Source organism: Cellvibrio sp. PSBB006 (assembly GCF_002162135.1).
In the GTDB taxonomy this organism is placed as follows: domain Bacteria; phylum Pseudomonadota; class Gammaproteobacteria; order Pseudomonadales; family Cellvibrionaceae; genus Cellvibrio.
In genome coordinates this window covers 2,345,344-2,460,686 of record NZ_CP021382.1, presented here as the reverse complement: position 1 = coordinate 2,460,686, position 115,343 = coordinate 2,345,344, and the positions used below count along the sequence as shown (strand labels likewise).

91 protein-coding genes, 1 tRNA gene and 1 pseudogene (2 of these 93 only partly in view) are annotated in these 115,343 nt (G+C 52.2%); 44 read left to right on the top strand and 49 right to left on the bottom strand.

What is annotated here, in order from left to right:
• Both CBR65_RS10235 and CBR65_RS10230 read left to right on the top strand, forming a co-directional pair.
• Positions 1-1,450, top strand: partial view of a glycoside hydrolase family 97 protein gene (locus CBR65_RS10235; protein ID WP_198300932.1) — the 3' portion only. It extends 536 nt beyond the left edge of the window; only the last 1,450 of its 1,986 coding nucleotides appear in the window; its start codon lies off the left edge, out of view; the stop codon is at positions 1,448-1,450.
• 432 nt (positions 1,451-1,882) lie between these two features.
• A complete protein-coding gene (locus CBR65_RS10230; RefSeq protein WP_087466758.1) occupies positions 1,883-2,893 on the top strand; it encodes a LacI family DNA-binding transcriptional regulator in 1,011 nt (336 codons plus the stop codon).
• Between the two features lie 6 nt (positions 2,894-2,899).
• On the opposite strand, the gene CBR65_RS10225 is transcribed toward CBR65_RS10230, so the two are convergent.
• The 10 genes from CBR65_RS10225 to hypF all read right to left on the bottom strand — a co-directional run bounded on the left by CBR65_RS10225 (position 2,900) and on the right by hypF (position 14,718).
• Entirely contained in the window at positions 2,900-4,753 is a 1,854-nt protein-coding gene (locus tag CBR65_RS10225; protein ID WP_198300931.1) for a nickel-dependent hydrogenase large subunit, read from the bottom strand.
• 31 nt (positions 4,754-4,784) lie between these two features.
• Positions 4,785-5,615: a M15 family metallopeptidase gene (locus tag CBR65_RS10220; protein ID WP_157672029.1), complete on the bottom strand. Its 831-nt coding sequence runs from the start codon at positions 5,613-5,615 to the stop codon at positions 4,785-4,787.
• Positions 5,616-5,620: 5 nt separating this feature from the next.
• The gene (locus CBR65_RS10215) at positions 5,621-6,532 is read right to left on the bottom strand and encodes a phosphoribosyltransferase family protein (protein ID WP_087466755.1); all 912 of its coding nucleotides are present in this window, start codon (positions 6,530-6,532) and stop codon (positions 5,621-5,623) included.
• A gap of 148 nt (positions 6,533-6,680) precedes the next feature.
• Complete coding sequence (locus tag CBR65_RS10210) at positions 6,681-8,354, bottom strand: hypothetical protein (RefSeq protein WP_087466754.1); 1,674 nt, start codon at positions 8,352-8,354, stop codon at positions 6,681-6,683.
• Between the two features lie 45 nt (positions 8,355-8,399).
• Positions 8,400-9,011 (bottom strand): hypothetical protein, encoded by a 612-nt coding sequence (locus CBR65_RS10205; RefSeq protein ID WP_087466753.1) that lies wholly within the window; start codon positions 9,009-9,011, stop codon positions 8,400-8,402.
• 49 nt (positions 9,012-9,060) lie between these two features.
• Positions 9,061-10,155 (bottom strand): hydrogenase expression/formation protein HypE, encoded by a 1,095-nt coding sequence (hypE, locus tag CBR65_RS10200; RefSeq protein ID WP_087466752.1) that lies wholly within the window; start codon positions 10,153-10,155, stop codon positions 9,061-9,063.
• Positions 10,152-11,309, bottom strand: coding sequence for a hydrogenase formation protein HypD (gene hypD / locus CBR65_RS10195; protein WP_087466751.1), 1,158 nt, complete (start codon positions 11,307-11,309; stop codon positions 10,152-10,154). Before hypD ends, hypE begins: the two co-directional genes overlap by 4 nt.
• Positions 11,296-12,003: an SIS domain-containing protein gene (locus CBR65_RS10190; RefSeq protein ID WP_087466750.1), complete on the bottom strand. Its 708-nt coding sequence runs from the start codon at positions 12,001-12,003 to the stop codon at positions 11,296-11,298. Before CBR65_RS10190 ends, hypD begins: the two co-directional genes overlap by 14 nt.
• On the bottom strand, positions 12,003-12,281 hold the full coding sequence (locus CBR65_RS10185; RefSeq protein WP_087466749.1) for a HypC/HybG/HupF family hydrogenase formation chaperone: 279 nt from the start codon (positions 12,279-12,281) through the stop codon (positions 12,003-12,005). The genes CBR65_RS10190 and CBR65_RS10185 overlap by 1 nt, the downstream gene beginning before the upstream one ends.
• A gap of 46 nt (positions 12,282-12,327) precedes the next feature.
• Positions 12,328-14,718: a carbamoyltransferase HypF gene (gene hypF, locus CBR65_RS10180; protein ID WP_198300930.1), complete on the bottom strand. Its 2,391-nt coding sequence runs from the start codon at positions 14,716-14,718 to the stop codon at positions 12,328-12,330.
• Positions 14,719-15,181: 463 nt separating this feature from the next.
• On the opposite strand from hypF, the gene CBR65_RS10175 reads away from it, so the two are divergent.
• Positions 15,182-16,624, top strand: coding sequence for a hypothetical protein (locus CBR65_RS10175; RefSeq protein WP_087466748.1), 1,443 nt, complete (start codon positions 15,182-15,184; stop codon positions 16,622-16,624).
• Positions 16,625-16,670: 46 nt separating this feature from the next.
• Here CBR65_RS10175 and CBR65_RS10170 read toward each other — a convergent pair whose 3' ends face one another.
• Complete coding sequence (locus CBR65_RS10170; protein WP_087466747.1) at positions 16,671-17,417, bottom strand: hypothetical protein; 747 nt, start codon at positions 17,415-17,417, stop codon at positions 16,671-16,673.
• Between the two features lie 689 nt (positions 17,418-18,106).
• On the opposite strand from CBR65_RS10170, the gene CBR65_RS10165 reads away from it, so the two are divergent.
• Positions 18,107-18,538, top strand: coding sequence for a hypothetical protein (locus CBR65_RS10165; protein ID WP_087466746.1), 432 nt, complete (start codon positions 18,107-18,109; stop codon positions 18,536-18,538).
• A gap of 369 nt (positions 18,539-18,907) precedes the next feature.
• On the opposite strand, the gene CBR65_RS10155 is transcribed toward CBR65_RS10165, so the two are convergent.
• The 8 genes and pseudogenes from CBR65_RS10155 to CBR65_RS10125 all read right to left on the bottom strand — a co-directional run bounded on the left by CBR65_RS10155 (position 18,908) and on the right by CBR65_RS10125 (position 22,556).
• A complete protein-coding gene (locus tag CBR65_RS10155; protein WP_087466744.1) occupies positions 18,908-19,474 on the bottom strand; it encodes an inovirus-type Gp2 protein in 567 nt (188 codons plus the stop codon).
• Positions 19,471-19,725, bottom strand: coding sequence for a hypothetical protein (locus tag CBR65_RS10150; RefSeq protein WP_087466743.1), 255 nt, complete (start codon positions 19,723-19,725; stop codon positions 19,471-19,473). Before CBR65_RS10150 ends, CBR65_RS10155 begins: the two co-directional genes overlap by 4 nt.
• Positions 19,726-19,822: 97 nt before the next feature.
• On the bottom strand, positions 19,823-20,092 hold the full coding sequence (locus tag CBR65_RS10145) for a helix-turn-helix domain-containing protein (RefSeq protein WP_087466742.1): 270 nt from the start codon (positions 20,090-20,092) through the stop codon (positions 19,823-19,825).
• Entirely contained in the window at positions 20,089-20,310 is a 222-nt protein-coding gene (locus CBR65_RS10140; protein ID WP_087466741.1) for an AlpA family transcriptional regulator, read from the bottom strand. The genes CBR65_RS10145 and CBR65_RS10140 overlap by 4 nt, the downstream gene beginning before the upstream one ends.
• Positions 20,311-20,420: 110 nt before the next feature.
• Positions 20,421-21,092: a hypothetical protein gene (locus CBR65_RS10135; RefSeq protein ID WP_087466740.1), complete on the bottom strand. Its 672-nt coding sequence runs from the start codon at positions 21,090-21,092 to the stop codon at positions 20,421-20,423.
• Positions 21,083-21,568, bottom strand: a pseudogene (locus CBR65_RS22290) (tyrosine-type recombinase/integrase); the annotation flags it as partial. The gene CBR65_RS10135 and the pseudogene CBR65_RS22290, both read right to left, overlap by 10 nt.
• Positions 21,544-22,314 (bottom strand): integrase arm-type DNA-binding domain-containing protein, encoded by a 771-nt coding sequence (locus CBR65_RS22285; protein ID WP_198300929.1) that lies wholly within the window; start codon positions 22,312-22,314, stop codon positions 21,544-21,546. The pseudogene CBR65_RS22290 and the gene CBR65_RS22285, both read right to left, overlap by 25 nt.
• Positions 22,315-22,469: 155 nt before the next feature.
• A tRNA-Leu gene (locus CBR65_RS10125) sits at positions 22,470-22,556 on the bottom strand.
• Between the two features lie 251 nt (positions 22,557-22,807).
• On the opposite strand from CBR65_RS10125, the gene rnr reads away from it, so the two are divergent.
• The 17 genes from rnr (at position 22,808) to acs (ending at position 41,187) form a co-directional block, all read left to right on the top strand.
• The gene (gene rnr, locus CBR65_RS10120) at positions 22,808-25,474 is read left to right on the top strand and encodes a ribonuclease R (RefSeq protein WP_087466739.1); all 2,667 of its coding nucleotides are present in this window, start codon (positions 22,808-22,810) and stop codon (positions 25,472-25,474) included.
• Positions 25,475-25,577: 103 nt separating this feature from the next.
• Positions 25,578-26,327: a 23S rRNA (guanosine(2251)-2'-O)-methyltransferase RlmB gene (gene rlmB / locus CBR65_RS10115; RefSeq protein ID WP_087466738.1), complete on the top strand. Its 750-nt coding sequence runs from the start codon at positions 25,578-25,580 to the stop codon at positions 26,325-26,327.
• A 17-nt stretch (positions 26,328-26,344) separates the two neighbouring features.
• Positions 26,345-26,509, top strand: a complete 165-nt coding sequence (locus CBR65_RS10110) for a DUF3012 domain-containing protein (RefSeq protein WP_087466737.1) — start codon at positions 26,345-26,347, stop codon at positions 26,507-26,509.
• Positions 26,510-26,671: 162 nt separating this feature from the next.
• Positions 26,672-27,970, top strand: coding sequence for a nitrate regulatory protein (locus tag CBR65_RS10105; RefSeq protein ID WP_087466736.1), 1,299 nt, complete (start codon positions 26,672-26,674; stop codon positions 27,968-27,970).
• A 350-nt stretch (positions 27,971-28,320) separates the two neighbouring features.
• Positions 28,321-29,649: a CmpA/NrtA family ABC transporter substrate-binding protein gene (locus tag CBR65_RS10100; RefSeq protein WP_087466735.1), complete on the top strand. Its 1,329-nt coding sequence runs from the start codon at positions 28,321-28,323 to the stop codon at positions 29,647-29,649.
• A gap of 33 nt (positions 29,650-29,682) precedes the next feature.
• Positions 29,683-30,570 carry a nitrate ABC transporter permease gene (gene ntrB / locus CBR65_RS10095; protein WP_087466734.1) on the top strand — a complete coding sequence of 296 codons (888 nt, stop codon included), beginning with the start codon at positions 29,683-29,685 and terminating at the stop codon, positions 30,568-30,570.
• 39 nt (positions 30,571-30,609) lie between these two features.
• Positions 30,610-31,416 carry an ABC transporter ATP-binding protein gene (locus tag CBR65_RS10090; RefSeq protein WP_087466733.1) on the top strand — a complete coding sequence of 269 codons (807 nt, stop codon included), beginning with the start codon at positions 30,610-30,612 and terminating at the stop codon, positions 31,414-31,416.
• A 388-nt stretch (positions 31,417-31,804) separates the two neighbouring features.
• The gene (locus CBR65_RS10085; RefSeq protein WP_087466732.1) at positions 31,805-33,412 is read left to right on the top strand and encodes a chitinase; all 1,608 of its coding nucleotides are present in this window, start codon (positions 31,805-31,807) and stop codon (positions 33,410-33,412) included.
• A gap of 242 nt (positions 33,413-33,654) precedes the next feature.
• Complete coding sequence (rpsF, locus tag CBR65_RS10080; RefSeq protein WP_087466731.1) at positions 33,655-34,101, top strand: 30S ribosomal protein S6; 447 nt, start codon at positions 33,655-33,657, stop codon at positions 34,099-34,101.
• 3 nt (positions 34,102-34,104) lie between these two features.
• On the top strand, positions 34,105-34,332 hold the full coding sequence (gene rpsR, locus CBR65_RS10075) for a 30S ribosomal protein S18 (protein ID WP_087466730.1): 228 nt from the start codon (positions 34,105-34,107) through the stop codon (positions 34,330-34,332).
• A gap of 8 nt (positions 34,333-34,340) precedes the next feature.
• Positions 34,341-35,192: a hypothetical protein gene (locus CBR65_RS10070; RefSeq protein WP_087466729.1), complete on the top strand. Its 852-nt coding sequence runs from the start codon at positions 34,341-34,343 to the stop codon at positions 35,190-35,192.
• A 62-nt stretch (positions 35,193-35,254) separates the two neighbouring features.
• Positions 35,255-35,701, top strand: coding sequence for a 50S ribosomal protein L9 (gene rplI / locus CBR65_RS10065; RefSeq protein ID WP_087466728.1), 447 nt, complete (start codon positions 35,255-35,257; stop codon positions 35,699-35,701).
• 156 nt (positions 35,702-35,857) lie between these two features.
• Positions 35,858-37,249 carry a replicative DNA helicase gene (gene dnaB / locus CBR65_RS10060; protein ID WP_087466727.1) on the top strand — a complete coding sequence of 464 codons (1,392 nt, stop codon included), beginning with the start codon at positions 35,858-35,860 and terminating at the stop codon, positions 37,247-37,249.
• Between the two features lie 129 nt (positions 37,250-37,378).
• Positions 37,379-38,230, top strand: a complete 852-nt coding sequence (gene panC / locus CBR65_RS10055; protein WP_087469012.1) for a pantoate--beta-alanine ligase — start codon at positions 37,379-37,381, stop codon at positions 38,228-38,230.
• Positions 38,231-38,268: 38 nt separating this feature from the next.
• The gene (gene panD / locus CBR65_RS10050; RefSeq protein WP_087466726.1) at positions 38,269-38,649 is read left to right on the top strand and encodes an aspartate 1-decarboxylase; all 381 of its coding nucleotides are present in this window, start codon (positions 38,269-38,271) and stop codon (positions 38,647-38,649) included.
• Positions 38,650-38,808: 159 nt separating this feature from the next.
• Positions 38,809-39,117 (top strand): hypothetical protein, encoded by a 309-nt coding sequence (locus CBR65_RS10045; RefSeq protein WP_232461407.1) that lies wholly within the window; start codon positions 38,809-38,811, stop codon positions 39,115-39,117.
• A 132-nt stretch (positions 39,118-39,249) separates the two neighbouring features.
• Positions 39,250-41,187, top strand: a complete 1,938-nt coding sequence (gene acs / locus CBR65_RS10040; RefSeq protein ID WP_087466725.1) for an acetate--CoA ligase — start codon at positions 39,250-39,252, stop codon at positions 41,185-41,187.
• Between the two features lie 51 nt (positions 41,188-41,238).
• Here the strand turns inward: acs and CBR65_RS10035 are convergent, their stop codons facing one another.
• Complete coding sequence (locus CBR65_RS10035; protein WP_087466724.1) at positions 41,239-42,135, bottom strand: GGDEF domain-containing protein; 897 nt, start codon at positions 42,133-42,135, stop codon at positions 41,239-41,241.
• A 166-nt stretch (positions 42,136-42,301) separates the two neighbouring features.
• Between CBR65_RS10035 and smrA the strand changes: the two genes are divergently transcribed.
• From smrA to CBR65_RS09990, 9 genes are all read left to right on the top strand, one after another.
• Positions 42,302-42,886 (top strand): DNA endonuclease SmrA, encoded by a 585-nt coding sequence (gene smrA / locus CBR65_RS10030; protein WP_087466723.1) that lies wholly within the window; start codon positions 42,302-42,304, stop codon positions 42,884-42,886.
• Between the two features lie 189 nt (positions 42,887-43,075).
• Complete coding sequence (locus CBR65_RS10025) at positions 43,076-43,717, top strand: YjfI family protein (protein WP_087466722.1); 642 nt, start codon at positions 43,076-43,078, stop codon at positions 43,715-43,717.
• Positions 43,718-43,727: 10 nt separating this feature from the next.
• Positions 43,728-44,420: a PspA/IM30 family protein gene (locus CBR65_RS10020; RefSeq protein ID WP_087466721.1), complete on the top strand. Its 693-nt coding sequence runs from the start codon at positions 43,728-43,730 to the stop codon at positions 44,418-44,420.
• A gap of 42 nt (positions 44,421-44,462) precedes the next feature.
• Complete coding sequence (locus CBR65_RS10015; RefSeq protein ID WP_087466720.1) at positions 44,463-45,143, top strand: DUF1449 domain-containing protein; 681 nt, start codon at positions 44,463-44,465, stop codon at positions 45,141-45,143.
• A gap of 65 nt (positions 45,144-45,208) precedes the next feature.
• Positions 45,209-47,185: a hypothetical protein gene (locus CBR65_RS10010; RefSeq protein WP_087466719.1), complete on the top strand. Its 1,977-nt coding sequence runs from the start codon at positions 45,209-45,211 to the stop codon at positions 47,183-47,185.
• A gap of 94 nt (positions 47,186-47,279) precedes the next feature.
• Positions 47,280-52,607: a DNA repair ATPase gene (locus CBR65_RS10005; protein WP_087466718.1), complete on the top strand. Its 5,328-nt coding sequence runs from the start codon at positions 47,280-47,282 to the stop codon at positions 52,605-52,607.
• A complete protein-coding gene (locus tag CBR65_RS10000; protein WP_232461406.1) occupies positions 52,604-53,173 on the top strand; it encodes a rhomboid family intramembrane serine protease in 570 nt (189 codons plus the stop codon). The genes CBR65_RS10005 and CBR65_RS10000 overlap by 4 nt, the downstream gene beginning before the upstream one ends.
• A gap of 2 nt (positions 53,174-53,175) precedes the next feature.
• A complete protein-coding gene (locus CBR65_RS09995; protein WP_087466717.1) occupies positions 53,176-53,865 on the top strand; it encodes a phospholipase D-like domain-containing protein in 690 nt (229 codons plus the stop codon).
• 21 nt (positions 53,866-53,886) lie between these two features.
• A complete protein-coding gene (locus CBR65_RS09990) occupies positions 53,887-54,426 on the top strand; it encodes a zf-TFIIB domain-containing protein (protein ID WP_087466716.1) in 540 nt (179 codons plus the stop codon).
• Between the two features lie 7 nt (positions 54,427-54,433).
• Here the strand turns inward: CBR65_RS09990 and CBR65_RS09985 are convergent, their stop codons facing one another.
• From CBR65_RS09985 to CBR65_RS09950, 8 genes are all read right to left on the bottom strand, one after another.
• Positions 54,434-54,850: a DUF6524 family protein gene (locus CBR65_RS09985; RefSeq protein ID WP_087466715.1), complete on the bottom strand. Its 417-nt coding sequence runs from the start codon at positions 54,848-54,850 to the stop codon at positions 54,434-54,436.
• 69 nt (positions 54,851-54,919) lie between these two features.
• Positions 54,920-55,234, bottom strand: coding sequence for a DUF2288 domain-containing protein (locus tag CBR65_RS09980; RefSeq protein WP_087466714.1), 315 nt, complete (start codon positions 55,232-55,234; stop codon positions 54,920-54,922).
• On the bottom strand, positions 55,231-56,139 hold the full coding sequence (locus tag CBR65_RS09975) for a hydroxymethylglutaryl-CoA lyase (protein WP_087466713.1): 909 nt from the start codon (positions 56,137-56,139) through the stop codon (positions 55,231-55,233). The genes CBR65_RS09980 and CBR65_RS09975 overlap by 4 nt, the downstream gene beginning before the upstream one ends.
• 73 nt (positions 56,140-56,212) lie before the next feature.
• Positions 56,213-56,821 carry a flavin prenyltransferase UbiX gene (locus CBR65_RS09970; protein WP_087466712.1) on the bottom strand — a complete coding sequence of 203 codons (609 nt, stop codon included), beginning with the start codon at positions 56,819-56,821 and terminating at the stop codon, positions 56,213-56,215.
• Between the two features lie 54 nt (positions 56,822-56,875).
• Complete coding sequence (mpl, locus tag CBR65_RS09965) at positions 56,876-58,249, bottom strand: UDP-N-acetylmuramate:L-alanyl-gamma-D-glutamyl-meso-diaminopimelate ligase (protein ID WP_087466711.1); 1,374 nt, start codon at positions 58,247-58,249, stop codon at positions 56,876-56,878.
• Between the two features lie 271 nt (positions 58,250-58,520).
• Positions 58,521-59,159, bottom strand: a complete 639-nt coding sequence (locus CBR65_RS09960; protein ID WP_087466710.1) for an RpiB/LacA/LacB family sugar-phosphate isomerase — start codon at positions 59,157-59,159, stop codon at positions 58,521-58,523.
• A gap of 189 nt (positions 59,160-59,348) precedes the next feature.
• The gene (locus tag CBR65_RS09955) at positions 59,349-61,085 is read right to left on the bottom strand and encodes a lysophospholipid acyltransferase family protein (RefSeq protein WP_087466709.1); all 1,737 of its coding nucleotides are present in this window, start codon (positions 61,083-61,085) and stop codon (positions 59,349-59,351) included.
• Positions 61,086-61,229: 144 nt separating this feature from the next.
• Entirely contained in the window at positions 61,230-62,393 is a 1,164-nt protein-coding gene (locus tag CBR65_RS09950) for a hypothetical protein (RefSeq protein ID WP_087469009.1), read from the bottom strand.
• Between the two features lie 153 nt (positions 62,394-62,546).
• Here CBR65_RS09950 and serB point away from each other — a divergent pair, with 153 nt between their 5' ends.
• Entirely contained in the window at positions 62,547-63,764 is a 1,218-nt protein-coding gene (serB, locus tag CBR65_RS09945; RefSeq protein WP_087466708.1) for a phosphoserine phosphatase SerB, read from the top strand.
• Between the two features lie 21 nt (positions 63,765-63,785).
• On the opposite strand, the gene CBR65_RS09940 is transcribed toward serB, so the two are convergent.
• From CBR65_RS09940 to modA, 5 genes are all read right to left on the bottom strand, one after another.
• The gene (locus CBR65_RS09940; protein ID WP_087466707.1) at positions 63,786-65,873 is read right to left on the bottom strand and encodes an EAL domain-containing protein; all 2,088 of its coding nucleotides are present in this window, start codon (positions 65,871-65,873) and stop codon (positions 63,786-63,788) included.
• Positions 65,874-66,085: 212 nt separating this feature from the next.
• Entirely contained in the window at positions 66,086-67,936 is a 1,851-nt protein-coding gene (locus tag CBR65_RS09935) for a hypothetical protein (protein ID WP_087466706.1), read from the bottom strand.
• 193 nt (positions 67,937-68,129) lie between these two features.
• Positions 68,130-69,209, bottom strand: coding sequence for a molybdenum ABC transporter ATP-binding protein (modC, locus tag CBR65_RS09930; protein WP_087466705.1), 1,080 nt, complete (start codon positions 69,207-69,209; stop codon positions 68,130-68,132).
• A complete protein-coding gene (modB, locus tag CBR65_RS09925) occupies positions 69,206-69,889 on the bottom strand; it encodes a molybdate ABC transporter permease subunit (RefSeq protein WP_087466704.1) in 684 nt (227 codons plus the stop codon). Before modB ends, modC begins: the two co-directional genes overlap by 4 nt.
• Positions 69,890-70,077: 188 nt before the next feature.
• Positions 70,078-70,821, bottom strand: coding sequence for a molybdate ABC transporter substrate-binding protein (modA, locus tag CBR65_RS09920; RefSeq protein ID WP_087466703.1), 744 nt, complete (start codon positions 70,819-70,821; stop codon positions 70,078-70,080).
• A gap of 192 nt (positions 70,822-71,013) precedes the next feature.
• Between modA and CBR65_RS09915 the strand changes: the two genes are divergently transcribed.
• Positions 71,014-71,775 carry a TSUP family transporter gene (locus CBR65_RS09915; protein WP_087466702.1) on the top strand — a complete coding sequence of 254 codons (762 nt, stop codon included), beginning with the start codon at positions 71,014-71,016 and terminating at the stop codon, positions 71,773-71,775.
• 376 nt (positions 71,776-72,151) lie between these two features.
• Complete coding sequence (locus tag CBR65_RS09910) at positions 72,152-76,291, top strand: sulfite reductase subunit alpha (protein ID WP_087466701.1); 4,140 nt, start codon at positions 72,152-72,154, stop codon at positions 76,289-76,291.
• A 141-nt stretch (positions 76,292-76,432) separates the two neighbouring features.
• On the opposite strand, the gene CBR65_RS09905 is transcribed toward CBR65_RS09910, so the two are convergent.
• The 14 genes from CBR65_RS09905 to dksA form a co-directional block, all read right to left on the bottom strand.
• Positions 76,433-78,058 carry a methyl-accepting chemotaxis protein gene (locus CBR65_RS09905; protein WP_087466700.1) on the bottom strand — a complete coding sequence of 542 codons (1,626 nt, stop codon included), beginning with the start codon at positions 78,056-78,058 and terminating at the stop codon, positions 76,433-76,435.
• A gap of 560 nt (positions 78,059-78,618) precedes the next feature.
• On the bottom strand, positions 78,619-79,446 hold the full coding sequence (gene panB / locus CBR65_RS09900) for a 3-methyl-2-oxobutanoate hydroxymethyltransferase (RefSeq protein WP_087466699.1): 828 nt from the start codon (positions 79,444-79,446) through the stop codon (positions 78,619-78,621).
• 31 nt (positions 79,447-79,477) lie between these two features.
• Positions 79,478-80,161 (bottom strand): deoxynucleoside kinase, encoded by a 684-nt coding sequence (locus tag CBR65_RS09895; RefSeq protein ID WP_087466698.1) that lies wholly within the window; start codon positions 80,159-80,161, stop codon positions 79,478-79,480.
• Between the two features lie 37 nt (positions 80,162-80,198).
• A complete protein-coding gene (gene folK / locus CBR65_RS09890; protein ID WP_087469008.1) occupies positions 80,199-80,696 on the bottom strand; it encodes a 2-amino-4-hydroxy-6-hydroxymethyldihydropteridine diphosphokinase in 498 nt (165 codons plus the stop codon).
• A 2-nt stretch (positions 80,697-80,698) separates the two neighbouring features.
• Positions 80,699-82,063: a polynucleotide adenylyltransferase PcnB gene (pcnB, locus tag CBR65_RS09885; protein WP_087466697.1), complete on the bottom strand. Its 1,365-nt coding sequence runs from the start codon at positions 82,061-82,063 to the stop codon at positions 80,699-80,701.
• A 239-nt stretch (positions 82,064-82,302) separates the two neighbouring features.
• Positions 82,303-84,504 carry a xanthine dehydrogenase family protein molybdopterin-binding subunit gene (locus tag CBR65_RS09880; RefSeq protein ID WP_087466696.1) on the bottom strand — a complete coding sequence of 734 codons (2,202 nt, stop codon included), beginning with the start codon at positions 84,502-84,504 and terminating at the stop codon, positions 82,303-82,305.
• Positions 84,504-84,968, bottom strand: a complete 465-nt coding sequence (locus CBR65_RS09875) for a (2Fe-2S)-binding protein (RefSeq protein WP_087466695.1) — start codon at positions 84,966-84,968, stop codon at positions 84,504-84,506. Before CBR65_RS09875 ends, CBR65_RS09880 begins: the two co-directional genes overlap by 1 nt.
• Entirely contained in the window at positions 84,965-85,543 is a 579-nt protein-coding gene (locus tag CBR65_RS09870; RefSeq protein WP_087466694.1) for an NTP transferase domain-containing protein, read from the bottom strand. Before CBR65_RS09870 ends, CBR65_RS09875 begins: the two co-directional genes overlap by 4 nt.
• Before the next feature lie 2 nt (positions 85,544-85,545).
• Positions 85,546-86,607, bottom strand: coding sequence for an XdhC family protein (locus CBR65_RS09865; protein ID WP_087466693.1), 1,062 nt, complete (start codon positions 86,605-86,607; stop codon positions 85,546-85,548).
• Between the two features lie 944 nt (positions 86,608-87,551).
• A complete protein-coding gene (locus tag CBR65_RS09860; RefSeq protein ID WP_087466692.1) occupies positions 87,552-88,973 on the bottom strand; it encodes a sigma-54 dependent transcriptional regulator in 1,422 nt (473 codons plus the stop codon).
• Positions 88,974-89,134: 161 nt separating this feature from the next.
• Positions 89,135-92,095, bottom strand: a complete 2,961-nt coding sequence (locus CBR65_RS09855; protein WP_087466691.1) for an ATP-binding protein — start codon at positions 92,093-92,095, stop codon at positions 89,135-89,137.
• A 93-nt stretch (positions 92,096-92,188) separates the two neighbouring features.
• Positions 92,189-92,383, bottom strand: a complete 195-nt coding sequence (locus tag CBR65_RS09850) for a hypothetical protein (protein ID WP_087466690.1) — start codon at positions 92,381-92,383, stop codon at positions 92,189-92,191.
• Positions 92,384-92,461: 78 nt separating this feature from the next.
• On the bottom strand, positions 92,462-93,397 hold the full coding sequence (gene gluQRS, locus CBR65_RS09845) for a tRNA glutamyl-Q(34) synthetase GluQRS (RefSeq protein WP_087466689.1): 936 nt from the start codon (positions 93,395-93,397) through the stop codon (positions 92,462-92,464).
• Positions 93,398-93,461: 64 nt separating this feature from the next.
• Entirely contained in the window at positions 93,462-93,905 is a 444-nt protein-coding gene (dksA, locus tag CBR65_RS09840) for an RNA polymerase-binding protein DksA (protein WP_087466688.1), read from the bottom strand.
• Between the two features lie 375 nt (positions 93,906-94,280).
• Between dksA and sfsA the strand changes: the two genes are divergently transcribed.
• A complete protein-coding gene (gene sfsA, locus CBR65_RS09835; protein ID WP_087469007.1) occupies positions 94,281-95,018 on the top strand; it encodes a DNA/RNA nuclease SfsA in 738 nt (245 codons plus the stop codon).
• A gap of 32 nt (positions 95,019-95,050) precedes the next feature.
• Here the strand turns inward: sfsA and cysC are convergent, their stop codons facing one another.
• Positions 95,051-95,632, bottom strand: a complete 582-nt coding sequence (gene cysC / locus CBR65_RS09830) for an adenylyl-sulfate kinase (RefSeq protein WP_087466687.1) — start codon at positions 95,630-95,632, stop codon at positions 95,051-95,053.
• A 233-nt stretch (positions 95,633-95,865) separates the two neighbouring features.
• Here cysC and CBR65_RS09825 point away from each other — a divergent pair, with 233 nt between their 5' ends.
• From CBR65_RS09825 to map, 9 genes are all read left to right on the top strand, one after another.
• Positions 95,866-96,516, top strand: a complete 651-nt coding sequence (locus CBR65_RS09825) for an aspartyl/asparaginyl beta-hydroxylase domain-containing protein (RefSeq protein WP_087466686.1) — start codon at positions 95,866-95,868, stop codon at positions 96,514-96,516.
• Positions 96,513-97,661, top strand: coding sequence for a hypothetical protein (locus tag CBR65_RS09820; RefSeq protein ID WP_087466685.1), 1,149 nt, complete (start codon positions 96,513-96,515; stop codon positions 97,659-97,661). The genes CBR65_RS09825 and CBR65_RS09820 overlap by 4 nt, the downstream gene beginning before the upstream one ends.
• Entirely contained in the window at positions 97,661-98,152 is a 492-nt protein-coding gene (locus CBR65_RS09815; protein ID WP_087466684.1) for a GNAT family N-acetyltransferase, read from the top strand. The genes CBR65_RS09820 and CBR65_RS09815 overlap by 1 nt, the downstream gene beginning before the upstream one ends.
• A gap of 424 nt (positions 98,153-98,576) precedes the next feature.
• On the top strand, positions 98,577-99,155 hold the full coding sequence (locus CBR65_RS09805; RefSeq protein ID WP_087466682.1) for a phage tail protein: 579 nt from the start codon (positions 98,577-98,579) through the stop codon (positions 99,153-99,155).
• A gap of 79 nt (positions 99,156-99,234) precedes the next feature.
• Positions 99,235-100,080, top strand: a complete 846-nt coding sequence (locus CBR65_RS09800; RefSeq protein WP_087466681.1) for a sulfotransferase — start codon at positions 99,235-99,237, stop codon at positions 100,078-100,080.
• Positions 100,081-100,141: 61 nt separating this feature from the next.
• Entirely contained in the window at positions 100,142-110,653 is a 10,512-nt protein-coding gene (locus CBR65_RS09795; protein WP_087466680.1) for an Ig-like domain-containing protein, read from the top strand.
• Between the two features lie 176 nt (positions 110,654-110,829).
• On the top strand, positions 110,830-111,588 hold the full coding sequence (locus CBR65_RS09790; protein WP_087466679.1) for an SDR family NAD(P)-dependent oxidoreductase: 759 nt from the start codon (positions 110,830-110,832) through the stop codon (positions 111,586-111,588).
• A 110-nt stretch (positions 111,589-111,698) separates the two neighbouring features.
• Positions 111,699-111,917: a ParD-like family protein gene (locus tag CBR65_RS09785; RefSeq protein ID WP_087466678.1), complete on the top strand. Its 219-nt coding sequence runs from the start codon at positions 111,699-111,701 to the stop codon at positions 111,915-111,917.
• Entirely contained in the window at positions 111,898-112,671 is a 774-nt protein-coding gene (gene map / locus CBR65_RS09780; RefSeq protein WP_087466677.1) for a type I methionyl aminopeptidase, read from the top strand. Before CBR65_RS09785 ends, map begins: the two co-directional genes overlap by 20 nt.
• Before the next feature lie 34 nt (positions 112,672-112,705).
• On the opposite strand, the gene CBR65_RS09775 is transcribed toward map, so the two are convergent.
• The gene (locus tag CBR65_RS09775; RefSeq protein WP_087469006.1) at positions 112,706-114,709 is read right to left on the bottom strand and encodes an LTA synthase family protein; all 2,004 of its coding nucleotides are present in this window, start codon (positions 114,707-114,709) and stop codon (positions 112,706-112,708) included.
• Positions 114,710-114,903: 194 nt separating this feature from the next.
• On the opposite strand from CBR65_RS09775, the gene CBR65_RS09770 reads away from it, so the two are divergent.
• A protein-coding gene (locus CBR65_RS09770; protein WP_157672028.1) for a thermostable hemolysin crosses the window boundary here: on the top strand, positions 114,904-115,343 show its 5' portion. It continues 364 nt past the right edge of the window; the window shows 440 of its 804 coding nt (coding positions 1-440); the start codon lies at positions 114,904-114,906; the stop codon falls past the right edge of the window.

The following is a 115,343-nucleotide window of genomic DNA, read 5'->3' as shown; positions in this document are numbered from 1 at the left end:
GCATACACCGCTGACCATGGAAACTGCCAATGGGACTTTTATCAGTCTGCATGAAGCCGCCCTGTTTGATTATTCCACCATGAACCTTGCAGTAACGTCCGGCACCTCATTGCGGGCAGCCCTGGTTCCCTGGAGCAAGACATCTGAGGTTAAGGCGAAAGTAACAGCGCCGTTTGCAACACCCTGGCGGACGATCCAGGTTGCCGATAAAGCGACGGATTTATTGACGTCTTATTTAATTCTCAATTTGAACGAGCCGAATAAACTCGGCGACGTATCCTGGGTCAAGCCCGGAAAATATGTGGGTATCTGGTGGGAATTGCATTTGGAAAAAGGTTCCTGGAATCAGGGGCCAAAACACGGTGCGACTACCGCCAACACGAAAAAGTATATCGACTTTGCAGCTGAGCATGGCTTTGTCGGAGTTTTGGTGGAAGGCTGGAATGTTGGTTGGGATGGTGAGTGGTGGAATCATGGTGGCGATGCGTTCGACTTCACCAAACCTTATCCCGATTATGATGTAGACGAAGTTACGCGCTACGCGAAAGAAAAAGGTGTTTACATTATTGGTCACCACGAAACCGGTGCATCTACCGATAACTACGAGCGGCAATTGGAAGCGGCGTATCAGTTTCTCGAAAAATACGGCATGAAGGCGGTGAAAACCGGGTACGTGGAAACCGGAGAATTGTTAACGAATGGTCATTACCATCACGGCCAGTTTTTTGTTCGCCATGCGCAAAAAGTTACCGAGATAGCGGCAAAGCATAAGGTCATGGTGGTTGCTCACGAAACCGTGAAAGACACCGGTGAGCGCCGCACCTATCCTAATTTAATTTCACGCGAAGTGGCTCGCGGTCAGGAATACGATGCCTGGGCTACGGATGGTGGAAATCCGCCGGACCACACAACGATTTTGCCGTTTACCCGTATGCTTTCCGGCCCCATGGATTTTACACCGGGCGCGTTTGAATTGACCTTGCCGGATCGTCCGAACAATCAGGTGAACACGACACTGGCAAAACAATTGGCATTGTATGTCGTAATTTATTCGCCGGTACAAATGGCATCGGACCTGCCGGAAAATTATGAAAAACATCCGCAGGCGCTGCAATTTATTAAAGACGTTGCGGTGGATTGGGAAACAACCCGCGTATTGGGTGGTGAGATCGGTGAATTTGTCAGTATCGCTCGCCAGGAGCGGGACAGTGATAACTGGTTTGTGGGTGCAATTACCAACGAAGATGCGCGCAACCTGACAGTTGCACTGGATTTTCTGCCAGCGGGAAAATACTACACGGCTAGCATTTATCGCGATGCGGACGATGCCGATTATCGCTCCAATCCTGCGGCTTATGTAGTAGAGACAAAGCGGGTGTCTGCAGCCGATACCTTACCGCTACGCCTGGCGCCAGGTGGTGGTGTGGCTATCAGTTTGCTGGCTGAGTGAAATGGTGATTGCAAACACATAAGAAATTTACGCAATGGTATTCCGGTCCCCAGGTGCATACGCCGACCTCCGGTACCTTGAGCAGAGGATCTCAATAACCTGTTTCTTCCGTCAGGTTGCGATGTCAATTTACAACTCTGCTCTTTTTTACAACCCAATTGGTGGTGCCGGTTGTTGCGGCATCACCAAACCATCTGGCCGTGGAGCTGGATAAACTTCTCCCTCAAATATGCTGACCAGGCCGGCAGGGCTTAGGCTTTTTCGCTATTTTGCGACTCGGTTGCCAATAATCAGGTGCATAAATCTCCGCAGCTGGCTAGTATGAAGTTAATGCCTGTGGCACATTTCCTGTCATCGGCGAATAATAAAGCTCTCCCTACATCCCTGTGCATCACAAACCATCTATAACAAAGCTGAATTTAGGGGATCGACATGATCGGTATTAAAGAAATTGCCAAAGAGGCAAACGTCTCACCTGCCACCGTTTCGCGCGTACTCAGGAATCCTGAGCTGGTTGCTGAGGCCAAGCGCAATACAGTTTTGGAAGTCATCAAGCGCACGGGTTATACGCCTAACAGTCTGGGTGTCAGCCTGCGCAAATCCAAAACCTATAACCTGGTTGCTGTCATTCCCGACGTGATCAGCGCTTTTAATTATCCCGTGATCCGCGCGATCGAAAGTATTGCTTTGCAGCACGGTTATTCGCTGCTGTTGGGCGACACCCAGGAACAGGAAAGCCGCGAACGTTCCTTCGCCGCTATGGCGCGCTCGCGCCAGGCCGACGGTATTTTATTATTCTGCTCGCGCTTGCCCTTTGATATTGACCCCGCGATTCCACTTGCCGACCAATTACCGCCGATGGTTAATGCCTGTGAGACTGTGTCGGTGACAGGCTTACCAAAAGTGAATATTGATAATGCCGCCGCCGCCGAAGATGCCGTGAATTATTTGCTCTCCCTCGGCCACCGCCGCATCGGCATTGTCGCCGGCAACATGACATCACCCAGCACTCTGGACCGCCTGCAAGGTTATCGCCGCGCGCTACAAAAAGCCGGTTTACCTTACGAAGATGAATTGATTGAAGTCGGTGATTACGGTTTACAAAAAGCAGAACAGGCGACGCGCAAACTGGTTGCGCGGGAAAATCGCCCCACTGCGATCTTTGCTTTCAGCGATGAAATGGCCATGAGCTGTCTGGCTACGCTGCACAACCTCGGCTATAAAATCCCGCAGGATTTTTCCGTCATGGGTTTCGATAATATTTCCTACGCCCAATACTGCTATCCCGCCCTCACCACCATCGCCCAACCCATGACGGAAATCGGCATTGCCTGTATGGAATTACTGTTGCCCCAGTTAAATGGCGAGCCGATGCAAGAGTGCAACAAGATACTGCCGCACAAATTGATTGTGCGGAATAGTACCGGGGTGGTGGGTGGTTGAGTTCCGTTATTTGACGGGCACAAAACTCGTATCAATGACCTTACTCAACACCTGTTCACTACCATTCACCAGCACATGAGCCGTGCAGTTCATGCAGGGATCAAAACTCTGAATCGTGCGTTGAATATCAATAGCGGCGAAGTCATCGGCATTGCGAAAAGCGGTTTCCAATATCGGCGTATTCAGCAGGGCTTTTTCCATCGGTCCCGGTGTGCGGGTCGGTGTGGTGGTACCGGCGTTGATGCGTGATGGGATGGCGATCTGGTAGTTGTCGATACGTTGTTTATCAAGGACTGCCCAGTGCGCGAGAAATCCGCGGCTGGCGCCCCATAATCCCACGCCGAGCTGTTTTGTTTGGGCTTCATTCGTGTTTGCATCGTTTAATGCGGCATGGGTTTTTGTTTCGCCCACGGCGAGCAAACGGTAGGCGCTGTCAATATTTTCCCGGGTTACGGCCAGATTAAACGCAAGTGCGTAAGCGCGTGCGCGATTGCGTGCAAACGTATTCCATACGTCCGGTATATGCCATTCCAGTTCTACAGCTTTTTCATTCGCTGCGCTGAGTAGGAAATGCATGCTGGAGCCGGTAGCGTGAAGGTAGGGGCTCTTGGGAATTTTTTGGGCAGCGGCGGTGAGATAGAGGCGTGCATAGGCGCCGACCTCAAAGTTGTGTCCGCGCCAGGTGAGGCTTGATCCCCAGCTGTATGCATTCGGACTGGCGTTTTTACCTGCGTGCGTTTTTTTGTTCCAGGGATGGAGTTGGCTGATAGCATTGCCCACTGGGTCGTGTGTAATGACATCGGCTGCGGGAATATCAATGCGTGATTGAAAGGAATAATCCAGATTCTCTTCCATGCCGGCATTCAATTGACTCAGCGATACGCAAGCTAACTTGCCATTGATAATGGCGGCGGGGGTAGACCAGCGGTGTTGCCCCCAGATGTCGCAGGTTTGATAGCTACCGTCATAGTGATCCGGGTGATCCCACTGACCGAAGTCCAGCAACGAAGCGTCGCTGCGTCCCAAATCTTCATAACGCGGATTGGCCGACAACATAAAATCAAAAATATCATCCCAAATAGCAGCAGCTTTTTGGCTGTAATGCATGAAGGGCTGCAACATTTCGCTGAAGTGTCCCAGCTTGTGCGCATCGGCAGTCATCGTGACGCCGCCGGGGATAATGGATTCGGAATGCGGATATTTTCCGCCGAGTAAAATATAAGCCTGGCGCGCAAGCGATACCATCTGGAGCGCTTCGCGGTACAGCGATCCGGAACCTTTATTTAGCTCCACCATAATATCGCTGATATGTGTATAGCCGTGCAGGTGCGAAAATTGACTCTTGCTTTGCTGTGCCCTGCTCCAGATTTCCGGATTGGTTTTTTCAACGATGGCTTGAGAATAATCCGGGCCGGCGAGGACAAATAAATGCATACAGTTGTCGCTCAGGTACTGACAACTGAGCAGTAAATTGCGCAGCACAATGCCAAAGGGCGGCGGTTTTATGCCGAGTGCCATCTCAAGGCACAGCGCGGAAGCTGTTGCGTGTACACCACCGCAAATACCGGAGGCGGTAGCGCTGACCAGCCCCACCTGGCGAAGATCCCGTCCCGGTAATAGCGATTCATAGCCGCGAAATGCGGTTGCCATGGATGCTGCTTCGATGATGCTTTTATCATTCAAATCGACGCGGCAATTCACCGCCAGCCCGCCTTCCAGTTTGCTCATGGGGTCGGATGCCTGAGTGATGGCATTCTGCTGTTTGACCAGTTCTTGCATGGCCGGGCTCAGTCGCGGTGTATGGGCGTCGCGCTGATTTACTTTGGCGGTGTTGATCAGTTCGGCTAATTGCAATTCCATTGTGTGCTCCATGTTTCCTCGTGGTGCGGTTTCACGCTTCCGCTGATAAGTGCGCTTCTTCAACTTCCCAGGCAGGTGCGGCGATATGGCCGTACCAGGCTTGTTCCGGCGCATCGCCATAGAGCGCATTTTTAACTTTAATCCAGATCTGGTTGCCCCAGTCGTAATGCCAATAAAGAATCGGGTCGTTAAGGAAGCCTTCGCTGCGCAGTGCCCAATCCATCAAGCGACGGTTCCACAAGCGTTCATCATCATCGGCAATAAGTCCCTGTTGCCATTGCCGTTCAAAATAATCCGTGGTGCTGGCTTCAATAATTTCTTCAAAGCGTGTACCCATATTTATCCAGCGTCCGCTGTCACGTTGTCGTAGTGTGATATCAATCGATGCACCGGTAATATGAATCGGAAAGGTACGGGCATCACGCGGGCTAAAGTTGCGCGGATCACGCACGTAACCCAAGGCATATTGCCGCCACACATCTTCGTTGCCGTCGGGGAGTTCGCGGCGACCACGTTCGTAAAAAAACGTCCATAAACCGCGCTGACATTCAATGGGGCGATAGGCATCCAGTATCAGTAACTCGGCGTTATAGGGATGCAGTAATTGATTGGCGCGAGCCAACTTTTCAGCGATGGTTTTTCGTAACCAACCTTCCTGCCGCGAGCCCTGAATCGGCTTTTTATACGGTGTATTGCTGCCGTCTGTAACAGCGTGCCAGGATAAAAAAGGCAGGTCATAGTGTTTCAGATTGACCAGAGGTTCGTTATAAAGCGGTGATGTTTCATCAATAGGAATTTGATAATGCGGTGCATGAATCAGCTTCAGATCCACCAAGGGAATCCTGTGATCAATATCGTACATAAAGGTCATCCTGGAGATTGTGATATGTGAAGGTGTCCGCCAGAGGCGGCCAGGAATTGCATCTTGTCAGCGAAGAGAGGGCCGTTGTAACGCCGCTCCAATTGGGCAAGTTCATAAACTCTCTGGCGCGTATCTGGATCAAGTGCGTGGGCGAGGTAGCGAAAATTGGCGATGGTTTCATTAAACAGGCGGCCGAGACAGCGTGCAGTGGGCGAGGTTTGCTGATCGCATAGCAATTCAGCAAATTGATCGAGTGATTGCCACTGGCTGCTATTGATTTGATACTCAATATCGGGGTACCGGTGAGCCAGGCTTTTATCAACGGTAAAGATATATAACCAGGTGCATTCGCGGGCTTGAAGTTGCTCAAAGCGGGCTTGCATAAATTGCTGCTGCGTTCCTGTGACATTTATATCGTTAATAATAATGACGGATTTGTGCTGGAACTGCGGCAATAAGCTGTTGCTGTCAATATGTTGTTGAACCCGTTGGCGCTCGGCAATGCGCTGTTGCAAATTGTTCTTGCTGTAGTTGTTGTAGTTTTTTATATCCTCTCGTGTGCGGATTTCCACTTGTTGCGGACTCAGGCGCGGCTCAACCAGGGGAATAGAGATACCGCGCTGCTGCAGAAGATCCTGGACTTGTCGAGCTATCAAATTCGCAGCGGCGGGCAATTGATAAAATGCTGGTGCTGTTAACACCCAATCGTTGTTCTGGTCTGCTTTCTTTTGCAATATAACGAGAGCCAGCTCGCTGAGTTGTCGCGCAAAAAAATGAATGTCGGGCAGATAGCCGAGCTTCATGCCGGGGTAGTGCCGGTAGCGCGGTTGATCCAGTACCAGAGGCAGCGAGTTGACCTCCTCCAGCGCATGGGTATTTTTTGCGAATGTTGAATGATGCATGAGGCAACTTTTCATGAAATAACTCTTCTCATTAAACAGCTCGTCCCGTTAAAGAACTCTTCCCGTTAGAGCATGCTGTCTATAGGTATTCTGAAGCTTGTTATTATTTACATGGTGAACAGTTGCCACACGGATATCCTCACGTGTGGCAACCAGTCTTCTATTAACGCAGATCAAACGCAGAGCTTTTAATCATCTTGCGATTAACTGCTGCTTTCTGTGCAGCGGGTAATCCGCTTGATGGAACCGCATCCAACTCCTTGCCTTTGCCACCCACACCATTGGCGAGGAAGCTGAAGTCGCGACCAAGTTGCTGGGCAGCGCCATGACAACCCTGGCAGCCGCCCATGCTGAATTTTGCCGCCGGAACCGGTTGGCTTTGTTGCACATTGAGTGACACGTTGTTGTAAGTCGTTGGTGGTGCTGAGGTGTTCAGGGCCGGATCAGGATAAATACATTTTGTGCTGCCGATATCACCACGGCAGTTCACAAAATATTGTTGACTCTTATCCTTCACACCTTGTACAGGCACGCCGCCGTTTAACAGAATGCCGGTGAATAATTGAATCCCCGGTTGGCTGCTTTCCACCACGATATTGGCGAGAAAATAATTGCTTGCGGTGGAGTCACTGGTGGGGACAGCCTGAACGCCCTTGAGACGATAGTTGGCCCAGATATTATCCTGGTCCAGACTTTTAATCAGCGTGTTCACCTGGTTATTCACATCGTTTACTTCCTTGACGATCGTGTTGGGTTGCACCACTGTCGTATAATCTTGCGAGATAGCTCCGGCATCCGGCAAGTCGTAAGTGGTTTGTTTATTTTGTTGTGCCGGTTGACCGGGTGCATTGATTGAATAGGCGCCGGTCGCCGTAGCCGTGTGGGGATCATCGCTCGGTGTCTGGTAGGACAAATTGTTGTAAGTGGTTTTGTAAGCCGGATCGGTAATCTTGTTGTTACCATCGCGCGTTACCGCATCCACGTGTTCAAATGTCGTAAAGATGAATTCCTGATAATTGGCGGTTTTCTGAATGATATGCAGAGCGATCAGCGCAAAGGTGTCTGTATGAATGGTTGGTACGCCACTGTCGTCCACCACATAATAGGTTGCGCTGGCCTGGTGATAGGCTTGTGGATTTGAATTTTTAATATCCTTTACTCTGCGCCAGGCAGACTTCACTTCCACAACCCCATCGGGAAAATCCCAGGAGACTGAGGAACTGGGCGCTTTGCGTGCTGGGTCAAGCGCATAGGTTGCTTCAATTTGATTAACCTTGGCCATAAATAACACGGGGAATTCCGGTGCATAAGAGTTCTGGTAATACAGAAAATTTTGGCTGATCTGGTTAGTTTCATCCAGATAAACATAATTTTGATTGCTAACGGTTAACGGCACCGTATTGTCTTTGTTGTCGGTGTAAAAGGTGTAATACACCGGCAGTTGCTGAATCGGTGATGGGGGTTTTTGGCTGGTGTAAAATGGAAAGGCTTCGGTGCGGTGATAAAAACTTTCGAAAACCAGCGGGTTATCAACACCGGGTGAGGTGCCGGTATCAATAAAATTATTCTTACCATTGCCTACTGCGCGACCCTGACCGCTACTGAGTGTGGCACTGGTTTGTTGTGTTGCAGCAATAAACAAACGCCAGGCGTAATTGGCAAATTGCGTTTGGTTAGCGCCGCTTACCAGATCGGTGGGGAAATCTGTCACCGGTTTGGTTAAGTCGTCTTTGGTAATGCTGCCGCCGTTATCCGGCGAGGCAGAAAAAGCCATGTGTGTGGTAAAGGTTAACAGCAGTGCGCTGATAAGTTTTAAAAAAAATGGTTGCGGTTGCATTGGATTAATCTCCATGAAAATGTCATTGATCGGCTGTTATCCACCTCAAGCCGTTGCTTTGTTCCACTCGTGGTTGTGGGGTATTTCACCTTTGGCGAGAGGTGCAATCAGTTCAACGGAAAAACTTTCACCCAGGGGCGCCACCCAAATGCGGGATGAAAGATTGACTTTAAAGAGTTCAAATAGCTTGTCGTCGTCTGCGCGGGTTTCGCTGTACACTCGACGGTCAATCAATTGATAAAACTCAATGGGCACGAAATCTTCACGCAATTTTACATGAGCAGTTTGTTGCCCATCACTGACCCACCATTCAAACTTCATTTCGCTGTTGCAGCGGTTTACGCAGTTTTCATTTTGCATGACCGTCAGGCAGTCACGGTCAGCACAGCCCGTTACATAATTGAGTGAGTCGAGCACGCCGGGGCCGGGGTGACCGCTCACCACAACAAGATTGTCGCGGCTCCATAATTGCTTTTCCGATAGCGCCAGAGCCGCAACCTGCATTGCGCGATAACCCACTGCCGTTCCCCACCAGAGCGAACGCTGGTGTTTTGCGGTGGCTTCCTGATAGTCGAGCGTGAGTAACTTGCCGTGGTCAAGAACACGGATAAGTAGTCCTTCCGCAGGAATATGATCAATGGAAGATATAGCGTTCATGAGAAGATCCTTTTTAACTTAATTAAAATTACTGGAAGATTTGGCGGTGCTAACAAATGCGCGGCAGTTGTTCACCCACCAGCATGTCCACAATGCGTTTACCACCGAAACTGGTTTGCATATGAACGCGACCGGGGCGACCTTCGGCCAATACAGAGCCTATGTCGGCGGCATCTTGCCCGAGCGGGTGCGCGTGCATAGCTGCCAGCGCTGCTGCGGTTTCCGCTTCGGGCACCACGGCAACCAGCTTGCCTTCATTGGCCAGATATAACGGATCAAGTCCAAGTATTTCGCAGAAGCCTTTGATCTCTGTGCGAATCGGTGTGCGCGCTTCGTGAATCTCAATGGCGCAGCGCGACGTCTCGGCAATTTCGTTCAGCACTGAAGCAATTCCCCCGCGCGTGGCATCGCGAATAAAACGCGTATTGGGAGCTGCCTGCAGCAAACTTTGTATTAAGGTATGCAGCGGTGCGCAGTCGCTTTCTATCGGGCAGGAGAGCTGCATATCGCCGCGAGCATTCAGGATTGCGGCACCGTGGTCACCTAAAAAGCCGTTCACCAGAATGTGATCGCCGGGGCGGGCTTGATGGGCACCCAGTTGATAATCCTTGTGGATCACACCGATGCCGGCGGTATTAATAAAAATCTTGTCGCAACTGCCGCGCTCCACAACTTTGGTATCACCCGTCACGATATGAATGCCTGCGGCTCTGGCGGTGACGGCCATGGAGCTGACAATCTGACGCAAGGTGTCAACGCGCATGCCTTCTTCGATGATCATGGCGCAGGTTAAATACAAGGGCGTGGCGCCGCCCACAGCGAGATCATTGACGGTGCCGCAGATTGCCAGCTTGCCAATGTCACCACCCGGAAAAAACAGTGGATCGATGACATAAGAATCGGTGGTCATTGCCAGACGGTCACCGTAGCTCGCCAGATCGTCCAGAGAAAATCGTGCTTGATCTTCCAGCGTATTCAGCGCGGGATTACTGAACGCCTCGATGAAGACATCGTCGATTAAATCGCGCATGGCTTTGCCGCCGCCGCCGTGAGCCAGGGTGATAACATTGCTCACCAGTTTTCCCTGACGGATGCGGGCTGTTGCCGAATTTTCCTCAATCGGTTTTTTTTCTGCGACATTCATGCTCTGAGCTCCTCAATATCATCTTCCACTTGCAGCGCATCAATACGATCGCCGCCGTACAGGTAATAGGCCGCACAAGCGCCTTCACTGGAGACCATCAGTGCACCGACTGGCGTTTCCGGCGTGCAGGCTTTGCCGAATACTTTGCATTGCCAGGGCTTTATTGCACCTTTCAACACCTCGCCACATTGGCAGGATTCCGGATCGGCGATGGTGACGGTTTTGGTTGAGAATTTTTTTTCTGCATCATAGGTGCTGTATTGTTTATTCAACTGAACCCCCGAATGATCGATGGAACCCAGACCGCGCCACTCAAAAAATTGCCGCAACTCAAACACCTTGCTGATCGCTTCCAGCGCCATCCTGTTGCCGTATTCCGGTACGATGCGGTTGTATTGGTTTTCCACCCGTGCTTCGCCAGCCTGTAGTTGTTTCAGGACCATCCACAGGGATTGCAGAATATCCAGCGGCTCGAAGCCCGCCACCACAACCGGGCGATGATATTGCTCAGCAATAAAGCCGTAAGGTTGGTTGCCGATCACCATGCTCACGTGTCCCGGCCCCAGGAAGCCATCGAGCTGTAAATCCGGTGAATCGAGCACGGCCTTGATGGTGGGAATGATGGTGATGTGATTGCAGAACAGCGAAAAGTTGGTGACGCCATCGGCCTCGGCCTGAAGCACGGTTAGCGCTGTACTGGGCATGGTGGTTTCAAAACCCAAACCGAAAAATACCACTTCCTTGTCCGGATTTTTTTTCGCAATGCTCAGCGCGTCCATCGGCGAATACACCATGCGCACATCGGCACCGTCGGCCTTTGCCTCCAACAAACTTTTTTGCGAGCCGGGCACGCGTATCGCATCGCCAAATGTCGTAAAGATTACGTTCTCTTGCTCAGCAATTGCCACGCAGTCATCAACGCGACCGCGCGGCAAGACGCACACCGGGCAGCCGGGACCGTGAATCAACTCGATACTCGGCGGCAGCATATTTTCAATGCCGTAACGAAAGATGGAATGGGTATGGCCACCGCAGACCTCCATGATGTAGGTCGGTCGCTGTTGGTCATCTGCCAGTGCGTCAGCAATATCGATAATATTGTCGAGCAAAACTTTTGCTTTGTGTGGATCGCGAAATTCATCAACGTATTTCATCGCCAGTCTCCTTTGTATGTATTTTTCCGCGCGTATCAGCCAGTAACGTATGCACCAGATCCCACAGCACGTGATAGATCGCAACGTGACATTCCTGTACGCGATGAATGCTGCTGGATTCAACGATCAGGCAATGATCCAGTTGCAGCTTGGCCATCTCTCCGCCGTTACCCCCGGCCAGCGCAATGGTGGTTGCCCCGATCTTTTGCGCCTGCTTCAGTGCCCGTATCAGATTCTCCGAATTACCGCTGGTGGAGACAGCAATCAACACATCATTTTCTTTAACCAGATTTGCGACCTGCCGGGCATACACATGCTGATAACCCACGTCATTAGCGATAGCGGTCATCACAGTTTTGTCGCAACTTAAATCGTAGGCGGGCAGGGCTGGGCGTCCTGTCGTGACGGGATGTAAAAATTCCACGGCAATGTGTGCGGCATCGGAACTGGAGCCGCCATTGCCCATGGTGAAGAGTTGCCCCTTACGGTTGTAAACATCGGCAATTGCCTGGGCACAATTCACCATGGCCTGCGCATGAGAACTGAAAAACGCTGTGATCACGCGTTGGTGTTCCACGATTTTTTTGTCAATCGAATCCAATAGCGCATGATTCAAAACCGCGCTATCAGACGGCGTGTTGTTGAGGAAGGGATAAAGTGCCTGCAAGCTGGCGTTATTGTCGGAGTGATTCATCAGGATTCTCCCTCCTGCATCGCCGCCATTTCTTCCTGCATGTTGCCCAACTCGGTGAGCACCGCGAGCGTGGCTTGGGCTTCAGCTTCGTTGATAACACTCATGGCGAAGCCGACGTGCACGAGCACCCAATTGTCGAGGTATTGCTGGAGGTCTACATTGGGTTCAGCAATGCAACTGAGATTGACCGCCCGCTGGATACCGCCGACATCGACGATGCCGACCTGTTGTTCTGCGTCAACAATGCTGACGATCTTGCCCGGTATTCCTAAGCACATAAGTCTTCCCCTGATGGTTAACACGGTTAGTTGTGATCATTATTTTTTAACTTATCCTTGCCGCCGCTATCACGGCTTGTCCCAGTGCGATACCGCCATCATTCGCCGGTATATCCGCGTGTGTAATACAACGCAGCTGCTGTTGATCCAACGCGCGTTCAAGCCCCTGCAACAGGATCGCGTTTTGAAAACAACCGCCGGACAAGACGACGTCGGTGAATGTAAACTCTTTCTGCAATTGCTTGATCAACAATGCAATGCTGTCAATTAGCCCGCGATGAAAACGCGTGGCAATCACGCTGATCGGTTGCTGTTGTTGTATGTCATTCAGTAATGCCGGCCAGATACAGGCGGGATTGAGTTGGAGTAAACGATGGCCTTGCGTATCTGTTATCTGCTCAAGGCGCAACGCGTAAGGGCGATCAATCGTGTTATTTAATACGGCCGCTGTGTCGGTCATCATTTCCAGTTCAATCGCGGCCTGACCTTCAAACTGAACCTGCTCCGCACACAAACCAAGTGCACCGGCCACCGCATCAAACAAGCGCCCCATTGAGCTGCTTAACGGACAGTTGATGCCTTGGCTCAACATCGCATGCAAGGTGGGTAATGGTTTGCTGGTAAGAAGATTGGCAAGTGATGTGTTGCCGTATAACGCGGTAAATGTTTCCCAGCTCATGCTGTTGCAAATCTGCGCATAGCTATTGCGCCAGGGTTGTTTGATGGCCTGAGCGGCGCCGGGCATGGCCACGGGTTTGAGCAAGGCGAGACGACGGTAATCGCGATAGGTCGATAATAAAAATTCCCCGCCCCAGAATTCGTTATCGTCGCCCAGGCCCAAACCATCCAGTGCGATACCCAATACCGGTGGATGATCTACTGGCAGATTATTTTCCGCCATGGCGCTGGCGATATGGGCGTGATGATGTTGAACCTCCATGAGATCAACTTGCTGTGCGCTTGCATCGCGTCGGGCAAACTTACTGGAGAGATATTCCGGGTGTTTGTCTGCGATCAGATATTGTGGCTTGCATGAAAATATCTGCTGATAAAGTTGCAAATTCTTTTCAAAATCGGCGGCAGTTGTCGCATCTTCCAGGTCACCCTGATGCTGCGACAAGATAGCCGCGCCCTGCTTAAGCAGGCAGAAGGTCGATTTCAGTTCGGCACCGTAGGCGATGATGTTATCGGCTTGCTCGAAGCCTTTGGGCAAGCTGATTGAGCGTGGTGCATAGCCGCGTGCCCGGCGTATGACTCTGATTTTTTCACCCACACACCGCACCACAGAATCGTCGATGCGATTCGCAATATCACGATCGTGATACACCATCAGATCAGCAATATCCCCGAGTTTCTCCAGGGCTTCATCGTTATCAATAATCTGCGGTTCGCCGGCGACATTGCCGCTCGTCATCACCAACGGCTTTCCGAAGTCCTGGCACAGCAGATGGTGCAGCGGTGTATATGGCAGCATGAAACCCAGCAGATGAGTTCCCGGCGCGATGGCGGTGGATAAGGTATTAAGGCCCTGTTGTTCGCTGTGTTTTTGCAGTAACACGATGGGTGCTGCGCTGCTGGCTAAGGCCTCTTGCTCCTGTTTGGAAACCTGACAGTAGGCACGAATTTTGTCGATGCTGTTGCACATTAACGCAAAGGGTTTGGCATAGCGTTGTTTGCGTTCGCGCAAACGGCTTACGGCGAAGTGGTTGGTCGCATCGCAACACAAATGAAAACCGCCGAGGCCTTTTAGGGCTACAATTTTTCCATCCTGAAGTGCATCTACTACATCCTGGAGGATGTGTCGGGTTTGCTGTTTTCTGTCGCCGGAAAGCGTCGGTGTTTCACCGGAGAAATGATGCAGAAATAATCCCGGACCGCATTCATGGCAGGCAACCGGTTGCGCATGAAAACGCCGATCCAGTGGATTGTTGTATTCAGCTTCGCACGCAGCACACAAGGTGAAATTCGCCATGGTGGTGTTGCCACGATCATAGGGAATTCCCCGGATAATCGACAGGCGTGGTCCGCAATGTGTGCAATTTGTAAAGGGATATAAATAACGGCGCTCAGCAGGATTAAAGATTTCCTCCAGGCATGACTTGCAAGTAGCAGCATCCGGCGATATGTCCGTGCGCCCCTGTGATGCACTGGATTGGCTAATGTGGAAATTGTGATAACACCACTGCGCTGTTATCGCGTTGCTTTCAATAGATTCAATTCGCGCCAGCGGTGGTGATTCATGTTCAAGTCGCTGTAGAAATTCGCGGATATCGGTGTGAACACCGCTTAAACGAATAAACACACCGTCGGTATCATTAAAGACCTCGCCCTTGAGTCGACACTCAATGGCCAATCGATAAACGGTCGGGCGGAAGCCCACGCCCTGGACAGTACCTCTGACTCGGACTTCATGGTTTTCCAGTGCGATATTGACCACAACTGGCTACCTCCTTGGCGAGAACTATATGACCGTCCGCCTTACATCGGAACACTGGCAGAAGCGAAGAAACGGGTTGAAACAAATATTATCACGTTATTTCTTTTATTCAGGCTCGCCTTGTTGGTTGAGCCTTTGGAGCGAACGACTGAACGTAAAAACTACTATAGTCACCGGTTTATGAAAATTACAGCAAATTACCTGAAATTTATTGCTACGATTTTTTTGTCTTAACCAATCATTGATTTTTTATCGTTTTTTAAAATGATGTTTATAAAAGTATGTTTTTTTGTTTATTAAAAATATTGTGTTTTGTGCCATATCCCTGTGTGGCGACATTTATATGCATAAAATAATTTATATAAATTCTGGCGACAAATATTACAAGGGATTACACCGGCTGGTTATCCGGAAAAAAGCCGCTACAGTAGTAGAGGGCAACCACTACCCACGGAGGGTAATCATGCTAAGAAACATTTTTCTAATAAGTCTTGTCTTTATTGCAACCGCTATCCAGGCTCAACCCCAATCTCAAGTTAAACAGCTCGGCTATGTCGATACGGCCTGTTCAATTTCACCCAAAGAGTTAAATTCCTGGTTTGTTGGCGGGATCAGTAAAAATGGTCTTGTAAGCTTTGCCGATAGTGTGAATTTTCCGACCGATAACACCAAGTGCGACTTCTACAAATGGGCGCATCAAATGTTCCTGTGGATTACATCACCGGTCAATGGTGGGATTCTTCTGGACTCAGCGACTTTCTTTGATATGTACACCGACGGCGTTGATGCATCAGGCAATACAATCTATCGCTATGTGTCGAACAGCGCTGATACTGTCAATAAAGGGTTTGCACTGCGTGATACCAAACCGCAAACCATTCAGCCGGGCGGGCAAGCCGGTGGCAGCGATACCTTGTTATCGTTAAATGGATCACTGGTCTATTTTGCCGTGCATGCCAACGATGTGTATGCCTGGTTTAATACTGCGCTGACTAATAAATATTTGCCTGCTGATACGCCTTTTCCTACCACACCAACAGAATTGAAATCAGTGTTAAGTTACGCCAAGAGCAACGGAGCAAACATTGGTGATGGCAATGCACTGACGATGGAGTTAAAAACCGCATGGGTTGATGCAGCGACGGTGGACAATGTGGCGAATTACGTCACCATTGTGGCGATGGTTCCCAATTATGTTAAAACCAGTCCTACCCAATGGACCATCAGTACCACCGCTCCCTCTGTACAGAAAACATTGGCCCTGGTTGGTGTCCATGTGGTTGGTCCGGTGCAAGGGCATCCGGAGATGGTGTGGGCGACCTTCGAGCATCGCAGCAATGCGCCGGATAATACGTTTTATTTCAACGATCTGTTTGGACAGACCCAATCTATTCCCTACAACTCCACGGGGCAATGGAATTTCATGGCAAGCGGTGGCAGTCAAACGGGCGCGCTGGTGGCGCAGATGACTGTGGATTCATCCACGGGCAACATCAACGCTACCTCAGGCAATACAATTCAGGCCAACAATGTTTACCGTGTTAATCCCTGGGGTAATGCGCCCACCAAAGCTTCAGCAGAAAATAACAGTGAATTGATTTCGCTGAATCTGGATATTCTGGTAATGCTGGGATTAATAGGCGATGTGCGCAGTAATTATTTTCAGGTCGGCGCTGTGTGGACGAAAGATGGCTCTATCCCCTCCAGTCCAACCGATCCGGAATTGATTGGCTCATTGTTGCTGGCCAACTCCACGATGGAAACCTATCACCAGCTGGGTTCGTCGTCATCAGATCAGGGTTGCTTTGGTTGTCACTCCGCATCAACCAGCACCGGCACCAGTCATGTGTTCAGCCTGACGAATATTCCCCTGGTGCCTGCCGGTTCTACGCCTAAGAAAAAATAAAAAAATTGATGTTGAGACAGACGGCGCCATGGAGGGCGCCGACTTATTACTTATGCAGTGTGTCGAGATAATCCATCGCTGCCACATAGGCACTGTCATCCAGCTTGCGGCCATCGTAGTTTCCATTAAAAAATGTCAGGCATAGGTTGGCGGCGTTTATCGGGACATTCTTTCGTTTTAAATGGGTATCCAGGAAGGTGCGGTTATTTTGCCTGGCGGCATCGAGCAATAAGGGGCTGAACATACCCACATCCAGCAGCAAGGGTTGCTTCAGCATCTTGTGGATCTGCGTTAAAAAAATCGTACCAAATGCACTGTGGGACAATTGCTTCCATTCATTGATCACCTGATTACAGGCATAACGATAAAAATCAAGAAATTCGTTGTCTCGCTCCATCACAATGACGGCATTATTGACCCGCTCAGAGACAATAATTTTCTCACCCTCTTGATGGACCCAATGCTCCTGGCAAAAAAGAAATTTACAGGGCGGAAACGCAGATAAAAAATTCGCGGGATTATTGATATACACATCGGCATCAATCCAGATCACCCTATCGTAGGTATTTAATAGTTCCTTGGCCAGCTCCAGGCGCGCCACATCGGACACCAGATGACGCTGATTGCCAACAGCCGTCCGCAACCTGGCGGGGGCATAATTAAAAAATTCGTCGTCATAAAAGTGATAGGCGAAGTCCCGCATCTCTGCCCAACTGGAAACACTTGCGAGGCATCGTGTCATCCAGTCGGGTACGTCAGTGGTGCGAAACGATTGATATACCGCAGTCTTCATAAAATCGGCTCCATTCCATTTGCATCATCGTGGAGCTGCTACTCCACAGCTCATGATACTAGCCGATCTTTCACTAAATTACCTTGTCACCGATCGCGTCTGAAACCAGAAACAAAAAAGCCCCGATATTGCTATCGAGGCTCTCAAATTTGGTGCCTAGGACGATGTGCATGGATGCACAAGTGTCGCGGTGTACCGGACGTACAAGAGCGACTGAGGACAAGTCCGTTGTTAATCGAAGCCGCAAATGAAAAAGCCCCGATATCACTATCGAGGCTTTTGAATATGGTGCCAGGAGAGGACAAGAAATATTAGTATAAGTTATTGATTTTAAATGATTAAAAAATATTGATTTTATCCGGTGCCAACGACGATACCAACAAATGTGAGGTGCTGTGTCTGCTAAATCCTGCGCGTACTGGTCGCAAAATACCCTTTAGGGAGTCTCAAAATACCCTTTTTTTTAGTGCGCAAAAATACCCAATTCCCTTTCTAAGATGTCCAGAAATACCCTTATTCTCCGTAATTTGCCGGTGTTTACGGCTTAAAAAGGGTAATGAGCTGATTTGCTATGTACTTTGGTTGACTGGCGGCAGTTTACTCATATTTAATGTTTCTGCTCTTGGTCTACCGTGTGTGCTAATTATCAAGCAAAAGTTTCTGGAACCTTACTAGGAAGGAAAAACAAGATGTTCGGCATGAATAGAATTGGATTGATAGTGTTAGCTTTGGTTGCGAGTTTACTCCTTTTTGGTTGTGATAAATTTCAGACGGCTCCGCGTGTAATCACTGCCGATGGGAACGAATATCTTGCATGTGGTGGGATGGTGTGGGTCAGCGATGAAAGTGGCATGTTCTCTAGTAAACCAATATATAAAATCAGCTTCACAGATTTAGCAGGAAAGGATCATGTCATTCGCGGTGTTCAGAATCTTCATGTAAGCCAGCCATACGATGAGGTTGCCCCTATGCCTTATTACTTGCCAGACATAGAAAAAAATGCAGATGTAAACGGAAAAGCCTATGTCGATGGACAAATTTATACATGGGAAAATGGCGCAAAAGCTAAGCTCGTAAATGGCAAATGGGCACCGGTAGCTCTAGCTAGTGCGTGTAAATAAGTGAAGCGAAATTAACAACAAAACTTGGTGCAATCAGTTAAATATTCAGGCTATCCGAAAAATTTTAGATTGAAGCATGTATGTTTTTTGTTGATTTAGCTCTTTTCTTTTAGCGATGCGCATAGACCATGCAGTCCGCTGATTCCGTTGCGCTGCAACATTCTGAAAAGCCGCTTGGGTGTCCAAGGGTTGCCTCTGCTGGTAGTGATTGCCAGGCGGTTTAGCGCAGCTACCGCTTTCACATAGCTGGGCGGGCGCGAGTTGTTAAGCAATAAAACGGTTTGCAGGTGCTTAATGGTATTGCGATTGGTTTGTTGTTGCTGCCATCGGGTCATATGTTTACCTGTTCGTTGTTAAATCGCCTGTGGGCTATTCTCGCGCCTTTATCCGGCTAGTACCGTAGTTTTTTGTCTGTTGGGGTTTGTAGCTCTTGCCACGGCCTTTGGCTAGGTATGACAGGCGTTTGATTGCTTCCTGTGTCTGGTGTCGGTTTGCGCGTGTCAGGCGGTAATAGGCGTTGTCTGGTAGCCAGCATTTGCCGCCCATAAATTCCCAAATGGTTTTTATCATTTCCCATATAAGGCTGGGCTTTTGTATTTTGTTGCCGTCCAGTATTAGCGCAAAGTGATAGTGCTGCTGTTTTGCTTTTTCTTGCTCGCGCACCCAGCAATAACCAAAGCGGCTCAGGCCGTAATGCCGGATCACTCGCCGCGATAAGCGCCGCAAAAAATCAGTGATGGTTTTATTGGTGTCAGTATGGCTCGGGCAATGTAAATCAAAACGAAAAACCAGCGCTTTATTGTGGTGACTTAGCATTGCGAATAGTTGCCCCAGTATTGCCTGCATCATGTCGTGGTAAATGCCACTCTTACGCGTGTTTATTTCCCACCATTCGCCGTTAAATTCGATTAATGGATTGGTGACTATGTAGCTCATTGCGCATCCATTAGAGCGATGTAAGGGGCGGTAAAACTTGACATAGATAATATAAAGTAACCTAGCGCAGCATGTGGGGTAGCTTGGTTTGTAAGCCTATGAATTAAAAAACAAATTCGGTGGGCTGTATTGCAAAAAACGGGGTAAAAAACCTGCAAGGTTTGTCCAATGCCGTTTGGTATGTGCGCTAAGTTTTTGATTAAAAAACCTTTTCTGTTTTTGAGGTGAATTGGTTTGGGAATGGTGTTCATGCTGTGCTAGCCTGTTGTTGGCTAGCGGCTCAGGTCTGCAAACTTTCACCGCTAGCCGTGTTAAATAAGCCCGCTTAGGCAAATGTTTAAGCGGGTTTTATTTTTCTGTCTTTTCTCCTGCTAATTGAATCAGTACATAGCGAGCAACATTCCTATGAAGAAAGCCGTTTTGGTCAGTTATGCTGATTCGGTCGGTGTGTATCAGGTGACCTTGCTCGCGTAACTCTTTCACGCGCGGGGCGGGTGCCATTATATTTAATCGGTCACGGGCATAGAGTGTATTGACTGCACCCAGGCTTTTAAGGGCTTCCAGTAAACGTTTTCTTTGTGCGTTGGCACTGGCGTTACTCAGGTGTTTGCGGTTCATGCTTCACCCCCAACACTCTCGATATAGCGACGGATATCATCTACTCGCCAAGCGGTGCAACGCTTACCCAGCTTAACGGGTTGAGGGTAGCGACCTTCTTTAACACCAAGCCAGAAGGTGGATTTGGAGACTGGAATAATTGCTGGTATTGGTGGGTTTGCTTTGGGGTTGCCAAGTATTTGATTTAAGCGAATAAAGCCGGTTGGGAATTGGTTCATTGGATATCGTTCTCGTGTTGTTGAGTGCGATATCTAATTTATATAGTTATATAGAAATTAAAATTTGTACTTCGTGCGATAAATATATTTCTCGTACGAAAAGTATATATTTAATTTTTTGGTCGACCTCTTGCTTGAGCTGATTTAGGCGCTATTGGTCTTAGCCAGCGTTTAATGACGTTTATATCACGGGGCAGTTTGTAGCCGGATTGGTCTATTATTTCTTCTATTTCTTTATTAGACGAACATAGAGCTTCAATATGAATTTTAGTTAGCTCTGCTATTTTTCCTATTCTTTCGTGTGAGTGTGAGGGGGACTTCCAGCATTTATTGGCAAATTCTAGCGCTTCCTTTCTGACAAATTTACTGGCAACATTTTTTTTCGATAGTGCAAGTTCAGACTTCATCCCATGTCTTATTGATGACATGTTCTTAGAAAACTCAATTAAATCGGTTGCTTCTTGGTCTAGTTGGGCTGATGCCAGACCGAGCCAGTAGAATGTTGAGGCAATCAAATTTATGTCCCCCGAGGCTAGGACGGCTCTCGCCTCTAAGGTTCTGTCTTTCAAAACTACCCATTTTTGGTCGAACTCTTTTATACCCTGTTTTTTTTTGTACTGATTTTCTTCATGTTCAAGTATTAGGCTAGTGTTGTATCGATGCTCTTCGAGATGATCCTGCATCTGCATTATCAAGTCCTTTTTAGAAAGTGTGCCTATATGCTGAGATCCGCGCTCAATGAGAAATTCTTCATATTCGATATGGCCGCTTTTTATAAACATGGTGTCTGTTCCTTCATTAAATTGCTTTTGATTCTATCTATGTTGTTTGCCCACCACTCCATCATTTCAAATCGATCATCTTTGTATTGCGCATGGTGGGTGTAGGCCGCTCTTACGCCGTTACGCTCCATGTGAGACATTTGGCGCTCAATAGCATCTGGGTTAAAGCCCTGTTCATTCAAGATTGAGCAGGCGGTAGTGCGCAGGCCGTGGGGTACGCATTTGGCTTTGCCTGGAGTGTTGCCGTCATAACCTAATTTGAATATGGCGCGACGCATGGTGTTGTCGCTCATGGGGTCGGTAATGCGGCGCTCGGAGGGAAACAGCAACTCAAAATTGCCCGTTATCTCGCGTATTTTCTGCAGTAGTACCAAAGTCTGTTTGGACAATGGCACCATGTGGTCAGTTTTCATTTTCATGCGCTCAGCGGGTATGCGCCACAAACATTCTTTTAAATCAAATTCACTCCAGCGCGCGCCACGAAGTTCACCAGAACGAAGGTCAGCACTAAAAGCTCTACGGCATAGCGCGTAAGTAGGCGTCCGCGCTCATGGTAGCTTGCAAGGTCGCGCATAAATTGCGGTAGCTGCTCTGGAGGTAGGGCATCTCTGTGTGTCGTTTGGCGAGCCTTTGAAGTCAGTTCACGCGCTGGATTAGTTTCTATATGGCCTAGCTCTACGGCATAGGCAAACACTCGGCGAACATCCTGTAAAACCCGTTTGGCTACATCTAATGCATTGCGCTTTTCTATGTTGTGGATAATCGCTTTGATGTGTGGTGGGCGCAATTCAGTGATGGGGGTGATGCCGATACGCGGGAACACGTCGGCCTCTAGGCGGCCTAGAACTCGCAGGCTGTGGTGTGGGAGCCAGTGGCCAAGTTTGTGTTGCCACCAATCGCGGGCGATAGCTTCAAACGTGTTTGCGGCCGCTAATTGTTGTTTGAGTTTTTCCTGTTTTTTATCGAGTGATGGGTCGATGTTTTTGGCGAGTTTATCTTTTGCTTCATTGCGCGCGTCTCTGGCTTGTTTTAAAGCGACGCTTGGATAAATGCCTAAGGCTAAGGTTTTTTGCTTTCCTGCGAAACGGTACGCCAGCCGCCAGCATTTTGTGCCGTTGTTTTTAACCAGCAAGTAGAGCCCGCCGCCGTCGGTAATTTTGTAATCACCTTCTCGAATTGCGGCTTGTTTGACTTCAATGTCCGTGAGCTTATTTGTTGCCATTTGGTCGCCGAGGTTGAATCTCGATACCAACAACGATACCAACAAAAAAGCGGGATTGAAAGGGACCTAGCTGGACATTCTCGGAGTCTAAAAATGCAAAAACCCGCTAAATTTGCGGGTTCTCGGACAATATGAGATTGCCTCATATCTATAAGTGGTGCCCAGGAGAGGACTTGAACCTCCACGGCCTTTCGGCCACCAGCACCTGAAGCTGGCGTGTCTACCAATTTCACCACCGGGGCAGGGAGTGCTCGGCGCGGTTTGCCGAGGCCGCGAACTATAAATATCCACTCTTGGGTTGTCAACGGGCTTTCCTCGACTTTTTAGCATTTTTATTTATGCCAAATTGTAAGGATTCCTTGTCTTTTCGTGTGTTTGCGGTTCGCTAACCCTATAATCAGGCTATCCCTAGGGTTGCGATGTGAATATTGCACCTTATTTAGGGTCTAAACGCCCAAACCCATCTTCCAGGGATACTGACAGGACATTTATTTTGACGAAACGCAAACTGCCCAAAAACGACCCTTTCGCCCAGCGCGAGGCCGAAAAATACGAAAACCCCATCCCCAGCCGTGAATATATTCTTGAATTGTTAGATAAAGCCGCCTATCCGGTTACCCACCCCGAGATGTGCGACATGCTCAATTTGACCGGTGAGGATGATGTCGAAGCGCTGCGCCGCCGCCTGATCGCGATGACGCGGGATGGCCAATTGATCAGCAATCGGCGTGACGCCTATGTCCGGCCGGACAAGATTGACGTGGTGCGCGGCCGGGTACAGGGGCATCGCGACGGCTACGGCTTTGTGATTCCCGCTGAAGGTGGCGAAGACATCTATCTCCACAACCGACAAATGCGTCGTGTGTTTGATGGTGACGAAGTGCTGGTACGCATGGCCGGCCATCAATACCGGGGTAAGGAAGAAGGCGCTATCGTCGAGGTGTTATCGCGCAACACCAAACAGTTGGCGGGGCGCTTCTTTAATGAGGAAGGCGTGCAATTTGTGCGGCCGGAGAATGTGCGCATTACCCAGGACATCATGATTCCCTTCGGTGCCTGGGGTGGTGCAGAACCCGGGCAAATTGTGGTGGTGGAGATCACCCAGCAACCGGACAAGAATCGTCCGCCGGTAGGGCGGGTCGTCCGTGTGCTCGGCAACCACATGGCGCCGGGCATGGAGATTGAGCTGGCGATCCAGTCCCACGGCATCCCCAGTATCTGGCCGCCGTCGGTTGAGGCCGAAGCGGCAGGTATTCCCGGCGAGGTGCAGGAGGCTGACAAGCTGCATCGTGTCGATGTGCGCCACCTCCCGTTCGTTACCATTGACGGCGAAGATGCGCGCGACTTTGATGACGCGGTGTTATGTGAGCGGCGCAAAGGCGGTTGGCGTTTGTATGTCGCGATTGCTGATGTTTCGCATTATGTACATATCGACAGCGCTCTGGATAAAGAAGCCTGTCTGCGCGGTAACTCTGTTTATTTCCCCGACTTCGTCGTGCCCATGCTGCCCGAGGCCTTGTCCAATGGCCTGTGTTCGCTCAACCCACAGGTAGACCGCTTGTGTATGGTATGCGAGATGACCATCACCGATGCGGGCAAGATTTCCGGTTATCAATTTTATGAAGGGGTGATGCACTCCCACGCACGCCTGACCTATACGCAGGTGGGCGAGATCCTGGCGCATCCGGATGATGATCAATATCCACTGCGTCAGCAGTTCCGCGCGGTGTTGCCGCAATTGCATCGTCTGCATGACTTATATAAGTGCCTGCGCGAAGCGCGCGATGACCGTGGTGCGATCGATTTTGAAACGGTAGAGACGCGCATTGTTTTCAATGATGAGCGCAAGATCGAACGCATCGTACCGGTGCGTCGTAATGATGCGCATAAGTTAATTGAAGAATGTATGCTCTGCGCCAATGTGTGTGCAGCCAAGTTTCTACAAAAGCACAATCTGACCGGCGTGTATCGGGTGCACGAAGGCCCTACCGAACAAAAGCTGACTAATCTGCGTGAATTTTTGGGTGAGTTGGGCTTATCGCTTGCGGGTGGCGATGCGCCAACTTCGCTGGATTACCAGGCCTTGATGGAGCAAATCCAGAATCGTTCAGACAGCAACATGATCCAAACCGTAATGTTGCGCAGTCTGCGCCAGGCGATGTATCAGGTGGAAAACCTCGGCCACTTTGGTCTGGGCTATGAGGCCTACACACATTTCACCTCGCCGATTCGCCGTTACCCTGATCTGTTAGTACACCGTGCGATTCGTTCGGTCATTCGCAGTGAGCTGCCCTCGAAACAGGTGCAGCGCGTTGACGGTGCCAGCCTCCTGAAGCAGCGCGCTATCTACCCCTATTCGCCCGCCGATATGGCCGGGCTGGGCGAGCACTGTTCCATGACTGAGCGGCGCGCCGATGAAGCAACACGCGATGTGGTGAGCTGGCTCAAATGTGAATTCCTGCGCGATCAGGTTGGTTCGGTATTCCCCGGCATTGTCAGCGCGGTGACCGGGTTTGGTTTGTTTATCGAATTAAAAGAACTGTATGTCGAAGGGCTTATTCACGTCACTGCCTTGCCGCATGATTACTATCGCTTTGAAGCCGCACAACATCGGCTGGTAGGTGAGCGCACGCGCAAAGTCTTCGGCTTGGGCGATGAACTGGTGGTGCGTGTCGTGCGTGTTGACCTCGACAATCGCAAGATAGATTTTGAGCTGGAATCTGTTGTGGCGCATCGTGCAAAATCGAGCAAAACCAAAACAGCAGAAAAACCCGCCAAGCGCAGCAAAGCGACGACCAAGTCAGCGAAAGGCAAAAAAGCGCAAGAGCCTCGTGTTGCTCCAACCAAAGCCAAATCCAGACAGGCCAAGGTAGAGACAGCAACAGGGTCGACCAAGGCCGGCAAGAAAAAATCCACGGCAGGCAGCGCCAGTGCAAAGTCGACACAAGTTGATGTTGCACCGACCAAAAGCCGCCGTACCCGCACGGACTCAACAGCTGGAGTGACGGATGGCAATCAAGATAAAAAAGCTCGGCGCAAGACGAAGACAGAATCAGTTCCTGCGGCTCAAGCAAGTGCGCCAGCTAAAGGCAAGTCAATTCTTTCGTCCGCGACAGCTGGCGTTAAAAAAGCGCTGGCTAAATTTAAGAAGGAGAAGTAGGGCGCAAACGGAAGTGATCCTGTGCAGTGATCAGCAAACAGATGAATAACCCACCGATTGTTATCAGCGGTGGCTTTACAGTTTGGTTTTTTTGAGGCTTACATTGAAAGATAACGAATTGATTTACGGCCTGCACGCGGTTCAGGCCCTGTTGAAAAGTGCACCCCAGCGTGTACAGGAATTGTTTTTGTTACAGGGGCGTAATGACCAGCGCCTGCAAAAGATTGCCAGCGCGGCACAGAACAATGACATTCACATTCAGTATGTTAATCGCACTCGCCTTGACGAATTAGTGGATGAGGAAAACCATCAGGGCGTGGTTGCACGTTGTACGCCGGGTGAGAACCATGACGAAGCTTTTTTATTTCGAATGCTGGACAATCTGTCCGAACCGGCCTTTCTATTGATCCTGGACGGTGTGACCGACCCGCATAATCTCGGCGCGTGCATGCGTACCGCAGAAGCCGCTGGTGTCCATGCGGTTATTGCACCCAAGGATAAGTCTGCCGGTTTGAATCCGGTCGCACGCAAGGTCGCTTGTGGTGCGGCAGAAGTCCTGCCTTTTGTTCCGGTAACCAATCTCGCCCGCACCCTGAAAAAACTGCAGGAAGCCGGTGTGTGGTTATTCGGTGCGGCCGGCGAAGCAGACCTGTCGGTTTACCAGTCCAACCTGACTGGTCCTATCGGTATTTTAATGGGCGCGGAAGGTGACGGTTTGCGACGCCTGACCCAGGAAACCTGCGACCATCTGATGAACATTCCCATGGCGGGGACGGTCAGCAGCTTGAACGTATCGGTCGCGACCGGCGTTTGTTTATTCGAGGCTGTGCGTCAACGTCAACAGAAGTCTTAGTATCATTAAGGAAGCCTATGCGTAAAAAGATTATCGCCTTGAGTCTGTTGCTCGGTTTGGTTACGGGTTGTGCGCCGGAAGTCGGCAGCCCCGAATGGTGTAAAAAAATGAAGACCAAACCCAATGGCGAATGGACCATGAACGAAGCCAGGGATTACGCAAGCCACTGCCTCTTCAAATAACCGCACCCCTCTTTTTTACATCGCTCCCATCCACAATCCCAACAACCTGTCGGATTACGCCGCGGTGCGGCTAATTCGGCCTACGGTTGGTCGTGCTCTTCATCAAACCAATCTGGAACAAGTTTTGCCTCGCACATTTCATTAACATCCGAGGCAAACGCCATGAAATCCGCACAAGACTTTCTGTTGGCCGCCAAGCATTGCGAGATTGATGCCCTGGAGCAGCTGCGCACTACCTGTGAGTTGGTTACCGGGTTGAGTGAGTTGATCCACAGTTTGCAGCGGGAACGCGGTGCATCCAACGTCTATCTTGGTTCGTCCGGGGTGCGTTTCAGCCAGGTGTTACAGCATCAGGTGAGCGAATCTTCCCGTGCGGAAAAGACGTTGCGCAACCAGTTTTCCCGTCTCGATCAACACGCTGGCAGCGTCCGTTTATTCAGCCGCATTGCATCCGTGTTGCACGGTTTTGAAACACTGCCGCGCTTGCGTGAACGGATTCGGGCTGTCCAGTTGTCGTCCCGCGAAGCAACGACGGCCTTTAGCCGCTTGATTGCCGGTTTGCTCGCCATTGTATTTGAAGCCGCCGATACCGCCGCCGATCCTGAAGTCACCAGCCTGTTGGTTGCCATGTTTAACTTTATGCAAGGCAAGGAATTATCCGGGCAGGAGCGGGCAGCCGGCGCTATGGGTTTCACGGCGGGTTTTTTCACGCAGGAGGAACAGCAGCGCATGGTGTACCTGCTGGATGCCCAGGAGCGTTGCTTCGATATCTTTACCCAGTTTGCGCCGGCCAAGGCGCTTATCGCCTGGCGTCAACTTACGGATTCGCGCTTGTGTGCGGAGCTTAAAACCCTGCGCCAGGTTGGGCGTAAAGCCAATGAAGTCCAACCGGTGCCCTCGGAACTGGGTGAGCTCTGGTTTGAATTAGCAACGCAGCGAATCGATGAAATGAAATTGATTGAGAATCAATTGGCCGATGCGTTGGTGCAGCTTTCCGCGTACAAGATCGTCGAGGCCCGCGCGGATTTGCACAGTCACAAAGATTTTCTTGCTGCTTTTAATAAAGCCGAAACGCCGCCGTTAGTTCCTATGGCGGTACTGTTGGATTCATCCATGATGGGATTCGGTGCCGTTGCACATTCGCAAAAACTGAGCGTGGAAGACATGAGCCCTCAACTCAGTCACTCGCTCTTTGATCTTGTACAGGCGCAGGCGCAACGCCTGCAATCGGTGAGTGATGAATTGTTGGCAGCGAAGCGGGCATTGCATGAGCGCAAACAGATTGAGCGTGCGAAAGGCATATTGATGATGCATCGCGGCCTAACGGAAGAGCAGGCATACAAGATGTTGCGGCAATCGGCTATGGACCAGAGTCGCCGTATGGCGGATGTGGCTGAAGCAATTCTGAATGTTGCGGATCTGCTACAGGAAAAGCGTCAAGTTAACATTCCCATCATCTAGTTTGTTGTGCGCGCAACCTGTGCAAATTTTCTGTTTTTTGCGCACTGCTGGTGCATCTTTAAGGGCGAAGATAAGCGCGATGTTTATGTTTAACTAATTGTTTTTAAATGATTTTTTTGGTTTTTAAAAACTTGGTATGCATTCTGCAATATTCAAGTCAAGGATTCGGAAATTCTGAAAGTCAGCAGAATTAAACGAATCAAAAGTAGCTAAGTCGATGATGACCTGGCGCTGGTTTTATCTAAGAGTCAACGGGCAACGGTGCCACATACGTTAATTGCTTGCGCGGTAATTAACTTTGTGTGGCACCGTTTTTTTTCGCTTAAAATTTGGCATCAGGGGCAGGCGTAATGGAAAAAAAATCTTCCACAGTGATCGGCGGCAATGACTTAACCAAGCGTCGTAAGTTTTTAAAACACAGCCTGACTGCGATTGGCGGTGCAGCGGTATTAAGTGGTTTACCCAAAGGGCTCGGCAGTCTTGCCTGGGCCGCAGGCGGTAGCCTGGAAACCACCACCGCAAAATTGGGTTTTATTGCACTCACCGATGCCGCTCCCTTATTTGTCGCCGAAGAAAAAGGTTTCTTTAAAAAATATGGCATGACCGATGTGCAGGTCATCAAACAATCTTCCTGGGGCACCACGCGCGACAACCTGGTTCTCGGCTCGCACAATAACGGTATTGATGGCGCGCATATTTTGTCGCCCATGCCTTACCTGATTTCAGCAGGTGTCGTAACGCCGAACAATCTTCCTACCCCCATGTATATTCTCGCGCGCTTGAATCTGGGTGGCCAATGTATCTCGGTCGGTAAAGAATATGCCGACTTAAAACTGGGTACAGATGCCACGCCGTTTAAAGCCGCCCTGGAAAAGAAAAAAGCCAGCGGCAAACCGGTGAATGCCGCGATGACGTTTCCCGGCGGTACGCACGACTTATGGATTCGTTACTGGTTGGCGGCAGGCGGTATTGATCCCACCAAAGATATTTCCACGATTGTTGTTCCTCCAGCACAAATGGTTGCCAATATGAAAGTGGGCAGCATGGATACCTTCTGTGTGTGCGAGCCCTGGAACGAGCAATTAATCAACCAGAAAATTGGCTACACCGCTAATACCACCAGTGAGCTTTGGAGCAACCATCCCGAAAAAGCTTTCGCCATGCGCGCGGATTATGTTGATAAAAATCCCAATTCAGCCAAAGCCCTGTTGATGGCCGTGATGGAAGCGCAGATGTGGTGTGAAAAAGCCGAGAACAAGGAAGAGATGGCGAAGATCTGCTCCGGCCGTAAATGGATCAACGCGCCCTACAAAGACATCATCGAGCGCATGAAAGGTACATTTGATTATGGTACTGGCAAGGTGGTAGAGAACAGTCCGTTCCAGATGCGTTACTGGAAAGACCATGCGTCCTATCCCTTCCGCAGCCACGACCTGTGGTTCCTGACCGAAAATATGCGCTGGGGTTATTTCCCCGCCTCCACCGATACCAAAGCCTTGATTGATAAAGTGAACCGCGAAGATATGTGGCGCGATGCAGCGGCGACATTAAAAGTGCCGGCCAGTGATATTCCCACGTCAACCTCTCGTGGGGTTGAAAAATTCTTTGATGGCAAAGTCTTTGATCCGGAAAATCCAAAAGCGTATCTGGATAGTCTGGCAATCAAATACATGAGCTGAAGTTGAATTGCCAGTGACAAGCGGAGGTGATGTATGAATTCCAGAGCCAGTATTGATAATGCGTCGGCTATGCCGCTGGCAGTCAATAAAACCGATACCGGAGCGTTAAAAAAATCCTTGTCGAAGACGGCGGGGAAGTGGAAGGATTTTCTTCTTTCACGCTTTTTGCCGCCGCTTATTGTGATGACAATCCTCGTAGCGATCTGGGAGATAACCTGTTCCGGCCCGGAAGCGTCCTTACCTTCAGCATCGGCGATGGTTGAGCAGAGTTGGGAATTGATTGTTCACCCGTTCTACGACAATGGCGGTAACGATGTTGGAATGGCCTGGCAAATCCTCGCCAGTCTGGAACGGGTCGCTTACGGCTATTTATTGGCGGTGATAGCCGGAGTCAGTCTCGGTGTGCTGGTGGGGCAATCAACCTGGGCGATGCGCGGACTTGATCCGGTTTTTCAGGTGTTGCGTACCGTACCGCCGTTGGCATGGTTGCCTTTATCTCTCGCTGGTTTTCAGGACAGTCATCCCTCGGCAATCTTCGTTATTTTTATTACGGCGATCTGGCCCATCATCATCAACACTTCCGTGGGCGTGCGCAATATTCCGGAAGATTATCGCAATGTCGCACGCGTGATTCGCTTAAATGGTTTTGAATATTTCCGCCAGGTGATGTTGCCCTCGGCCGCGCCTTATATCTTTTCCGGATTGCGGATCGGTGTCGGATTGTCCTGGCTGGCTATCGTGGCGGCGGAGATGTTGATCGGCGGTGTGGGCATTGGTTTCTTTATCTGGGATGCCTGGAACTCATCACTGATCAGCGACATCATCCTGGCATTGATTTATGTCGGTATCGTCGGTTTTATCCTGGATCGTATGGTGGCGTTTATCGGTAACCGCGTTACGCGGGGTACATCGGCCAGCTAACGAACACGCACCAGACACAGCACAGTAGAGGACTTGATCATGGGTGCCAGTTATCTGCAAATCGAACAGGTGGCGATGGATTTTACGCGCGGCGATCTCACCAGCCATGTGTTGCAAAATGTGAATTTAAAAGTGGAGCGCGGTGAGTACATTTCTATCATTGGTCACTCCGGTTGCGGCAAATCCACAGTGCTTAATATTGTGGCAGGCTTGTTGCGCGCGACCTCGGGTGTGGTAATTCTCGATGGTAAAGAAGTCAATGACCCTGGCCCGGATCGCAGTCTGGTTTTCCAGAATCACTCACTCTTGCCTTGGCTGACGGTTTACGAAAATGTGGCGATTGCGGTGAACAAAATTTTCAAGCACAGCAAGTCGGCGGCAGAACGTCATCAATGGATTGTGAAAAATCTGGAGATGGTCAACATGGGGCATGCATTGAATAAACGGCCGGCGGAAATTTCCGGCGGTATGAAGCAACGCGTGGGCATTGCGCGCGCATTGGCCATGGAGCCGAAAGTATTGTTGCTGGATGAACCCTTCGGTGCGCTGGATGCGTTAACGCGCGCGCACCTGCAGGATGAAGTCATGCGGATTCAGTCGGAATTAAAAAATACTGTATTGATGATTACCCACGATGTTGATGAGGCCGTGTTGTTATCGGACCGTATCGTCATGATGACTAATGGGCCCTCCGCGACCATCGGTGAAATTCTGGATATCAACCTGCCAAGGCCGCGCAATCGCATTACCCTGGCGGATGACCCCACTTACAATCACTACCGCCACCAAGTCCTCAGTTTTCTCTATGAAAAGCAACGCAAGGTGGATGTGGCGGCAATTGCTTGATGGTCTGCCAAATGCATCGCGATTTTTACCGATGAAATTGCCACACTCTCGCTCACATGTTATACAGACAGCTCAATTTCGCAGCACTGCTATCGGCCATGTCTCTCCGGTGTCCGAATGAAGTGCGCGTAGGCAAGCAGGAATAGCTCCCACAAATCTTTTCTTTGGGTGGACGATGGAATGGTCAGCCTCGTCGGGTATTCCTTTGTCTTCGCTGATTGGCACAGCGGGTTGAGCGGGCCGGTTACGTCAACCGAGCACCACAAAAAATACTGCCAAATCAGGAGAGCATGATAGATCGTCAAAGGTGGCGCGGCCCGAGCTGATTGGGCTGGTGCTTTTTTGCGTGGGCGTTTTATACGCCTGTTTATCATGAGGGTTAAAAATAATGAAAAATCCAATCGTGCTATGGCTCGCCGTTTGTGCGAGTGTGTTCTCGGTCAATAGCTTTGCCGTCAATTGTTCCAACCTACCTGTCTGGTCCAGCGCCGGTGTGTATACCGGCGGCACCCAGGTTCAATATCTCGCCAAGGCCTATGAGGCCAACTGGTGGACCCAGGGACAAAACCCGGCCAACCATTCCGGCCAGTGGCAGGAATGGGATTTATTAGGTAATTGTGACGGCGCAACTTCATCCAGTTCCATTCCTGCATCATCCAGCAGCGTTTCATCCAGTGCTTCATCCGTCATTTCCAGCAGTGCCAGCTCGGTGGCCAGCAGTAGCTCCTCCGTCGTGGGCGGCAATTGCGCGTCGCCGCAGTATGCGGCTGGCACCAGTTATTCCGCCAATCAATTGGTGCAAAACGCGGGCAGCGAATATCGTTGCATGGTGCCTGGCTGGTGTTCCTCGACAGCGGGCTGGGCATATGCGCCGGGCACCGGCATGCATTGGGATGATGCCTGGGATCTGGTACGCAGCTGCGGCGCGACCCCCAGCTCCAGTAGTGTGGCTTCCTCATCAACCCCCAGCAGTTCGGTGAGCAGTGTCACCAGTTCTTCATCTTCCTCTATTCCCGGTGGCGTTCGTGCCCCAGGCGACAGCAGCCCCTTGCCGCGCCATGCGTTGGTTGGCTATTGGCACAACTTCAATAACGGCAGTGGTGTGATCCGAATCGCTGATGTCGACGACATCTGGGATGTAATTGTCGTGGCGTTTGTGGATGATGCCGGAAACGGTAACGTGGCGTTCAATCTTGATCCGGCGCTGAATAAAGCCCAGTTTATTGCCGATATCGCGGCCAAGCGTGCAGAGGGCAAGATCGTCGTCTTATCCTATGGCGGTGAAAAAGGCACGGTCACGCTGAACAATGCCACTAACCTCGCTAACTTCGTCAACAGCACGGCGGCCATCATCAATGAGTACGGCTTCGACGGTGTGGATATTGATCTGGAGAGTGGCGCGGGTGTGCTGCACGGCGCACCGGTGATTCAGAACATGGTGTCGGCAATCAAACAATTGCACAGTCGTTTCCCCAATCTGTATGTATCCATGGCTCCCGAGCATCCCTATGTGCAGGGCGGTCACGTGGCTTATTCCAGTATCTGGGGGGCTTATCTGCCGATGATTGACCAGCTGCGCAATGAACTGGATCTGTTGCATGTGCAGCTATACAACAACGGCGGTTTGGCTACCCCTTACGCAGCTCAGGCATATCCAGCAGGCTCGGTGGATATGATGGTGGCCTCAGCCCTGATGCTAATTGAAGGCTTCCCCCTGGCTTATGGATCGGCGGGTAACTTTAACGGATTGCGTGCTGACCAGGTCGCACTCGGTTTACCGTCCGGCCCGCGCGCAGCAGGTTCCGGTCAGGCAACAACGGCCAACATCAACCGTGCAGTGGATTGTTTAACCCGTCTGACCAGTTGCAACACGGTGATTCCGAGCAGGGCCTACCCCGAGTTCCGTGGCGTGATGACCTGGTCGATCAACTGGGATGTGAATGATGGTCGTATCTTCTCGATTCCGGTGGGGACTTTCCTGGAGACACTGCCCTAGTCTGAAAACCCCTGCTTTTAGGTAGATAACGGGGCGCTTCGGCGCCTCGTTTTTTTATAATAGATGTCGGATTGCACCTTGTGGCTAATCCGACCTACGCTGCCTCCCCCTGCTTATTTTTTGTCCTTGCATCACTTTCGCAAACTCTCTAGAATGGCGCGCCCTCATCTGGCCTGGGGTTATTCGGGCCTCTCCTTGTCTCACCGTGTTTGGCGGGAGACTTTAACCCGTAAGGAGCTACAATGCGTCATTACGAAATCGTGTTCATGGTCCATCCGGATCAGAGCGAGCAAGTTCCAGGCATGGTGGAGCGTTATACCTCTACTGTGAAATCCAGCGGCGGTACTGTTCACCGTCTGGAAGACTGGGGCCGTCGCCAACTGGCTTATGCCATCAACAAAATCCACAAAGCTCACTACATTATGATGAACGTCGAATGTACTGAGGAAGCGCTGGAAGAGTTGACCACCAACTTCCGTTACAACGATGCCATCCTGCGTAATCTGGTGATTCGTGAAGACGAAGCTATCACCGAAGAATCTTTCATCATGAAAGCTGAGAAAGAAGGCCGTGAGCGTAAAGCTCGTCCGCCTCGCGCTGACCGTCGTGATGAAGAGTCGGATTCCGAAGAGTCAGATGATGACGATATGGATTCCGATGAACTTGAAGAACAAGAGCAGGGGGTTTAACAGATGGCACGTTTTTTCCGTCGTCGTAAGTTCTGCCGTTTCACCGCTGAAGGCACCAAGCGTATCGATTACAAAGATATCGAAACCTTGAAAGCCTATATCACTGAAACCGGCAAAATTGTTCCAAGCCGTATCACTGGTACCAAAGCCAGATATCAACGCCAATTGTCGTCCGCGATCAAGCGCGCACGCTACCTGGCCTTGATTCCGTACACTGATAGTCACGAGTAAGTTTTACCATGCGTGCGCTGGCTGAGTTCATCATGCGCGGCCGCACGCAAGCTGCTGTGGTGGCCGTTCTGGGCACTGCGGTACCCGTGCTGACGCCGGCGGCCATTGCGTTGGTGTCATTGCGTAAAGGAATGGGTAACGGTTTGCTAATCCTGTTATGGGGTTTGCTGCCGATGCTGATTTCCCTGGCGATGGGTCAGATGCAGCCATTGATGCCGATCCTGGCGATCAGTGGTTTGGTGGTGACCTATGCCACTGCCCTGATACTGCGCAATAGTGTGTCCTGGCCCCATACCCTCTTAGGGTTGGTGGCTCTGAGCACCCTGGCGGCTTTGCTGCAACTGGTTCTGGTGCCGGATTTATTGGCCCAGTTGACCGCCTCCCTGGCTGAGTTTGTCAAACAGCTGTTCAGTGAGGTGGAGCCATCAACAGTGGAGATGCCTGGCCAGACATTTGTTGTGGGCATGATCGCCTATATTACGGCTGTTGGCAGTTTGTTCGGTGTGATCGTGGGACGGTGGTGGCAAGCGGCGCTGTATAACCCTGGCGGATTTGCCGAGGAGTTTCAGCAGTTTCGCTTGAACACCATCCAGGCGGTTGTCTGTATGGCTGCGGCCATTTACTGCCTGACACAGTCGCCGGACTATCGCTCCTGGGCCACGCTGTTTGTGCTGCCGCTGTTGGTCATGGGGGTGGCAATTGTCCACCGCTTTGTAGCGGTCAAGCGCATGGGTACGCAATGGTTGATTGGTTTTTATGTGCTGGTGTTCCTGTTGGATATCATCGCGCAGTTGCTGGTAATCGTGGCATTTTTGGATACGTGGCTGAATTTTCGCGGGCGGTTTAAGCCGAAGCTGTAGCTTAACCTCACAAGCAATGCTCAGCTGCCCGTTAGATAAATGAAACTGAGAGGGTAAACGAGATGGAAGTTATTCTGCTCGATAAAGTAGGTAAATTAGGCAAGATCGGTGACAAGGTTTCCGTTAAGGCGGGTTTTGGCCGTAACTACCTGTTGCCGCAAGGTAAGGCTGTTGCTGCAACAGCAAAAAACGTTGCTGAATTTGAAGAGCGTCGCGCAGGTCTTGAAGCTGCTGCTGCTGCCAAGAAGGCAGAAGCAGAAGCGCGTGCTGCCAAGCTGGCTGAATTGTCAGTCACTATCGCTGCCAACGCGGGTGACGAAGGCAAACTCTTCGGTTCTATCGGTACTCGCGACATCGCTGATGCGATTACGGCGGCCGGCGTAGAGGTGACCAAATCTGAAGTGCGTCTGCCGGAAGGTGTATTGCGCGAAGTAGGTCAGTTCGACATCGACGTTCAACTGCACCCGGAAGTTATCCAAACCGTCAAACTGGCGGTGGTTGCAGAGTAATCGCGCAGTACTTTAGTTTGGTGTTCTGAAGGTCCACCCCGGACCGGAGAGTGCTGACAAGCGTGACGAAATCGGGCACTATCGACACCCTTTCGGGTTGTTTATAGTGCCCGATTTTTTATTTCAGTCTTTCGAATAATTCCGTAGTTATTGCCTATGTCCGAAGCATCCTTTGAACTGCCCTCGGCGGAAGCCGTCGCCCAGAAGACTCTCTTGCCCCATTCTATCGAAGCGGAGCAGGCGGTTTTGGGTGGTTTGATGCTTGACAACAAGCGCCTGGATGCGGTGCTTGAGGCGATCTCCGACGTGGACTTCTATCGCGAAGATCATCGTCAGATCTTCAAGATGATGCAAATTCTGCAGGAAAACGCCCAGCCACTGGACGTTATTACCCTGTCGGAAGAGCTGCATCGCCATGACCAGTTAGAGCGGGTTGGTGGTTTGGCTTATCTGGTAGAGATGGCCAACAACACACCCAGTGCCGCCAATATCGTTGCCTATGCGCGCATCGTGCGCGAACGCTCCACCTTGCGGCAATTGATTGCTGCGGCACAGGAGATCAGTAAGTCCAGCTATAACCCTTCCGGCCTTGACTCCGATGATCTGCTGCAACTGGCAGAAAAGCGTGTGGCCGAGATTGCCGAAGATCGCCCTAAAGAGGGCGGGTTGGTCGGCGTAAATGACCTGTTAAAAGCCACGGTTCAGCGTATCGACGAGCTGTTTCGCTCCGGCAGCGATATTACCGGTGTGCCCTCGGGTATTGCTGACCTTGATACCCGCACCTCCGGCTGGCAACCGGGAGAACTGATCATTCTGGCCGCGCGTCCGTCCATGGGTAAAACCGCGTTGGCACTGAATTTTGTTGAAAGTGCCATGTTCAGCCAGAACCGACCTGTACTTGTGTTCAGTATGGAAATGCCCTCCGCAGCGATGGTCATGCGTATGATGTCGTCCGTGGGGCGGATCGATCAGGGGCGGATGCGTAACGGCAAGCTGACCGAGGAAGATTGGCCCAAGCTGTCATCGGCCGTGGCCAAGATGAAGGATAAATTGCTGTTTATTGATGATACGCCCGGCCTGAGTCCTCAGGAATTGCGCGCCCGGGTGCGCCGTATTGCCCGAGAACACGGCAACCCCGGCATGATCATGGTCGACTATCTCCAGTTAATGCAGATTGCGGGCTCCAGCGAAGGGCGGACTCAGGAAATCTCCGAGATTTCCCGCTCGCTCAAGGCGATAGCCAAAGAGTTCGACTGCCCGCTGATAGCGCTCTCCCAGTTAAACCGGGGCGTGGAGCAGCGCCCGAACAAACGGCCGATGAACTCGGATCTGCGGGAATCCGGTGCGATCGAGCAGGATGCGGACGTGATTCTGTTTATTTACCGAGATGAGTACTACAACGAAGATAGTCCGGATAAAGGGATCGCCGAGTTGATCATCGGTAAGCAACGTAACGGTGAGATAGGTACCTGTAGAGCCGCATTCATTGGTAAGTACACCCGCTTTGATAACCTGGCGCCGGAATACTTTCAGAATGATGGTTATTAATTGATCAACCTATAATTTTTCTGTCTAACAGTGACCGGGTAAAAAATGTACTTACCCGGCGCAAGAGTGTATTATCGCGCGCCCGGATGTGGGGCATTTGGTAACAGTTTGGGTGTGTCCGTTATGGCAATGCAGGTTTTTCACCACATTCAATCGCTGCGCGAGGCGTTGCAACAGGAGCGTCAGGCTGGCAAGCGCATCGGCTTTGTGCCGACCATGGGCAATTTGCACGACGCTCACATTGAGCTGGTGAAGATTGCTCAACGTCATTGTGACGTGGTGGTCACCAGTATCTTCGTCAATCCCCTGCAATTTGGCCTGAATGAAGACTGGGATAAATACCCGCGTACGCTGGCGGCGGACACGGCGCGCCTGGAAGCTGCTCAGTGTGATTATCTGTTTTGCCCTTCTGATACGGAAATTTACCCCAATGGTATGGCCGAGCAGACGCGCGTCATTGTGCCCACCATGACCGATGTCTTATGCGGTGCCAGCCGACCTGGTCACTTCGAAGGCGTGACGACGGTGGTGGCCAAGTTATTCAACATTGTCCAGCCGGACGCAGCAGTATTCGGTACCAAGGATTTTCAGCAATTGGCCGTGATCCGCCGCATGGTGGAAGACTTGTGTATGCCAATTGATATCATCCCCGGCGATATCGTGCGTGAAACCGACGGGCTGGCGATGAGTTCGCGCAATAGTTACATCACGCTGGAAGAGCGTCCCCGGGTGGTGCAGTTACATCGCAGTCTTAATTGGATCAAGGCGCAGATTGAAGGCGGGCGTCGCGATTTTGCGGCGCTAGCCGAGACCGCCCGCGAACAAATTACGGAAGCGGGATTCAGGGTGGATTACGTCAGTATTTGTAACAGCCACACGCTGGATCTGGCGGCCCATGATGATCAAAGCATCACCATTTTGGGGGCCATGTACACCCGTGGTGCGCGCTTGATTGACAATGTTTCAGTGGTATTGGGCTGACAGTCGTCAGTTCCGGTAACAAAAGCAGGAGGAGTGTCATGCTCTCACAAATGTTGAAAGGTAAGTTGCACATGGCCAAGGTCACCCAGGCGGAGCTCTGGTATGACGGTTCCTGCGCGATTGATGCCGACCTGGTGGCGTTGGCCGGCTTGCGCGAATTCGAGCAAATCGACATCTACAATGTGAACAACGGTGAGCGTTTTCACACCTATATTATTCTGGCGGAGCCTGGCTCTGGCACCATCTCCATGAACGGTGCGGCGGCGCGTAAAGTTCAGGTGGGCGATCGGGTTATCATCGCTACCTATGGTCAATACAGCGAAGCGGAGTTGATCAATTACAAGCCCAAGCTGGTATATCTTGACGAGAACAATCGCGTTGAGCGCACAACAAACACCATTCCCATGCAGGTTGCCTGATTCTCGTTAATCAGCTTGACCCATCTTCTTTCGAGGGCCGCTTAGCGGCCCTTTTGTTTTGTGCTCCGTTATCTTTACTGGCGCGGTGAATCTTTGCTTTTCGTGGTGTCGAAACTCAACGATTCCCTAAGTTGTCTGTGGATACTAAGGAGCTGAACTATGTCAGACCAACACGAAAAACCGCGCGCAAAATCAACTACCAATACGCGAGATCAGGAGCGGGACACCAAACAGCACCCGACCATGCCGCCAGGGCGTAGTGATTTGGCGTTGAAGCGTTACGAAAACCTGAACGAGAAACAGGACGAACATAAGGATCACAGCTTGCAGGAGCAGGCAAAAGAACGTGCCAGGCACCCGCACAACCTCAACGCGGGCACGCCATACGATTGGGAAGATCTGGATGCTTATCAGGAAGAGCTTGAGCGCCTGGAGCGGGAAGGACCAAAAAGCCCGGATACCCCCTGAAAGAGCTCATTCCCGGGACAAACGCAATCGCCAGGACAACGTTGTCATTTACCCTGTCTCAATCAGCTGTTAAGCTAGCTCACCTCAACTTGGGTCTGTCCAATAACACAATAACGGCAGGGAGATATCACTGTGTCCGACGTCCATCTTTACCCCGTTCCCGAACATTTCAAGGCTAGCGCTGCTATTGATCTTGAGCGCTATCGCGCGATGTACGCTGAATCGGTTAATTCACCTGATACCTTTTGGGCTGAGCAGGCCAAGCAGTTTTTGACGTGGCAGCAACCCTGGAGTCAGGTCACTAAAAGCGATCTGCGTAAGGGTGAGGTTGCCTGGTTTATCGGCGGCAAGCTCAATGTCAGCGTGAATTGTATTGATCGACATCTGCCTCAGCGTGCGAACCAGACCGCGATTATCTGGGAGGGTGATGATCCCGCCGAAGATCAATTGATTACCTATGCGGAATTGCACACAGAGGTCTGTCGACTGGCTAATGCGTTGCGGGCTCGCGGCGTTAAAAAAGGTGATCGTGTTTGCATCTATATGCCGATGATTCCCGAGGCCAGCTATGCCATGTTGGCTTGTGCGCGTATTGGTGCCGTTCATTCTGTTGTGTTTGGTGGTTTCTCTCCGGAAGCCTTGAAAGACCGTATTCTTGATGCGGATTGCAAGGTCGTTATCACGGCTGATGAAGGTTTGCGTGGGGGCAAGAAAGTCCCGCTGAAAAAGAACGCCGATATCGCCTTGGCATCCTGTCCCGATGTTCACACGTGTCTGGTGGTGCGCCGCACCGCCGGCGAGATCCAGTGGAACGAAAAACGCGATATCTGGTATCACGATCTGGTTGATCAGCAGAGCGACGTCTGTGAACCGGAAGTCATGGATGCCGAAGATCCCTTGTTTATCCTTTACACCTCCGGATCGACCGGCAAGCCAAAAGGGGTGCTGCACACGACCGCCGGGTATCTGTTGCAGGCGGCGATGACCCATAAATACGTCTTCGATTATCAGGAGGGCGATGTTTACTGGTGTACCGCTGATGTGGGTTGGGTGACTGGCCACAGCTACATTGTTTACGGCCCGCTGACGAACGGTGCGATCACGTTAATGTTTGAAGGTGTGCCAACTTATCCGGACGCCTCGCGCTGCTGGCAGGTTATCGACAAGCATCAGGTTAATAGTTTTTATACCGCACCAACGGCCATTCGGGCGTTGATGGGGGCCGGTAATGACTGGGTCACAAAAACCTCTCGCACATCGTTAAAGCTGCTGGGGTCGGTAGGCGAGCCCATCAATCCTGAAGCCTGGGAGTGGTATTACCGGGTGGTTGGTGATAGCCGCTGTCCGATCATGGACACCTGGTGGCAAACCGAAACCGGCGCGCATATGCTGACCCCCTTGCCCGGTGCTATTGATCTTAAGCCGGGCTCTGCAACGGTGCCTTTCTTTGGTGTGCAGCCGGTATTGCTCGATGCCGAAGGCAAGGAAATTGACGGGCCGGGTGAAGGTAATCTGGCGATCAAGGCCGCCTGGCCCAGTCAGATTCGCAGCGTCTATGGTGATCACCAGCGTTGTATCGATACCTATTACAGTACCTATCCCGGTTATTACTTCACCGGCGACGGCGCTCGCCGGGATGCGGATGGCTACTATTGGATTACCGGTCGCGTGGACGATGTGCTGAATGTCTCTGGCCATCGTATGGGAACGGCGGAGGTGGAAAGCGCCCTGGTGCTGCATGACGCCGTTGCTGAGGCAGCAGTGGTGGGCTATCCCCACGACATCAAAGGTCAGGGCATTTATGCCTACGTGACCTTGATGAGTGGTGTAGAGCCTTCGGATGAATTGCGTAAAGCCTTGATCGCGCTGTGTGTTAAGGAAATTGGTGCGATTGCCAAACCGGATATTATCCAGTGGGCACCGGGTCTTCCCAAGACTCGCTCGGGTAAGATCATGCGCCGTATTCTGCGCAAGATTGCGGCTAATGAATTGGATAGTCTCGGCGATACTTCCACTCTGGCCGACCCGGCTGTAGTGGATGAGCTAATCCGCAACCGCGCTAATAAATAACACGCAAACCAAAGAGCCCGGATTGATCCGGGCTCTTCAGTTGGTGGCCTGCTAGTGCTCAAGCATCAATAAATTCTGGCGCGCCCGCTGCAGTAATTCCTCAAACGTCTCCCCCGTTTCTGCACAGCAGACGACATATTCGATATCAATCCGCTGAACAATCTCGTCCCCCGCATCATTCCTGATGCCGATATGCTCCACATGCATGAGCAGGCGTTGCACAATTTCTTCGGCATCTTTGGGTCTGGTGTTGGGTAAAAACATCGCGAAGCGGCGTCCGCTGAGGCGAGCGGCGATGTCATGGCTGCGCGTGTGGCGCAGTAGCAAGCGAGCCACTTGTGTCAACACAGCGTCGCCAGCCTGGTAGCCCAGGTTGCGGTTGGTTTCCTGTAAGTTGGCGATTCGCAGAGTAATCAGTGCGGCGGTTTCACCATGATGCTGGGTGGATAGCATTAAGTCCGGGCAGGTGGCAAAAAAATAGCGACGATTATATAGCTGGGTTAACTGATCCACCGTCGCCAGGCTGTGCTCGATCTTGCGATAGCTCCCCAGCAAAAGACGGTTGAGTCGATAAGCCTTGCCCAATTCAAACAGCCCCAGTGATGCGGCAAGTACTCCACCGGGTAAGCCCACAATCTCCAGCCAGCGCACCAGCAGCCAATCACTGTGAACCAGGGTGTTGAGCAGCTCCTGCCAGGCGCCGAGAAACAGTAAGCCGAAGCCCACCATCAACTTGACAATAATCGGGCGGCGAATGGGCAGTTGGGCGGTGATACATAGCAGAATAAAGGCGGCGATACAAAAGAACAGGTTGCGAACCGCCAGGTGCATATTCACGCTGCTCAGTGGAATACTGTCACCGCTGGCAAACACCGCGACGGCCCATAAAAAAACGGCAACCAGCACCAGTAGCAAAGTGACCAGCGCGATAGAAAAATTGCTCCACATAACTTCACCGATGTGTGGGGAATAACAGCAAATTCAGCATGGCTTGCGCTGAATCATCTCGGGCATAATAAGTCGAGTGCCATCGAGAGTTTGAACGATAGCTGTAGTCGATTATAGCGGCTGCGCGCGATTTAGAAGCGCAGCTTCGCTGCTGGAGGGTGAGTTGATGAGCGAGAAAGACAAAGATCACGAGTTGTTCACACAACAGATGCAGGATGTTGAGCCAATTCAGGTGCCGGAGACGGTTACCCTGGCGTCTGGTCACACTGACAAACTGAATGCCAGCTCCCGCCGCAAGGCCGCTCTCGCTGAAGATCCGCGCGACAAAAACTTTCTCTCCGGCGAATATGTCGAGCCGGTTGATCCTTTGGCCATATTGGAATTCAAGCGCGATGGCGTACAGCACGGTGTCTATCGGAACTTGCGGCTGGGTAAATACCAAATTGACGCGCGCCTGGATCTTCATCAAATGAAGGTTGAGCAGGCGCGTCTGGCGGTATACCAATTTATCAGGGATTGCATGGCTAACGACATTCGCTGTGCGTTGATTACTCACGGTAAGGGCGAGGGTCGTGAGCAGCCGGCCTTGTTAAAAAGCTGTGTCGCGCACTGGCTGCCTCAATTTCCTGAAATACTTGCCTTTCACTCCGCCCAGAAACAACACGGCGCCAGCGGGGCGACCTACGTATTACTGCGGAAGAGTGAGCGGAAGAAATTGGAAAACTGGGAGTTGCACCATAAAAAACAGTAACAACAGCTCATAGACCTTTTTGTTATGTAATCTTAGATAAAAATATCCTCATGATATTAAAAGCACTGATTTTCTCTTTCTGCCATGGGTAATGCGTTATAAATCAATCCATTGCCGGCGAACGTCTTGGTTAAAGTGATTACATGTAATATTTTGACTCATTACATGTAAGAGAGTAGAGTGCCCTTCATGCAGCCAAAATCATCAGCACATTACCAGCGCGAATACCGCAAACGTTTGCGCGAGCAAGGCCTTGTTAAGAAGGAGGTGTGGATACTTCCGGAGAATACGGCCCAGCTCACGGCATACGAAAAGGAGTTGCGCGAACCCTTGGGGCTGCGTTCAACCAATGGCTCTACTCTCATGAAAGGAGAACAACCGATGACAGACAATATGACTCGCTGGACTACAACAAGTCTTTACGAAGCGCTTTGCAAGGCGGATATGTTTGTTGGCAAGCGTGCCGAGGTGGAATTGATTGACGGGGTTTCCCCGGCGTTGCATATCGTAATGTTTGATTATGGAGACTTGCCGGTTTTTCTCACGGTGTCGGGAGAACAAATCATTGTGGAAGCTATGCTGTGGTCTGCTTCCGAAGTCAAAAATGTGGACCGGTTTAACGAGGCGGTACTGCGAACCCACAAATATTTTCCATTATCTACGATCAGTCTTGATCATATGGATGGCGACGATTGCTATCACATGTTTGGTGCCCTGAGTTCTGCATCGAGTTTGCAGAATGTGCTCTTTGAAATTGAAGTGCTCGCGTCCAATGTCATTCAGGCCACCGAGGCCTACAGCGAGTTTTTAAAAGAATCTGTTGCAGCATAAGGGGAGAGTTATGAATATCTGGGCAAAAATGATTACCGCCCTGCGCGGCGGGGTGAATGAAGCCGGTGAGGCCGTTGTTGATAGCCAGGCGTTACGGATTCTGGATCAGGAAGTGCGTGACGCATCGGAAGAATTGAAGCGTTCCAAAGACAGTCTGGCAGAGATTATGGCACGCCAGAAGTTGACGGAAGAAAAATGCAAGAAAAATAAAAAGGCCATTGAAGAACACGAAGGCTATGCGCTGAAAGCCCTTGAAAAGGGTGATGAGCCGCTGGCCCGAGAAGTGGCTGAAAAAATTGCTGAGCTGGAAAATCAGCTGGCTTCGGAGCAAGAGGCGCACGATGGTTATGCAGAAAGCGCAACAAAATTGCGTTTCGCTATCCAGCAAGCAGAAAAAAATATCAAGCGATTAAAACAGCAGGTGGATACCGTTAAGGCCACAGAAAATGTACAACGCGCGCAATCGGCCGTTGCTGAACGTCATAGTGGCTCCAACTCAAAACTGCGCACCGCCATGGATTCCCTTGAACGCATCAAGGAAAGGCAAGCGCTGAGAGATGCGCAGATCAGTGCCGCCAGTGAATTGGCTCAGGATACGCCGGAGTCCTCGCTGCAAGCAAAGCTTGAAGCCGCTGGTATCGCGCCTAACGGGGCCAGTGTGGATGATATTTTGACGCGTCTGAAGAACAAAAAATCATCGTAAGAACTCACTGGCAATTGCTCATCGAATAAAAAGGAGGTGAAGATGTTCGCGGTTCTCTTAAGTGAAGGGATGAAGCCGTTTTATCAGATCGTGGCTTCATTTCCGACGATATTCTTCACGATACTGCTGATCGTTGTAGTGATTTACTGGTTGTTCACCATACTCGGTGTATTTGATATTTCATTGCTGGATTTTGATGTGGATATCAGTGTTGAGGGTGATATCTCCAGTGCCAATGCATTGACCGGTCTGATGATGCGGTTCGGCTTACACGGTGTGCCGGTGACGATCATCATCAGTCTGGTGGTGCTCTTCGGGTGGCTGATCTGCTACTACCTGGTGTATTTTTTTTCGCCGTTGTTTTCCTCGGGTCTTCTTCGTTTATTGCTGGGCTTGCCCGCGCTGGTGGGGTCGCTGTATATCGCCGTCATGCTGACCGCCCTGGTCATCAAGCCATTGCGACCCTTCTTTCATAAAACCCAACAGGAAACGATAAAACGAGTTCTGGGCCAGGTGGCTATCGTTCGCTCATCGGTTGTTAATGGACAATTTGGTGAGGTCACCCTGGCGGATGGTGGTGCGGGATTAATTCTTAAGGCCCGCGCTATGGGGAACACAGAATTTCATCGTGGTGATCGCGTTGTTTTGCTGGAGTATTTGCCAGAGCTATATGTGTATCGCGTTATCTCAGAACAGGAGTTTCTGGGGAAATCTTCATCGTAGTGGCCGACAGAGACACTATTTACATTTGATCTATTTATATTGGTAAAAAGAAAAAAGGAGTGACTATGAATATTGACGTGGCCGCTGCATCCCCGATTATTCTGGGTGTGGGTATTATTGTATTAATCATCCTGGGGTTAGCTTTCTTTTATAAGCTGTTTTACATAAAGGTTGCCCAGGGCACTGCGCTTATTGTCAATGACATGAGTTCAACGCCCAAAGTTCATTTTACCGGCGCACTGGTATACCCGATTATCCACAAAAAAGAATTAATGAATATCTCATTAATTACGCTGGATGTAGACCGTCGTGGACGTGACGGTCTGATCTGTAAAGATAATATGCGCGCTGATATCAGTGTGGCATTTTATTTGCGCGTTAATGAAACGGCAGAGGATGTGTTGCGTGTTGCCAAATCTATCGGCGCTGATCGTGCCTCTGATATAGAAGCCGTCGATAAACTTTTTTCAGCAAAATTCTCTGAAGCATTAAAAACGGTCGGTAAGCAGATTGAATTTGTTCAGCTGTTTGAAAACCGTTTGCAGTTCCGTGAAAAAATTATCCAGGTTATTGGTGATGACCTGAACGGCTATGTCCTGGAAGACGTGGCGATTGACTATATTGAACAAACACCAAAATCCTCTCTTGATCCTCACAATATTCTTGATGCTGAAGGTATCAAGAAAATCACTGAGCTGACTGCGGCGCAAAATGTCCGCACCAATATTCTTGAGCGCGACGAAGAGTTGGCGATCAAGAAGAAAAACGTTGAGACCGTAGAGGCTATGCTGGAGCTGGATCGTCAGCAAGCGGATGCGGAAGCACGTCAGCAGCGTGAGATTGCCACCATTCGTGCGCGCGAAGAGGCGGAGACGAAAAAGGTTCAGGAAGAAGAGCGCAGAAAATACGAACAGACGGCGATTCAGGTTGCTCAGGAATTATCCGTTCAAACAGAAAACCAGCAGCGCGAGATTGAAGTGGCCGCGCAGAACCGTCTGCGTGCTGTCGCGATTGAAGAAGAAAAAGTTACCCGGGCGCGCGAACTGGAAATCGTTGCACGCAAGCGCGAGGTAGAGTTGCAGACGATTGAGGCTGAAAAAGCCATTGAAGTACAGAAGAAAGAAATTGCCAATGTTATTCGCGAACGGGTAGTGGTCGACAAGACCGTGGCCATAGAAGAAGAGCGTATTAAAGAAGTGCGTGAAGTGTCCGATGCCGACCGCAAAAAACAAGTACAAGTGCTGGCGGCTGAAGCCAAAGCCGATGAAGAAAAAGTTAAGCAGGTAAAAGCTGCCGAAGCGGAAGAGTTGTCTGCCAAGCATAAAGCGATAGAGATTACGACTATCGCACAAGCCAAGCTGGATGCTTCTGCCAAGGAAGCTGAAGCAATGAAGAAAATGGCTGAAGGTATCCAGGCTGAACGTGCTGCGCCAGGGCTTGCGGATGCCAAAGTCCAGGAAGCCAAAGCCGATGCTTTGGAGAAAGAAGGGGTTGCGCAAGCCAATGTCATTCGCGTGAAGGGTACAGCCGAGGCGGATGCAGGCAAAGCCGAAGCCGAAGTGATTAATGCCAAAGGTATGGCGGAAGCGGAGGTTATCGCTGCGAAGGGCACATCGGAAGCCAAAGCACGTAAAGATGTTGGTTTGGCTGAAGCAGATGTGACGCGCGAGAAGTTCAAGGCTGAGGCAGCTGGTTTGGTCGAGAAGTTCGATGCAATGAATGCCATGAGTGCGCAGGCGCGTGAGCACGAAGAGTTCCGCATGAGTCTGGAAACCGCATTCAAGGAAGCCCTGGCAAGTATTGAAGCGGGCAAGGAAATCGCCAAGGAAAATGCAGAGGTTCTGGCAATTGCATTGCAGAAAGCGCATATCGACATCGTCGGTGGTGAAGCGCATTTCTTTGATAACTTTGCCAAGTCCCTGTCTATTGGCAAGGCGATTGATGGCCTCGCCAGCAAGAGCGGCGTATTAACTGCGGTATTGGATCGGCTGGTACAAGGTAAGGCAGCCGAGCCTGTCAAGGCGGACGTGGTTCAAGAGTAATTATGATCACGCCTCAAGCCTCGCCGCTGTGATTCAGCGGTGAGGTTTGCCTCGCTATTTCCCCAAGATGCCACTGGATTTAAAGGATCATAAAATGGTGCAGCAAGCCCCTGCCAATGAACTCGTCGACAACGCCGTTGCAGAAGGTGGCGCTTATGAGATTATCCGCAAGCGTTTGCTGGAGCAGGGACACACCCTGGAAGCACGCATACGTGAGTTGAACGAAGCGCGCCTCGAAGAATTCGGTACGTCCGAGATGAGTGTGATCGCGCGGGTCAGGGTGCGCACCGAAAATAATTGCATTCCCCGCGATATTGTCCAGGTTGGCGATTATTTGTTGTTTGGTTACAACGTGTTTATCGGGCTGAAAAAAGAAACCCGTGTTGAAGATGTGTTTGCGCTCTTTGCTGCACGTAAGACGGATGACGGCTATGAAATGGATGAGATTCCATTGGCCAAGACCTTCTTGTCTGAGCAAGGATTTGTTAATGACTTTGAAGAACTTTATCGGTATTACAAGCACACCAAGCTTATCAAGCTCAGCATTAATCACGGGAATTTGTTAGCTGGATTTCAAATTGGCGAGCGGCTCGATGATATCCGCGTATTCCGCTGGTCTCTATCGCCTGACGGTAAACAGGTGAAATATATTGATAATCGCGGCGAGCGGGATATCGAGTTGCCGCCCGCATACGATTTTGAATGGGTAGCAGCCACGCGCGAAAATGCTGTCCATGGCCGGCATCCTCACCTTAATATTCTGGATAAAGTATTTGTTGAAACTGTTGGTGGTGACCTGACTATCAAGGTTGAAAATAATACTGAAGATGGGTTAGGTATTTATCGCGAGCCCGTGGAAGACAAAACACAATCCCTTGATGACGCCGATGTTGACTACGCTGCTGTAGGCAGTTTAATCCTGTTAAAGATTCGTCCATATCGCGAGGAACAATGGCGTTACCTGATTTTTAATACGATGACGCAAACCGTCGTGCGTATGGATCAGCTGGGCAATTCCTGTGTGCAGTTACCTGAAAATCACGGCATCATCTTTCCCGGTGGCTATTACCTGCAATCGGGTGAATATAAAACCTTCGACGAAGATACCCAGGCGTTTCGTTTCAAGCGCATGATTCGCTCACCCAATGGCGAAGACGTGCTTTATATTTTCTATGAGCCGGCAGATGGTATCGTCGGGCTTTTCGCTTATAACCTGATTCAAAAGGTTTTACAGAATCCTATTTTTGGCAACGGCTACGCGCTCTCCGAGGATGGCAAGGTTGTTATTTTCTCTGCGGAAAAAGAGCCCACACGGGTGCATCCCATGCAAATCTGGCAGACGCCTTATCAAAGCGTTGAATATGCCAGTAAAGCACCAGCGAGTCAGACCTTTTACGGACGTATCGGAAACACTGAATTAGTGCGCGGCATTTCCGATTTCTACAGTATCGCGCGCTTGATCAGTAACCAATCGGTTTCGTTGCGCCTGTATGAAGAGTTGAGTGTTGCGGCCAAGAAAATTTTTGATAGCTACTACTGGGTAAATGAAAGCGAAACCCGGGCGATCGCAGCGGTAATGAAAGATATTGCTGGTACCGCTGAGCTGGTGATCGACGAGTTTGAAAAAGTTGAAAATATTCGACAACAGTCCGCCAAAGCCATGACCCAGGCGGAGGCTGAGCAGGAGCGTTTACTCCAATCCGTGCGGCCAGAAAACTGGACCCTGGCAGAGGAATATGTTGATGCCTTGAGTCGTCTGCGCAAACAGCGTGGCCACCTGGCGACTATTCGCGAGTATCGCTACATCGATAACGCGCGTATTGCCGCGCTGGATAAACAGCTCGCGGACATCAATGATAGTTTGAGTGAACAGACGGTTCATTTTCTGTCTGACGAGCAGGCATTAACGCCCTATCTACAAAAAATAGAGTCCATCAATAACGATATTGAACTGGCGACAACCAGTGCCACTCTGGCACCGGTTCTGGAAGTTATAGAATCTACCGCGGCGGGACTGGACTTATTATCGGAGTTGATGGGCACCCTGAAAGTCCAGGACGCGACAGTGCGCACGCGTATTGTTGATGCAATCTCTGAAGTCTATTCCCACCTGAATCAAAGCAAAGCCAACGCGCGGCACCGGGAGAAAAATTTTGGTTCCGCTGAAGCGGTTGCCCAGTTTGCCGCACAATTTAAACTCTTCTCGCAAAGCATCACCCATGCGCTGAGTCTGTCGACTACACCGGATCGTTGTGACGAACAACTGTCGCGAACCCTGGTGCAACTCGAAGAAATCGAAGGACAGTTCAGCGGGTATGATCAGTTCCTCGCGGACATCATGAGTAAGCGTGAAGAGGTTTATGAATCCTTTCAGGAGCATAAACAACGCCTGCTGGATGAGCGGCAGCGGAAAGCCCAAACAGTTACCGATGCGGCCTCCAGAATATTAAAGAGCATTGAAAAGCGCTCGCTTAGCCTGACTAAACCAGACGAATTAAATACCTATTTCGCATCGGATGCGCTGGTGCTGAAGATTCGCGATTTGGTTGAACAATTGCGCGAACTTGATAACGCGATTGCGGCTGATGATCTTGATTCCCGCTTCAAGGCGGTGAAAGGTCAGGCCCTGCGGGCATTGCGCGACAAGACCGATATCTTTGAAGAGGGCGGGAATGTCATCAAGTTAGGGCCGCGACATAAATTCAGTGTCAACACCCAGGAGCTTGACCTGACCATTATTCCGCGCGAAGGCGAATTGAATATTCATCTCACCGGTACCCATTATTTTGAGCCGGTCAAGCATGCCGAGTTGTTAGCTCTGCGGGAATTCTGGAGCATCGTGCAGGAGTCAGAGTCGGAACAGGTTTACCGTGCGGAGTATCTGGCCTCTCTCATACTCAAGGCAGCCCAGGACAATCGCGAGAACTTGAGCTGGGATAAACTGCATCAGGCGCTTCTGGATGATGAGCAGTTGCTAAAACTGGTGCGTGAATTTGCCTCACCGCGTTATAAGGAAGGTTATCAAAAGGGCATCCACGATCACGATGCCACGCTGTTGCTCAAGGCGCTGATTCCAGCTATTGATCGTGCCGACCTGTTGAGTTTCGACCCGTTAAGTCGTGCCATTGCGCAAATTTTCTGGGCCAATATTAATAGCAGTTATCAACGTAAACCTAAAGTCAGCCCGGGACGTGATCCTATTCCGCACGATACCTGGAAAGAGCGCGCGCAGTCCGCTAAACAAATACAACTAACCTTTGGTCAATCACAAGCATTAAATGATCTTGTGGCGGAAGTGACCGATTGTTTAACCGGATACGTGGGCCAACATCCGCTGCCAGCGGATCAGGTAAGCATTCAACGTGCGGCGCAGTACCTGGTTGAGGAGCTTGCGCGTGAACGGACAGAATTTATTGGCAGCAAATATGCCCGGCAACTGGTCGATGAGCTGAAGCAATCGCTAGGGGATGCCAGCTGGCGGCAGTTTCACAGTGCCTTGGAAAAAATGCATGGTTGGCCTGCGGAACGTTGGAAGCTCACGAGTACCTGGCTGCATGCGCTCGTTCAACAAAAACAACTGCACAAGATCGCACGTTATATTCCCGAAGCGGTTGCGTTGATCAATGCTGATGAGCGGCTGGACCGGCGTTTCACAGAGGTAGATCTTGAGCTGACTGTGGAAGGATTACTCGGTGAACATGTGACGCTGAGTGAGCGCCGCCTGGCTTATTCCCTGGATGATTTTCTGCAACGCCTTGAGCATCATCATCAGATAGTTGTGCCCGGCTACCAGCGTTATTTGCAGATCCGCCAGGACATCGTTAACGAAGAGCGCAAACTGTTGCGTCTGGAGACATTCAAAGCCAAACCCCTGAGCTCGTTTGTGCGTAACCGGTTGATCAACGAATCCTATCTGCCGATTATCGGTGATAATCTGGCGAAACAAATGGGATCGCTCGGTGAGAATAAGCGTACCGATCTCATGGGCTTGTTGATGATGATCTCACCACCGGGCTACGGTAAGACGACCTTGATGGAATATGTTGCGAACCGCCTCGGGCTGATTTTTATGAAGATCAATTGTCCCTCTTTAGGCCACGATGTATTGTCATTGGACCCGGAGCAAGCACCGAACTCTACCTCCCGTCAGGAGTTGTATAAATTGAACCTGGCACTGGAGATGGGTAACAACGTGATGCTTTATCTCGATGACATCCAGCATACTCATTCAGAATTTTTGCAAAAATTTATTTCGCTGTGCGATGGCTCCCGTCGTATTGAAGGTGTATGGAAAGGAGAAACCAAAACCTACGATATGCGCGGCAAGAAATTCTGTGTGGTGATGGCGGGCAACCCTTATACCGAAACCGGTGAAGCCTTCAAGGTGCCCGACATGCTGGCCAACCGGGCGGACATTTACAATCTGGGTGATATTCTCGGCGGCATGGAAGAGCAGTTTGCGTTGAGTTACATCGAGAATGCCATGACCTCCAACCCCGTACTGGCTCCGCTCGCGTTACGCGATATGGATGATGTATATAAACTCATTCGTATGGCCAAGGGCGAGCAGGTAGCTACCACCGATTTGCGTCATCAATACAGCGGTGCGGAGATTAATGAAATCACTGCGGTAATGAAAAAATTATTCGTCATTCAGGACGTCGTCCTGAAGATCAATCAGCAGTACATCGCCTCGGCTGCGCAGGATGACAAGTATCGCATGGAGCCGCCATTCAAGTTGCAAGGCAGTTATCGCAACATGAATAAGATGACCGAGAAAGTGTCTGCCGTTATGAATGAAAGTGAGATGATGCAAATGATTGCTGATCACTATCTGGGCGAGGCGCAATTGTTGACCACCGGCGCAGAGAGTAACCTGCTTAAACTGGCCGAGTTGCGTGGCAATATGACGGCCGAACAGAAAACTCGTTGGGAACAAATCAAGAAAGACTTCCTGCGTAATAAAGCGATTGGCGGTGCAGATGCTGACGTCGGAGCGCGTGTTGTCGTGCAACTGGCCGACCTGGTGGAAAATATAAAGCATCTGGGTACAACCGCCCAGGTTGTTGCCGGTAATCAGGCCAAGGCATCCAGCGACAATCTCGGTGCTTCACTGGAGCGAATTGCACAGCTACTGGAAAGTCTGAGCGAAAAAAGCGCTGTTCAACCGCCCAGGGTGGAAGTGATCAATCAGCCGGTGCCAGGGATGGATAAAATTTTGCGTGTCCTGGCAGAAACCATCGAGAAAAGTATATTTCCACTGGTGCGCAGTATGGATAAAAAACTGGATATCGATTTACGCACTCACGAAAAAATGCAAGATGTTCTGGTACAGCTTCGTCAGCTGGAGGTGGAAATTGCCGGAAAGCCGTCGAGAGGTTCGACAAAAAAGATCTCACATGACCAGAAAGATCCTGAATGACAAGAAAGATCTCGGATAAATTCAAACTGATACTGTATTTATGTGCATTGATGGTTGGCGTGCACGTCCTGAATGTTGTGCTGAATTATCAGTTAAATCGGTTCGGTATATATCCTCGGCATCTGGATAGCCTATGGACTGTATTTGCCGCGCCCTTCCTGCATGGCAGTACGGCGCATCTGCTGAATAATCTGGTTGGTTTTTGCATCTTCAGTGCTTTGGTGTTGGTGCATTCGATTCGACGTTACCTGCTTAACAGCTTATTTATTATTGTGGCAGGCGGCGTCCTGGTCTGGTTATTTGGTCGTCCGGCAACTCACATCGGTGCGAGTGGATGGGTGTTTGGTTTGTGGAGCCTATGCATTGCCACGGCCTGGTTTGAGCGACGATTTATCAATATTTTAATTGCCTTGTTTGTTGTGCTTTTTTATGGTGGTTTGATCTACGGCGTGCTGCCTACGGATGCGCGTATTTCATTCGAGGCGCATTTATTCGGTGCTTTGATGGGTTTTTACTGCGCCTTTCTCAATGCAAAAGGCTTTTTTGGTAAGCGTAAAAGGATCTGACTATGCGTCTGGATGAATTGGAATCCTGGTTAACAGAAAGCCTGGAAGATTTTAAATTAAGTCATGCGGAGACCCTGGCGCTCCGTGAAATATTGCCGCAATTAAAAGCGGATGAAACCAGTTTTATTCGTAACAAAGCCTTTGCCTTGGCGCGCGAACCGATAAAACAAGGCGGTGATGTTGCTATCGCCGTTCTTGGGTGGCTCGATAAAATCATGAAGACCATGGACACGGCGCGCAATGCGCAAGTGGTCATTGTGAATAGCGCTCACTTCAGCCCGGGTGACGATTGCCGCCGAAAGCTGTTGGACCTGTGCGTCAGCGCGCGCCAGTCTCTCGATATCAGTGTGTTCACCATTTCTGATGATCGTTTGTGTGATGCTATTTGCAGTGCACATCAACACGGGGTGGCGGTACGGATACTGACGGATAATGATAAGTCACTGGATCTTGGCAGCGATGTAGAGCATATGGCCGCACAGGGAATTCCTGTCAGGATGGATAATACCGAGCACCATATGCACCACAAATTCGCCATCATCGACCGCCACATGCTGGTCAATGGCAGCTTCAACTGGACACGCAGTGCTTCAGATAAAAACCATGAAAATATTCTGGTAACAAACGAGCCGGCGTTGGTGGCTGCCTATCAGATGGAGTTCGAATCCTTGTGGGAAAATTTTTCTGCCTGATAACTTGAGAAGGAAAAGAATATGAAATGTTCAACATGTCAATCCGCTCAACTTGAACCGAAGGAGCTTGAGCCAGGCCTGCTGGTTGCCGCATGTCCAAAATGTGAAGGCTCTTTGGTTTCATTGATGAATTATCGCTTCTGGTTGGATCGTTATGATGGTCTGGCTGCGTCTGAGCCTCTACCCGAATTGGATGTGCCTGATGAACAACCGAGCGCGCGAGCATGTCCCAAGTGCAGTCGTTTGATGACAAAGTATCAAATGGGGTTGAACTCGGCACACAAAATTGATTTGTGTGCATCCTGCGACGAAGCTTGGCTGGATAAGGGCGAATGGCAGCTGCTTAAACACCTTGATCTGCACGGCAAGTTACCGAAGATTTTCACAGATGCCTGGCAGCGTAATATTCGCAAGGCGCGTCAGGAAGCATTTCATCAGGATCGCTATGAAAAACTTTTAGGTGGGGAAGACTTCGCTCAAGTGCATGCCTTCCGCCAATGGCTATACCGCCACGCCCGTAAAGAAGACATCAAACAATATTTATTGATAGCGCCTGAATAGCGCTACGTCAGTTCTCATCCACATCGTCCATATCCACCTGGCCAGACATGGCTCGGCGGATATGGGACCAGGACATACCGGCTGCGAGCAGTGCAGCCACCAAAATTTCGCTGATCCAGGTGATCGGTCCAGCCTTATCCAGTTTGATCCAGCCCCAATAAACCAACAACCAAACCAGACAAGCCAGGAATGCACCCGCCAGTATCAAGCCCACAAAACCCAAGGAACGCAAAGTGGCGCGCACATATATAGCCCAGCCGATCAATAAAATTAAACCTGCCAGCGCGATGTAAGGTGTAAGTGCCGACCAATTAGCGTAGAGCCAATGATAATAAGAATAGCCGCTGGGGTTGTAAGTGGCGAACACTAACAACAACGCGAAAACAAAACGTATACCGACACCGGCGGCAGAGATAGGCTTCATATAAAATTCCTGACGTGTAACGTTATTAATAATTAACCGCTAAAGATTTTCTTTTTGATGAAGGGCTGCTTATTCCTTTGGGGCTTCTTGCACGAGTACCCATGGCTTTATCACCACCGCCCAGACCATGGCATTCTGCTCATACCAGATTTGCGCCTGCTTATCCGTCACGTTGTCTACCAACGATGCATCCATCCACTGTTTCAGTTGTGCGGATTGATCCCGCGCAATAACCCGTGCAACCTCGGTGAGATCGAGGCTCGGACTTACGGCAATGGCTTTACCGCCGGCAAAAAAACGTTGCAGGTCTTGCCAGGGTATTTGTGCTGTTTCCAGATTTATTTTTGCCTGGACAATGTCATCGGGAAGGTATTCATCAATCATGCCTGGTATTTCCGTGTGATAGCTTGTGCGACTTTGGACCCATTGGTTTTCCCGAGATATTCACAGATGCTATTGCCGGCGGCAATTAATTTTTCCAGATCGACCCCGTGATCAATGCCGAGGCCATTCAATAAATAAATCACATCTTCGGTCGCGACGTTGCCCGAAGCGCCTGCCGCGTAGGGGCAGCCACCCAAGCCTGCGACAGAGCTGTCCACGACGCTAACGCCGCACTCCAGCGCTGCGTAAATATTTGCCAATGCCTGTCCATAGGTATCGTGCATATGTACCGCGAGTTTTTCTACGGGAATATCCTGCATAAGAAACTCAATTAAACGTTTGACTTGCCCGGCGGTACCTATACCGATCGTATCGCCCAGCGAGATTTCATAGCAGCCCATTGCCAGTAAGTCCCGGGCTATTTGCGCAACCGTTTCCGGTTCCACGGCGCCGCTGTAGGGGCAGCCGACAACGCAGGAAATGTAACCGCGCACCGGTATGTTATGGCGTTGTGCTGCATCCATCAGTGCTGTAAATCGCGTAAGGCTTTCGGCTATAGAACAGTTAATATTCTTTTGGCTGAATGCTTCTGAGGCGGCGGCGAATATCGCAACCTCATCAACATGTGCGGCGAGTGCGCGCTCGAAGCCTTGCAAGTTGGGCGTCAATGCAGCATAGGTCACACCGACTTTACGAGTGGCACCGCCGAATACTTCAGCGCTGTCGGCCATTTGTGGCACCCATTTTGGGTTTACAAAACTGCCGGCTTCAATATAGGACAGTCCCGCCTCGGACAATTGGTTGATGAGTTGAATCTTGGTCGCGGTAGCGATAGTTTGCTTTTCATTTTGCAAGCCATCGCGGGGACCGACTTCTACGATTTTGACTGATTTGGGTAATGCCATAATGTTTGATTATGTTGGTTAGATCGTTGTCGGATTACGCTGCGCTAATCCGACCTCCGGATGGAGTTGGATATCAGTCTTCGCCCCAGCGGGGCATCAGGTCTTGTTCAATGCCTAGTTGGTCCAGAATGCGGGCGACGATAAAATCAATTAGTTCAGTGATGGATTGTGGCTGCATATAAAAGCCTGGGCTCGCCGGAAGGATGACAGCGCCGAGTTGTGTGAGCTTGAGCATGTTCTCCAAATGAATCGCGGAGTAGGGGGTTTCCCTGGGCACCAGGATCAGTTGCCGGCGCTCTTTCAGCGCAACATCTGCAGCGCGTTCAATAAGATTGTTGCTTGCGCCGTGAGCAATGGCAGAAAGACAACCACCGCTGGCTGGGCAGATGACCATGGATGTTGGTGAGCTGGAGCCTGATGCAACAGGAGAAAACCAGTCGTCCTTGGTAAAAATTTGCAGCTGATCTTCATCCGCACCGAATAATTCGCTGAGCATCGCCTGTTGCTCGTCGAGCGTTTCCGGTAAATCGAGATCTGTTTCTGTGCGAATCACAACTTCTGCCGCATTGGATAACAGCAAATAAACCTTGCAGTCCGCTGCCAATAAACATTGCAACAAACGTAAACCATACTGCGCGCCGGATGCGCCGGTCATGGCCAGGGTGATGGTGCGTTGTGTCATGGTCAAATTCCCCGCTGCCCTTAAAACTGTTGGTCTTACATGAAACGATATTGATTACAGCGCGTGCTTTTTTAATTGCTCAATCATCTTCTGATGCACGCCGCCAAATCCGCCGTTGCTCATAATCACAATGTGCGTATCAGCCTCGCTCAGTGAAATCGCGCAGTGAATTAATTCATCCAGATCGTGTACCAGTTTCGCCGGAACGGGGCTTTTGTTTACCACTTCATCCATCGCCCAATCAACATTCGGTGGTTGATACCAGAGTACGTCGTCGGCGTCGGTGCAGGCTTGGTTCAATGCATCTTTATGAACACCCATACGCATGGTGTTGGAGCGCGGCTCAATGACGGCGATAATTTTCTGGTCGCCAACTTTAGCGCGCAGGCCAGCGAGGGTAGTTTTTATCGCCGTGGGGTGATGGGCGAAATCATCATAAACTTTTACGCTGTGGATATCGGCTAAACACTCCATGCGCCGTTTTACCCCGGCAAATTGTTCCAGGGCTTTGGCACTGATCTCTGGTGTAACACCGACATGACGCGCGGCGATCATCGCCGCTAAACCGTTATTGACGTTATGCAAACCGGTCTGCGCCCAATGCACTTGCGCCACCGCTGTGCCTTCATGAAACACGGCAAATGCTGAACCGTCTTTCTCCAATAACTCCGCCCGCCACTCGACGGAGGTATCACCATCGACTGAGAATTTTTGTTGCGGTGTCCAGCAGCCCATGGCCAGAACTTCATTCAGTGCCGCATCATCTTGCGGAGAAATCAGCAGGCCGTTATTCGGTACCGTGCGAACTAAATGATGAAATTGTTTTTGAATGGCCGCGAGGTCCGGAAAAATATCCGCGTGATCAAATTCGAGGTTATTGAGAATTACCGTGCGCGCATTGTAGTGAACAAACTTGGAACGCTTATCAAAAAACGCGCTGTCGTATTCATCCGCCTCCACCACAAAAAACGGCGTCTCACCCAAACGCGCAGAGTTCGGAAAATTCTTCGTCACTCCCCCTATTAAATAACCCGGCGCCATACCCGCGTATTCAAGAATCCACGCCAACATACTGCTGGTGGTCGTCTTACCATGCGTACCCGCCACCGCCAGCACCCACTTCCCCGGCAACACATAATCACGCAACCACTGCGGCCCGGACGTATAAGGAATCCCCTGCGCCAACACATACTCCACCGCCGGGTTCCCGCGACTCATCGCATTCCCGATCACCACCAGATCCGGCGCCGGTTGCAAATGCACTGGATCAAAGCCTGGCATCAACTCAATCCCAGCTTGCTCCAGTTGAGTACTCATGGGGGGATACACATTGGCATCACTGCCGGTCACGCGGTGCCCGAGGCCTTTGGCAAGTTGCGCGAGGCTACCCATAAAGGTGCCGCACACGCCGAGAATATGGATATGCATGTCAATCGCTCGTAAACCCTTAGTGGGTGCGAGCTTATCACTAAGACAGTGGAGCAAAAAGGCTGGTGATGATCAGTTTAAGCACTAGAGACTTATAAAAATGACTTCAGAAAGGTGACACAACTTTATATCGGGTGGCGCGGAGGGCATAGCGGAGTTGGGGTGCGGGACCATCACCGACAGGATGTCGGTGCTGAGCCCCCATGGATGGGTTCACGGCGTGTCCCGCACCCCAACTCCGCTATGCTCGCTCTAATTCAATGAACGAAAATTAACGTCCCAATACACCGTTCACGAATTCAAGAACGGTTTTGTCCTGGCAGTTTTCAAAGAAGCAGGCCTGGAAGCGCTCGCCAGTTACCGCTGTCTTCACCAACTCCGGATCAAGGGACTTCAAGCCTTCCAAATATTCCTTGGTCAACGCGTTTTTTACACTGCTCAGAATCCCCGCATTGCGCACTTGGGACTCTTTACGTTCCGCCGGGTAACCCTGGCCGCGCACGCCGCCAAACGCCTTCTCAAAGATATAGCGGATGTTCAATTCCGCTCCCCAGCCGAAGCCCTTGGCGAAGGGTAATGCCAGTGCATTGCCGTTGTTGATCTGGGCGAACAGGTAGGCGTCGGAGGGATCGATACAGTAGCCGCACACTACGCCCGGGTGGGCGTTCAGGGACATCAGCGCGCCCTGGCCGGTGCCGCAACCGCTCACCACAAAATCCACGGCCTTTGAGTTCAGCAGCAGGCTGGCCATGATGCCGAGGTGGATGTAGGTCAGGTAATGGTCGTTGTCGTCGCTCATGCCGACGTTATAAACGGTGTGATTCTGCTCAGCGGCAACGTCTTTCAACTGTTGCAGGACAACGGCATTCTTGGACGCCTGGCTGAATTCATTCATCAATGCAATTTTCATGGTTGATTCTCTCTCTTGGTTAAACGACGTAAATCGGAGGGCAGGCTCGTTGGCGCTGCTTTATTGATGTGAGGGCGTCTATTGTAGAGGTTTAGACCATGGGATGGTACCGAGCCGGGTGGCTCGGTCGTAAAGGAGTGTGAAGACAGTAATGCGAAGAAGCGCAGCGGGCGGCGCCCGCCGGAGGTGCTAGGCGACTTTCGCGGTGGCGACCGCTGGCGTCAGATAACGTTGACGCTTATTGGCCTTCATCAGTGTTAAATCGCCCATAAACAAGCCATCTACACAATTGCCGAAATCCGAATCCACACTGAACGCCAGCAATTGATAACCGCCGTCTTCGTAGAGAGCGGCGTATTGCTTGAACAGCACTGGCAGCTTGTGACCCTGCTCGGAAAACTGTTGTTGCAGATACTCAAAACCTTGCTCGCGATCCAGTGTTGAAAACGCTTCGCTAAAGGCTTGATAGATTTCCGGCTCGATAAAATGCGGATGACTACCTTCTGCGAGGGGCGTTGGCGCGCGGTAGTAACGCTGATAATAAAATACCAACAAGTCGCGCAGCGCTTTGGGGTAAGTCGCGCTCATGCTCACCGGGCCCAGCACATAACGCACCTCGGGGTGATGTTGCAGATAAGCGCCCAAACCTTGCCACAAATAATCCAGGCTGGCTTTGCCCCAATATTCCGGATTCACAAAACTGCGGCCCAGTTCAATCGCCTGTTCGAGATAATTGTTGGCCCCGGCGCGATAGTGAAATAAATCCGCTGTATACAACCCGCCGATACCTTGCTGACGCAAAATGCTTGCGCAGTCTCCCAGGCGGTAGGCGCCGGCGATGGTGAGCTTGTCTTCATCCCACAACACCAGGTGGCGATAGTAGTGATCGTATTTATCCAGGTCACGGCGGCTGCCGGTGCCTTCGCCTACCAGGCGAAACGTCTGTTCACGCAGGCGTCCGATCTCGCGTAATACCGTAGGGTGCTGGCGGTAGTCGCACAAGTAAATGCGATGGTTATCACGGGTGGTGCCGATCAGAGTGGCCGTTTTAAATTCTTTTTTGAGCGCGCTACGGTCTTCAGGGTGTGCAATGGTTTTTTCCGTGACAAAGATCGCTTGCTTGCCTTTGCCAATCTTGTACAGATGTTTTTTCAGGCGTTTGATCAGTGCTTTGTCCGCTAACTTATTGGATTCCAGCGCGTGATGCGGAATGACTTCACCCACCCGAAATTTAATTTCGCTGGAGTGTTTGTTAAACATTTCATGGGCGAGCAACGCGGTAGCAAACGGCTTGAAAATAAACGAGGCGCCGTAGAACAACAGCGAGTTTTTAGCGGATACAAAGATTGGTAACACCGGCGCTTTGGCTTTGCGTGCGAAGTGCAGGAAGCCTGCTTGCCACTGGCCATCGCGAATGCCTTTAGGGCTTGCGCGCGATACTTCACCAGCCGGAAACACGATAACCGCTTCTTCATTGTTCAGCGCATTGAGGATGTTCTTATAGCTTTGGCGGTAAGCCGAGCGGGTCATGTTATCGAGCGGCAACAATAATTCATGTAGCGGTTCAAAAGCCATCAGCATGTCGTTGGCAATAATTTTTACATCGCGGCGCACTTCGCTGATCAGTTTCAGCAACGCCAGACCATCCAGGGAGCCGATGGGGTGGTTGGCGATAATCACCAGACGGCCTTGTGAGGGAATGTTGTTTCGCTCGCGATGGGAAACGCTGTAGCTGAAATTAAAGTAATCAAAAATACGATCAATAAAATCCAGACCGCGATTGCCCTGGTTGTCGTGGAGAAAGCGGTTTATCTCCTGCTCATGGGTGAGCTTGCGCAACAGCGTCAGGGTGGATTTGCGAATCAGCGGCGCCTTGGTGGCAAAACCGGGAAATTTATTAACGACAGATTGTTCAATGTTAAGCATGGCAGCGAACCTGTAGGAGAGATCGCCCACAGGTTATGACGGCAAAATGACGGTTGTGTGATGAATGTGTTGCGGAAATGTTTCAGGTGCGCGATGTGGGAATGAATGTCGGCTTACGCTGCGTTAAGCCGACCTACAGATGAATCAGGACTGCACTTTTATGAGTTGCTCTTCCTGGCGGACGAGCAATTCGCTGTAGGGGGCTTTGATGGTCGCCAGCTTGCCGCTGTTCTCGTCTACGTCGATGTGCGCCAGCAAGGTGTCGTCCAGCAAATGGCGGCTGATAAGGATATCGCCGCGCTCGGGGTGGATAGGGTCTTGTTGTTGGGTCACAAAATCTTTCAACAGTACGCCGTTGCCATGGCTCGTCGGACGCGCAACTTCCTGGATAGCAGCTGACAATTGCAGGCGCGGGCTGTTGGCGCGGGCGCAAAGGTTGTTCAGCAGTTGCGCACAGCAGAGTGCGCGAAAACTGCAGTCGTACAGGGCTTCGCCGACGAATTCCACCATCAGGATATCGTTATCCAGCAATTGGCGTTGGCCGTTGTATAGCGATAGCACGCCCTGCAATTGTTTTTCAAAACGACGCAATACATTGGCGAAACCTTCACTGTTGAGTTGCTGGTACAGTTTGGTGAGATTGGTGATGCGCACTTGCAAACGCACCGCGACTTCCGGCGGAGCTGGTGGTTCCGGCGCGAGGGGTTTGAGATCTTCCAGCGGGACTTCCGGGATGGTAGGAATCTTTTCAACAACCTTGGTCACGAGCTTGCCGGGCGATGGCAACTTGTCGCGCAGGCGCGCCCACCACTGCCGCTGGATCGACCACCAGATCGTCCACAAGGCAACAAATACCGCTGCCGCCCAGATCGTCAGAAAGTAATAGTCGTAGCGCGAATAGCGCGGCACTTCCAGGGTCACCTGCAAATAACCGGCAATATTGTTATGCAGGGCGATGGGTGCGGTAAAGCTGTAACGCTCGCCCTCGATGGACTTGTTAGGATCATAGCCAGTTTGCACCAACAGTTTATTTTCAACGTTATGAATGGTGGCGCCGATCACGGTGGGGTATTGGCCCACATCCAGTAACACGGCCTGCAGGCTGATAAGGTCTTGCGTCAGGGTGGCGTCGACGGCCTGGCGCGCTGCGCTGCGGGCGAGGGTCTGGCCGTAGTAATTGATCTGTTCCTGCTGGTTGTAATAGGTGTTGTGCAGATAAAGCCCGGCGCCGAGAAAACCGAGGATCAACAGCAAAACGCTGCACAGGAAGAGCTGTGGGTAGGATCGATAAGTCGTGAGTAACGGCATCGGGATCTCAAACGGCCGGGGCGATCCCCGTGCATCCAACTGATTGTCAAAAGTGAGCCGCATTCTAGCCTAAAGCGGCTGGCTACTGTAGCGTTCTCATTTAGGCTAGAATGCCGCCCCTTGATGAGAACCGGCTGATAAAAGTGAGCGAACGTGAAAGAAATCCTGTTGATTAACGTCTCCGGCGATGACAAACCCGGCGTCACCTCGGCGATCACAGCGGTACTGGCCCAGCACCAGGCCACCATTCTCGACATCGGCCAGGCGGTGATCCACGATACGCTGGCGCTGGGTATTCTGGTATCGCTGGAGGTCAATGCCGATACCAAAGCCATCATCCTCGATGAAATCCATGCGCGTACCCGGCCTCTGGCCATTCAGGTGCGCTTCCAGCCGGTTTCGTTGGAAAGTTACCAGCACTGGGTTGATCAGCAAGGCAAGCCTCGCCACATTGTTACGCTCCTCGCGCGGCAGATCAATGCAGCACAAATTGCCGAACTGACCGATATTACCTTCAAACACGGTCTGAATATCGACAGCATCAATCGTTTGTCCGGCCGCATTCCGCTCGACGCCTTGGAAAATCATAGCAATGCCTGTGTAGAGTTTTCTGTGCGCGGCACACCGGAAGACCTCATCGCGTTGCGTGCGGACTTTATGGATTTATCCGCGCGCCTTGATGTGGATATCGCTTTCCAGCGCGACACTGTGTATCGGCGCAACCGTCGACTTGTCTGTTTCGATATGGACTCCACCTTGATTGAAGCAGAAGTCATTGATGAGTTGGCCATCGCGGCGGGCGTGGGCGAGCAGGTGATTGCCATCACAGAAGCGGCGATGCGCGGTGAGCTGGACTTCAAACAAAGTTTTGCGCGGCGCCTGGCGTTATTAAAAGGCCTGGATGAATCGGTGCTCGAAGGGATTGCAGCCAACCTGCGCTTGACGGAAGGTGCAGAGAAGCTGATTTCCTCCTTGAAAAAACTTGGTTACAAAACGGCGATTTTGTCTGGTGGGTTCAATTATTTCGGGCGCTATCTGCAACAGCGTCTGGGCATCGATTATGTGTATGCAAACGAGCTGGATATTGTCGATGGCAAGGTCACCGGTCATGTTGTGGGCACGGTGGTGGACGGCCAGCGCAAAGCCGAACTGCTCGCCATGCTCGCACAAAAAGAAGGTATTGCGCTTGAGCAAGTCATTGCCGTTGGTGATGGTGCGAATGATTTACCCATGTTGAGTGTTGCCGGGTTGGGGATTGCTTTCCGGGCGAAGCCGCTGGTGAAAGCGTCGGCGCAGCACGCGATCTCTACGCTCGGGTTGGATGCGATTTTGTATTTGTTGGGCTTTCGGGATCGGGATAAGTTGTTGTAATCCGACACAGCCAATCCCTCATCACGTTTCCATATTAAAATCGTAACTCATATTCTGCGTCGGCTCTTGCAGGTAATGCCCTTGAATATAATGTGCACCCGCTTGCCACAGGGTCGACAGCACACTCGCATTTTCCACGAAGGGCACGATGGTGATTTTATTTTCGCCATGCAGCTGTTCGATCAAATGAATCAGCGTCTCCGGGCTTTCCTTATTATTCTGGATATCCATGGTAAACGAGCCATCGATCTTGATGATGCTGGCAGGCACATGCTTGAGGGTATTAAACGGATTCAGTGAACACCCGAAGTTGCTGATCGACATAAACGTCTTCAATTTCTGCAAGCCTTCCGCAAACGCCTTGGCCGCATTCAGGTGATTAGTCACGTCCACTTCATTGGTCTGGAACACAATGGCATCGCTCGACAGTTTCGCGGCCTTAAAGGCGACCCCTAACCAGGGAACCAGCGATTCATCACACAGTGAATCCTTGCTTAAATTCAAAATTAATTTGGTTTTATTGCCCTTGGCACGATGCTGCGACAGCATCTTGATGGATTCGAGTATCACCCAGCGATCAATCTTGATACTGGCACCGATCGATGACGCGGTTTCAATAAAACGGCTGGGGGAAATTTCCTCGTTATTATCGTTGATCATCCGCAGATACACTTCGTAATACTCTTCCTCGGAACCGCGCAGGCTGATGATCGGTTGGAACAATAACCGGAAGCGGTCGTTGTCCAGCGCATGTTGCAGATCAGAGGCAATGTTTTTCTGATCGCGTTCATCCGCCGACATCTCCGGCTCAAACAATTGCGCGCTGTTGCCGTTTGCATTGCGCACTTTTTCCATGGCGTTGATCGCCTGCTCAATCACCTTATTAGCGTTGGTGGTGTTGTCGTTGATCAGCGACACACCGATGCTGGCGGTGAGCTGCAAGGTTTTGTTATCGATATCAATAATGTGTTCTTCAATCGCCTTGCATAATTGCTTGGCGCGATTCACGGCCGCATCGGCACGGATGTTGGGCACTAACACGGTAAACGCAGTATCGCCGAAACGGGCGATGATATCGGTGGTATTATTTTTTTCACGCAGCAACGATGCCAGGTCACTCAAGGCCATATCCGCTGCCGCCACCCCTAAGGTTGATTGCGCGCGCTCAATAAAATTATCGATGTCGACGTACAACAAACTCAGGTTGTCTTTTTCCGTGACGTTGTCGATGATTTTTTCAAGGTGGTCGATCATGTACTGGCGGTTGTACAAGCCGGTGACCACATCCTGCCATTTAATTTGTTTGATCTGCGCTTCCAGCACATCGTTATTGAGGTCCACCCGGTTGGCGCGTGCGAGGAACTGAATACACGGCTCTTCATCGTAAGTAACGTGAGACACTTCCAGGCTGATGGGGGCGGCGGTGCCGTCCTGTTTTAAACCGCGAAACGCCAGCTTGGTGGATTCGGCATCCAGGCCTTTAAAGGTGAAATCTTTCAGAAAGGTTTTCAGCGTGTCCTGATCTTTATCATCGACCATGTCCATGATGGGCATGCAGTCGATATCGTCTTTATCTTCATAGCCAAACAATTCAGCAAAGGATTGGTTGGCGTACAGGTACAGACCATCCTGCACATAGGCAATCGCATCGCGGGAGCTATCAAGCAGCTGCTGGCTGCGTCGTTCCGCCTCACGGAAGCGGCGGTCGGCCAGACGTTTGGCCTGCCGTTCTTCGCGATTATTCATCTCCCGCTGCATGACCAGCAATAAATGCTGGTCATCGTCGAGGCGCACCACATCGGCGGCGCCCAGTTTCATGCCTTCAATTACCGCGAGGAATTCATCATCGTTCTGCAGGATAACGGGTACGTCTTTGCTCAAGCGGCGGATATGTTTGATGGCGGTTTGCGGGGTGACATTGGTGGTTTGGTCATGAGCAATCAGTAAGTCCCAGGTTTGCTCTTCGAGGAGTTTGACGAGCGCATCCTCGCTCTCGACATGCTGCGCGCGGCTGGGGCGGCCGGCGTTGTGAAGCATACTGATCAGACGTTCCGCTTCTGCGCGAGAATTATTCAGAATCAGGAGGCGGATAGTGTCATTTGCATTCATAAGGCGTTACTGCGCTCTTTGTCTGTGCCATTTGGCCACTTGGTGTGACTTCTACACCAACTATCGGGAAAGTCTTGCAAGCAGGATTATCTACTCAGAGTCTAGGCTAGCTGCGTATATTACCCAAATAGTCTGTCGCCTCAATGCGGTCGGTTGAATTGTGCGACATGACTATAACATTTCGTCTTATGGCGTTGCTTTTTTCTGCATTCTCAGTTCTTTTGCCAGACGGAATCAAAGTCATCCTTTGATTCATTAGCCTCTGTTTTGGCGGCCACCAGTTCGCGATAAGTGAACTGGCTGAAGGCGCCGGTAGCGAAGACGCGCCGGGTTAACTGCACGGACGCTTCGCGATGTTCTTCCTCTTGCGGCGACGGCGGATGAAACAGGCGGACCTTGCTGTATTCGCGAAACGATACGGAGTTGGTCAATAAGGTGACCGGCTGGTTGATCGCTTTCAAGGCCGGAAGTTGCAGGGCGCGCAGGTATTCGGAAAACCCGCCGGTTTTATGCACGATAGCGACACCCAGCGGTGTTGCCTGGGGGGCTAGTATCTGAATACCCAATTGGGTTGCCCCCTTGGTTTGCTGTACCCAGCGCACCACACCCACGCTCCACTTTTGCCGCCCTTCGTCGCGTATGCCTAACAGTTCGCCCGCCTTGACCTGATTGGGAATCTCATCCTGCCACTCCAGGCAATAGCCGCCGGGACTGGTATCCACCAGCGGAACTTTATACACCGGGTGTTTGCCCTGGTAATCCTGTTGCTGCTGTTTGCGAATAGTGTTTTCAATATTCAGCGTAGGCAGTTGCTTTCCGGCCAGCGTAGTGCCGGCCACATCGAAAGCATCGCCCCAGGGATCATCGTCGGTCGCTTTGGTGGGTTTTAACTGGATGCCGCGTTTTTGAAAGATGGCTTCGGCATTGTCATCGCCATGGACATTCGCCGTTTGATTGAGGAAAAGGTTAAACGACAGTTTGCCAGCCACGTGGAAATGCAGGTTGGTCAGGCCCACGGTGACTTCAATAAAACCACTGGTCTCCTGCCGCTCAAAGCTGCGTTGCGCGAGGATATTCCACGCCTGGAGTAAGTGCTCCGTCAGTACAGGCGACAAATCCAGATCGTTGCGCAGGTTGCCTTCGTTGGTCGGGCTTTGCTTGACCTGTTCTTGCAGGGTCTGCGCCAGCTGCGCGGTGTTGAGTTCGCGGATTTCGCCATCGGCATTTTGTGGTAAACGCGACTTATATTGTGGCGGCCGATTGCCGGCGAGCTGGATGGCGAACAGATTATCTTTCTGCGCCGGATTGTGTGGCAGTAACTTTGTCAGTGGGCACAGAGTTTCCAGTGCGTTATAGGTGGCCAGCACCTCATCCTGTCGCATCTGGTTGGGCTTGGCACAGGCTAATAACATCAGGCGCAAATACGCGTGGTTTATGCTCTTGATGCGCTGGTGGTGAGCCAATTGATCGTCAACGGGATGTTCAGTCAGTGCCAATGCTTCTGCGATTTCATACAGGGTATGGATCTCGGTCCAGAGTTGACCGGCAATGGGAATATAAAGCTGATAACTGCGTAGCAAGAGTAAACCCAGGCCGGTCAGCGCCCGGTGGATCGCCAATGCCTGACGCGAGCGGGATTCGTCCTGTTTACCTTGGTCACGTTTACCCTCCAGGCACAAGTCGCGCACTGCCACGAGATAGGCGTTACTCATATGTTTTTGCAACGCTTGCGCAACCGTGGCGGTCTTGCGTGCGGCTTCCGGCAAAATCAGGGGCTGGTTGAGAAAGTGCTGCGACAGGCCAAGGATGCACTGTTGCACGGCAGGGCGGAGTGTTTCGAGGATGGCGAGGCGCATCTCACTGCCGGTTTTTAAGCGGCCGATTTCCGGCACGGCTTTATACAGCAGCGCGCTGACATGATTGATGCGCGTTAACGGCAAAGCACGTACCCATTCCCGCACCTGCTGGTCTTTGCTGCCGGCGCAAAACGTCAAGGCCGCCAAATCCTGGGGCGGTACATTGAGGCGTTCAAGCAGTGTCTGGAGTCGAGCGTCAGCAGTCATTCATTCCGGCCATGGCAATCGGGTTAGGAGTTCGGGCAAAACAGCGAGTGTTTTGAACAAAGCCTGTGCAGCATTCTAATGTCCTGATCTCTAGCCGCTGTTTTTTTAACCTGCTCACCGGCTGTCGGTTTAGCGTATCGTCGAATATGCTACCTCTGAATATAGCTGAAATCTGTTCGCCTACCATCACAGGCTATTTCATCAACGCCAGGGCTTTGATTTGTGCATAGACCTGTTGGCCGACGCTCAGCCCCAACTGATAACAGGATAGATGGGAAATCCGGGCTAGCAACACTTGATTTTCAATCGCCAGGTGCACCAGGTTCTGACCGCGCTCACCTGCATCTATTTGCGTGATGCGCGCCGGTAAAATATTCAGGATGCTGGTGCGTTGCGGGTGATCCAGACACAGGCTGACATCCCGCGCGTAAACGCGCAAGCGCACGGACTGCTGTTGTGCGGCTTGCAGTTGCGGCAAATAAACCTGTGTCTCGCCGAGGGTAACACAGGTCAGGTGATGTTCAGGTTTGATCGCCGTTACCTGCCCCTGGAGCAGGGTAAAGGCATCCTCACGTTGCGCCAACAAAGGATGCTCGCTTAACAAGTCGATTACCGGGCCCTGTGCAATGATCTTGCCGTTATCCATCAGTAACAGGTGATCGGCCAGTTGCACAATTTCATCCAAAGCATGGCTGACATAAATCATCGGAATCGCCAGATAGTGTTGCAGGCGTTCGAGGTAGGGCAGGATGTCTTGCTTGCGTTGCTGATCCAGCGCTGCAAGCGGTTCGTCCATCAGTAACAGCGCGGGGCTGGCAAGTAGGGCGCGGGCGATGGCAACGCGTTGGCGTTCACCGCCAGATAAATTGTTGGTGTTGCGCGTTAACAGCGGGGCAAGGTCGAGCAGTTGCACTAATTCATCGAAATTCGCCTGTGCGGGTTGATTGCGTTTGAAACCATACACCAGATTTTTTTGCACGGTTAAATGCTCAAACAAACTGGCTTCCTGAAATACATAACCCACTCTGCGTTGATGGGCGGGCAAACGTTGTGTTGCAGAAAACCATACGCTGTCCTTCACCTGAATACGCGAATGTTTTTGCTGCAAGGCGTTGTCTTCCAGGCCGGCGATAGCGCGCAGCAAGCTGGTTTTGCCGCAACCGGATGGGCCGAAGATCGCGGTGATACCCCGGCCCGGAAGCGTGGCATTCACCTGCAAATGAAATGCAGCGCGCGGCAGGTCGATGTGTAATGCAATTGTGTCTGAACTCATCGCGCCCTCATCACATCAAAGCGTCGGTTCATGGCGTACACGCCGATCAACAGCGCCAGCGATAACAATAACAGGCACGCGGATAACCAATGGGCTTGCGCATATTCCACCGCCTCCACATGATCGTAGATCGCCATGGAGGCCAATTGTGTCTTGCCGGGGATGTTGCCACCGATCATCAACACCACACCGAATTCACCCAGCGTGTGCGCAAAACCGAGTACAGCACCGGTGATATAACCGCGACGTGCGAGCGGCAACACCACGGAAAAAAACCTATCCAGCGGTGATGCCCCCAGCGTTGCGGCAACCTCCAGTGGACGCGAACCAATATGGGTAAAAGCATGTTGCAAGGGCTGTACAACAAAAGGCAGCGAATAAATCACCGAGCCCACCACGAGACCGGCGAAGGTAAAACTCAAGGCGGGTAAACCAAGGGTATTCAATGTGCCGCCGATAACCCCGCCGGGACTCAGGGTGATTAATAAATAAAATCCCAGGACGGTCGGCGGTAGGACCAGGGGCAGAGCCACCAGGGCTTCCACCACAAATTTAAATCGCCAGCGGGTGCGTGTCAGCCACCAGGCCAGCGGTGTGCCGATCAGCAATAAGATGGCAGTGGTCAGGCTGGCAAGTTCCAGCGTTAACCACAATGCTGCAATATCTGAGGAAGAGAGCATAGATCTCCGATGATTCGAGCCTTCGCTGTTGTTCAACTTTTTCGCGAGTGGCGGATTCTTTGTCGGATTACGCTGCGCTAATCCGACCTACATGACTGTTTAATTCAACACTGCTACCCCGTAGGTCGCATTAGGCGCAACGCACCCTAATCTGACACGCTGTTTCACACACGTAATCCAACTCCACACTATTCATAACCATAAGCCCGAATAATAGCTTTACCTTTTTCACTACGCACAAAATCCACAAACTCCCGCGCGGCCTTTTTATCACTGAGCAATACCGCCTGCTGCTCAATAGGCTCATATAAATCCGCAGGCACCCGCCAGTAAGAACCGCTGATCTGTTCCGGTTTTTCCGGATCAATAATTTGCGCTAGCGCAACAAAACCCAACTCTGCAGCACTGCTGTAAACAAACTGATGCGTCTGGCTGATGTTTTCCCCGCGCACCAATTTTTCTTGCAGCTTGTCGTCAACACCCAAAGCCTCTAACGTTTGTTGCGCCGCTAATCCATAAGGTGCAAGGCGTGGATTGGCCATGGCAAGATGCGCAAAATCACCGCGCTGTAATACCTTGCCTTTCGCATCAACAACACCCGCTTTCGGGCTCCACAATATCAATTGGCCGCGTGCGTAGGTAAAACGTGAGCCACCTTGAGTGCGCCCATCCTCCTCCAACCGCATCGGCGTCCTGGCATCTGCGGCAAAAAACGCATCGAAGGGTGCACCGTGAATAATTTGCGCGTAGTGCGCCCCGGTAGAACCAAAAGCCAGTTGCACGCGATGTTCGCTGTATTGCTCGAATTCAGCCACCAGCTGCTTGGCGGCACGGGTGAAGTTGGAGGCTACCGCGATGGTGAGTTCATCGGCGTGGCTAAGGGGCGTCCAGAGAAGTAATGCAATTAAACTTTTATACAACGGGGATGGCATAGGTAATTTCCGGTGAGCTTAAGAAATGACTGCGCTGGATTGTAGCGCTGTTAAACCACTGACAACACAGGTAGGTGAAAAACAAACCCATTTCATGGGAGGGAATTGGGCGCCGGGGGAATCTGTGCTTGTGGTGCGTAATACCCGACCGTAAACTTTGCCGCTCTTCTGCTTTTTGCCACGGGTGCCACCTTGGAATTCTCCACCGATATATTGCTCTTGCTGTTTTTCATCGCTATCTGCGCCGGCTTTCTGGATACCCTCGCTGGTGGCGGTGGGTTGATTACGATTCCGGCGCTGGTGTTGTCTGGCGTGCCACCGCTGATGGCATTGGGCACGAATAAATTGCAGGCCTGCGTCGGTGTGGCGACGTCCAGCATTTTATTATTCAGGCGCGGCAAGCTCGACTGGCCTGCATTGCGGGGGTTGATGCTTGCGGCATTTATCGGTTCGGTTGTGGGTACGCTCATTATTCAATTTGTCGATCCGGCGGTACTCGGGTTTGTGATCCCCTGCGTGTTGGCCATTATTGCGGTGTACTTTATTTGTTCGCCTTTTCTTAAGTTAGAAACTGGTAAAGCGAAACTGGGCGAGGCCGCCTATAGACGCGCGGTGATTCCTGTCATCGGAGCCTACGATGGCATGTTTGGGCCGGGCACCGGTTCCTTCTTTGCGCTGGCCGGCGTCAGCCTGCGCGGTCTGGAATTAATCAAAGCGACTGCCATGGCTAAGCCGCTTAATTTCTCCACCAATCTGGCTTCTTTGCTGGTGTTTCTCCTGGCGGGGCAGGTGCTTTGGGTGGCTGGTCTGGTCATGATGGTCGGGCAGGGCTTGGGTGCCTGGGCCGGCTCGCACTATTTGTTTAAGGTTAATCCCATCCTGTTGCGCGTGGTCATCGTCACCGTGTGTTTATTGATGCTGGCGCGTTATCTGTATCAACGGTTGGTGGTGTGAATGCATGTGCTGGATGCGTTCTTGTGCACCACTATTTGCACTTATTTGGATCGTTTTACTGATTTTTTTGTGCGCACTGATGGTTCATAAAATGTGATTCTGTCTGGCTTTGTGCATTAAAGTTGCGCACTCATTTCAGCTGCTGCACTCCTGATTTGCGTTATGGCTCGCGCTGAGATGACCGTTTTTGTTTATATGGGCGAGATAAAAATACTTCCTGTAAATTCATTTAAATCAATGGGTTGGATGATTTTTAACGGCCATCAAATGAATTGATTCACGGGTTTTGAGCCGTGACTATTGCGAATTTTTCTGTCTGGCATAAGCCTTGCTCCAGGTCATTCAACCTCTATTTTCTTTGTTTGAATGATCGCTTATGTCTGATTCTGTTGTGGCATCAACGAGAACCGTCGCCAGCGTCTGCCCTTACTGTGGGGTGGGTTGCGGCATCCTGCTGGAAACCGACGGCAAAAAAATTCTCAAGGTCATTGGTGATAAAAACCATCCCACCAACTTTGGCCGGCTATGTACCAAAGGCTCCACCAGCGCTATGGCACTGCGCGATTCCGGGCGGATGGAATCCGCATTCCTGCGCAATGAGCGGGGGCGTGATCCGGTACAGATTGGTATGGACGAAGCCATCAGTGCCAGCGCCAAACGCTTGCGTCACATCATCGACCAACACGGCCCGGATGCGGTGGCCCTGTATGTGTCCGGGCAGATGTCCACCGAAGCCCAATACCTCGCCAACAAACTCGCCAAGGGCTTTATCGGCACCAACAATATCGAGTCCAACTCGCGTTTGTGCATGGCCAGTGCCGGGTCGGGCTATAAGCAATCCCTCGGCGCCGATGCACCGCCGGGGTCATACCAGGATTTTGATCGGGCGGGTGTATTTTTCGTGATCGGCGCCAACATGGCGGACTGTCACCCGATCCTGTTCCTGCGCATGATGGAGCGGGTCAAGCAGGGCGCCAGGCTGATTGTGGTTGACCCCCGCCGCAACGGCACCGCCGACAAAGCCGATTTGTTTATGCAGATCAAACCGGGCACCGACCTCGCGTTACTCAACGGTTTGCTGCATGTGCTGCACAACAACGGCCACACCGACGCCGACTTTATCGCTGCCTTTACCGAAGGTTGGGAGTCCATGCCGGCGTTTCTCGCCGAATACACGCCGGAACGTGTGGCCGACATAACAGGTATTCCTGCCAGCGACATTATCAAAGCCGCCCAGTGGATCGGCGCCGCGCCGGAATTTATGACCTGCTGGACCATGGGCCTCAACCAGAGTACTCACGGCACCTGGCACACCAACGCTATCTGTAACCTGCACCTCGCTACTGGCAAGATCTGCCGTCCCGGCAGTGGTCCTTTTTCGTTGACCGGCCAGCCCAATGCCATGGGCGGGCGGGAGATGGGTTATATGGGACCGGGGCTGCCCGGTCAGCGCAGTTTACTGGCCGAGGCCGATCGCGCCTTTGTTGAAGACTTGTGGCAGATTCCACGCAATAGCCTGCCCACCACCTTAGGTAAAGGCACGATCGATTTGTTTGAGCGTATGGCTGCCGGTGAAGTAAAAGCCTGCTGGGTCATTTGCACCAATCCTGTGGCCAGCGTGCCCAATCGCCAGACGGTTATTGATGGTCTTAGTCGCGCGGAACTGGTGATCACCCAGGACGCTTTTCTCGATACCGAAACCAACCGTTACGCTGATATCTTGTTGCCCGGTGCGCTCTGGGCCGAAGCCGAAGGTGTGATGATCAACTCCGAGCGCAACCTCACGCTGATGCAAAAAGCCATAGACCCACCGGGTGCGGCTTTACCGGATTGGCAGATCATTGCGCGCATTGCTTGCGAGATGGGTTATGCACACGCCTTTACTTACACCTCCGCCGAAGAGGTATTTGAAGAGATAAAACGTGCTGCCAATCCGAACACCGGATACGACCTGCGTGGTGCCAGCTATGCGCGCCTGCGCGAAACGCCGCTGCAATGGCCATGCCCACCGGATCAGGCAGACACGCGCAACCCGATTCGCTATCTCAATGACGGCGTGAGCCAAACCCTGCGCGAAACAAACGGTGAACGCCCGCACCTCAATTTCGCCACCGCCAATGGCAAAGCCGTGTTCTGGGCGCGCCCCTACCTGGCGCCCGCCGAATTGCCGGACGATGATTTCCCTTTTGTATTAAATACCGGTCGCCTGCAACACCAGTGGCACACGCTCACCAAGACCGGCAAAATCGCCACGCTTAACAAACTTAATCCAGGCCCTTTTGTGGAATTGCACCCCGAGGATGCGGCGAGATTGGGGGTGAAAAATAAAGATTGTGTGGAGCTTGCATCGCGGCGTGGCAGCGCAATTTTGCCGGCCGTGGTGACGAACCGTGTTATGGCCGGCAATTGTTTTGCGCCCTTTCACTGGAACGATGTCTACGGTGAACAACTCGCGGTCAACGCCGTGACCAACGATGCGATTGATGCGGTCTCGCAACAGCCAGAGATGAAATTCTGTGCAGTGAGTTTGAAAAAAGTGGAATTGATTGCGCGCGAGTTTGCCAGCACACCCGCTGCTGAATCTGCGCCACCGAGCGCTGAACCGGTAATGGCATTCGCGCCCATGAGTGAGGAAATCAGTATGGCCCTGATCCAGACCTTCGCACAAAAAGTGGGGGTGGTGCAGGTGCTGGCACCGGAACTGTCGGACGATGAGCGCAGTTACCTGAGTGGTTTTGTCAGTGGCTTGCAAGCCAGTGCGCGCTTGATTACCGCCGTCCCGAGTTTGCCGTTCGACGCACCCGTAGACGCCGGCAAACGCACCTGGATTAATGGCTTGCTAGCGGGTATGTTCAGCCGCGTTTTGCCAGTAGATTTGCCGGCAGAAAATGATAAACCTGCGTTGCGGATTTTATGGGCATCCCAAACCGGCAACGCCGAAACCCTCGCGGAAAATCTTGCGCAACAGGCGAGCCAGGCCGGATGGGCTGTGAAGGTTAACGCTATGGATGACTATCAACTTGAGCAACTGACACAGGAAAATTATCTGGTCTGTATTACCAGCACCTTCGGTGATGGCGATGCGCCGGACAACGGTCAACATTTCTGGCAACAACTGTCCGATGAAAGTGCGCCGTCGATTGATCAGCTGCACTTTGGCTTATTGGCATTAGGCGATTCCAATTACGCACAGTTTTGCGGTCACGGTAAAAATCTGGATGCGCGTCTGCAAGCGTTGGGCGCAAAGCCCTTATTGAATCGTTTGGACTGCGACACAGATTTCGAAACACCGGCGGCGCAGTGGTTTACGCAATTGCTCGCCAGTTTGCCAAGCAATGAAACGACACCAGGAAAATTATCGGGTGTGGTGGCCTCTGCAAAAACAGACGTTAATGTCAGCAAAACCAATCCCTATCCCGCCCAGCTGATTATCAATCGTCGCCTTAACAGCGAGGGCGCGGCCAAAGACACGCGGCAATTCGGTTTTGCGCTCGGCGGTTCCGGCATCACCTATGAAGCCGGTGATGCGCTCGGCGTCTGGCCGCAGAATTGCCCTGAGTTAGTTCTGGAAATGGCGCAACAACTCAATATCAACCTGGAAACGCCGGTGCTGGTGGATGCGCGCGAGAAACCCTTGCAACAAGCACTGCAACAACACTTTGAGATTTCCCGCCCCAGCCCGGACGCATTGAAATTGATTGCTGAACGCTCTGGCAATGATGAGCTGAAAAAATTGTTGCAGGCAGAACACAAAGCCGAATTACAGGATTGGTTGTGGGGACGGCAATTGGTGGATCTGCTCCATGAGTTTCCCATTCAATGTTCTGCCGAGGAATGGCTCGCGGTACTTAAACGATTGCAGCCGCGTTTATATTCGATTTCATCCAGTCCCAAAGCCTTTGCCGATGAAGTTCATTTAACTGTATCAGCAGTGCGTTATACGCGTTATCAACAAGGTAAAAAAACTCGCAAAGGCGTGTGCTCGACCTTTCTCGCAGATCGTGCAGAGGATATGACCATACCGATCTTTGTCCAGAGCAACAAAAACTTCCGTGTCCCCGCCGATGGTAGTGTACCCGTCATTATGGTCGGCCCGGGCACGGGAGTTGCTCCCTTCCGTGGGTTTTTGCAAGAGCGTCGCGCACGCGGCGATACGGGTAAAAACTGGTTGTTCTTCGGGGAGCAACACCAGGCAAGTGATTTTTATTATCGTGATGAACTGGAAGCGCATTTGCGCGATGGCCACCTCACCACCCTCAGCCTCGCCTTCTCCCGCGACCAAGGCCAAAAAATTTATGTTCAGGATCGCATGCGTGAAGCCGGTGCTGAAATCTGGCGCTGGCTGGAAGAGGGCGCGTATTTTTACGTTTGTGGTGATGCCAGTCGCATGGCCAAAGACGTTGATAATGCGTTACGCGATATCGTGCAACAGCACGGTGGTTTTAATGAGGTAGATACTGTGAATTACATGCGTAAGTTGAACATGCAGAAGCGGTATTTGCGGGATGTTTATTGATTGCTAATAGCGTGTGGATCGCTTTTAAAAAACTAATTGTCGGATTACGAGGCTTGCGCCTCTAATCCGACCTACAATCGAGCCAGTAGGTCGAATTAGAGGCGGCCCGCCGCCTCGTAATCCGACACACATCGCCCAACGTCACGCAAGTTTGAAATAACTGATCCTTGCTTTTAAATCCTGCGCACTCTTCAACAGCTCTTCGCTGTATTTCCCAACCTGATTGACCGTAGTGACTGTCAACTGAGTCACCTGGCTGATATTCACAATATTTTTATTAATTTCATCGGCGACCATCGTTTGCTCTTCGGCCGCCGCAGCGATTTGCATGTTCATACCATTGATGGTGGACACTGACGATTTAATTTTACTTAAAACGCCTTTGGTTTTTTCTGCGTAGGACACGGTTTGTTGAGCCTCCTGACGGCCCTTATCCATGGCTTTAACCGCATTGGCAACACCGTTCTGCAATCGCTCAATCATGCCCTGAATCTCCTGGGTAGACGCATGTGTGCGACTTGCTAATGTGCGCACTTCGTCCGCGACCACCGCAAAACCACGTCCCTGTTCGCCGGCGCGTGCGGCTTCAATGGCGGCATTCAAGGCGAGTAGATTGGTCTGTTCAGCAATGCCGCGAATGACTTCCATCACTTTACCGATTTCGTTGCTGTCTTTAGCCAGCTGTGTAATGGAGTCAGCCGTGTGGTCGACTTCGTGTGACAGGTCCAGGATGGATTGCAGTGATTGGCTGACCAAATGATTGCCATCTGTAAACTCATTGTCCGCCGTATGGCTCGCCTGAGCAGCGCTTTGTGTATTGCGCGCAACATCGGTAACGGTGGCCGTCATTTGATTCATCGCGGCGCTAACTTGCTCAGTTTCCTCCTGTTGCAAACGCAGGTCGCGAATCGTTTTTTGGCTGCTGGCAGAGAGCTCCAGGGATGTCTGATTCAAATGATTACTGACGGTTTGCACGCTGGCTATTGATAGTTGTAATTGTTTTAGCATCTGGGTTAGCGCAGAAATAATACTGCCGTCCCGCGCCTTCCATCGGCTGGTATCAATAGTCAGGTTGCCACCGGCGATTTCGCGCGCGATATTGGCTGCATCAGTTGGCTCGCCGCCCAACTGTGTCAGCAGGTTGGAGAGAATGCGTGTGCCCAGAAAAATACTCAGGCTGATGGCCAGGATAACGCTCAGTGCATTAATCCAGAGAGTGCGCTCGTAGGTTAGGGTGGACTCGTCGTATTCCTTATTCGCTAACGTGAGTTGCAGTTCAATTAATTCATTAATCTTGTTGCTGATAGGATCTATGCTTTGATAAAGCGGCCCGTCAAACTGGCCCATTTCGTTCGTTATTACACCGCTTTTTCCGCGCAGAAAATAAATTAATTTATCAATATCCTGATTAGCAGTAGTAAACAACATATCCGCTTCCCTGGCTTGTCGTGCTTCCTCATTCGTTAGTTCCTTGGTTTGAAAAGATCGCCAGGATTCCTTGATCATGCGATTGGCACTTTCCAATTCGGCAACGGCTTTTTCCGCTGTAATCAGCCCGGCATTGGTTTTATTGACCAGATCGATAATGGAAATGGCGTAGGCATCGGAGATAGTCTTTAACTCCCGCAAAGGAATTTCCAGCTCAAAATGGATCATGTGGATACTGTCATGCTGGGACTTAACAAAATAGGTACCGCTCAACGCGATCAATAACAGGAACAGGCAAGGAATAGCTAACGTAAGATACAACTTGGAAGAAATTTTCATCAACAGACACTCAGGAAATCGTAATAACCCAGGTCTATGGTTAAAGGGGTGGCGGGCCGGCCAGACGTAGCTGTACTCTTCCCACCGCTAATGCTTTACCCATAGACAATGCTTCGGGAAATCCTTTACCGCATAATTCAGAACGACCGATAGGTACAATCTTCAACGTCTATACGGTAATGCTGGCTCCGTAGGTGAGCGATGAAATGGCTGCGTTAGTCAAGGATGGTTGCCTGGCTATTAAGGTTTATGGTCGCCAGATTAATGTTGATTCACGCGACAATGAGGTTAGCAGGCTTTCTGTGCTATTCACTTGCTTTGGATCAAATTCGCTTATGATATTTTGTTTGCTATTTTTCGAATTTGTGCCTTGTTTAGCGTTGTCTTTGCTGCTTAAAACCGAAAGCGCAAGAAGTTGTGATTGATAGATGCTTTTGGATGGGGAGGAAAATTTGCAAAGGTGTTTTCAGTTTTTACTGAGCGTGCGGACGAGCTTGATTCATACCATTCTGTCGGATTACGAGGCGGTGGGCCGCCTCTAATCCGACCTACGTTTGGGTTTAGTTGAAGATATTGTCGTCGCCTGGAAAAACGCCCGCTTTCACATCCGCTACATACTTCTGCATCGCGCCGGGAATATCCCGCGCTTCCAGTAAAAAGTTTTTGGAAAACTTGGGCGGTTGTTCAGTCAGTCCGAGGATGTCGTTGATCACCAGGACTTGCGCGTCGGTATCGCGGCCGGCGCCGATGCCGATGGTGGGGATGGGGATGCTGCGGGTAATGGCAGCGCCCAACTCGGCGGGAACGCACTCAAGTACTAATAAATCAGCGCCGGCGTCGGCTAATAATTTTGCGTCGGCGAGAATTTTATCGGCGTCTTCCTGAGAGCGGCCTTGCACGCGGAAGCCGCCAAATTTGTTCACCGACTGCGGCGTTAATCCCAAGTGTGCGCATACCGGAATGCCGCGTTCGGCGAGCATGGAAACTGTCTCGGCCAGCCAGGCGCCCCCTTCGAGTTTTACCATGTGTGCGCCGGCTTGCATGATGCGCGCGCAGTTGCGCAGAGCATCGTCGGGTGTGGCGTAGGTCATAAACGGCAAGTCGCCGACGATGAGGGATTTTTTATTGCCGCGCGCGACCGCTTCGACGTGGTAAATCATCTGCTCCATGGTCACCGGGATGGTGCTGTCATACCCCAGCACCGTCATGCCCAATGAATCGCCGATCAACACCACTTCCACGCCGCACTTTTGTGCCATGGCGGCCATGTGCGCATCGTAGAGTGAAATCACCACAAATTTCTCGTTACTGTTTTTTAATTTATAGAGCGTGTTGATGGTGACGGGTTTGGTCAGCGCGCTGTCGGTTGTGGGTGTTCCGTAGGGCATAAGGGTATTCTCTTGAAGCAGCGTGTGAAATTCACAGCGCGGGTGTCGGGTTGTAATAGTGGCGGCCGCTTTTGATGGTCAACACGTATTCAACCAGCTGCTTGAAATGATCGCGGTTGCTCGCCAGGTTTAAATCTTTTGCGTTCACAATTAATAAGGGGGCGCCATCGTAATAATGAAAAAAATGCGTGTAGGCGTCGTTCAGCGCCTTTAAATAATCCGTGCTGATCTGTTGTTCAATGGCGACGCCGCGTTGGCGAATGCGATCTACCAATACATCCAAAGGGGCTTGCAGATAAATCACCAGATCCGGTCGCGGTGCATTGATCGTCAGGCGGTCATATACCTGTTGATAAATATTTAACTCGTCGTCATCCAGCGTGACCTGGGCAAAGAGTTGATCTTTTTCAATTAAAAAATCGGCGACACGTACCGGTTCAAAAATATCCGCCTGGCGCAATGACTCCAATTGATTGGCGCGTTGAAATAAAAAGAATAATTGCGTGGGCAGGGCGGCGGTTTTCGGGTTCTGGTAAAACCGGGCGAGGAAGGGGTTTTCTTCCGGTTGTTCAAGCAGCACGTCGTAATTAAACAGGCGTGCAATATTTTTGGCGAGCGTGGTTTTGCCCACGCCGATGCAACCTTCCACCGCGATGTAACGCGGCAATTGCACATTGGTTAAATCCAGGTGTAACTCATCAAATACGGCTTCCACTGACTGCTCCTGTATTTGTTATGGCGGAAAATCCTGATCAGTTAATAACCCGCAAGCCATCGGCGGGTGTCTGCGCTAATAATGCCGCAAGACGAGTGCCGCAGGGTAACACTAATTGCGGATCAATGGCGGCGAGCGGGTAGAGCACAAAGCTGCGCTGGGCCAGGTAGGGGTGGGGTACTTGCAGGCGCGGGTGGTCAATTACCTGGCCGTCGTACAGCAGCAAGTCGAGATCCAGGGTGCGCGGTCCCCAACGCTCCAGGCGGACCCGCTGGTGGGCCTGCTCCACGGCTTGTAATTGGTCCAGCAAGGCCAGGGGTTCGAGATGGGTGATGATCCGCGCCACGGCATTGATGTAATCCGGTTGCTCACCCGGTCCAACCGCTCTGCTTTGGTACAGCGGCGATTGGCCGGTGAGACGGGTATCGGGGAGTTGCGCCAGTTCAGCAAGTGCCTGCTCAACCTGGGCGCGCGGATTTTCAAGGTTGCTGCCCAAGCCGATAAATGCCGTGATGGCGGGGGTAACGCGGCTCATCATCAATCGTTGGTTGTGCTGGGCGGATTTGCATCGCCGCCTTCGGTGCGCGGTTTGCGCGGCGCGCGCCGACGGGGTCTGGGTTTGCCCTTTCCGCCCGCCTGTTTGCCCAGATCTTTCACCATGTTTTCGCGTTCGTCGTCGCTAGCACCTTGGAAGCGGGTCCACCAGGTGCCGAGCCCATCAAGCTGCTCGCCCGCCGCTTCGCGCATCAACAGGAAATCATAGGCCGCGCGGAAACGTGGGTGATCCAACAGGCGTAAGGCGCGCATGCCCTGGCGTTGGGGCAAACGGTACTGCAAATCCCAGATTTCGCGCATGGGCAGCAGGAAACGTTTCGGTAACGAGGTGTGACCCAACTGCTGGCTGATAACCGTTTGCGCGGCTTGCAAGTAGGCCTGGGTGGGGGGCATATGCTTCACCAGACGGCGCAGTTCCGCTTGCAGGGCTGGCCATAGCAACGCAGCGTAGATAAAAGCAGGTGTTACGGTTTTGTCACTGCGTACCCGCTTGTCGGTGTTGACCATGGTCTGTTCGATCAGCGCCGCACCAATGGGGTCGCCGGCTGCCAACGCGGCTTCGGTGCCGGGAAAGAGGTAAGCAAGTAACCGATAATCGCGCATGAGCTCGAAGGTGGCGGTTGCTGAGCCGCCCATGAATAACTTGAGGACTTCTTCAAACAAACGCGCGGAGGGAATATTGCGCAACAGTGAGCCCAGCTCATAGATCGGGTCTGCAGTTTTGGGTTCGATACTGAAGCCCAGCTTGGCTGCAAAGCGCACCGCGCGCAGCATGCGTACCGGATCTTCTTTATAGCGGGTCACCGGGTCGCCGATGATACGCAACTGGCGTTGCTTGAGATCTTCCAGGCCGCCAGTGTAGTCATAGACCGCAAAGTCTTTGGCGTTGTAATAGAGCGCGTTAACCGTAAAGTCGCGGCGCACGGCGTCGGTTTCTATGGTGCCGTAGACGTTGTCGCGCAGCAACATGCCATCTTCCGAGCGGGCTTCATCGTGATGACCGCGGAAGGTGGTGACTTCAATAATTTCCCGCCCGATGCGCACATGCACAATCTGAAAGCGACGGCCGATGATCCGCGCACCGCGAAAGACACGTTTGATCTCTTCTGGCTTGGCATCGGTAGCTACGTCGAAATCCTTCGGATGCCCGCCCAGCAGTAAATCCCGTACACCGCCGCCGACGAGGAAGGCATTGAAGCCGGATTCCTGTAATTGACGCATGATCCGCAACGCCGCCTGGCTGACGTTTTTGCGCGAAATATTATGCTGATCTCGGGGAATAATGAGCAGGGAGGGATGGGTGGATTTGCCCTTGGGAGCAAGATAATTTAACAAGCGTTTAAGCATAGGCACAGCTACATGAAGTGAATTCGCGGGTGCTGGCTTGAAGTGTCGTATGGGACATTTCCTTTAGGGATAGCCTTCGAGGATGGTTGATCCAGCGCCCTTGCTTATAGATGCGCGGGAGTTTAGCACGGGCGCGGGAAACGGGGAAATTAAGGGTGTGACGGTGGCGGCGAATGACGGTGGTTAAATTCACCTGTTTGTTGTCGGATTAGCGCAGCGTAATCCGACATCAACACCGGCTAAACCCGCGCACCAATCGGCAAACGCGTGATCGGCTTACCTGTTGCGGCATACAAGGCATTGGCCAAGGCTCCCGCAACCGGTGGCACACCCGGTTCACCCACGCCCGAGGGCGGTTCTGCCGAGGGCACGATATGCACTTCCACCCTGGGCATTTGCGGAATCCGCATCAGTGTGTAGTTGTGGAAATTGGTCTGCACAATCTTGCCCTTGTCCAGGGTAATTTCCTCGGCCAGAGCCGCGCTCAGGCCAAAGCCGATGCTGCCTTCCATTTGTGCGCGGATCACGTCGGGATTGACCGCAATGCCGCAATCAATGGCGCAGACCACACGATCCACACTGAAACTGCCGTCGTCAGCAACGGTGACTTCCGCCACCTGGGCACACCATGAACCCATGGCCTTGTGCACGGCGATACCGCGTCCGCGCCCTTTGGGCAGCGGTTTATCCCATCCGGCCTGTTGTGCGGCCAGGTTGAGTGCGCCGAGGAAACGGGGATGCTCTTTCAGCATCTCCCGGCGGAACACCAGGGGATCTTTGCCTGCTGCCTTGGCCAACTGGTCGATGAAACCCTCCACGATAAACGCATGGCCGGAATGACCGACGGAACGCCACCAGAGTGTTGAGATAGCGGCTTTCATCTCGGTGGCCTGCACGGACAAGTTGGGGATGGCATAGGGCATATCCGCAATGCCCTCAATCAATGTACCGTCGATAGGTCCCTGGATAAACGCCTCAAACGGCGAGCCGCGCAGAATCGGCTGGGCAACGGCGTGATGCTCCCACGCCATCAACTTGCCTTCCGGCGACACGGCACCGCGCACGCGATGGACGGCCATGGGGCGGAATTTGCCGTTGTGAATGTCATCTTCGCGTGCCCATACCATCTTCACCGGGCGCCCGGGAACCTGTTTGGCGATGGCCACGGCGTCCATCACATAGTCGTTAGGTGCCGCGCGCCGGCCGAAGCTGCCGCCGGCGTAGAGTGTGTGAATCCTTACTTGCTCCGGTTTAAGGCCGGTGGCTTTGGCGACTTCGTGTTGGTCGTTGGTCTGCATCTGGCAGGCGTACCAGAGTTCGCAGGCGGTTTTGTCGACCTTCACCACACAGTTCAAGGGTTCGATAGGTGTGTGGGCCAAGTAGGGCAGGTGATATTCGGTCTCGATGACATTCTCGGCCTTGGCCAGTGCTGCGGCTGCGTCACCCTGGGCTTTGACCGAGGTGCCAGGTTTGCGCGCGGTTTCGGTGAATTGGGTAAAGAGTTCATCGCTGCTGCGGGTTTCGCAGGCCGACAGGTCCCATTCCGCTTGCAGCAATTGACGCGCTTTTTGGGCGGGCCAGAAGCCGTCTGCCACCACCGCGACGCCGCGCGGGATTTCCACCACATCAACCACGCCGGGTACGGCTTTGGCCTTGGTTGCATCGACTTTTTTCAGTTTGCCGAACATCTTCGGTGGATAAAGCACCACAGCCGTCAACATGCCCGGTAACTGGATGTCCTGGGTATAAATCGCCGTGCCGTCGGTTTTTTCCGGGCTGTCTTTGCGTGGAATGGTTTTGCCGATCAGCCGGAAATCTTTGGGATCTTTTAGTGTGGGGGACTGGGGCACCGGCAGCGCCGCTGCCTTACCGGCCAATTCGCCGAAGGTGGCCGTCTTGTTGCCGTGGGAGATGATGCCGTCTTTGACCTTGATGTCTTTTACGGGTACTTCCCATTGTTTGGCCGCCGCTTCTACCAACATGGCGCGGGCAGCCGCACCGGCCTTGCGCAGCTGCTCCCAGGAATTGGCGATGGCGGTTGAGCCGCCGGTGCCTTGGGCGGGGCCCCAGAACAGGTTGTTGTAACGGCTGGAGTCGGCGGGTGCGGATTCCCAATCCATCTGCTCCCAACTTGCATCCAGTTCTTCGGCCACCAGTGTGGTCAGGCCAGTACTGACGCCCTGGCCCATATCCAGATGTTTGACGACAACGGTCACGCGGTTGTCCGGCGTGATGGTAAGGAAGGCGTTGAACACCAGCTCATTGGTGGAAATGGCCGCCTCGGCGGCTGAAGCATTGAGTGTCAGGCCGGGTAAGGCGCCACAACCGAGTATCAAGCCGCTCCCGGCGGTAACAGATTTCAGGAAAAAGCGTCGGCTTAGCGGTTGCTCGCTGAGGTTGCGCGGCGCTTGTGCCTGCGCATGTTGTTGTAGGAAGTGCATCAGGCTTTCCTCCCTAGTTCATCCGCCGCTTCATGGATGGCGGTACGGATACGCTGGTAAGTCGCACAACGACACAGGTTGCCTTGCATGGCGCTGTCAATCTGGTCATCGTTGGGCTTGGGATTATTTTCCAGCAGGGCTACCGCAGACATGATCTGCCCGGATTGGCAGTAACCACACTGCACCACATCCAGCTTGCGCCAGGCGTCTTGTACCACCTTGGCGGTAGGCGATTGCAGGCCTTCAATAGTGCGGACATCAGCACCGCTGGCCGCTGACAGTGGAATGCTGCACGAGCGCACTGCCGTGCCGTTGAAGTGGACGGTGCAGGCGCCGCACTGGGCGACACCACAGCCGAACTTGGTGCCGGTCAGTTTGAGTTCATCGCGCAACGCCCACAGCAACGGCGTATCCGGCGCGAGATCCAGCGACTGCTGCTTACCATTTATCTTGAGTGAAATCATGGTGTTATCCCTGTTTTTACGTGAAGGAGATCGGATCGGGTATCCACATCAAAAGCCGCGTTGGGCATAGGAACGGCGGTTACGTCATTGCCGTTCAATAAGCCCTTGGCGCCCCGGTCACCGCTCAGCTGCAGCAGCCAGGGTTTGGCTGTTGCCGGAAAGATGGCCGGTACCCCGCGCGTGCCGGCAAAGGCGGCGCAGGTAACTTTGTGGGGGTTGGCTTTCCAGGTTGTTAATAGTTGTTGTAAGTCATCAATGTCGATCAGTGGTTGGTCGCCCAGTAGAACCAGTACGGCGTTCTCAGGAGTTAACTGGCTTACGCCATAGGCCAGGGAACTGCCCATCCCTTTGTGCCAGTTTGCGCAATAACTTAATGTGATCGCTGAGTCGCTAATGTGGGCAGCGATATCCCGGTGATAGGCGCCGGTCACCATCGCCACCCGATTCAGCGGCAAACGGCTGGCAGCATCAATTATCCGGTCTAACACCGGGGCTCCCTGCCAGTCGGCCAATAGTTTGCAGCTGCCGAAGCGTGAAGAACTGCCCGCCGCCAGAATCAAGCCGTCCAGCTTCATGGTTAACCTGCTGCGTTAAAGGTGCCAAGGTTCGGGCGTGGCCCATTGATTTCCTGGGCTGAGTCGAGGGCGTAAGCCTCACTTAATGCTGTCGCATTACTGCCGTGGATAACGGCATGGCATTCGGCGAGCACGGAGAGCGCAATGCTTTCCGGTAAGTCGCCGCCCAGGGCCAAACCCATAGGGCCCGCAATCGGCACGGGAAGTTGGTGCTCACTGAGTCCCGCAGCAGCGAGTACTTCGCGTTTGCGTTGGGCAGGTCCGAGCAGTCCAATGTAGCTTGCCCCGCTGTTGCGCAACCCTTGCAGGGCCGCTGCGTCCAGTACCACGTTGTGGTGAGCGACGATCACGCCGTCAATTTGCTGCAGCAAGGCTGTATCGAGGTCGGTAGCACTCGTCTGTAACAGTTCAACGCCAGAGGGAAAACTGTCGCGGCGCTGTTGCGACAGACGTTGGTCGGCCAGTGTCACCCGCCAGCCCATCGCGAGGGCAAGATTACATAGGGGAACCATGTCAACGCCGCTGCCAAGAATCAACAAATGGGGTAAAGGGTTAATCAGGGTGACCAGATGGTCGCCGTCGTTACCGTTGATGATCTTGCCAGCCTGGCGTTGGTGAAAAGCCTTGGGACAGGTGGTAACGACAGCGGAATCCTGATCGACGGCCAGCTGATAACGGCACGCCTGTTGTGTCTGCAATTGTTCGAATACCTGATCCAGCGCCAGGAATTGATTGTAGGCATGACAGGGGTGGAGGAGGATTTCCGCTGCACCGCCGCAGCCAATACCAAGACGCCAGGCCAGGCTGCCTTCATCGGTGGCATCGTAGGTAACCCGTCGGCTTTTACCCAGCGCAATAACCTTACGCGCTTGCAGTAACAAATCGCCTTCAAGGCAACCGCCGCTCAATAGTCCCAACTGATGACCGGCGTCAGATAGCAACATCAAGGCGCCGCTCTTGCGATAAACGGAGCCACGGGTGCGAATAACCGCTCCCAACACCCAGCGGTGCTCGTGTTTCAGCGGAAACCATTGGCTCAGTGCATGGTAGAAACTGGTGGCCATAGAGGACTGTCCTGCGTCTGGTTAAGCCGGCTTGGGTTGCTGTAGCGCCAGAAGAGTGGCTTACGTTCGCATGGTGGCTTGGGTAGGGGGAAGGGGGTTTACATTTCTTTTATTTGTTTAAAAAAAGAGGAAGAAATCTTAATCCTGAATAAATGTCATGTGATGGAGCATGTGCCACGGATACAACAGACAGCTAGTAATTTGGAATCTATTTTTGAAGCGGGGTTTAGGAAATCCAATAAAGCAAAACGGGAAATCTTTCGATTTCCCGTTTGGAGGGCAGCACGACAAAGGTGCCAGTGGCATTCAAATGGGGTGCTTCCGTGCCCATTTCCAACTTCGCTTGCTATCCCATCCTGTGCCTAGTCAGTATTTCCGCTTTATTGTGTCTTGTTATATTTCTTGTCTTCTAGCGCTGGTTTTATCTAATTAGTCTTGTTGTTATTAGTAATATCTCTGTTTTTATTATTTGTTGTTTTTATTATCTAGCTTCAGTTTCTTATTGTTTGTTGTTTTTATTAAAAATTTTCAGTTTCTTATTGTTTGTTGTTGTTATTAGTTTGTCGCTTTTTTTCTTATTGTTTGTTGTTGTTATGGCTGCGTATAGAGCAGGTCTTGTGCCAATGTTGGTTTTTCTTTATTTTTCAATAAGTTAACTTTTTTGAAGAACCGCTTATTCAGTTTGGTTATTTCCGTAGGTTACAGATTTAAGGGAATGTTGTTACGTTTCCGTTGTCCGGTAACAGAATTCAGACGGTAACAGACCCGTGACCGGGGGTAACGAACCTGTCGCGCAACGCGGCCGGTTGGCATGATTTACAACCTTAGTGTCACCGGCGGAAATAAATGGCACTTGACAGATAGCTAAACCGGTCACAGAAGTGACCGGTTTAGCTATCTGAGACAGGATGGTGAGAAGGCGAGCGAAAACGGTTGGGCAGGGACTATTTAAGGATGTGAGCTGTGGACTTGTTGCGCGGAATACCGAGCCGCTGCCGGCGCTCCCAGAGGCACTTACGGCTGACGCCGAGTTTGCGCGCTAACTCCGTTTCGCTCATGGTGTCCTGATGTTCCAGAACAAAGCGCTGGAAATAATCTTCGAGCGATAAATCTTCCGCCGGGTCCTGTGGACCTTTGTGCGGGGCGCGACCGTTGCGGGCTGTTGCGCGATGCTCGCCGAAGGTGGGTTCATCTTCGTCGTCGAACCGCACCAGGTCCAGGTCAATGGACAGCAGCTCATGACCTATTTCTTTTTCGTCCTCACACAATATGACGGCGCGCTGCATGGCGTTTTCCAGTTCACGCACATTACCCGGCCAGGTGTAGGTGGTGATGGCCTGGATAGCTTCCGGTGACAGGCGCAGTAACGGTTTGCCGAACTGGGTGCAGTAACGTTGTAACAGTGACTCCGCAATATTGATGATGTCCTTGCCACGTTCGCGCAGGGGCGGCAGTTCAAGTTGTACGACGTTGATACGGAAGTACAGGTCTTCGCGGAATTTTCCTTCTTTAGCCAGCTTGCGCAAATCGCGGTGGGTGGCGGCGATGAGGCGGACATCCACCTTACGCGATTCCACCGAGCCCAGGGGCCGCACTTCACCTTCCTGTAACACCCGTAACAAACGCGCCTGGGCTTCCAGGGGCAGTTCACCGATCTCATCCAGGAACAGCGTTCCGCCATCTGCAGCGGCGACCAGACCTTCACGGGTGCTGGCGGCGCCGGTAAAGGCACCTTTTTCATGGCCGAAGAGTTCGGATTCAATCAGGGTTTCAGGAATGGCGGCGCAGTTGACCGAGATCATCAGATGGTCTCGGCGCTGGCTTTCCTCGTGGAGGGCACGGGCAACCAGTTCTTTACCGGTACCGGTTTCGCCGTGAATCAATACGGTGGCGGCGGTGGGCGCCACTTTGTGGATGCGGTTGTAGAGGTCATGCATCACATCGCTATTGCCGATCATGCCGGCAATGGCATGGCTGGCCGTTTGGGGCATGGCACCATTGCCACGGCTGTTAGCCTTGGCTTTGCCAATGACGCGCTTGACGGCGGTGACCATTTCGTCGTGATCAAAGGGTTTGGCGATGTAATCCACCGCGCCCATACGCATGGAGTCCACAGCGGAGCGCAGGCTGGCATAGCTGGTCATGATCAGCACAGGAATGTCGCCGGCAAGTTTGATCAGGTCAGTACCCGGCGCGCCAGGGAGGCGCAGGTCGCTGATGATCAGGTCGTAATCCTTGAGTTGGTAACGGGTGGTAGCTTCCTTAACGGAGGGGGCTTCATCGACTTCGTATTGGTTGCGCTCAAGCAGTTTGTGCAGCGCGGTACGAATGATGGTTTCATCTTCAACAATCAGGATTTTGCTCATAGGTCTTCTGTCGCTTAAGTAAACCGTACCCGGTTGAGTGTGGGGCTTATCCTACATCAAAACGGTAACACTTCCACTGGGAAGTGTGTAGGAAATGCACTTTTCGGGTGAAATAGATACGCATCCATGCGCGTAAACAGGGCAATACCCTGTTTAGCCGCTTACAACACCGAATCAATGTGACGCGGTAGCTTGATGGTGAAGCGGGCGCCGCGGTTGTGCACGGTATCGGCAGGACTGGTGATATCGAGATAACCACCATGGTCGTCGACAATGCTGTACACCATGGCCAGGCCAAGACCAGTACCTTCACCGGGTTCCTTGGTGGTGAAAAAGGGTTCAAAGATCTGCTCGATGTGCTCCGGTGCAATGCCGGACCCTTCATCCGTCACCGAGAAGATGATGCTGTATTCGTCTTCATTGCTGTCGAGGGTAACGCGGCCCTGCTCCGGGCTGGCGTCCCGGGCATTGGACAGCAAGTTGATAAATACCTGGATAATCCGTTGGGTGTCACCCGCCACAATGGCGTTGGGGGCGATGTCATTGCTGAACAAGACCTGGTTCTTGTCCTTTTGCAGGGAGAGTAACTGGATGGCTTCATTGGCGCAGTCGCGCAGGATCACCGCCTGAAAGTCACTCTTCTTGTTGTGGCCCGTATGGGAAAACCCGACCAGGGATTGCACGATCCGGCTGACCCGGTCGGTTTGACTGAGTATCTGCTCAGCAGTTTCCAGGATTTCCGGGTTTTCAGATTCATAGCGCAGGTTCTGCGCCAGGCAGGCAATGCCGGTAATAGGGTTGCCAATTTCGTGGGCCACGCCAGCGGCCAGTCTACCCACCGAAGCCAGGCGTTCACTGTGCACCAGTTCCTGTTCCAGCAACTGGGTTTCGGTCACGTCTTCCAGCAGGATCACCTGGTCATAAACCCCGGCGTTGATGGTGCCTTCAATCGCTGCCTTGTGCAGGCTGACCCAGTGGGGACGGCCATTCAGCTCGATTTCGCGCCGGTAATAATGGGTTTCACTGCCGTTGCTGAATTCGGTGAGCAAGCTGCGCCAGGGCTCGGCGATGTCATCGAGGCGTGAGCCGGTAACTTCTTCACCGGGCGTCTCGGTCAGGTCTGCCATGGCCCGGTTCCACATCAGGATCTCCATATCGCGCCCCAGAGAGCACACCGCCATGGGCAGCTCTTCCAGGGTTTTACGGTGATACAAGCGCAGGTTGTTCAGCTCTGCGGCCATCCCGGTGAGATGGTCGCGATATTCGGAGAGGCGGTTTTCCATCAGGTTGATATCGACGGTATCCCGCGCTTCTGCCACCTGATAAGGCAGGTGCTTATCCATAATCTCGCTGGCGACGTGAATCCCCATCAGGCTGGAGAGGTTGCCTTCAATCTGGTCGCGCAGGCGGCGCAAGGCGTAGGGGCGCCGTTCGTTGATACTCAGGTTTAACTCATTGAGGGCAATATCTACTTCGCGGCTGGCGGTCACTTTGCCCAGGGGTTTGGTCAGGCGGGTTTTGAATTCGAGGGCCGAATGCACATCCAGCGCCTGGCGTACGGGATGGCTGAGTTCGTCGGCCGCACACAGGTCAGCACTGTAGTGTTCATCTTCGGTCTGGCGGGTGATCAGCGAGATGATGACAAAGATCAGTGTATTTACCCCGAGCGACACCAGGGTTACATCACTCCAATGCTCAATGCCGACAGGTATCACCACCTCCGTAAAGGGCACCGCGAGGGCTTCTATGTGCCATATCACCGGAACCAGTAAACCCGCCGCCCAGATCAGCGTACCGGCGGCAAGCCCGGCAAGCATGCCGCGCCGGTTGCCTTTGGTCCAGAACATGATCGCGAAGGTGCCTGGCAGGAATTGCAGGGTTTCGATAAAGGCCAGCAGGGCGAGGTTTGTCAGGCTGTAGCGGTTGTCGAGAATCCAGTAAAACAGGTAACCACCGAGGAAGATGGCGCCGATCAGGATGCGGCGCAACCATAACAGCTGGCGGTAGATGTCATGGCGCGCGCGCAAGCGGAAGGTGGGTAGCAGCCAGTGGTTCATCACCATGGTCGCCAGGGCCAGCGTGATGATGATCATGGCGCCGGTTGCGGCGGACAGGCCGCCGAGGAACGCCAACACCGTCAGCCCCGGCGAGTTGAACAAAATGGGCACACCCAGGGTGAAGTATTGCGCGGGTAAGGGCACCGCCAGCTCAAACCCGGCCCACAAAATGGGGAATACCGGTAACGCCATCAACAATAGAAACAGCGGGAACGCCCAGGTCACTGTGTGGGAATTACGCATCAGTGGGTTTTCCGCGAGCCCCAGATGGAAGATATGCGGCATGGTGACCGCCGTCGCGATAAACACCAGCAGCAAGGTATGGGCCGAGCCGTCGCGGATCGGGGTGTGCAGCAGCGCGATATTTTCCGGGTGATCGGCGAGCCATTCGTCCAGGCCCCCCAATCCGTCGAAGATGCCGTACACCGCCACCAATCCCACCGCACAAAGCGCGCACACTTTCAGCAGCGACTCAAATGCCATGGCAGTGATCAGCCCGCGATGTTGTTCGCGGTTGGAGCCGAACAGAATCGTAAACAACGCGAGAATCACGCAGTAGCACAGTGCCATCAGATCCTTGAAGGTCAGGCCCGTGCCCTGTAATGGCAACGAAGGATTGCCGCTGACGGTGAGGATGTGCATGGTGTCCGCGATGGCCTGAATCTGCAGCGCCATCAACGGCAGGATGCCGAGCAACATGCACAGTGTGGTCAGCGCGCCCACGGCATGGCTGTGGTAACGAAATACCAGCAGGTCTGCCAATGAGTGAACCTGGTGGCGCCGCGCCAGTTCCGCCAAGGGCGCCAGTGCGACCGGCGCAAACAGGAATAACGCGCCGGTGCCCAGGTAATAGGCCAGCGCGCCGTAACCATAAGAAAAGGCCAGGTCGATGACCCCGTAAAACGCCCAGGCGCTGGCAAAGATGCCGAGCGACAAAATATAGGTGATGGGATGCGAGGTAATGGAATCCGGAATCCAGCCGCGTTCGGTAATCCAGGCGATACCGAACAGGAGCAGAAGATAACTGATGCCGATCAAGGCAACGTGGCTTAACTCAAACGTCATGGTGGTCGATTCTTTTTGTAGGCTTTCTTCAGTGTGTGTGTATAACTTTTATACCCGGGTCGATGGTCCGGGTTGTATCAATCAATTGATTAATCAGTCTTGCAGGTGGCGTCGGTTGATCGACGGCTTTTTGCGTAACTGGATAACAAACGCAATGACAATAACCAGGGCCCAGATAATGTAAGGCCGGTACCAGGCGCCTTCGGGGTTGATGATCCAGGTAAACAACGTCGGCGAGAAAATATAGGCAATCAGCAACAGCAATATGACAAGGCGTTGATTGGTCATGATGGGTTTCCTGTATTGCCGATGTGTGTGACGTCAGTTGTGGCTGACCCGTTTGTACTTGAGTCATTGCTGCCAGTCTCAGGGTGCCCGGTTGCCTGGTTTCAGGTGGCTCATATGCCAATGTGCCTTACCCCACTCCAGTACGTCGGTCGCGCTGGCTTTTATCAAAGCGAGTGGTGGATTCTGCCCTAAAAACTGCAGTGCATGCCATAAATTGTTGCCCGCGTTTGTGCTGTCCAAAGGCGGAGCCAGATTTTGCTTACTCAGTTTCTGCCCTTGTTCGTTGAGTACCAGAGGTACATGCCCAAATTCGGGAACTGCTGCGCCGAGCAAGCGAAAAAAGAAAATCTGGCGGGCGGTGACCTCTAACAAATCATTGCCGCGAATAATATGCGTCACCTGCTGCGCGATATCGTCCACGACGACGGCTAACTGATAAGCAAATAAATCGTCCTTGCGTTTCAGGATCTGGTCGCCCGCTGTATCGCGCAGATTTTGTCGTTGCTCGCCCTGGATCAGGTCTGCAAAGCACACATCCTGATCCAATGCTGCATAATCCGGGGGCAGGTCATACAGCTTCAATCGCCAGGCATGCGGTTGATCCAGGTCAATGGTCCGGTTTCGGCAGCGGCCATTGTAGATGCCACCCATGGCTTGCAGATCCTGGCGGGTGCAGTTACAGGCGTAGAGCAAATCCTCATTGCGTAAGGTCTCAAGCACTTCTTCATAGGCGGATAAGCGCTGGCTTTGGTAAAGCACCGGGCCATCCCAATGCAACTGGTGCTCGTCGAGGCAACGCAGGATGGCATCCGCCGCGCCGGCCTGTTCGCGCGGTGGATCGAGATCCTCCATGCGGACCAGCCAGCTACCTTTATGCATTCGCGCATGTAAGTAACTCACCAGCGCACTGACCAGTGACCCGAAGTGCAAAGGGCCGGTGGGCGATGGCGCAAAACGCCCAACGTAGGTATCAGGTGGATTTAACGGAGACAGGGTGGCGAGTGAGGTGATCATAAGGCCGGAAATGAGAAGGGAGCCGATAGGCTCCCTTTATGTAAAACATCCACAGTCATCAGCATTAGCCGCCGATTTGCTTCTCTTTGATCTCGTCCAGGGTTTTGCAGTCTACGCACAAGGTGGCGGTGGGACGTGCTTCCAGGCGACGGATACCGATCTCGACGCCGCAGGCATTACAAAAACCATAGTCGTCGTTTTCGATCAGCTCCATGGTGCTGTCGATCTTTTTGATCAGCTTGCGCTCGCGGTCGCGGGTGCGCAATTCGAGGCTGAACTCTTCTTCCTGACTGGCGCGATCGGCAGGATCAGGAAAATTGGCAGCTTCATCTTTCATGTGGCTCATGGTGCGGTCTACTTCTTCCATGAGTTCCATCTTCCAGTTCATCAGGAGCTGTTTGAAATGCTCCTTCTGATTGGCATTCATATACTCTTCGCCTTTTTTCTCCTTGTAAGGAACAAAGGGGCGTAACGCGAAGGTTTCGGTATTCGTTGAGCTTTTCGGCATGATTTTGGCGCCTCGTCTAACTTCCTCAATCCAGCAGATATACGGCACTGGTGCCGCTCAAGCCTGTTGCTGTCGGAGGCGTGCGGTGTTAGAGCAACCGTCCGGGGCCAGCACACAGATTTTTAAGGGAAGGCAAGCTACCAGATAACAAAACTTGGTGCCAGCACTTTTTGGTGGGGTTTCGTAAGTCTTACCAAGCATCCCTTGAAAGATAAAATATAGCCGCTAATTGACAGCGAGGCGGGGCCATTTGTTGCGATTTTGAGACATTCATCGAGTTAATGAAGGAAGTGTTAAGCGATTCGAAACCTTCGGCCAAGCGATGTTATCCTCTCCGGCCGTGCAACAGGCTAATAAATGGAGCGCCGCGTATTCATGTCATCAACAACTCTGGCCGAGCTGTCGCCCTGGCAGGCAGCGGAACTGCTTAAGCGCTACAAACGTTTTATGGTGGATGTCCGCCTCGCCGATGGTCAGGTTATTACCCTGCATTGCCCCAACACCGGCTCCATGCGCAACTGCGTCTTGCCGGCCACCCAATGCTGGTATTCCACCTCCGATAACCCCAAACGCAAATACGCCCATACGCTCGAAGTCGTGACCACGCCCGGCGGGCATCTGGCGGGGGTGAATACCGGGCGTGCCAACACACTGGTACAGATGGCTATTGCGGCGGGCATCATTGATGAGTTGCACGGCTATACGTCTGTGCGTCGCGAAGTGGTATATGGCGAGGAAAAATCGCGGATTGATTTTCTGCTGGAAGGTGCCGCCCACGACCCTCGGCCCTGTTATGTCGAAGTCAAAAGTGTGACCTTGATGGAAGCGCCGGGGCAGGGGTTATTTCCCGATGCCATCAGTGATCGCGGCAGTAAACATCTGCGTGAGCTGATGGCCATGGTGCAACAGGGGTATCGTGCGGTGTTGTTGTTTTGTGTCCAACACACCGGGATCGAATGGGTAGAGCCTGCCGATGGGATTGATCCGGTTTATGGCAAACACCTGCGCGATGCGCTTGCCATGGGGGTCGAGGTGATTGCTTATCAGGCGGATATCAGTCCGGCTACGGCTGACATCACCTTAGTGAAAAAGCTGCCGGTACGGATTGATTGAGAAAATCCTTTTTATTTTTGCGCCAGATAATCTTATTCACGCAAACCCAGGTAACCCTGATCGCACAAATACCGGGTGATGACCGCCACACAGTCCTCTGGTGGCATCTGATCAGTGTGCAGATGAATCTCCGGATTTAGTGGCGGTTCATACGCGGAATCAATGCCGGTGAAGTCAGCAATCTCTCCCGCCCGCGCTCTGCGATAGAGCCCCTTTGGGTCGCGTGTTTCGCATACATCCAGGGGCGCATCGACAAACACTTCAATAAATTCTTCCGGTGCAAACATGTGCCTTACGCCATCGCGCATTTCACGCAAGGGCGAGATAGTCGCCGTCAGCACCATCAATCCTGCCTCGGTACATAATTTTGCCGCCGCGCCGATACGACGAATATTTTCCTGCCGGTCTGCGATAGAAAATCCCAGATCCTTGCACAGGGTTGTGCGGACCTTATCCCCATCCAGCGAAAATGTATGGCAGCCGTAAGTGAACAGGGCGCGTTCGGTCAGTGTGGCCAGCGTTGATTTTCCCGCGCCGCTCAGGCCGGTGAACCACAGCACGCAAGGACGCTGTTGCTTTTGTTGTGAACGTTCATTCTGGGTCGGTGGCGTCATAAAGTTGAGCGTGTATTGAGGTGTAATGTTTATTTGACTGGCAATGTGCTGACAATAAAGCCCATTGTGAAAGTCGCGGTCCGTTTGTGGCTGAGTGTAGCGCAGCTTGTTCTGCTTGTGCGTTTATCGTCGCCAGTAAATTGGTAATTCCGGAATTTTCATCTAGGGTTAAAAAGCTGATCCTACCCGGTCGCGTTTGTTGAAATGTTATCAGGAAGCCTCACGGACGTCTTATGGAAGTGCCAATCGCTTGTAGTTCACATGACCTTGATAAATCGCTGGTGATTTCCTGCGCACAAGTGCCTTGTCATGTTCGTCTGCTAGCGATGCAAGATGAGCTCGCGCAACTGATGCAACAGCCCTGGGTTGATCATGTCAATCGTAAGGATTACTCCGGGGGCTGGGATGTGTTGCCGTTGCGTTGTCAGCGCGTGCATGTCGATGCCCATCCGGTATTGCAAGGATTTGCCATCGCTAACGGTGAGGATTGGCAGGATCTACCGGTGCTGGCGAGGTGTCCTGCAATCAAGGCTTTTCTGCAAACGTTGCGATGCCCGCTAAAATCTGTGCGCCTGATGCGCTTGAAAGCTGGTGCAGAAATTAAACCTCATCGCGATTACGGCTTGAGCCTGGAACACGGTGAAGCGCGCTTGCACCTCTCCTTGCAAACCTCCGACAAAATTCACTTCTATGTCAATCACCAGCGCGTTCCCATGGGCGCGGGGGAGCTTTGGTATATCAACGCTGATCAGGAACATGCGGTGCAAAATCTGGGCGATGAGGATCGTATCAATCTGGTGATTGATTGTGTGGCCAATGATTGGCTGCGTGAGCAGGTAACCCTGGGATGGCATCACGGCAGAGGCCAGAGCCAGCCGGTATGAATATCTTATCTGCCTATCGGGAATTTATCAGCTCGCCAGCGCAACTGGCGCAATGCCGGCAAGCCACCTCCGTCGAACAATTACTGCAACAACTAAAATTGTTGTGGCGTCAGGAAGCATTAACGGATGATCAATTAGTTGGCGAATTAGCCCTGTGTAATCAACAGCTACATGATGTGGATGTGGCGACCTTGAGTGGACATTGGCTACCTTATTGTTATCAGGCAAAAAGTCGCAGCATTCGCTGGTGTTTGCCATCGGGTCATGCCACCGAACCTTTTCACGATCAATACATTGAGCGTTGTCGCGGGCAGTTGTTGAATCAATTGATTACCCCAAAAACCTCAGTAACGCCTTTGATAGCGGGTCAGGTTGCTAGTGCGCCACTGCAACCCGCGGGATTTATTTTTCATCTGTCGCGCTGTGGTTCCACCCTGGTATCGGGGTGCCTTGCTGAATTGGATAACACCTGTGTCTTATCCGAATCGCCTTTACTGACAGAATTGCTGCTCGATGATTCTCTGGATGAAAAAACAAAACAACATTTGCTGCCACAGTTTATCCATTTGCAAAGCGTTACCTCGCCCGGTCGACATAACATCATTATTAAATGGAACGCCTGGGATATATTTTTCTGGCCGCTGATTCGCTCGCTTTACCCGCAGGTGCCGGTTTTGTTTCTGGTGCGCAATCCGGTAGAAATTCTGGCATCACATCAGCGATCAGCGGGGCGGCATATGGCGGGGGATCAATCCATGATGGTTATCAAGCCTATTCATGACGCCGCAAATGCTGCCAGCCTCGATGGGTTTAGGGAAAAAGTATTGCAATCGCTGCTAGGTTCTATGTATCACGCTAAAAATAGTGACGATGTGGTTACCCTGGATTATTCAAGCCTGACGTTGAACAAGATTCTTGAATTGGCCGATTACTTTCAGCTGCATGTCGATGACAATTCGCGATCCGGTATGGCCGCACGCATGACTTTTCATTCAAAATTTCCCGGCCAGACATTCCAGCCTGATGACCGGCATAAGCGGGATTTTTATCGCTCGCATCAATTTCCAATGCCCAATACGGAGTTGCTGACGCTCTACCGAAATGTAGTCTATTCCGACACCTTATCTCTGGCGGAGATATATTGATGCTGGAGCATATCACCTTATTTGAAGACCTGAAGTACCGGCTTGCAACACAAGAGGACGATGTATTTCTGGAGCAACTTTTTCGGTACACGCGCAACGATCTCTATCAGTTGCCGATGTCCAGGGAATTCATCGACAAGCTGGTTGCTCAACAATACCAATTGCAACAAGCCTCATATCGACAGCAGGCGCCAGATGCCAAAATTTATGTGATCGAATCAAGGCAATTGGCTATCGGCAAGATCATGCTGCATTTCGATGTTTCTTCTATCCACATTGTGGACTTCTCCATTCTGCCGGAAAAACGAGGACAGGGGTTTGGGACGCGTGTATTGCAGTCTGTACAGAATCTAGCCCGGCAACAGAATCACAAGATCAGGCTATCGGTAGATCATATGAACTTGCCAGCAAAGAAATTATATCTGTCGCAAGGTTTTGTGATTGCCGGGGCTAATGAAACGCACGACACGATGGTTTGGGCCGCTGCCTGACATTGGGGGCTGTTATGGCGTGTAATGCTATTTTAAATTGGCGCAGGCTAAGCTGTTGATTCGGTAAATTTAACGTGATTATTTTGATGGGCGTGGTCGATTGCAGTTTGTCATAAAAATGACGAATTACTGCGAGGGGAAAGATAGCGAGCCAAATGTGTCAGTAAAATTTTCTTTTTGCTGGCGCATCCTGGCTGGAACTTCGCGAAATACCTTCTACAGTTACAGCAACGATTGCATCATGCTTGGATGACATCAGTGAATAGTAACCGCGGGATCGATTCAGAAAGATAATTACAACTAAAACAGTTTCACAGGTGGTTGCATATTTAATGCTATCTGCCAACCCACTCAGATCGGGAATTAATTTGCTGGTTACGAAATTGCTCCGATTTGGAAACAACCTCAGTTAAGGAGAAAAGAAATGAGTGATCCATTCTTGGGAGAAATCCGCATGGTAGGCTTCCAGTTTGCCCCTCGTGGTTGGGCGTTTTGCGATGGGCGCATACTACCCATCGCGCAAAACAGTGCATTGTTCTCACTGCTCGGTACTATGTATGGGGGGAATGGGCAGACTACTTTCGCCTTGCCGGATTTCCGTGGTCGCAGCCCTGTAGGTATGGGAGCTGGCCCGGGTCTGAGTACTATCACGCAAGGTGAACAAGCGGGTTTAGAGAGGACGACCCTGAATATTCAACAGATGCCCAGCCATACTCATATAGCGACTGGTACGGCTGCAATTTCTGTCGGTGGTACACCAGCGAATCCTGTTATTGCTCCAACCGCAACGAATAATGTTCTTGGTGGATCGGTTGGCGGATCGGCTGGTGCTGCTGCCATCTGGTCAAATCAATTGACTGATCCTATTCCGTTGGGCAACGAGGCCGGCGTGACTGTTGCTGTGCAAAATACAGGTGGTAGCCAACCCGTTGATCTACGCAATCCCTTTCTGGGAACCAATTTTATCATTGCATTGGAAGGTATTTTTCCAGCGCGCAATTAGTTTGAGGCGCGATAAGGAGGCGCAACGGACGCGCCATCTTCAAACGCAGGGCAGAACATTTTATCGATGAGACATTATCTTGCCTGATACACAAAAATTTCATTTTATCTCCGGTTTGCCGCGTTCAGGCTCCACTTTGCTGGCGGCACTGTTGCGGCAGAACCCGCGTTTCTACGCTGGTATGACCAGCCCTGTCGGTGGGTTGTTTGGTGGCCTGTTGAATCAATTCAGTGCGGGTAGTGAATACGGCCCGATGATTACGCAAGCTCAGCGACGGCGTTTACTGAAAGGGCTTTTTGAAAGTTATTACGCTGACGAAAAAGATAGAGACATTATCTTTGATACCAATCGCATGTGGTCTGCCAAGATGCCTGCGCTGATGGATTTGTATCCTCAGGCCAAAGTGATTGCGTGTGTGCGCAATGTTGCCTGGATCATGGATAGCATCGAAAAAATTTATCGCGCCAATCCTTTTGAAAATACCAAACTGTATAACGATGACATAGAGCGCAATACGGTTTACAGCCGGGTTGAGACGCTCGCACAACGCAATCGCCTGGTGGGCTTTGCCTGGGCTGCGTTGAAGGATGCCTATTATGGCCAGCATGCAAAATCATTATTACTCATTGAATACGATCTGCTCGCTGAAGCGCCGGAAAAAGTGATGCGCCTGGTTTACGAGTTTTTAGGCGAGCCGTGGTACGAGCACGATTTCAATAATGTTCAATACGATGCGCCGGAGTTTGATCAGGCGCTGGGGCTGGATGGTTTGCATCGGGTTCGTACAAAGGTGGCTGCCCAACATCGCAAAACCATTTTACCTCCCGATTTATTCAATCAGTACGCCAGCCTGAGCTTTTGGAATGAAGATACTCCCAGTGAAGCGAATGTTATTCGGGTGAAAAATTCGCCACCTGTAGCTTAAAACGCAAACGAAATTTTAAAAAATATATTCAATCGTTCATAACGATTACCGAGGAAGCATCATGTCGTGGATCACTCTCCCTAAGGCCGGCCCAGCTCAAGCCTCTAACCGTAGCACCCATAAGCTTGATTCGCTCAATATGTTGTGCGGTGCAGCCTTGGCGACAGCGGTCCAATGCGCTTATGCAAGCCCACAGCAAGCACGGTTTGCCTTGCCTGCTACCCATGCATCCATTGCTGTGGCAACCACAGCCGCGCAGATGAAGCAGGTTGTGGTATTTGTGGATAGTCGGGTTGAAAGCCGTGATGTGCTGCTGGCAAATATTGCGCCGGGGGCAGAGGTTATTCAGCTGAATCTCCATGAAAATGGCTTGATACAAATCGCTAACCATTTAAAGCATCATCACAATATTGCCGAGATGCACATTATTTCTCATGGTGAAGCGGGCGCTTTATTGTTGGGTGAAAATGTTATTTCCCACTCTGATTTGGAGAGTTACGCCAACGAATTGCAAGTCATCAAGAATGCCGTAACGGCAGGTGGCGACATTCATCTATGGGGCTGTGAAGTGGGTGCGGGCGAAAAAGGCCAGGCATTTTTATCACGCCTGTCGACCGCCACCGGGGCAGACATAGCAGCATCTGCTGACTTGACTGGCGGTATAGCCAAAGGTGGTAACTGGGAGCTGGAAATTGCGACCGGTCATATCAGCCAGAGCGATGTCCTGGATACCGCCACGCTTAATGAATACGACCATGTGCTGGTGACTAGCAGCGTTAACTCGGTTGCTCAGCTTAAGGCGGCGATTGCCACCGGTAATGCCGATGGTGTTGATGATGAGATCACGCTGACCGGCAATATCACCTTCGCATCAGCAGTCGACACAATTTCCATCAACGTCACCGATGGTCAAACCATGAGGATTGTCGGTGATGGCTTTACCTTGAATGGCAATAACCTGGCACGCGTGCTAAGTGTTGCCACGAGTGGTGCAGGCTCTGAAGTTGCTATCGATAACCTTACGATTACCAATGGCCTGATTGTCGGTAACGGTGCCAACGAAGGTGCCGATGCAAGCGATAGCTTGGGCGCGGGGGTTTTCAACAGCGGTGTGCTGACCATTACCAACAGTACCATCACCGCCAACAAAGCGTCAGGCGGCGGCGGTGGTGGCGGTGATTTCGGCGGTAACTACAGTGGTGGCGGTGGTGGCGGTGGTGGCTTTGGCTCAACACTGGGCGGTACCGGAGGTGCAAGTCCTGGTGCTGGAACGCCAGTAACGCCACCCTCGGGTATTACCGGTGGTAATGGGGCTGGTTCAACCTCGTATGCGGGTGGTAGAGGCGGTAATGCCAGTGGTGGTATAGGTGGCAGCTATAATGGCGGGGGGTCCACTCCCGGTTACACGCTAGGTGGGACTGGCGCCACCGCGAGTAATGGCAGTATCAGCATTGGCGGCGGTGGTGGCGGCATGGGAACCTCTGGTGCTGGTGGGCGCGGTGGTGCTGCAATAGGGGGTATTTACAATGCCAGCACCGGCATCCTTACCATTACGGGCTCCAGTATCACCAATAACCTTGGGGCTGGTGGTGGTGGTGGTGGTGGGGTTGCATCCGGTCAGGCGAGTTATTATTCCCGTACCGGCGACGGTGGCAATGGCGGTCCCGGTGTGGGTGGTATCTGGAACGCAGGCGGTACTGCCCGGATGGACAGCTCAACCTTCACCAGCCTTGCTACGGGTAACGTTGGCTCGGGAGGTTCCGGCGGCTATGCGAGTACAGGTGGCAGCAGCGGATCTAGCGGATTGGCCACTTCAGACCTGGTTACAACGGGTGGTGGTGATACCGACACCAGTTACAGCCCGACGCCGCTTGTTTCCGATGGCAATATTTCGATATCTGGTGCCACCGGCACCGGTGGCGCCTACAAAATTGGCGACACCGTCACGGCGACCTGGAACAACACAGCGGGCGGTGACAATAACGCAGGCGTTACTGACGTAACGGTGGATTTCACGGCATTTGGCGGTGGTGCTGCCGTCGTCGCAACCAATAGCAGCGATACCTGGACAGCGACCTACACCATTGTGTCCGGTGCCATTGATAACACCAGTCTCAATGTCAGCGTTACCGCTACCAATGCTGAAGGGCCGACGACTACGGCCGATACGAGCGATGCCACAGTAGATAACGTAGCGCCTACAGTGACCGATGCGAGCATCAGTATTTCCGGCGCGACAGGTACCGGCGGTGCTTACAAAATCGGCGATACCATTACGGCAACCTGGAACAATACTGGTGGAGGCGACAACAATTCTGACACCATCAGTGGAGCCACCGTCGACTTTAGTGCATTTGGCGGTGGGGCTGCTGTAGCAGCGAGCAATAGCGCAGGTTCCTGGACGGCAACTTACACCATTACGGCGGGTGCCATTGACGCCACCAATCGCAATATCTCTTTCAGTGCGACGGACAACGCTGGAAACACCACGACCACTGCGGACACGACAAATGCAACGGTTGACAGCATTGCTCCTACGGTGACCAATGCCAATATCAGCATTTCCGGCGGAACCGGGTCGGGCGGAACCTACATTATTGGTGATACGGTAACAGCAACCTGGAACAACACCAACGCCGGTGGTGGTGATAACAATAGCGATACCATCAGCAGCGTTACGGTTGATTTCACCCAGTTTGGCGGAGGTGCCGCAGTTGCCGCCACGAACAGCTCGAATACCTGGACTGCCACCTACACTATCCTCCCTGGTGTTATTGAAGCCGGTGGGCGTAATGTGTCGGTCACCGCTAGCGATAACGCAGGCAACACCACCACACAAGCTGACACCAGCAACGCTCCTGTTGACAATTCTGCACCAACGGTAGCGAGTGTCAGCGCTCCGGCCAATGGCACCTATATTATCGGGCAAAATCTCGACTTCCAGGTTACCATCGCCGGGCTCAGTGATGTAGTTGTGGGCGCAGGCGGCACGCCACGTATCGCACTAACCATTGGTGCCTCTACTCGTTACGCCTCTTATACCTTCGGTTCTTCCTCACCTTGGTTAAACTTCAGTTACACCGTTCAAGCCGGTGATCTGGATGCCAATGGTATTGCAGTAGCGGGAATAATCGACGCCGACGGTAGCACATTGCGAGATGGCTCCGGCAATAGTATGAACCTGACGCTCAACTCGATCGCCAGTACCGCAGCGGTTCTGGTGGATGGCGTAGCGCCAACGATCAGCAGCGTCGATGTCCCTGCGAATGGCACCTACACGACTGGCCAAACCTTAAGTTTCACGGTTAACACCACAGAAAACGTCACGGTGACTGGCACGCCTAACTTGCCATTAACCATTGGCGCCACTCCCCGAGAGGCGGAATTCGTCTCCGGGTCTGGCGGTACAGAATTGGTTTTTTCCTACACCATACAAGCAGGTGATAGCGATGCTGACGGTATTGCCATTGGCGCCGCCCTTGCGTTGAATGGCGGCACGATGGGTGATGCCGCTGGCAATGACTTAACACTCTTGCTCAACTCACCAGGTGATACATCGGGCGTGCTTGTTGATGCTGTGGCACCCACCCTGCAAACCCTCAGTCCTGCGGATAATGCCGCCACAGTTGCGGCTAACGCCAATTTCGTCATGACCTTCAGCGAAGACATCGCGCTGGGCGCAGGCGATATCACCATTTACGATTCACTGAACACGCCGGTCGCGACCATTGACGTGGCTTCCCATGGTGGTCAGTTGAGCATCACGGACAACGAGCTGACGATCAATCCGACGGCAGACTTGAGCGAGAGCACCAGCTATTACATCCTGGTGGACAATGGTGCAGTGACCGATCTGGCGGGTATTGCCTATGCCGGTATCGCAGATAATACCACCTGGAATTTCACTGTGGCTGATGTGACACCACCGACGGTAACGTCTATCGATGTCAGCGGTTCACCCTCGGCCAACGCAGCGTCGATTCAATTTACCGTGACCTTCGATGAAGTCCCCGCGAATATTTCCCCGAGTGACTTTACACTGACGCCGAGTGGCGCGGGCGTATCAGGTAATATCGCCAGCAACTCCCCGGTGAACGTCAACACCGTCACCGTGACCATCGATCAGATTACCGGCACCGGTACCCTGCGCCTGGATGTGAACGCCAACTCTGGTATCACGGATGCCTTGGGCAACGGCGATGGCACCAATGGTTTTGTACCTGCGTTTACCGGTGGTGAACTCCATACGGTAGATCGGGAAGCCCCCGCTATACCTACTGGCCTCGCGCTGGATGCCGCATCGGACACTGGCACGCCTGGAGACGCCGTCACCAATGACAGCACGCCTATTATCAACGGTACGGCGGATGCGAATGTCACGATAGAGATCACCTCTGACGTAGACGGTGTGCTCGGCACTACCACATCCGACGGTAGCGGGGACTGGAGCTTCACGCCCGGATCGGCGATGACGGAAGGCATCCACAATCTGACCGCAACGGCGGCTGATGCGGCGGATAACGAAAGTGCAGCCTCAGACGTGCTGGCCATAGAAGTTGATACCGCAGCACCGACGGCCAGCATTGTGGTTGCTGATACGGCCTTTGCCTGGGGTGAAACCTCATCGGTAACCATCACTTTCAACGAAGCTATCACCGATTTTACCAACGACGATCTCACCATTGGCAACGGCACGCTGACTGACGTCACTACCCTAGATACTGGCGTGACTTGGACCGCTACCTTTACCCCAGCGACCGACACGACCGCCGCCACCAATGTCATCAGCCTGGATCTGACAGGTGTCACGGATGTTGCTGGTAATGCGGGTGCAGGCAACGAGGATTCCAACAACTACGCCATGGACACCCTGCGTCCGACCGCAACCATTGTGGTGGCAGATGCGGAATTACTGGCGGGTGAAACATCGCTGGTGACGATCACCTTTAATGAAGCGGTCAGCGGTCTTGCAGGCAACGATCTTACGGTGACCAACGGCAGCGTTGATACGCTTGCATCCGTTGATGGCGGTATCACCTGGACCACGACCTTTACGCCAGATCCGGATATTTACGAACTGGATAACATCATCAGCCTCGACAATACCGGCGTGGTTGACGCCGCCGGCAACACCGGCAGCGGCACCACCGACTCCAACGAGTTCACGATCAGAACCCAGGCGCTAACGCTGCTGGTCACCAGTAACCTCGACACTGGCGATGATGAAACCACAGCCGCTACCCTGGTTGATGATGAAGCCGATGGTAACGGTTTGAGCCTGCGTGAAGCCTTGTTCTGGGCACGTAGCAACGGCGACACCATTACCTTTGATCTGGATAGCGGCACAGGCGGTAACCAGGGCGGCACCATTGCCCTTAATGGCGCTCATCTGGTCGTTAATCAAAACAACCTCACCATTAATGGCGATCTTGATGACGACGGCAGCCCGGATGTCACCCTCTCTGGCGGTAACCTCAGCTTGGTGATGTCAATTGCCATGAATACCAGTGATGTTGAACTCATCGGTCTGACGCTGACAGAGGGTAGTGGAGGCGGCCTCCAAATAATTTCAAACGCCAGCGTCACTGTGCGCGATGCGCATATCACCGACAACTCCGGCGGTGGCTTTGGGGACAGTGGCGGCGGTATCTTTGGCAATGGCAGCCTGATCGTCATCAACAGCACCGTAAGCAATAACGTCAATGCGTCCTCTGGTGGCGGTATCAGTATCAACGGCGGTGTATTGCATGTGATCAACAGCACGATCAGCAATAACCTTACTACTGGCACGGAAGTGACGGGGGGCGGGATCAGATACACCGGTCCCGATTTGTTGCTGGTGAACACCACGATCAGCGGTAACCAGGCAGATGATTCACAAGCTGAAGGTGGCGGCCTGAGCATTACCAGCGGCAGTTTTGCTGCTGTCTATAACTCCACCATCGTTGGCAACGCGTCGACAAACGTGGGCGGCGGCGTGCTTGCTGATGGCACTAACGATATCTTCGTGAACACCGTGATTGCCGGTAATACTGCCGGTGCCGGCGCAACCGCTGCGGTTGGCGGCTCGCCCCTGGCAACCGGTGGTGCAGCCAGCGATGTCATCGGCACGATAGAAGTGGCCACCAACAGCGTCTTCGGCACCAACACGGCTATCACGACCGACACCAACAGCCTGAACAACCAGGGCACCCTCAATCTGCTGCTCGGCGACCTTGCCGATAACGGCGGTATTGTCATGACCCACTTGCCTATGAATGGCAGCGCGCTATCGGATGCAGGCAGCACCGCTGCGTTGCCCGTCGATACCTACGACCTGGATGGCGACACCAATGTAGCTGAGGCCTTGCCGGTCGATGCGCTCGGCGCCAGCCGGGTGTCTGGCGCGGCGGTGGATATCGGTGCGGTGGAAGGTAACCGCGCACCGGTACTTCTGGATTTGAGTGGTGGTAACACCTACATCGAAGATGGCGTCGCGGTGGTGATGGATAACGATGTCACCGTCACTGACGATGAACTGGATGGGTTGAATGGCGGCAACGGCAACTACAGTGGTGCATCTCTGACCATCCTGCGCAATGGCGGCGTTGACGCCTCTGACACCTTCGGCTTTATGGACGGCAGCGGCATGAGTCTGGTGGCAGGCGAGATCATCAAAAACGGCCAGGTGATCGCCACCTTTGATACGGCGACCGCTGGCCAGTTGGTGGTGACTTACACCGATGCCAATGGCGAAGTACCCGAACGTTCCGACGTTAACGCCATGATGCAGCAGATCACCTACGCCAACACGTCAAATGACCCGGATACCAGTGTGGTACTGGATTGGACGTTTGCGGATGAAACGGGTGCTCCGGATACTGAAACCGCGTCGGTCACCATCAGCCTGAAAAACGACGCGCCGGTAGTAACAGCCACCGGTGGCACCCCGACCTTTACCGAAGGCGGCACTGCAGTAGATCTGTTCAGTGCTGTCAGCATTAGTCCGGTGGAAGCCGCGCAAAGCATCATCAGCCTGCAACTCACCGTGACCGGTGCTAACAACGGTAGCGATGAAATTCTGGCAATTGACGGCTCCGATGTCGCGCTGACCCAGGGCAATGCGCTGGTGACTGCCACCAATGGGCTGGATGTCACGGTGGCTGTGGCGGGCACGACGGCAACCGTCACGCTGAGCCATGCCACCGGCATTACCGGCGCGGCCGCGCAGGCGGTGGTTGATGGTATGACCTATCGCAATACCAGCGAGAATCCGAATCCGCTCAGTCGAGTAGTGACCCTGAGCAGTGTTCAGGATAACGGTGGTGTGGCGAATGGCGGCGCTGATACAACCTCCCTGTCGATTGCGGCAACCGTAACCATCAGCGCAGTCAATAATGCACCGACCATCTCCGGCACCCCGGCGACCGTCACCGACCAGAACGCGCCTTACAGCTTTACGCCGTCAGCGGCGGATGTTGATAGCGATACGCTGATCTTCAGCATCGCTAACCAGCCAGCCTGGGCGAGCTTCGATGACGAAACCGGAACCTTGAGCGGTGTGCCATCACAAGCCAATGTGGGTGTGACCAGCAATATCGTGATCACCGTCAGTGATGGTGATATGAGCACCAACTTGCCGGCGTTCAACCTGACAGTTATGGATGTGAACGATGCGCCGATGATCAGCGGTATGCCGAGCACCAGTCTGGATCAGGACACGGCCTACCTCTTCACGCCGACGGCCAGTGATCTCGATGGTGACGACCTGACCTTCAGTATTGCCAATCAACCGGCCTGGGCCAGCTTTGATCCGGCGACAGGAGCCCTGGCCGGCACGCCAGACGTAGATGATGTTGGCGTTTACGCGAATATCGTGATCACCGTCAGCGATGGCGCGCTCACCACTGACTTGCCGAGCTTCAGTATCGAAGTGTTGGCGACGAATGTGGCACCGGAGATCAGCGGTACACCGCCATTGACGGCCTACGTGGGCGCCGCTTACAGCTTCACGCCAACAGCATCCGATGCTGATGACGACGAGCTGACCTTCAGCGCGATCGGCTTGCCGACCTGGTTGACCCTGGATACCGCAACCGGTCAGTTGAGCGGTACACCGGCGGCTGTCGATGCAGAAATGTCCTACAACATTGCACTCTCGGTCAGCGATGGCATAGAAACCGCGACCTTGCCGGTGTTCAGCCTGAGCGTGGAATACGATGGTGCCGAACCGGTAGTGACACCGCCGGAAGACATCACTATCAACGCGATTGGTTTGTATACACCGATTACCCTGCGGCAATTGCTGAGTTTGCCACCGGGTACCAGCGCCGCTGCGGTGCAGGAAGCCTTGGGCGATCTGGCCAGCGACAGTACCGGTGGTGAGGATTGCTGTGTTACTGAACCGCAAGGCTTGTTGGCCAACCTGATCCTGTTGCCGCCTGGCCGTCACGAGATTGTCTGGCGTGCGACCAACCCGGATGGCTTGACCGGTGAAGCGGTACAAGTGGTGAATGTGCGTCCGCGTGTGGCCTTTGGTAAACACCAGGTCGCCGTGGAAGACACCAGTGTGCAGGTGCGGGTGATACTCAATGGCCGCTCACCTTTCTATCCGCTGGAAGTGCCTTATGTGATCGATCCGGCGAGTACCGCACTCCTGGGCATCGACCATGACGCAATGGACGGCAGCGTAACCTTCACCGAAGGGCAGACGGAAGTGTCATTTACTGTGAACCTGCTTGCAGGCGGCACAGCGGGCGATACCCGTTTGATCATCCGCCTGGATGACAGCTCACCGCGCAGCCATGAGCCTATCCCGAACTACGATCCGGCGAACCCGGATATTCGGGACATCAACGCCGGCGCGGCGGATCAGCACTTCATCAATATCGTTGACGGCAATGTGATACCCAAGGTGAGCCTGCTGATGAACCAGTCCGGTGCCGACACCATCCTGGTGGGTGCGGGTAGTGGTCCGGTGACCGCGACCGCCGTGGTGACTGACCCCAATCCGGGTGATACCCACAGCTTCAATTGGACCGGAACCGACAGCCGCCTGAGCGATACCGATGGTAGTGCAACCAACAACACCTTTGTGTTTGATCCTGCCGGTCAGGTCGGGCTACGCAAACTGGAAGTGGTAACCACGGACTCTGCCGGTGGCGTGGATACGAGCCACTTGCACTTCCTTATCTTGCCGTCCTTGCCAACGCTGGATGCGGGCACCGACACGGACGAAGACGGTGTGGATGATCTGACCGAAGGCACCTCGGACACCAACAGCAACGGTATCCCGGATTATCTGGACAATATGCCGTCCAGCAACGTCCTGCCACAGGTGATCATCAGCACCACGTCTTACCTGATCGAGTGTGATCCGGGCGTGCTCTGTGGTATCGGCCAGTTTGCCCTGGGTGGTGACTCCGGTGGTGTCCAGATCCTGAACGATGAACTGGGTGTTACCGAAGGTCTGGTGGCTGATGAAGACTTCGAACCGGCGGGTGGCATCTTCGACTTTGTGATCAGAGATTTGCCTACCGCTGGTCAGAGCGTGCGTATCGTTATCCCGCAACAGGCGCCGATTCCGGCCAATGCGGTTTACCGGAAATTCCAGCAGGGCGAATGGGTGAACTTCATCGAAAATGCCGATAACACCCTGCATTCCGCACCCGGTAACCCAGGTTACTGTCCGCCGCCGGGCGACGACACCTGGGCGCCCGGTCTGGTGGAAGGCTACCTGTGTGTGCAGTTGAACATCCAGGACGGCGGCCCCAACGATGCGGACGGTGTGGTTAACTCCGCTATCGCCGATCCGGGTGCGGTCAGTTCGGCCAAACCGGTGGCGCCACCACCGCCACCGCCTCCACCACCGGCTACCTCGATAGACAGTAAAGGCAAGGGCGGTGGTGCGCTGGATTGGACATGGATTTTATTGGGAGGAGTGTTGCTGGTGTTAAGACGTTACGGATCAAAGAAACCGGCGGTGTTATTGCTGGTGGTGGCGCTCTTCTCGGGCGCCAGCCAGGCCCAGGCGGAAGCAGGTGATACCTACCTGCGCCTGAATGTGTACCAGGCAGAAGGTGATCAAAGCGCGGACGATTTCAGCAGCGCTATGGCTGGCGACGGCATGGCAGTTAGCCTGCGTGAATACGATGAATCACGTGTTGCCTACCGGTTGAGCGTCGGCTATCAATGGACGGAAGCCACTTCTGTGGAGCTTGGTTACCTGGACCTGGGTGATGTCACCGTCAACTTTGATACTACCGCCACCGATATGGCGGCCCTGACGCGCGCACTGGAAGAACACTATCCCATGAGCGCCGATGGCTTCACGCTTTCACACCGCTTCGGTCACCACTTCACCTCCGGCTTAAGCCTGTCCGGTGAAGTCGGGATCTTTATGTGGGACGGCAAGATTGATGTCGACGGCGCGGCGATTAATCCCGACCTTGGCAGTGGGATAGACCCGCTGCTGGGGGTGCAACTGGATTATCGCCTGGCAGAGCCGGTAAGTGTGGGGCTCGGGTATCAGCGGATTTTCTTTGATGGTCAGGCTGTGGACTTGATGGGCGTTTCCGGGATCTGGCATTTCTAACTCACTAATAGATCGAATCTGTGCGAGTTAAGTGCGCACAGATTCGTTTTTGTCCCCCGTTGGTTTTACTTTTATTTCTGCTTGTTTGTTGGTCGACTTTCCGCGCATTTTATCTTTCCCTTCCGTCCCCATTTGCGTTTATCCTCCAGTCATCACCCGTTTGTGAGGGAGGACTTATGTCTAAAATTGCTTTAATTACCGGCGCTTCATCCGGCTTTGGCGAAGCCTGTGCGCGCGCGTTTGCGGCGGCGGGTTATGCCCTGATTTTGGTAGCGCGCAGCGAAGAAAAATTGCAACAGCTGGCTGCGGAGTTGCGCCCCTCGACGGCGGTTCATGTGGCCTGTGCAGACATGATGGATGCCGTAGCGGTAAAAGCCCTGGTGCAGAACCTGCCCGAGCCGTTCCGCGCGGTGGATGTCCTGATCAACAATGCCGGCCTCGCACTCGGTGTGGCGCCCGCCTACGACGCCGACCTGAATGATTGGGAAACCATGGTCGACACCAACATCAAAGGGCTGATGCGCATCACCCATCACCTGCTGCCGGGCATGGTGGAGCGCAATCGCGGACACATCATCAACATGGGTTCCGTGGCGGGTAGCTGGCCCTATCCCGGTGGCAATGTCTACGGCGGAACCAAAGCTTTTGTGCAGCAGTTTTCGCGCAACCTGCGTGCGGAATTACTGGGCAAACAGATCCGCGTTACCAATCTGGAGCCGGGAATGGCGGAAACCCAATTTTCCATCGTGCGTATGAAGGGGAACACCGAGAAAGCGAGCCAGGTTTACGAAAACACCCAGCCACTCACGGCCGGGGATATCGCCGACATCGCGCTCTGGGTTGCCTCATTACCGCCGCACGTCAACATCAACACCCTGGAAGTCATGCCCACCTGCCAGGCCTGGAACCCCTTCGCCGTCAGCCGCGACATGTAATTCCCTCGTCCCGTAGGTCGGATTAGCCGCCAGGCGTAATCCGACACCCAATTGCCCTGAATATACAAACCATATATATTCCGTATATTTTTAAGGCTAGAGACAACCCCATGGGTATCATCAAAATCACCGACGAATTACACAACGACCTGCGCGACGCCAGTCGCGCCATGGCGCGCTCAATCAATGCGCAAGCGGAATACTGGATGCGCATCGGCATGTTGGCGGAACTGCATCCGTCGCTGAACTATCAACAACTGACCCGCCGGTTATTAAAAACGGGAACCATGCCTTTGCTGGAGTTGGTAGATGAACTCGATCAGGATTAAAGACGCCGACGACCTGGCGAAGATGCGCCACGCCGGTCAATTACTCGCCCAGGTATTTGTCATGCTGGATGACTTTGTGCGTGAAGGTGTGACGACCATGGAGATTAACCAGCGCGTGGAAACCTTCATCACCAACGACTTGCAGGCGCGCCCGGCCAGCAAGGGCCAGTATGATTACCCCTACGCGCTGAATACCTCGGTGAACGAAGTGGTGTGCCACGGCATGCCCAAAGCCAATGAAAAACTGAAATCCGGCAGTATTGTGAACCTGGATATCACCCTCGAAAAACACGGCTTTATCGCCGACTCCAGCAAGATGTACATGATCGGCGACGTATCGCCAGCCGCGCGGCGTTTGGTGAAAACCACCTATGAAGCCATGTGGGCCGGTATTCGTCAGGTAAAACCCGGCGCGCGCCTGGGTGATATCGGCCATGCAATCCAACGCCATGCAGAAACGGCAGGCTACAGCGTGGTGCGCGAATACTGCGGCCATGGCATCGGCCGGCAAATGCACGAAGAGCCGCAAGTGTTACATCACGGCAAACCCGGTACCGGTGTGACCTTAACTGAAGGCATGGTGTTTACGATTGAGCCGATGATTAACCAGGGCGACTATCGGGTAAAAACCTTGAAGGATGGCTGGACCGTTGTAACGCGCGATAAAAAATTATCCGCACAGTGGGAGCACACGGTTGCAGTGACCGCGACAGGTTTTGAGGTGCTGACGCTGCGGCCTGAAGAAACGCCATAGATTAATTCCCTTATCCTATGATGTAGCTTGTGGCTTAACGCTGCCACTTGGTCAAATTCATCGAAGGTGGATGATCAACATTGTTGTAAAGGCGTTCGCGATACAACAGTGACGGCAAGAGCACGTTGGCCAAGGCGCGCTTCACCGATGCAGACTCGGGTGGTTGTCGGTCAAGCGACAATATTTTGGTTTGCGCGTTGTAGTGCGCGGCAACGGCTGTTTGGTCAGGCTTTAAGATGGTTACCCGCTCTTGCTCCATCACCGCATAATAATCTTCAAATTGCATAATGGCGCGCCCAGGGCTTTGCATATCCTGGCTGAAATCCCGCCCTGGCATCGGGTGGGTAGATGAAATGCCCATCAAACTTAATAGCGTCGGCGCTAAATCAATCTGGCTGGCTACCGGGCGAATGTGTTGGGGTTGAATATCTGCTCCGAGGATGAGCGCAGGAATGTGAAATTTTTCTACCGGAACCAGATGGTTTCCATAAACCCGATTGTCATGATCTGCGACGATGAGAAAGAGTGTGTCTTGCCAGTAATCACTGGCTCTGGCGCTACGCATAAAATTTCCCAGCGCATAATCCGCATACTTCACCGCATTGTTAACGGTTTGCTTGGGCTGTTCATACAATGTGATTCGCTCATCCGGAAATTCAAACGGCGAATGATTGGATGATGTAAAAATTAAACTAAAAAATGGCTGCTGACGTTGGTGAAGTTGTGTTAACTGAAGGTGCGCGGTATTGAACAGGTCTTCGTCACTGGCGCCCCAACTACCGATAAAGGTCGGTGCAGGCATATCTTCTAAATCTACGATTTGACTGAAACCGTTGCCCGTAAAAAAACCGCGCATATTGTCAAAGTGGGCTTCTCCTCCATAAACAAATTGCGTGTGATAACCGCGGTCGCTCAGGAGGCTCGCCAGGGTAAAAAAATTCTGTTGTGCCAAAGATAGTTTGACAACACTTTGCGCGGGTGTTGGCATGAAGCCACTGATAACCGCTTCAATTCCCCGCACGGACCGTGTGCCGGTGGAATAAAGATTTTCGAACCACCAGCCCTCGTTTTTCAGTTTTTCAAGCTCAGGTGTCACCGCTAATCCCCCCAGGGATTCAACAAAAGTCGCCCCCAAACTTTCCTCAAGAATAATGACCAGGTTAAGAGGTTTTGTACGTTGCCTGCTGCTGATGTGTTCGTGCAGGGTGGGATAATGACTGTTGTGAAATTCATAGGTCTTTAACCAGGGCCAGTCCAACGCCGTGCTTATGATTTCCTTGCGGGGTAAGTGGCCATACACGTCGCTGGAGCGAGCTTCATGTTTCAAGCTATAGGCTGCATAAAGCACTGAGTAACTTGAATTAATAATCAGAGAATTGACCAGGGGATCACCGGTTATGGCGAAGAGTGCGGGGTTGGCCGGGCGGTGATCCGTCGTTGACCGGATAGCGGCAAAGAGGGCGAACAGAATCAAGGGCCAGGTCAACCAAAGTCGCATGTCTGGCCAGTATTGGAATGATGATGTGGTTCGATGTAACACGCGCGCAATGACAACGCTGAGTATTACTGTGAGCAGGATACCGCCGATAAAAAAGCCGCGAAAGCCATGCCACAGTGTGCTGAAAACTTCTTTCGGATACTTCAGGTACTCCAGAAACAAGCGGCTGGGCCGCACGTCATATTGCAGAATAAATCCAGGCGTTGCCAATTCCATGAAGATCAGGATGATTAAACCGAGCACGCTCCAGCTGTAGGTAAAAACCCACCAGCTTCGCGAGTTTCTTGCCCTGGCCCAAAGCGGAGCCAGTATAACGGGGAGCACCAGCCATGCAGCAAGAATGATTAAATCTGCGCGTACCCCCTGTAGCAAAAACGATTGCCAATCAATAACGGTAAACACACGCTCATACTGCCACCATCCCAATGCCAGCCGCGACAGGCTCAGCAGCAGTAGCCCTATCACCATAAAAACGAACAGTAGTTGATAGGGCCCGGTAAACCGGGCAACACCGTGATATTTTTGGCGTGAGGTATTCATGGATTGGGCCATCTTCATGCAAAGGCAGTAGAGCATGAAGATGCTTGCTTAAGGGAGGCTTAAGGCTGATGTGAGGAGGTTACATAGACCGATGCGGCGAGCGATGTAAATTATTGCAAACGATGAGGTGTTAAGTTTTCCTTAAGTTTTGCCCGATATCGTGCAACCTGAAGCAGATGCCACAGGTTGTTGCTATGAAAGAACTGATTAGCTCGTTAGATACTGTTACAGACACTACCAATGCTGAATCCTGGCAAATACCGCACCTACCACTGGTCAAGACGCCTCGGTTCGGTTTGCATGCGCGTCTTACACTGGATAACACGCCTGATGCAGAACGACTTGCGCTTGAACATTATATTTACCAACGTTTTTTACAGGCGCATAACGCCCGGGTCACACATTTTTTGCCGCTGATTGTCGGTCTGCGCTGTCGCAATGTTTATAGCGCTGCCGTTGGACTCGCACCTGCGGTTCTTGGAAACCTGCCTCAATCATTATTTGCAGAGCGCTATCTTCCGCAACCGATTGAAATGGCTATCGCCAATCGCTTGGGTGGTGATGTTGACCGCAGCCGAATAGTGGAAATTGGCAATCTGGTATCCAGTTGGAAAGGCAGCAGTCTGTTGTTGTT

What these genes read in the sequence shown, in the direction of transcription:
- CBR65_RS10230 (WP_087466758.1), top strand. Translation starts at nt 1,883, where the DNA reads ATGATCGGTATTAAAGAAATTGCCAAAGAGGCAAACGTCTCACCTGCC.
- CBR65_RS10225 (WP_198300931.1), bottom strand. Translation starts at nt 4,753, where the DNA reads ATGGAATTGCAATTAGCCGAACTGATCAACACCGCCAAAGTAAATCAG.
- CBR65_RS10220 (WP_157672029.1), bottom strand. Translation starts at nt 5,615, where the DNA reads ATGTACGATATTGATCACAGGATTCCCTTGGTGGATCTGAAGCTGATT.
- CBR65_RS10215 (WP_087466755.1), bottom strand. Translation starts at nt 6,532, where the DNA reads ATGAAAAGTTGCCTCATGCATCATTCAACATTCGCAAAAAATACCCAT.
- CBR65_RS10210 (WP_087466754.1), bottom strand. Translation starts at nt 8,354, where the DNA reads ATGCAACCGCAACCATTTTTTTTAAAACTTATCAGCGCACTGCTGTTA.
- CBR65_RS10205 (WP_087466753.1), bottom strand. Translation starts at nt 9,011, where the DNA reads ATGAACGCTATATCTTCCATTGATCATATTCCTGCGGAAGGACTACTT.
- hypE (WP_087466752.1), bottom strand. Translation starts at nt 10,155, where the DNA reads ATGAATGTCGCAGAAAAAAAACCGATTGAGGAAAATTCGGCAACAGCC.
- hypD (WP_087466751.1), bottom strand. Translation starts at nt 11,309, where the DNA reads ATGAAATACGTTGATGAATTTCGCGATCCACACAAAGCAAAAGTTTTG.
- CBR65_RS10190 (WP_087466750.1), bottom strand. Translation starts at nt 12,003, where the DNA reads ATGAATCACTCCGACAATAACGCCAGCTTGCAGGCACTTTATCCCTTC.
- CBR65_RS10185 (WP_087466749.1), bottom strand. Translation starts at nt 12,281, where the DNA reads ATGTGCTTAGGAATACCGGGCAAGATCGTCAGCATTGTTGACGCAGAA.
- CBR65_RS10175 (WP_087466748.1), top strand. Translation starts at nt 15,182, where the DNA reads ATGCTAAGAAACATTTTTCTAATAAGTCTTGTCTTTATTGCAACCGCT.
- CBR65_RS10170 (WP_087466747.1), bottom strand. Translation starts at nt 17,417, where the DNA reads ATGAAGACTGCGGTATATCAATCGTTTCGCACCACTGACGTACCCGAC.
- CBR65_RS10165 (WP_087466746.1), top strand. Translation starts at nt 18,107, where the DNA reads ATGTTCGGCATGAATAGAATTGGATTGATAGTGTTAGCTTTGGTTGCG.
- CBR65_RS10155 (WP_087466744.1), bottom strand. Translation starts at nt 19,474, where the DNA reads ATGAGCTACATAGTCACCAATCCATTAATCGAATTTAACGGCGAATGG.
- CBR65_RS10150 (WP_087466743.1), bottom strand. Translation starts at nt 19,725, where the DNA reads ATGAACACCATTCCCAAACCAATTCACCTCAAAAACAGAAAAGGTTTT.
- CBR65_RS10145 (WP_087466742.1), bottom strand. Translation starts at nt 20,092, where the DNA reads ATGAACCGCAAACACCTGAGTAACGCCAGTGCCAACGCACAAAGAAAA.
- CBR65_RS10140 (WP_087466741.1), bottom strand. Translation starts at nt 20,310, where the DNA reads ATGAACCAATTCCCAACCGGCTTTATTCGCTTAAATCAAATACTTGGC.
- CBR65_RS10135 (WP_087466740.1), bottom strand. Translation starts at nt 21,092, where the DNA reads ATGTTTATAAAAAGCGGCCATATCGAATATGAAGAATTTCTCATTGAG.
- CBR65_RS22285 (WP_198300929.1), bottom strand. Translation starts at nt 22,314, where the DNA reads ATGGCAACAAATAAGCTCACGGACATTGAAGTCAAACAAGCCGCAATT.
- CBR65_RS10110 (WP_087466737.1), top strand. Translation starts at nt 26,345, where the DNA reads ATGCGTAAAAAGATTATCGCCTTGAGTCTGTTGCTCGGTTTGGTTACG.
- CBR65_RS10105 (WP_087466736.1), top strand. Translation starts at nt 26,672, where the DNA reads ATGAAATCCGCACAAGACTTTCTGTTGGCCGCCAAGCATTGCGAGATT.
- CBR65_RS10100 (WP_087466735.1), top strand. Translation starts at nt 28,321, where the DNA reads ATGGAAAAAAAATCTTCCACAGTGATCGGCGGCAATGACTTAACCAAG.
- ntrB (WP_087466734.1), top strand. Translation starts at nt 29,683, where the DNA reads ATGAATTCCAGAGCCAGTATTGATAATGCGTCGGCTATGCCGCTGGCA.
- CBR65_RS10090 (WP_087466733.1), top strand. Translation starts at nt 30,610, where the DNA reads ATGGGTGCCAGTTATCTGCAAATCGAACAGGTGGCGATGGATTTTACG.
- CBR65_RS10085 (WP_087466732.1), top strand. Translation starts at nt 31,805, where the DNA reads ATGAAAAATCCAATCGTGCTATGGCTCGCCGTTTGTGCGAGTGTGTTC.
- rpsF (WP_087466731.1), top strand. Translation starts at nt 33,655, where the DNA reads ATGCGTCATTACGAAATCGTGTTCATGGTCCATCCGGATCAGAGCGAG.
- rpsR (WP_087466730.1), top strand. Translation starts at nt 34,105, where the DNA reads ATGGCACGTTTTTTCCGTCGTCGTAAGTTCTGCCGTTTCACCGCTGAA.
- CBR65_RS10070 (WP_087466729.1), top strand. Translation starts at nt 34,341, where the DNA reads ATGCGTGCGCTGGCTGAGTTCATCATGCGCGGCCGCACGCAAGCTGCT.
- rplI (WP_087466728.1), top strand. Translation starts at nt 35,255, where the DNA reads ATGGAAGTTATTCTGCTCGATAAAGTAGGTAAATTAGGCAAGATCGGT.
- dnaB (WP_087466727.1), top strand. Translation starts at nt 35,858, where the DNA reads ATGTCCGAAGCATCCTTTGAACTGCCCTCGGCGGAAGCCGTCGCCCAG.
- panC (WP_087469012.1), top strand. Translation starts at nt 37,379, where the DNA reads ATGCAGGTTTTTCACCACATTCAATCGCTGCGCGAGGCGTTGCAACAG.
- panD (WP_087466726.1), top strand. Translation starts at nt 38,269, where the DNA reads ATGCTCTCACAAATGTTGAAAGGTAAGTTGCACATGGCCAAGGTCACC.
- CBR65_RS10045 (WP_232461407.1), top strand. Translation starts at nt 38,809, where the DNA reads ATGTCAGACCAACACGAAAAACCGCGCGCAAAATCAACTACCAATACG.
- CBR65_RS10035 (WP_087466724.1), bottom strand. Translation starts at nt 42,135, where the DNA reads ATGTGGAGCAATTTTTCTATCGCGCTGGTCACTTTGCTACTGGTGCTG.
- smrA (WP_087466723.1), top strand. Translation starts at nt 42,302, where the DNA reads ATGAGCGAGAAAGACAAAGATCACGAGTTGTTCACACAACAGATGCAG.
- CBR65_RS10025 (WP_087466722.1), top strand. Translation starts at nt 43,076, where the DNA reads ATGCAGCCAAAATCATCAGCACATTACCAGCGCGAATACCGCAAACGT.
- CBR65_RS10020 (WP_087466721.1), top strand. Translation starts at nt 43,728, where the DNA reads ATGAATATCTGGGCAAAAATGATTACCGCCCTGCGCGGCGGGGTGAAT.
- CBR65_RS10015 (WP_087466720.1), top strand. Translation starts at nt 44,463, where the DNA reads ATGTTCGCGGTTCTCTTAAGTGAAGGGATGAAGCCGTTTTATCAGATC.
- CBR65_RS10010 (WP_087466719.1), top strand. Translation starts at nt 45,209, where the DNA reads ATGAATATTGACGTGGCCGCTGCATCCCCGATTATTCTGGGTGTGGGT.
- CBR65_RS10005 (WP_087466718.1), top strand. Translation starts at nt 47,280, where the DNA reads ATGGTGCAGCAAGCCCCTGCCAATGAACTCGTCGACAACGCCGTTGCA.
- CBR65_RS10000 (WP_232461406.1), top strand. Translation starts at nt 52,604, where the DNA reads ATGACAAGAAAGATCTCGGATAAATTCAAACTGATACTGTATTTATGT.
- CBR65_RS09995 (WP_087466717.1), top strand. Translation starts at nt 53,176, where the DNA reads ATGCGTCTGGATGAATTGGAATCCTGGTTAACAGAAAGCCTGGAAGAT.
- CBR65_RS09990 (WP_087466716.1), top strand. Translation starts at nt 53,887, where the DNA reads ATGAAATGTTCAACATGTCAATCCGCTCAACTTGAACCGAAGGAGCTT.
- CBR65_RS09985 (WP_087466715.1), bottom strand. Translation starts at nt 54,850, where the DNA reads ATGAAGCCTATCTCTGCCGCCGGTGTCGGTATACGTTTTGTTTTCGCG.
- CBR65_RS09980 (WP_087466714.1), bottom strand. Translation starts at nt 55,234, where the DNA reads ATGATTGATGAATACCTTCCCGATGACATTGTCCAGGCAAAAATAAAT.
- CBR65_RS09975 (WP_087466713.1), bottom strand. Translation starts at nt 56,139, where the DNA reads ATGGCATTACCCAAATCAGTCAAAATCGTAGAAGTCGGTCCCCGCGAT.
- CBR65_RS09970 (WP_087466712.1), bottom strand. Translation starts at nt 56,821, where the DNA reads ATGACACAACGCACCATCACCCTGGCCATGACCGGCGCATCCGGCGCG.
- mpl (WP_087466711.1), bottom strand. Translation starts at nt 58,249, where the DNA reads ATGCATATCCATATTCTCGGCGTGTGCGGCACCTTTATGGGTAGCCTC.
- CBR65_RS09960 (WP_087466710.1), bottom strand. Translation starts at nt 59,159, where the DNA reads ATGAAAATTGCATTGATGAATGAATTCAGCCAGGCGTCCAAGAATGCC.
- CBR65_RS09955 (WP_087466709.1), bottom strand. Translation starts at nt 61,085, where the DNA reads ATGCTTAACATTGAACAATCTGTCGTTAATAAATTTCCCGGTTTTGCC.
- CBR65_RS09950 (WP_087469009.1), bottom strand. Translation starts at nt 62,393, where the DNA reads ATGCCGTTACTCACGACTTATCGATCCTACCCACAGCTCTTCCTGTGC.
- CBR65_RS09940 (WP_087466707.1), bottom strand. Translation starts at nt 65,873, where the DNA reads ATGAATGCAAATGACACTATCCGCCTCCTGATTCTGAATAATTCTCGC.
- CBR65_RS09935 (WP_087466706.1), bottom strand. Translation starts at nt 67,936, where the DNA reads ATGACTGCTGACGCTCGACTCCAGACACTGCTTGAACGCCTCAATGTA.
- modC (WP_087466705.1), bottom strand. Translation starts at nt 69,209, where the DNA reads ATGAGTTCAGACACAATTGCATTACACATCGACCTGCCGCGCGCTGCA.
- modB (WP_087466704.1), bottom strand. Translation starts at nt 69,889, where the DNA reads ATGCTCTCTTCCTCAGATATTGCAGCATTGTGGTTAACGCTGGAACTT.
- modA (WP_087466703.1), bottom strand. Translation starts at nt 70,821, where the DNA reads ATGCCATCCCCGTTGTATAAAAGTTTAATTGCATTACTTCTCTGGACG.
- CBR65_RS09910 (WP_087466701.1), top strand. Translation starts at nt 72,152, where the DNA reads ATGTCTGATTCTGTTGTGGCATCAACGAGAACCGTCGCCAGCGTCTGC.
- CBR65_RS09905 (WP_087466700.1), bottom strand. Translation starts at nt 78,058, where the DNA reads ATGAAAATTTCTTCCAAGTTGTATCTTACGTTAGCTATTCCTTGCCTG.
- panB (WP_087466699.1), bottom strand. Translation starts at nt 79,446, where the DNA reads ATGCCCTACGGAACACCCACAACCGACAGCGCGCTGACCAAACCCGTC.
- folK (WP_087469008.1), bottom strand. Translation starts at nt 80,696, where the DNA reads ATGAGCCGCGTTACCCCCGCCATCACGGCATTTATCGGCTTGGGCAGC.
- pcnB (WP_087466697.1), bottom strand. Translation starts at nt 82,063, where the DNA reads ATGCTTAAACGCTTGTTAAATTATCTTGCTCCCAAGGGCAAATCCACC.
- CBR65_RS09880 (WP_087466696.1), bottom strand. Translation starts at nt 84,504, where the DNA reads ATGCACTTCCTACAACAACATGCGCAGGCACAAGCGCCGCGCAACCTC.
- CBR65_RS09875 (WP_087466695.1), bottom strand. Translation starts at nt 84,968, where the DNA reads ATGATTTCACTCAAGATAAATGGTAAGCAGCAGTCGCTGGATCTCGCG.
- CBR65_RS09870 (WP_087466694.1), bottom strand. Translation starts at nt 85,543, where the DNA reads ATGAAGCTGGACGGCTTGATTCTGGCGGCGGGCAGTTCTTCACGCTTC.
- CBR65_RS09865 (WP_087466693.1), bottom strand. Translation starts at nt 86,607, where the DNA reads ATGGCCACCAGTTTCTACCATGCACTGAGCCAATGGTTTCCGCTGAAA.
- CBR65_RS09860 (WP_087466692.1), bottom strand. Translation starts at nt 88,973, where the DNA reads ATGAGCAAAATCCTGATTGTTGAAGATGAAACCATCATTCGTACCGCG.
- CBR65_RS09855 (WP_087466691.1), bottom strand. Translation starts at nt 92,095, where the DNA reads ATGACGTTTGAGTTAAGCCACGTTGCCTTGATCGGCATCAGTTATCTT.
- CBR65_RS09850 (WP_087466690.1), bottom strand. Translation starts at nt 92,383, where the DNA reads ATGACCAATCAACGCCTTGTCATATTGCTGTTGCTGATTGCCTATATT.
- gluQRS (WP_087466689.1), bottom strand. Translation starts at nt 93,397, where the DNA reads ATGATCACCTCACTCGCCACCCTGTCTCCGTTAAATCCACCTGATACC.
- dksA (WP_087466688.1), bottom strand. Translation starts at nt 93,905, where the DNA reads ATGCCGAAAAGCTCAACGAATACCGAAACCTTCGCGTTACGCCCCTTT.
- sfsA (WP_087469007.1), top strand. Translation starts at nt 94,281, where the DNA reads ATGTCATCAACAACTCTGGCCGAGCTGTCGCCCTGGCAGGCAGCGGAA.
- cysC (WP_087466687.1), bottom strand. Translation starts at nt 95,632, where the DNA reads ATGACGCCACCGACCCAGAATGAACGTTCACAACAAAAGCAACAGCGT.
- CBR65_RS09825 (WP_087466686.1), top strand. Translation starts at nt 95,866, where the DNA reads ATGGAAGTGCCAATCGCTTGTAGTTCACATGACCTTGATAAATCGCTG.
- CBR65_RS09820 (WP_087466685.1), top strand. Translation starts at nt 96,513, where the DNA reads ATGAATATCTTATCTGCCTATCGGGAATTTATCAGCTCGCCAGCGCAA.
- CBR65_RS09815 (WP_087466684.1), top strand. Translation starts at nt 97,661, where the DNA reads ATGCTGGAGCATATCACCTTATTTGAAGACCTGAAGTACCGGCTTGCA.
- CBR65_RS09805 (WP_087466682.1), top strand. Translation starts at nt 98,577, where the DNA reads ATGAGTGATCCATTCTTGGGAGAAATCCGCATGGTAGGCTTCCAGTTT.
- CBR65_RS09795 (WP_087466680.1), top strand. Translation starts at nt 100,142, where the DNA reads ATGTCGTGGATCACTCTCCCTAAGGCCGGCCCAGCTCAAGCCTCTAAC.
- CBR65_RS09790 (WP_087466679.1), top strand. Translation starts at nt 110,830, where the DNA reads ATGTCTAAAATTGCTTTAATTACCGGCGCTTCATCCGGCTTTGGCGAA.
- CBR65_RS09785 (WP_087466678.1), top strand. Translation starts at nt 111,699, where the DNA reads ATGGGTATCATCAAAATCACCGACGAATTACACAACGACCTGCGCGAC.
- map (WP_087466677.1), top strand. Translation starts at nt 111,898, where the DNA reads ATGAACTCGATCAGGATTAAAGACGCCGACGACCTGGCGAAGATGCGC.
- CBR65_RS09775 (WP_087469006.1), bottom strand. Translation starts at nt 114,709, where the DNA reads ATGAATACCTCACGCCAAAAATATCACGGTGTTGCCCGGTTTACCGGG.